The 115343-nt window shown below is 32.9% G+C and carries 97 protein-coding genes and 1 riboswitch (2 of these 98 running past the window's edge); of the genes, 53 read left to right on the top strand and 44 right to left on the bottom strand.

What is annotated here, in order from left to right; translation table 11 throughout:
• A protein-coding gene (locus RH81_RS14775; protein ID WP_033961693.1) for a BspA family leucine-rich repeat surface protein crosses the window boundary here: on the top strand, positions 1-8294 show its 3' portion. 2248 nt of this gene lie to the left of the window's left edge; 8294 of the gene's 10542 nt are visible here — the last part of the coding sequence; the start codon falls outside the window, past its left edge; its stop codon occupies positions 8292-8294.
• Between the two features lie 409 nt (positions 8295-8703).
• Here the strand turns inward: RH81_RS14775 and RH81_RS14770 are convergent, their stop codons facing one another.
• From RH81_RS14770 to RH81_RS17160, 3 genes are read right to left on the bottom strand one after another with little or no spacing between them, the layout of a single operon-like run.
• On the bottom strand, positions 8704-9369 hold the full coding sequence (locus tag RH81_RS14770) for a response regulator (RefSeq protein WP_033961690.1): 666 nt from the start codon (positions 9367-9369) through the stop codon (positions 8704-8706).
• 2 nt (positions 9370-9371) lie between these two features.
• On the bottom strand, positions 9372-11021 hold the full coding sequence (locus RH81_RS14765) for a tetratricopeptide repeat-containing sensor histidine kinase (protein WP_033961689.1): 1650 nt from the start codon (positions 11019-11021) through the stop codon (positions 9372-9374).
• 34 nt (positions 11022-11055) lie between these two features.
• A complete protein-coding gene (locus RH81_RS17160; protein ID WP_173424377.1) occupies positions 11056-11229 on the bottom strand; it encodes a hypothetical protein in 174 nt (57 codons plus the stop codon).
• A 322-nt stretch (positions 11230-11551) separates the two neighbouring features.
• Here RH81_RS17160 and RH81_RS14760 point away from each other — a divergent pair, with 322 nt between their 5' ends.
• From RH81_RS14760 to RH81_RS16640, 4 genes are all read left to right on the top strand, one after another.
• Positions 11552-12112: a hypothetical protein gene (locus tag RH81_RS14760; protein WP_033961687.1), complete on the top strand. Its 561-nt coding sequence runs from the start codon at positions 11552-11554 to the stop codon at positions 12110-12112.
• Between the two features lie 135 nt (positions 12113-12247).
• Positions 12248-14092, top strand: coding sequence for a PLP-dependent aminotransferase family protein (locus RH81_RS14755; protein WP_033961685.1), 1845 nt, complete (start codon positions 12248-12250; stop codon positions 14090-14092).
• Between the two features lie 226 nt (positions 14093-14318).
• A complete protein-coding gene (locus RH81_RS16645) occupies positions 14319-16769 on the top strand; it encodes a M14 family zinc carboxypeptidase (protein ID WP_081988353.1) in 2451 nt (816 codons plus the stop codon).
• A gap of 181 nt (positions 16770-16950) precedes the next feature.
• Entirely contained in the window at positions 16951-24561 is a 7611-nt protein-coding gene (locus RH81_RS16640; protein WP_081988351.1) for a choice-of-anchor D domain-containing protein, read from the top strand.
• A 93-nt stretch (positions 24562-24654) separates the two neighbouring features.
• Here the strand turns inward: RH81_RS16640 and hisS are convergent, their stop codons facing one another.
• Positions 24655-26025, bottom strand: a complete 1371-nt coding sequence (gene hisS / locus RH81_RS14740; protein WP_033961683.1) for a histidine--tRNA ligase — start codon at positions 26023-26025, stop codon at positions 24655-24657.
• Positions 26026-26188: 163 nt separating this feature from the next.
• On the opposite strand from hisS, the gene RH81_RS14735 reads away from it, so the two are divergent.
• Positions 26189-27427 carry an ABC transporter permease gene (locus RH81_RS14735; RefSeq protein ID WP_033961682.1) on the top strand — a complete coding sequence of 413 codons (1239 nt, stop codon included), beginning with the start codon at positions 26189-26191 and terminating at the stop codon, positions 27425-27427.
• Between the two features lie 19 nt (positions 27428-27446).
• Here the strand turns inward: RH81_RS14735 and RH81_RS14730 are convergent, their stop codons facing one another.
• The 4 genes from RH81_RS14730 to rpsF all read right to left on the bottom strand — a co-directional run bounded on the left by RH81_RS14730 (position 27447) and on the right by rpsF (position 29097).
• Entirely contained in the window at positions 27447-27920 is a 474-nt protein-coding gene (locus RH81_RS14730) for a DUF6495 family protein (RefSeq protein ID WP_033961678.1), read from the bottom strand.
• A 76-nt stretch (positions 27921-27996) separates the two neighbouring features.
• Positions 27997-28446 (bottom strand): 50S ribosomal protein L9, encoded by a 450-nt coding sequence (gene rplI / locus RH81_RS14725; RefSeq protein ID WP_033961673.1) that lies wholly within the window; start codon positions 28444-28446, stop codon positions 27997-27999.
• Positions 28447-28459: 13 nt separating this feature from the next.
• Positions 28460-28756, bottom strand: a complete 297-nt coding sequence (gene rpsR / locus RH81_RS14720) for a 30S ribosomal protein S18 (RefSeq protein WP_033961670.1) — start codon at positions 28754-28756, stop codon at positions 28460-28462.
• Between the two features lie 2 nt (positions 28757-28758).
• Positions 28759-29097 (bottom strand): 30S ribosomal protein S6, encoded by a 339-nt coding sequence (gene rpsF / locus RH81_RS14715; RefSeq protein WP_033962187.1) that lies wholly within the window; start codon positions 29095-29097, stop codon positions 28759-28761.
• 200 nt (positions 29098-29297) lie between these two features.
• Between rpsF and RH81_RS14710 the strand changes: the two genes are divergently transcribed.
• Positions 29298-29993 carry a LytR/AlgR family response regulator transcription factor gene (locus RH81_RS14710; protein ID WP_033961668.1) on the top strand — a complete coding sequence of 232 codons (696 nt, stop codon included), beginning with the start codon at positions 29298-29300 and terminating at the stop codon, positions 29991-29993.
• A gap of 48 nt (positions 29994-30041) precedes the next feature.
• On the opposite strand, the gene priA is transcribed toward RH81_RS14710, so the two are convergent.
• The 4 genes from priA to RH81_RS14690 form a co-directional block, all read right to left on the bottom strand.
• On the bottom strand, positions 30042-32495 hold the full coding sequence (gene priA, locus RH81_RS14705; RefSeq protein ID WP_033961667.1) for a replication restart helicase PriA: 2454 nt from the start codon (positions 32493-32495) through the stop codon (positions 30042-30044).
• 93 nt (positions 32496-32588) lie between these two features.
• A complete protein-coding gene (locus tag RH81_RS14700; RefSeq protein WP_033961665.1) occupies positions 32589-33134 on the bottom strand; it encodes a hypothetical protein in 546 nt (181 codons plus the stop codon).
• Positions 33135-33241: 107 nt separating this feature from the next.
• On the bottom strand, positions 33242-33670 hold the full coding sequence (locus RH81_RS14695) for a DUF2147 domain-containing protein (protein ID WP_033961663.1): 429 nt from the start codon (positions 33668-33670) through the stop codon (positions 33242-33244).
• Between the two features lies 1 nt (position 33671).
• Complete coding sequence (locus tag RH81_RS14690) at positions 33672-34592, bottom strand: YihY/virulence factor BrkB family protein (protein ID WP_033961661.1); 921 nt, start codon at positions 34590-34592, stop codon at positions 33672-33674.
• Between the two features lie 185 nt (positions 34593-34777).
• Here RH81_RS14690 and purB point away from each other — a divergent pair, with 185 nt between their 5' ends.
• Positions 34778-36121 carry an adenylosuccinate lyase gene (gene purB / locus RH81_RS14685; RefSeq protein WP_033962185.1) on the top strand — a complete coding sequence of 448 codons (1344 nt, stop codon included), beginning with the start codon at positions 34778-34780 and terminating at the stop codon, positions 36119-36121.
• Positions 36122-36123: 2 nt separating this feature from the next.
• Entirely contained in the window at positions 36124-36306 is a 183-nt protein-coding gene (locus tag RH81_RS14680) for a hypothetical protein (RefSeq protein ID WP_033961660.1), read from the top strand.
• 58 nt (positions 36307-36364) lie between these two features.
• Here RH81_RS14680 and RH81_RS14675 read toward each other — a convergent pair whose 3' ends face one another.
• Genes RH81_RS14675 through RH81_RS14660 form a run of 4 tightly spaced genes read right to left on the bottom strand, consistent with a single transcriptional unit; the run spans position 36365 to position 38585 of the window.
• Positions 36365-36910 (bottom strand): DUF4252 domain-containing protein, encoded by a 546-nt coding sequence (locus RH81_RS14675; RefSeq protein WP_033961658.1) that lies wholly within the window; start codon positions 36908-36910, stop codon positions 36365-36367.
• A 7-nt stretch (positions 36911-36917) separates the two neighbouring features.
• Complete coding sequence (locus tag RH81_RS14670) at positions 36918-37490, bottom strand: DUF4252 domain-containing protein (protein WP_033961656.1); 573 nt, start codon at positions 37488-37490, stop codon at positions 36918-36920.
• 32 nt (positions 37491-37522) lie between these two features.
• Positions 37523-38089: a hypothetical protein gene (locus RH81_RS14665; RefSeq protein WP_193788476.1), complete on the bottom strand. Its 567-nt coding sequence runs from the start codon at positions 38087-38089 to the stop codon at positions 37523-37525.
• Complete coding sequence (locus RH81_RS14660) at positions 38076-38585, bottom strand: RNA polymerase sigma factor (protein WP_033961654.1); 510 nt, start codon at positions 38583-38585, stop codon at positions 38076-38078. The genes RH81_RS14665 and RH81_RS14660 overlap by 14 nt, the downstream gene beginning before the upstream one ends.
• A 285-nt stretch (positions 38586-38870) precedes the next feature.
• Between RH81_RS14660 and RH81_RS14655 the strand changes: the two genes are divergently transcribed.
• Positions 38871-40313: a S41 family peptidase gene (locus RH81_RS14655; RefSeq protein WP_033961652.1), complete on the top strand. Its 1443-nt coding sequence runs from the start codon at positions 38871-38873 to the stop codon at positions 40311-40313.
• 38 nt (positions 40314-40351) lie between these two features.
• Here RH81_RS14655 and RH81_RS14650 read toward each other — a convergent pair whose 3' ends face one another.
• Positions 40352-42283 (bottom strand): TonB-dependent receptor plug domain-containing protein, encoded by a 1932-nt coding sequence (locus tag RH81_RS14650; RefSeq protein ID WP_033961649.1) that lies wholly within the window; start codon positions 42281-42283, stop codon positions 40352-40354.
• 66 nt (positions 42284-42349) lie between these two features.
• A riboswitch (cobalamin riboswitch) is annotated at positions 42350-42555 on the bottom strand.
• Positions 42556-42746: 191 nt separating this feature from the next.
• Here RH81_RS14650 and RH81_RS14645 point away from each other — a divergent pair.
• The 11 genes from RH81_RS14645 to RH81_RS14595 all read left to right on the top strand — a co-directional run bounded on the left by RH81_RS14645 (position 42747) and on the right by RH81_RS14595 (position 54009).
• Positions 42747-43901 carry an ABC transporter substrate-binding protein gene (locus RH81_RS14645; protein WP_033961647.1) on the top strand — a complete coding sequence of 385 codons (1155 nt, stop codon included), beginning with the start codon at positions 42747-42749 and terminating at the stop codon, positions 43899-43901.
• On the top strand, positions 43902-44912 hold the full coding sequence (locus tag RH81_RS14640; protein ID WP_033961645.1) for a FecCD family ABC transporter permease: 1011 nt from the start codon (positions 43902-43904) through the stop codon (positions 44910-44912).
• 8 nt (positions 44913-44920) lie between these two features.
• On the top strand, positions 44921-45712 hold the full coding sequence (locus RH81_RS14635) for an ABC transporter ATP-binding protein (protein WP_033961643.1): 792 nt from the start codon (positions 44921-44923) through the stop codon (positions 45710-45712).
• A gap of 128 nt (positions 45713-45840) precedes the next feature.
• Positions 45841-47073, top strand: a complete 1233-nt coding sequence (locus RH81_RS14630; protein WP_152604847.1) for a hypothetical protein — start codon at positions 45841-45843, stop codon at positions 47071-47073.
• Between the two features lie 11 nt (positions 47074-47084).
• Positions 47085-47606, top strand: coding sequence for a hypothetical protein (locus tag RH81_RS14625; RefSeq protein WP_033961639.1), 522 nt, complete (start codon positions 47085-47087; stop codon positions 47604-47606).
• Between the two features lie 18 nt (positions 47607-47624).
• On the top strand, positions 47625-48581 hold the full coding sequence (locus RH81_RS14620; protein WP_052172582.1) for a DUF6175 family protein: 957 nt from the start codon (positions 47625-47627) through the stop codon (positions 48579-48581).
• A gap of 14 nt (positions 48582-48595) precedes the next feature.
• Positions 48596-49528: a hypothetical protein gene (locus tag RH81_RS14615; RefSeq protein WP_052172581.1), complete on the top strand. Its 933-nt coding sequence runs from the start codon at positions 48596-48598 to the stop codon at positions 49526-49528.
• Positions 49529-49721: 193 nt separating this feature from the next.
• On the top strand, positions 49722-51398 hold the full coding sequence (locus RH81_RS14610; protein WP_033961637.1) for a tetratricopeptide repeat protein: 1677 nt from the start codon (positions 49722-49724) through the stop codon (positions 51396-51398).
• An 11-nt stretch (positions 51399-51409) separates the two neighbouring features.
• Complete coding sequence (locus tag RH81_RS14605) at positions 51410-52054, top strand: SCO family protein (RefSeq protein ID WP_033961635.1); 645 nt, start codon at positions 51410-51412, stop codon at positions 52052-52054.
• Positions 52055-52126: 72 nt separating this feature from the next.
• Entirely contained in the window at positions 52127-53449 is a 1323-nt protein-coding gene (locus tag RH81_RS14600; RefSeq protein WP_033961633.1) for a DNA recombination protein RmuC, read from the top strand.
• 8 nt (positions 53450-53457) lie between these two features.
• The gene (locus RH81_RS14595) at positions 53458-54009 is read left to right on the top strand and encodes an acyl-CoA thioesterase (protein WP_033961630.1); all 552 of its coding nucleotides are present in this window, start codon (positions 53458-53460) and stop codon (positions 54007-54009) included.
• Here RH81_RS14595 and RH81_RS14590 read toward each other — a convergent pair.
• From RH81_RS14590 to RH81_RS14580, 3 genes are read right to left on the bottom strand one after another with little or no spacing between them, the layout of a single operon-like run.
• Complete coding sequence (locus RH81_RS14590; RefSeq protein ID WP_033961628.1) at positions 54006-56297, bottom strand: TonB-dependent receptor plug domain-containing protein; 2292 nt, start codon at positions 56295-56297, stop codon at positions 54006-54008. The genes RH81_RS14595 and RH81_RS14590 overlap by 4 nt on opposite strands.
• Positions 56281-57192, bottom strand: coding sequence for a FecR family protein (locus RH81_RS14585; RefSeq protein WP_033961625.1), 912 nt, complete (start codon positions 57190-57192; stop codon positions 56281-56283). The genes RH81_RS14590 and RH81_RS14585 overlap by 17 nt, the downstream gene beginning before the upstream one ends.
• Positions 57193-57239: 47 nt before the next feature.
• Positions 57240-57764 carry an RNA polymerase sigma factor gene (locus RH81_RS14580; RefSeq protein WP_033961623.1) on the bottom strand — a complete coding sequence of 175 codons (525 nt, stop codon included), beginning with the start codon at positions 57762-57764 and terminating at the stop codon, positions 57240-57242.
• Between the two features lie 114 nt (positions 57765-57878).
• Here RH81_RS14580 and RH81_RS14575 point away from each other — a divergent pair, with 114 nt between their 5' ends.
• The 6 genes from RH81_RS14575 (at position 57879) to RH81_RS14550 (ending at position 62092) form a co-directional block, all read left to right on the top strand.
• Positions 57879-58955 carry a hypothetical protein gene (locus RH81_RS14575; protein WP_033961621.1) on the top strand — a complete coding sequence of 359 codons (1077 nt, stop codon included), beginning with the start codon at positions 57879-57881 and terminating at the stop codon, positions 58953-58955.
• Between the two features lie 127 nt (positions 58956-59082).
• Positions 59083-59466: an OB-fold protein gene (locus tag RH81_RS14570; RefSeq protein WP_033961618.1), complete on the top strand. Its 384-nt coding sequence runs from the start codon at positions 59083-59085 to the stop codon at positions 59464-59466.
• Between the two features lie 27 nt (positions 59467-59493).
• Positions 59494-60249 (top strand): T9SS type A sorting domain-containing protein, encoded by a 756-nt coding sequence (locus RH81_RS14565; RefSeq protein ID WP_033961615.1) that lies wholly within the window; start codon positions 59494-59496, stop codon positions 60247-60249.
• A 58-nt stretch (positions 60250-60307) separates the two neighbouring features.
• Positions 60308-61156, top strand: a complete 849-nt coding sequence (locus RH81_RS14560; protein ID WP_033961613.1) for a DUF5777 family beta-barrel protein — start codon at positions 60308-60310, stop codon at positions 61154-61156.
• 12 nt (positions 61157-61168) lie between these two features.
• Entirely contained in the window at positions 61169-61531 is a 363-nt protein-coding gene (locus RH81_RS14555) for a hypothetical protein (RefSeq protein ID WP_033961610.1), read from the top strand.
• Between the two features lie 24 nt (positions 61532-61555).
• Complete coding sequence (locus RH81_RS14550; protein WP_033961607.1) at positions 61556-62092, top strand: YceI family protein; 537 nt, start codon at positions 61556-61558, stop codon at positions 62090-62092.
• Between the two features lie 49 nt (positions 62093-62141).
• Here RH81_RS14550 and RH81_RS14545 read toward each other — a convergent pair whose 3' ends face one another.
• From RH81_RS14545 to rpmH, 5 genes are all read right to left on the bottom strand, one after another.
• Entirely contained in the window at positions 62142-63005 is an 864-nt protein-coding gene (locus RH81_RS14545; protein WP_152604846.1) for a T9SS type A sorting domain-containing protein, read from the bottom strand.
• Positions 63006-63124: 119 nt separating this feature from the next.
• Entirely contained in the window at positions 63125-63931 is an 807-nt protein-coding gene (locus RH81_RS14540; protein ID WP_033961602.1) for a T9SS type A sorting domain-containing protein, read from the bottom strand.
• A 5-nt stretch (positions 63932-63936) separates the two neighbouring features.
• Positions 63937-64425 (bottom strand): ankyrin repeat domain-containing protein, encoded by a 489-nt coding sequence (locus RH81_RS14535; protein WP_052172580.1) that lies wholly within the window; start codon positions 64423-64425, stop codon positions 63937-63939.
• Between the two features lie 114 nt (positions 64426-64539).
• Positions 64540-67392, bottom strand: a complete 2853-nt coding sequence (carB, locus tag RH81_RS14530; RefSeq protein WP_033961599.1) for a carbamoyl-phosphate synthase large subunit — start codon at positions 67390-67392, stop codon at positions 64540-64542.
• A 98-nt stretch (positions 67393-67490) separates the two neighbouring features.
• Positions 67491-67652 carry a 50S ribosomal protein L34 gene (gene rpmH / locus RH81_RS14525; RefSeq protein ID WP_033961596.1) on the bottom strand — a complete coding sequence of 54 codons (162 nt, stop codon included), beginning with the start codon at positions 67650-67652 and terminating at the stop codon, positions 67491-67493.
• Between the two features lie 160 nt (positions 67653-67812).
• On the opposite strand from rpmH, the gene RH81_RS14520 reads away from it, so the two are divergent.
• Positions 67813-68391 carry a tetratricopeptide repeat protein gene (locus RH81_RS14520; protein ID WP_033961593.1) on the top strand — a complete coding sequence of 193 codons (579 nt, stop codon included), beginning with the start codon at positions 67813-67815 and terminating at the stop codon, positions 68389-68391.
• 13 nt (positions 68392-68404) lie between these two features.
• On the opposite strand, the gene RH81_RS14515 is transcribed toward RH81_RS14520, so the two are convergent.
• Positions 68405-69349, bottom strand: a complete 945-nt coding sequence (locus tag RH81_RS14515) for a lytic transglycosylase domain-containing protein (RefSeq protein WP_033961590.1) — start codon at positions 69347-69349, stop codon at positions 68405-68407.
• Between the two features lie 39 nt (positions 69350-69388).
• Positions 69389-70057, bottom strand: coding sequence for an alpha/beta hydrolase (locus tag RH81_RS14510; RefSeq protein WP_033961588.1), 669 nt, complete (start codon positions 70055-70057; stop codon positions 69389-69391).
• 118 nt (positions 70058-70175) lie between these two features.
• Here RH81_RS14510 and RH81_RS14505 point away from each other — a divergent pair, with 118 nt between their 5' ends.
• Positions 70176-70472, top strand: coding sequence for a GNAT family N-acetyltransferase (locus RH81_RS14505; RefSeq protein ID WP_173424376.1), 297 nt, complete (start codon positions 70176-70178; stop codon positions 70470-70472).
• 70 nt (positions 70473-70542) lie between these two features.
• On the opposite strand, the gene RH81_RS14500 is transcribed toward RH81_RS14505, so the two are convergent.
• Entirely contained in the window at positions 70543-71031 is a 489-nt protein-coding gene (locus RH81_RS14500; protein WP_033961587.1) for a hypothetical protein, read from the bottom strand.
• A gap of 69 nt (positions 71032-71100) precedes the next feature.
• The gene (gene mtaB, locus RH81_RS14495; protein ID WP_033961586.1) at positions 71101-72426 is read right to left on the bottom strand and encodes a tRNA (N(6)-L-threonylcarbamoyladenosine(37)-C(2))-methylthiotransferase MtaB; all 1326 of its coding nucleotides are present in this window, start codon (positions 72424-72426) and stop codon (positions 71101-71103) included.
• Between the two features lie 81 nt (positions 72427-72507).
• On the opposite strand from mtaB, the gene RH81_RS14490 reads away from it, so the two are divergent.
• Positions 72508-74142 (top strand): ABC transporter substrate-binding protein, encoded by a 1635-nt coding sequence (locus RH81_RS14490; protein ID WP_241478991.1) that lies wholly within the window; start codon positions 72508-72510, stop codon positions 74140-74142.
• Here RH81_RS14490 and RH81_RS14485 read toward each other — a convergent pair.
• From RH81_RS14485 to RH81_RS14470, 4 genes are all read right to left on the bottom strand, one after another.
• Positions 74139-74486 carry a hypothetical protein gene (locus tag RH81_RS14485; RefSeq protein ID WP_033961585.1) on the bottom strand — a complete coding sequence of 116 codons (348 nt, stop codon included), beginning with the start codon at positions 74484-74486 and terminating at the stop codon, positions 74139-74141. The genes RH81_RS14490 and RH81_RS14485 overlap by 4 nt on opposite strands.
• A gap of 62 nt (positions 74487-74548) precedes the next feature.
• Positions 74549-75454: a TolB family protein gene (locus RH81_RS14480; protein ID WP_152604845.1), complete on the bottom strand. Its 906-nt coding sequence runs from the start codon at positions 75452-75454 to the stop codon at positions 74549-74551.
• An 11-nt stretch (positions 75455-75465) separates the two neighbouring features.
• Positions 75466-76647: a GlmU family protein gene (locus RH81_RS14475; RefSeq protein WP_033961583.1), complete on the bottom strand. Its 1182-nt coding sequence runs from the start codon at positions 76645-76647 to the stop codon at positions 75466-75468.
• A 106-nt stretch (positions 76648-76753) separates the two neighbouring features.
• Complete coding sequence (locus RH81_RS14470; protein ID WP_033961582.1) at positions 76754-77005, bottom strand: type B 50S ribosomal protein L31; 252 nt, start codon at positions 77003-77005, stop codon at positions 76754-76756.
• Between the two features lie 160 nt (positions 77006-77165).
• Between RH81_RS14470 and RH81_RS14465 the strand changes: the two genes are divergently transcribed.
• From RH81_RS14465 to RH81_RS14435, 7 genes are all read left to right on the top strand, one after another.
• Positions 77166-77684, top strand: a complete 519-nt coding sequence (locus RH81_RS14465) for a DUF4199 domain-containing protein (protein ID WP_033961581.1) — start codon at positions 77166-77168, stop codon at positions 77682-77684.
• A gap of 55 nt (positions 77685-77739) precedes the next feature.
• The gene (locus RH81_RS14460; RefSeq protein ID WP_033961576.1) at positions 77740-78687 is read left to right on the top strand and encodes a glycosyltransferase family 2 protein; all 948 of its coding nucleotides are present in this window, start codon (positions 77740-77742) and stop codon (positions 78685-78687) included.
• Between the two features lie 78 nt (positions 78688-78765).
• Complete coding sequence (locus RH81_RS14455; protein WP_033961573.1) at positions 78766-80496, top strand: phospho-sugar mutase; 1731 nt, start codon at positions 78766-78768, stop codon at positions 80494-80496.
• Complete coding sequence (locus RH81_RS14450) at positions 80496-82322, top strand: ABC transporter ATP-binding protein (RefSeq protein WP_033961571.1); 1827 nt, start codon at positions 80496-80498, stop codon at positions 82320-82322. The genes RH81_RS14455 and RH81_RS14450 overlap by 1 nt, the downstream gene beginning before the upstream one ends.
• A gap of 287 nt (positions 82323-82609) precedes the next feature.
• On the top strand, positions 82610-83152 hold the full coding sequence (locus RH81_RS14445) for an RNA polymerase sigma factor (protein WP_033961569.1): 543 nt from the start codon (positions 82610-82612) through the stop codon (positions 83150-83152).
• Positions 83153-83182: 30 nt separating this feature from the next.
• On the top strand, positions 83183-83671 hold the full coding sequence (locus RH81_RS14440; protein WP_033961567.1) for a hypothetical protein: 489 nt from the start codon (positions 83183-83185) through the stop codon (positions 83669-83671).
• A gap of 14 nt (positions 83672-83685) precedes the next feature.
• Positions 83686-84135, top strand: coding sequence for a Spy/CpxP family protein refolding chaperone (locus RH81_RS14435; protein WP_033961566.1), 450 nt, complete (start codon positions 83686-83688; stop codon positions 84133-84135).
• A 38-nt stretch (positions 84136-84173) separates the two neighbouring features.
• On the opposite strand, the gene RH81_RS14430 is transcribed toward RH81_RS14435, so the two are convergent.
• The 9 genes from RH81_RS14430 to RH81_RS14390 form a co-directional block, all read right to left on the bottom strand.
• Positions 84174-84839: an SCO family protein gene (locus tag RH81_RS14430; protein ID WP_206539391.1), complete on the bottom strand. Its 666-nt coding sequence runs from the start codon at positions 84837-84839 to the stop codon at positions 84174-84176.
• Positions 84826-85395, bottom strand: a complete 570-nt coding sequence (locus tag RH81_RS14425; RefSeq protein WP_241478990.1) for a toxin-antitoxin system YwqK family antitoxin — start codon at positions 85393-85395, stop codon at positions 84826-84828. The genes RH81_RS14430 and RH81_RS14425 overlap by 14 nt, the downstream gene beginning before the upstream one ends.
• Positions 85396-85417: 22 nt before the next feature.
• Positions 85418-86530: a YHYH protein gene (locus RH81_RS14420; RefSeq protein ID WP_081988345.1), complete on the bottom strand. Its 1113-nt coding sequence runs from the start codon at positions 86528-86530 to the stop codon at positions 85418-85420.
• 293 nt (positions 86531-86823) lie between these two features.
• Positions 86824-87423, bottom strand: coding sequence for a hypothetical protein (locus RH81_RS14415; RefSeq protein WP_033961559.1), 600 nt, complete (start codon positions 87421-87423; stop codon positions 86824-86826).
• Between the two features lie 2 nt (positions 87424-87425).
• On the bottom strand, positions 87426-88424 hold the full coding sequence (locus RH81_RS14410) for a YHYH protein (RefSeq protein ID WP_081988343.1): 999 nt from the start codon (positions 88422-88424) through the stop codon (positions 87426-87428).
• 158 nt (positions 88425-88582) lie between these two features.
• Positions 88583-88876, bottom strand: a complete 294-nt coding sequence (locus RH81_RS14405; protein WP_052172578.1) for an EF-hand domain-containing protein — start codon at positions 88874-88876, stop codon at positions 88583-88585.
• Between the two features lie 122 nt (positions 88877-88998).
• Complete coding sequence (locus tag RH81_RS14400; protein ID WP_152604844.1) at positions 88999-89496, bottom strand: Spy/CpxP family protein refolding chaperone; 498 nt, start codon at positions 89494-89496, stop codon at positions 88999-89001.
• A 3-nt stretch (positions 89497-89499) separates the two neighbouring features.
• A complete protein-coding gene (locus RH81_RS14395) occupies positions 89500-89814 on the bottom strand; it encodes a hypothetical protein (protein WP_033961555.1) in 315 nt (104 codons plus the stop codon).
• Between the two features lie 39 nt (positions 89815-89853).
• A complete protein-coding gene (locus RH81_RS14390) occupies positions 89854-90432 on the bottom strand; it encodes an RNA polymerase sigma factor (protein WP_033961554.1) in 579 nt (192 codons plus the stop codon).
• Positions 90433-90582: 150 nt separating this feature from the next.
• On the opposite strand from RH81_RS14390, the gene RH81_RS14385 reads away from it, so the two are divergent.
• The 12 genes from RH81_RS14385 to RH81_RS14330 all read left to right on the top strand — a co-directional run bounded on the left by RH81_RS14385 (position 90583) and on the right by RH81_RS14330 (position 109748).
• Positions 90583-91797, top strand: a complete 1215-nt coding sequence (locus RH81_RS14385; protein ID WP_033961553.1) for an RsmB/NOP family class I SAM-dependent RNA methyltransferase — start codon at positions 90583-90585, stop codon at positions 91795-91797.
• Between the two features lie 6 nt (positions 91798-91803).
• A complete protein-coding gene (locus RH81_RS14380) occupies positions 91804-92931 on the top strand; it encodes an endonuclease (RefSeq protein WP_033961552.1) in 1128 nt (375 codons plus the stop codon).
• Between the two features lie 256 nt (positions 92932-93187).
• Positions 93188-95086, top strand: coding sequence for an endonuclease (locus RH81_RS14375; protein WP_033961551.1), 1899 nt, complete (start codon positions 93188-93190; stop codon positions 95084-95086).
• 168 nt (positions 95087-95254) lie between these two features.
• Complete coding sequence (gene purL / locus RH81_RS14370; protein ID WP_033961548.1) at positions 95255-98929, top strand: phosphoribosylformylglycinamidine synthase; 3675 nt, start codon at positions 95255-95257, stop codon at positions 98927-98929.
• Between the two features lie 66 nt (positions 98930-98995).
• Positions 98996-99799, top strand: coding sequence for a helix-turn-helix domain-containing protein (locus RH81_RS14365; protein WP_033961545.1), 804 nt, complete (start codon positions 98996-98998; stop codon positions 99797-99799).
• 275 nt (positions 99800-100074) lie between these two features.
• The gene (locus RH81_RS14360; protein WP_033961542.1) at positions 100075-101847 is read left to right on the top strand and encodes an AMP-dependent synthetase/ligase; all 1773 of its coding nucleotides are present in this window, start codon (positions 100075-100077) and stop codon (positions 101845-101847) included.
• Between the two features lie 101 nt (positions 101848-101948).
• Complete coding sequence (locus tag RH81_RS14355) at positions 101949-102353, top strand: hypothetical protein (RefSeq protein ID WP_033961539.1); 405 nt, start codon at positions 101949-101951, stop codon at positions 102351-102353.
• Positions 102354-102517: 164 nt separating this feature from the next.
• Complete coding sequence (locus tag RH81_RS14350) at positions 102518-102973, top strand: MarR family winged helix-turn-helix transcriptional regulator (protein ID WP_033961538.1); 456 nt, start codon at positions 102518-102520, stop codon at positions 102971-102973.
• A gap of 1 nt (position 102974) precedes the next feature.
• Positions 102975-105383: a 3-hydroxyacyl-CoA dehydrogenase/enoyl-CoA hydratase family protein gene (locus tag RH81_RS14345; protein WP_033961535.1), complete on the top strand. Its 2409-nt coding sequence runs from the start codon at positions 102975-102977 to the stop codon at positions 105381-105383.
• Positions 105384-105388: 5 nt separating this feature from the next.
• Entirely contained in the window at positions 105389-106582 is a 1194-nt protein-coding gene (locus RH81_RS14340) for an acetyl-CoA C-acyltransferase (RefSeq protein ID WP_033961532.1), read from the top strand.
• Between the two features lie 25 nt (positions 106583-106607).
• Complete coding sequence (locus RH81_RS14335) at positions 106608-108410, top strand: acyl-CoA dehydrogenase family protein (protein ID WP_033961530.1); 1803 nt, start codon at positions 106608-106610, stop codon at positions 108408-108410.
• 99 nt (positions 108411-108509) lie between these two features.
• Complete coding sequence (locus RH81_RS14330; RefSeq protein ID WP_033961529.1) at positions 108510-109748, top strand: alpha/beta hydrolase-fold protein; 1239 nt, start codon at positions 108510-108512, stop codon at positions 109746-109748.
• A 73-nt stretch (positions 109749-109821) separates the two neighbouring features.
• Here the strand turns inward: RH81_RS14330 and RH81_RS16635 are convergent, their stop codons facing one another.
• On the bottom strand, positions 109822-111234 hold the full coding sequence (locus RH81_RS16635; RefSeq protein WP_052172577.1) for an N-acetylmuramoyl-L-alanine amidase: 1413 nt from the start codon (positions 111232-111234) through the stop codon (positions 109822-109824).
• The gene (locus RH81_RS14320; protein ID WP_081988341.1) at positions 111227-111613 is read right to left on the bottom strand and encodes a BlaI/MecI/CopY family transcriptional regulator; all 387 of its coding nucleotides are present in this window, start codon (positions 111611-111613) and stop codon (positions 111227-111229) included. Before RH81_RS14320 ends, RH81_RS16635 begins: the two co-directional genes overlap by 8 nt.
• A 104-nt stretch (positions 111614-111717) precedes the next feature.
• On the opposite strand from RH81_RS14320, the gene RH81_RS16630 reads away from it, so the two are divergent.
• The 4 genes in view from RH81_RS16630 to RH81_RS14295 are tightly spaced (at most 7 nt apart) and all read left to right on the top strand, a layout consistent with a single transcriptional unit that may run on beyond the window.
• Entirely contained in the window at positions 111718-113004 is a 1287-nt protein-coding gene (locus RH81_RS16630) for a nuclear transport factor 2 family protein (protein ID WP_052172576.1), read from the top strand.
• 7 nt (positions 113005-113011) lie between these two features.
• Complete coding sequence (locus RH81_RS14305) at positions 113012-113482, top strand: DUF6265 family protein (protein ID WP_033961528.1); 471 nt, start codon at positions 113012-113014, stop codon at positions 113480-113482.
• Positions 113483-113484: 2 nt separating this feature from the next.
• Positions 113485-114813 carry a M28 family peptidase gene (locus RH81_RS14300; RefSeq protein ID WP_033961527.1) on the top strand — a complete coding sequence of 443 codons (1329 nt, stop codon included), beginning with the start codon at positions 113485-113487 and terminating at the stop codon, positions 114811-114813.
• Positions 114813-115343 carry the 5' portion of a YdeI/OmpD-associated family protein gene (locus tag RH81_RS14295; protein WP_033961524.1) on the top strand. Its footprint extends 33 nt past the window's final position, so 531 of the gene's 564 nt are visible here — the first part of the coding sequence; the start codon lies at positions 114813-114815; its stop codon lies off the right edge, out of view. Before RH81_RS14300 ends, RH81_RS14295 begins: the two co-directional genes overlap by 1 nt.

Here is a 115343-nt window from a genome sequence, read left to right as displayed (position 1 = left end):
ATAATTGTGGTGGAACAGTTACGGTTACAAACGATGTTACTTTGCCTATTTCTGGTGAAGGTTCTACAACAATCACATGGACTTATGATGATGGCAACGGAAATACGTCTACGCAAACTCAAAATATAATTATTGATGATGTAACTGCTCCTGTAGCTGATATATCAACATTAACTGATGTAACTGCTGAATGTGAAGTGACTAGTTTAACAGCTCCTACGGCTACTGATAATTGTGCTGGAACAGTTACAGTGACAAACGATGCTACTTTACCTATTTCTGGTGAAGGTTCTACAACAATCACATGGACTTATGATGATGGTAACGGAAATACGTCTACGCAAACTCAAAATCTGATAATTGATGATGTGACTGTTCCTATAGCAGATATAGCAACATTAACTGATGTAACTGCCGAATGTGAAGTCACTAACTTAACGTCTCCTACTGCTTCTGATAATTGTGGTATTGTTGCTGTTACAAACAATGCAACGCTTCCTATTACTACTCAAGGAACAACTACCATTACATGGACGTATGACGATGGTAATGGAAATACAAGCACTCAAAATCAAGATGTTGTTATTGATGATGTGACTAATCCTATTCCTGATGTAGCAACTTTAACTAATATAACTGCTGAATGTGAAGTAACTTCTTTAACGCCTCCTACTGCCACTGATAATTGTGGAACGGTTACAATTACAAACAATGCAACACTTCCTATTTCTGGTGAAGGTTCAACAATGATCACTTGGACTTATGACGATGGAAACGGAAATTCTTCTACGCAAACTCAAAACATAGTAATTGATGATATTACTGGTCCTGTAGCTGACATAGCAACATTAGCTTATGTAACTGCTGAATGTGAAGTCACTAACTTAACACCTCCTACTGCTACTGATAATTGTGCTGGAACGCTTACTGTTACGAACGATGCTACTTTGCCTATTTCTGGAGAAGGAACTACAACTCTTGTCACTTGGACTTATGACGATGGCAACGGAAATACATCTACACAAACTCAAAACATAGTGATTGATGATGTTACTGCTCCTTTAGCTGACATAGCAACTTTGGCTGATGTAACTGCTGGTTGTGATGTCACTAGCCTAACACCTCCTACTGCCACAGATAATTGTGGTGGAACAGTTACGGTTACAAACGATGCCACACTTCCTATTTCTGGTGAAGGGTCTACAACAATCACTTGGACTTATGACGATGGCAATGGAAATACATCGACTCAAACTCAAAACGTAGTAATTGATGATGTTACTGCTCCAACTGTAAGCTGTCAGGCTATAACAATTCAGCTTGATGCTTCTGGAAATGCAACTATCGTTGCTGCAGATATTAATAATGGTTCTTCCGATAACTGCGGAAGTATTTCACTTTCAATTTCACAAACAGTTTTCGATTGTTCTAACATTGGAGCAAATACTGTAATCCTTACTGTTGATGATGGTAATGGACAAACAGCTACTTGCAATGCTACAGTAACTGTTGAAGATAGTATTAACCCAATAATTACATGTCCATCAAACATAACAACAACTAATGATGTTGGACTATGCTCTGCAATTGTAAATTATACTGCTCCAACAGGTACAGACTCTTGTGCAACTGCAACAACAAATCAAATTGCAGGATTACCTTCTGGTAGCGCATTTCCGGTAGGTACAACAACAAACACTTTTGAAGTTACTGATGGTTCAGGAAATACTGAAACGTGTTCATTTGATGTTAACGTAAATGATAATGAAGCACCTACAATTACTTGTTCTGGAATAGTAACCGTAAATGCTGATGCTAATTGTGAAGCAACTTCAGTAACATTAGGAGCACCTACTACAAACGATAATTGTAGTGTGGCATCTGTAACAAACAATTTAGCAACCTTACTACCTTTTCCTATAGGTTCATTTACAGTAACATGGACTGTGACCGATAGTGCAGGCTTAACTGCTACTTGTGATCAAACAGTAACGGTCGTAGACAATATACCTCCAACGATTACCTGTCCTTCAGATATAACTCTAAATACAGATGCTGGTCTTTGTACAGCAAGTAGTGTAAGTTTAGGAACACCAACAACTACAGACAATTGTTCTGTTGGATATAATAATGATGCACCTGTAGCTTTTTCTATCGGAACAACAACTGTAACTTGGACAGCAACCGACGGTTCTGGAAATACGGCAACCTGTACTCAAGATGTCACTGTTGAAGATAATGAAAACCCTAATGCCATATGCCAAAATATTTCTGTACAACTTAATCCAGGATTTGGATCAATTACGATTGCTCCTAATGACCTAGATAATGGTTCTACTGATAACTGTACTATTGATACCATATCACTATCTCAAACAACATTTAGTTGTGGAGATATTGGTACAAATTCAGTAACTTTAACAGTAACTGATGTTGCAGGGAATTCAGATACATGTACTGCAACTGTAACGATTACAGATGCAGCAGATAATGCTTCTGTTACTATAAGCACTCCAAATACAATAGTTTGTGCAAACACGGATGTAACATTTACGGCAACTCCAATCGATGGAGGCACAACACCAGCTTACGAATGGTTTATTAATGGAATTTCAGCAGGCAATAATAGTGCAATATTTACTACAAATACATTAAACCCTGGTGACCAAGTTTATGTTAGAATGATTTCTGACTTATCAACTTGTGCTACTTCAAAACAAAGTAATACGATAACACTAACAGTCAATCCATTACTCCCAGTATCGTTTACACTAAATGCGTCGTCTAATCCAGCCTGTGCTGGTGAAAACCTTACGTTTTTTGTAACAGGGCTAACAAATGGAGGTTCTAATCCATCATATCAATGGTACCTAAACACTATTCCTGTTGGTGGCAATGCCAATTCATATATATCATCTTCAATCAATAATGGTAATGTTATTTCAGTAGAGGTGACTTCTAATGCAACTTGTGCAAATCCTGTTCCTGCTGAAGAAACAATCTCAATGACTGTTGATCCTGATGCCAGTATTACATTAACATCAGCTAACGATGATCAACTAATTTGTAATGGTGGAAGTATCACAGATATTATTTATAATATCACAAATGCTACAAATGCTACAATAACAGGAATACCTTTAGGTGTAACAGGAACATATTCTGGTGGTACATTTACGATTAATGGAACATCAACACAAATTGGAATTTTTAACTATACCATAACTGTTAATGGCTGTGGATCAATTACTGCAAATGGCACTATAACTATTGGTCCAGATGCCGTCATTACTTTAATATCTCCAAGTGAAGATATTAGTGTTTGTAATGATAGTACAACTATGACACCTATTGAATTTCAACTCAATTCGGGTGCTTCAGGTGCTACATTAACAAGTACACCAGCATTACCTGCTGGAATTACAGGGTCATTCAATTCGGCAACTGGAGTCTATACCATAAGTGGTTCTACAACTCAAGCTGGAGCATTTGACTATACAGTGACAACTACAGGTTGCGGACCTGGTGATTCAATTTCAGGAACCATTACTGTTAATAATGGAATTCCAACGCTTCCAGCAACTATTACTGGTCCATCGACATTTATTTGTCCAGTAACGGAAGCCATATATTCTGTTCCATTAGACCCGAATGTTGATTTTTACACTTGGACTGTAACTGGTGGATTTACAATAACCTCAGGTCAAGGGACAAATGAAATCACCCTAGCCGTTGCTGGGTTTGCACTTTTTGAAACTATTACAGTTAGTGCAACCAACTCTTGTGGTACCTCTACTCCTATTGATCGTTTTGTGATATTCAATTTTACAGTAAATGATATTGATGCTGGTCCAGATATTTATGTCTGTGCTGGAACGACTCAGGTTACTATGGATGGTGATGCTGGAGGTTTAGATTTTGATGAATGGTCATGGAATGACAATGGAGCTGGCGGAAGCTTTTCTTCCACTTATGTAGGTCAAGATTGTCAATTTTACTTCTATAATCCAGCTTGTGGTTTCTTTTGTACTGTTTGTACCGATATTTACGATTTCTCTGAAACGAGTACTTATACTATTCCTGCTTCTGCACAACCGGGAGATGTTATAACAATCTCTTTATTAGCTGATAGCTTTTTCTGGTGTAGTGACCTTGAAAGCACCATGAATATTTATATACTGGAAGATACTGATGCTGAAATCACAAGCTCAGATGCCACTATTTGTCAAGGGGATTCTGCGAGCGTAACGTTCTCTGGAACACCTGATTCAGAAGTAAGATATAATGATGGTAGTGGTGACACATGGTTACCTCTTGGAGTAACTGGCACTGCTACGATTAATGTCTCTCCAACAACGACAACAACCTATACCTTAAATAGTGTCCGATATAATGAGTCAATATATCCAGGGAGTAATACTAATACTTGTGACACTGTATTAAATGATTCAGTAACGATAAATGTTAATCTTCCAGCTACTGTATTTGCAGGACTAGATGTCACTGTATGTGAAGACGATATCATAGATTTATCATCAGCAACTCTTGGTGGCACGAATGCTGTTGGTTCTTGGGGTACTAGTGGAAATGGGACATTTGCAGGAAACACCTATAACCTAGGAAGTACTGATATATTTAATAGTACAGTTACGTTGACTTATTCCAATACACCAAGTGATGGCCTTTGCCCAGGACTAAGTGACTCTATGGTAATTACCATTGATAGCCTTCCTACAATTGCAACACAACCACAGAATGTGAATGCCTGCGCAGGAGATAATATCTCTTTCTCTGTTATAGCAACTGGTGGTGGATTGAATTACCAATGGTATGACCCATCAAACAGTCCTATTGGAACAAATTCTAACTCCATTACACTTAATAATATATTAACAACTGATGCTGGAAATTATTATGTTATTGTGAGCGGTACTGGCGTTTGTGCAACCAATATTACTTCTAATTCTGTACTACTAAATATTAACGAATTAGCTATAACAACACAGCCATTAACCCAAACAATATGTTTAGGTGATAATGCAACCTTTAACGTTACAGGCTCAGATATATCTAGTTATGCGTGGTATTTTAATGGAAGTCCAATTGCTAGTGCTTTTGGAGCATCTTATACGGTTACCAGCGCTACTTTAGCAGATGTAGGAAATTACTCTGTAGTGATTTCTGGATTATATTGCTCAGATGTAACGTCTGTAAATGCAGTATTAACGATTTCAGAACCAGCAACGGCATCAATAAGTTATTCCGAACCTGCATATTGTGACACCAATCCTATTACCTCTGTAATTTTAAGTGGAACAAATGACTATACAGGAGGAAACTATACGAGTACACCTACTGGTTTAAATATAAACGTTTCAACAGGAGATATTGACCCAAGTCTAAGTAGTGCTGGTACTTTTACAGTAACCTATATGACTCCAAATACTGGAGGATGTCCTGCTGCATCAACATCAACGTCTGTTATCATAAATGAAATCAATGCTGATGCTAATGCAGGTACAGTAATACCATCTGCAGATTGTGACGATGTCACCGTATCACTTGCTGCTAATCCAATTACAGCTGTCGGTGCTACAGGTACATGGACCATCACTTCAGGTCAACCTATTGGAAGTTATAGTTTCTCTAATACCTCGAGCCCTACTGCCTCATTTACTGGTCAAAGTGGTGTAACTTACACATTACAATGGTCAATTGATAATACAGGAACCTGCAATGACTCCTCTAATCAAGTCACATTTACGTTTGCAAATTGTGGCATCTTCATCAATTTTGATGGTATAGATGATAGCATTATGCTTAACGACAACTACAACGTCAATGGTGATTATAGTTTAGAGGCTTGGGTAAAACGTGACAATAATTCAACAGTGACACAGACCATTATTTCAAAACGTAATGCTAATAATCTAGCAACAGGTTACGATTTATCGATTACCAATAATAGACTGCGTTTTCGTTGGAATGGTGCTGGCTCTATCACCTCATCACAAACCCTCGGAAATTCAAGATGGTATCATGTTGCCATAACACAACGTTCTGGAACTTATAGAATGTATATTGATGGTATTGAAGTCAACGCGGTTGCTGGTAATTCTGCTAATAACAATATCTATAACTGTTTAATAGGTGCTATAGGTCGATTAAATGATACGCCTATAAACTATTTTGCAGGATCTCTCGATGAAGTTAGAATATGGGATACTGGTTTAACAACGCCGCAAATTCGTGAAATGATGAATCAAGAAATTCAGAGTAATGTTGGAGCTGTGAGAGGATCTGTTCTTCAATCTAATATTCCTGGTTTAGCTTGGGGCAGCCTATCTGGATATTATCAAATGAATCAAGGTGTAGACATCACTTTAGGTGTTTTAGACTCAAATTGTATAAGTGCCATACCTGGTTCTTTATTGAACATGACATCACTTCAAGCAGAAACAGCTCCATTACCATACCAATCAACTCAAAATGGAAATTGGAATGCATCCAATACATGGTTAAACGGGACTGTAAATCTTATTCCGAATTCGAACGGCGTAAACGGAACACCAATAGATTGGAATATTGTAAGAACGTCTCATAATGTTAGCTCAGGTGATAGAAACATTACCGTGTTAGGTTTATTAGTAGCGACGAATACATTATCTATAGAGAACACAAACCCAATGGGTGGACAAAGTTTAAGAGTGACGAATTACCTCAGTATTACTAGTACGCTAGACTTGGTAGGCGAATCTCAACTCCTACAAGATACAGGAAGTATCGTAAATTATTCTGCAGGTGGTACACTACAAGTTGACCAACAAGGTACAGTCAATCTTTTTAATTATAACTATTGGACATCTCCTGTAGGTAGTAATGGTTCAACATTCACAATCGCGAGTACGCTGTACGATGGAACAACGATTTCAAACCCACAACCTTTACTTTGGACAAGTGCTTCTAATGCAAATCCAGCAACGTCTCCAAAAACATTAAGTAACCGATGGATCTATCTCTATGAGAATTATCTTGAAAATTCCTATGCAGAATGGAAACATATTAACGAAAACAGCACTATACAAGTGGGTCTTGGTTATACAATGAAAGGAAGTGGTAGTGCAAGTACTGATCAAAACTACACGTTTGTTGGTCAGCCAAATAATGGCACAATAACGTCACCAGTATCTGGTGGTTATCAAGCCTTAGTTGGAAATCCTTATCCATCTGCAATTTTCGCTGATGCTTTTATTAATGACAATAGTGCGGTGTTGTTAGATGGTGCGGTTTATTTCTGGGAACACGCTCCTTCCAATAGTACTCATTTATTAGCTCAATATGAAGGTGGTTACGCAGTTAGAAATTTATCTGGAGGTTTGCCTGCTGTTTCACCACCGGAAATTAATGGTGAAGGAACTGCAAATAAGATACCTGGACCTTATATCCCTGTAGCACAAGGTTTTTTTGTAACTGGAAATGCGACTGGTGGTTTAATAACTTTTAATAATGCCCAACGCTATTTTAGAACCGAATCAACTGGAAGTTCAGTATTTTTAAGAGGTGCTTCAACTGCATCTGCTAGTAATGGTGATGACGTTAATTTAAACAAATCTATTAGAATTGATTTTATTACACCAGAAAACGCTGTTAGACATCTTTTACTCGCATTTATCGATAATGGTAATGCAACAGATGCTATAGATTATGGCTATGACGCTATCAATACAGAAGTTTTCCCTAGTGATATGTCCTTTAATATTGAAGATGAAAAATTCTTAATTCAAGGTGTTGGTAGTTTTGATAAAACACAATCCTATCCTTTAGATATAGATTTAACCAATGGTGGAACTATTGAAATTCAGCTTTCAGATTTAGAAAATTTTGAAGAAGATATAGATGTGTTCATTTACGATACAATTGAAGGCACTTATACACAATTTAATGATCTAAGTTTCCAAATCACATTAGAAGCAGGTAACTATAGTGATAGATTCTTTTTAGTGTTCCAAGAAGATTCTACATTATCAACAATAGATAATGTACTTAAAGATATTATGGCAAACTATCTTCAAACAAATAATGAAATCTATATTAAGACACCTAGTTCTATTCAAGTCAAACAAGTATACTTAATTAATATTGCTGGTCAAGTTGTAGGGTCATGGAATGCAGCTAACTTACCTTTATCTGATGAAATTAGAATACCTGTAAAGAATGTTTCGGAAGGAAATTATATCTTAAAAGTAGAAACAAATTACACAACATATAACAAAAAAATTATCATCAAATATTAATAATAAGTGAACACAAAACCGAACACGTTTTGGAACACGATTAAGAATACGGCGAAATTTTAAACAACTAAAAATCAATTAATTACAAAATTAAAAGTTGGTTTATTTAAAATTCATAACCCAGAGGTTACGAGTTCAAATGCATTGCTAATTCAATTCTTAATCCATGACATATATCATGGACAAATCACCTAACAACCAAACATAATTACATTAATAGAATATACTTTACGGGAAGTCGTAAACCCAAATAAAAATAGAGGCATTCTATTAAGAATACCTCTATTTAATTAAGATCAATACGTAAGATAACAAGTCCCTATACGTTACCTAAAAACGCAATGATTTGGCAAAGATACCTTTCCTAACCATTACCATATTAAGGTTTCCCGTAAGTGTTTTACAAAAATTAAATAAGTCCTAAGTCCTTTGCTGTAGCCACAAGATGTATGGCGTTATTGGCTTTAAATTGGATGCGTAGTTTATTTAAGCGTTTTTCAATAGAACTCAAACTGCTTGGCGATATACGACTTGTTTTCATATCCTTAGAAATCTCGTCTTGAGAAAAGCCTTTAGATAATAGCTTTAGTAACTTAATGTCGTAATCTTCAATCTCCAAATCGGTTCTCGGGCTTAGCGCCTTAGACACCTGAGGTGATAAATAACACTCTCCTTGAAATACCGTTTTTATAGCTTCTTCTAATTCTCTAGATCCTTTACGATCTTTACAGACATAGCCATTAATGTTATAGCTGTTAAAAAGCTGTCGCACTTTTTGAAGTTGATCTTTCATCGAATAGACAATAATAGGCATGTTAGGAAACTCACGTCTTAATTTCTCGATGAGTTCTTCTCCCGAATCTAAATCTACATTGCGATGATCTCTTTTAAACGATAAATCTGTAATGAGTAAATCATACTTCATGTGATCAAACTCAGCTCTTTTAATCTTTAAGTACGCTTCATCACAGTATTGCGATCGGTCTATTGATTCAACATTTGATTTTGTCAAAACCTGAGCAATACTGCTTAAAATAGCATCGTGATCGTCATTTATTAAAACTTTTTCAAACATAGCTAAATAGTGATTTTAGTTTTAAACCCTTTGTTTGGTTCTGTTTCAAAAATAATAGTTCCGTTGATAGATTGAATACGGTTTTCCGTATTTTGAAGTCCATTACTTCTTTTTAAAGTGCTCGCACCAACACCGTTATCATTAACACTAATGTTTAGTTTTCTCTTTTCTTTTTCAAAAACAAGAACTACAATCGAAGCTTGACTGTGTTTTTTCATATTGATCAACAACTCTTGTAATACTTTGTAAATTGTTACTCTATGAATTTCAGGAAGTAAGTTCCAGGAGATGTCAGTAAGTCCTTTAATAATAATATTCGTTTCCGTGTCTTGAAAGCTTTCTATCAACTCACCCAAATAATCAACAAATGGATAATCACTATTTAGTGTGCCATGTTCTTTTGAAATATCTCTGGTTCTAGCATATAAGCTGTTCAGTTCATTAATGACTTCGGAATCAATTTGATCTTCATGCTCTAATTTAGTCATCAACTGAAACACATCATTAGCAACCTCATCATGAACCTTTTTTGAAATCCTAGATTCGGTATTATAGATTTCTTTTAGCTTTTCTTTTTTGTGTTTGGACTTAAGGTAAAAGTATAGAAATATCGATCCAAAGAAAACAACTATTCCAAATAAAAGATAGACAAGGTTTTCACTTTTCTGTTTGGCATTTTCCAGCCTACTATCTTGAAGTTGTTTTTCTTTCTTACCATATTGATAAACATAATAATTAAAATTATTTCTATCAGTATCTTTTATATCATCAATACTATCTCTAATATTAATATATTCACTTTTAACAAAATCATATCCTAATTCTATTTTTAAACGTAATGCGCTCTCTAATTGTTCTAAACTATTAGATTTTTTTGCTAAATAGATTACTTTATCTGAATAGAATAATGCTTTTTCAGAATCATTTATAGACTGAAAATGCTTTGCTAAATTCTCATAACTGTTAGTAATACCATTATTGTAATTTACATTTTTTCTAATATTCAAAGCTTGAATTAAATCTTCTTCTGCATCATCTCTACCCATTTTAGATTTAGTAAAACCTAAATTGTCCAACGATCTTGCAATATTTAAAGTGTCATTGTTTTCTAGAGCATTTTTGTACGCAGAATCAAAGTATTTTAGCGCAGATTGCAATTCGTTTTTTTGAAGATAAACGAATCCAATATTATTAAGTATAATATTTTCGTCACTTTTCTTTTTTGCTAAATTTAATCCAGTTTTATAGATTTTTAAAGCTTCTTTATAATCCTTTTTATATCTATATATTTTACCTAAATCATTTATTGTTTTGACTTTAGATCTTATAGACCATTCATCATCTTCTATTAAATCTAGTAATTCTAAACATTCTATATTAAGTCTTTCACTTTCATCAATATAACCCAGTTGCTTTTGAATATCAGCAATGTTTTGTGTCGCAAAAATTTCATCTCTAATTAATGCTTTATTAGAATATTCATCCTTTTTCTTAAGAAAGAACCTATAAGAAATGGCTAAATCGTCACTGTTTTTAGGGTTTTGAATTAATGCAGAGTAATAACTAATACTATCATTAATTTGACAATAACTATTAGAGGTAAAGAAGATCAAGAATAAAAAAAAGAGGAATGAAATATTGGATGGTTTCATTCCTCAAATCTACTAACAAATTTTGATTTATCTGTTATCCTCCAATAGGATTGTCTCCTCCTGGTGGTGGAGGTGGTGGAGGTGGAATAGTTCCTTCTCCATCACAACACGCTTGAGATTCTATTTTATCGACTAAGCTTTCAGGTGTACAGGATGTGTAGTTTGCTCCAATAAATAAAAGAGCAAATAAATATGCTAATTTTCTCATGATCCTTAAAATTTTGCAAAAGAATGGCTATCCGAGAGTTCTCAGAATCTGTTAAAAGGCATCCTTTCAGATTATACTTCTGTTATTTCGGGAAGTGGGAAAGTGTATCGTAATACCTAAAAATTGCTTCCCTAAATCAACAATTAGAATATCACTTTACGGTTTTCCGTATAGAACAATTTTGGACATTAACTATGTTAGCTAATCATAACTTTATTGATTCTAAAGTGAATGTATAGCGAGGTAAGTGTACTTATGGAAATAGAATCCGAACATTCCGAAGAATCAGTTAAAATCCATTAAAATCCGAAATAAGCTGATTATGAGAACGACCAAAACCTATTCAGAAGCTATAAGAGATAAGTATTTAAAAGATAAAGAATCTGGAACTATTAGAGGAGAGATTTATAGGTTGACACCTGCTAATATTCGAAAACTATGCTTGAATTTGATTAATGAAGAGTTATCAAAATATGATAAAATGATGTTGAAGAACAACTTTGAAACCAATGATTTTGATGACATTAGATGTAAAATAAAAAAATATGACATTGATAAATTCAAACCGATTTGTAAATTTCTAAAAAAAGAAAATGAATCCATTGCATCACACGAAGCTCTTGAATTAATAGCAGTGCTCATTAATTTTAATTCAAGACCCTATTTTAATTTTAGAAATAAATACACCAATAAGGCTTTTGAGAAAAAATTAGCGGAGAATCAAAACGATATAAATGATGAAGAACAAAATACAGATAGCTACATTTCATATGAAACAGCCATAGATCTTAGGCAAACCATTATTAAAATGAAACCCGAAAACAAAAAGGTTTTCACTTGGGTTAGTAATGCATCTGCTACAAATAAAATGTACTATTTCTAATCCTTTATTACCTACACCTAACCTACTCAACTTCCATTTACAAACACCTTTAGACACCATACAATAAAACGTCTTATAAGCCTTTAAAAAAAATCTAATTAATGTATCTTGCCTACCGATCTAAAGACGAAAAGAATGCAAGACAACAAAATACTAAGTTATATTAAAGATGTTTTAGAAAACATGCCTCCTGGCTGGTTTGATTTAACAACCCATCGACTAGATATTTATGATGAAACATTGGCTAAAACTCAATTCATAGAACAATTTGAAACCTTATTTAAAGACAATAATTCTACCGCATCAGCACTGAGTGAGTTGCCCACAGCTTACGATTATATCAGATTAGGTCATCCTCTGTCTTGTATATTAGAATGGGTCATTGGAAACTTAAATAATCTAGACTCAAAAAATATAATCAGTTTTTCATCAAAGACAATTCCTATCTTGGCCATTCTAAGAAAAAATTTATTAGACAACAAAAACACCCAAATCGTTTATTTAGATGAATTACCTGCGTGTTTCGATGCTGAAGCACTCAAGAATATTTACGGTTATAGATTTGAGTTAAAGAAAGTAGAGAATGTAGAAACCATTTCCGAATTTAACGGCAGCACCATTTTCGTTTCTCGTCAAGATGAAATGAACTCCATAAATCTCACTCCAAATATTGATTTTTATGTTGGGATTCATTCTCACCTTGGAAGTATTCTATTAGTAAATGTCAAACAGAATGAAAGTTATGTTTCAGAAATTCAACACGTCCGAAGAAGAGAAACCATTGCAATGACGCCTTCCAATTCTCTTGATGCCTTGAAACTACTTATAGACAAATCTTCAGTTCATACAATTAAAAGTGATGTCGTAGGAAACAAAGCAAGTGTCTTGAATTCAATTAAAGACATTACACGTACCACTACAAAGCCATTAGTTGCTTCTAGTGGACTATCTATGCAATATGCCATTATGATGGGTTTAATTGACCATGCTCAAGAAAATCATAAAGGAAAAGCAATCAAATTTGTTGTACCTCCAAATTGTTATGGAGGAACCAATGATCAAGCAAGACGAGTTGCAGCTTGCCTAGACAATGTGGAAGTGATGGATTTACCAGTTGATGGTGATCACGATATGGTTCAAAGTATTGACCTCGTTTTAAATCAAATTGCTAGCGAAGATGCTATCCCTTATATAATTGCTGAAATTCCAACAAATCCAAGAGTTGAAGTACCAGAACTTTTAAAATTAAAAGAAGCACTAAGTCAAGAGCGTAAAACGGCAACTGGTGACATTGCAATTGATCCCGTTTTTATTTTAGATCAAACATTTTGTCCCAACGTGCACTTTTTAGGTGAAGGCGATATACTCTCTACAGTTAGAACCATTTCATATGTTAGTGGATCTAAATTTCCAAGTGGAGGAAAATGTACAGCTGGTTACTGTGTAGGCAACACAAAAACAGAAGCTTTAATGGAAAAAATAGAAACCCATCTCATACTCTGTGATAACCAAGCTAGGAATCTTCAAATGGGAATATTGGCAAAACAATTGCCATCCATGAATCAAAGGATTGAAGATGCATACAAGAATACTCGCGAATTTGTGAACTTCATTAATGACACTTTACCAACCGCAAAAATCAATTTTGTTTCAGAAGAATTAGCACAACAAGGGTTTACTCCTTCTGTATTTTCATTAGACCTTCCTACAAAAGGAAATACAGCTGAAGAAAAAGAAGCCTATAAAAGAGCGTTAAATCATAAGTTAATCAACTTAATGATTACAAAAATTCCTAATGAAAGCAAGTACTGTGTGAGCTATGGCCAGTTAAAAGGATGTTATTGGACGATTCCTGCTACATCTACTCAAGGGACGACTAAAGAAGGCGACAAAGATTATATTGCTCGTGTAGCATTGTCTGCTAATATGGATCTTGATCTTCATAAAAAAGTCTTTTTAGAGTTTGTTGAAAGCATCTGAACCTTTTTAAAGTGTTGAGAGTTTCCAACCTTTAACCCTATGCCTAATTATTTTTTTATTGATTAAATCACATGACCTGTTATGCGGTTTCATATCAAAATGAAGTCCAATTCATAAAGTTTTGTGCATTTCATCGGTTTTTTATGCGTTTTATAGATGTTTATTCAAAATAAATAATATATTAGCACGATATAATAAATCCAAATTTACCTAAACCTACAACCTAATGCAAAAAATTACATTCCTACATGTACTGCTACTACTTATGTTTATTAGTGTACATTCTCAAACCACTAACCTACAACAAGCTCAAAACTATCTTGAGAGTAAAGGTGAAGTATGCCTAGTTTTTACAGCTAATACTGAAGCTCAAGTTGAAGAAATATCACAATTTCTGTCTGTTGGCCATAAGGTTAATAGAGAAACTTTAGAGATTGAAGCATATGCCAATGCAGAATCATTTGAACAATTTTTAAGCTATGGTCTCCCATTTACGGTGAATCAAAGTGATAATGAATTTAGTACAAATGAAAACTATGATGTTTTAGCATGGGATACGAGTTGGGATAATTTTCCAACGTATAACCAATATGCTACAAAAATGAGTTATTTCGCAGCGACTTATCCTTCTATTTGTAGTTTACAATCCATAGGAACAACTGCCCAAGGAAGAGAACTTTTTGTATTAAAAATTTCTGATAATCCAACCATGGATGAAGCTGAACCAGAGTTTATGTACACCTCAACAATGCATGGTGATGAATTAACAGGATATCCATTAATGATACATCTTATTGATTACTTGCTTTCAAGTTACGGAAGTGATACAGAAGTAGACAACCTTGTGAATTCTACTGAAATTTATATCAACCCATTAGCAAATCCTGATGGAACATACAGAACTTTCAGCAATGACACACCGATTACTAGTCCGATAAGAGCAAATAGCGCTGGACAAGATTTAAATAGAAACTATCCAGATAATGAAGCTGGATTACATGATAACGGAGCTACTTATCAGCCAGAAACAAAAGCTTTTATGGATTTTGAAGCTTCAAGAGATTTCGTGTTATCTGCAAACTTTCATGGTGGAACAGAAGTTACTAACTATCCTTATGATAATACGACTTCAAAGCATGTTGATCACGATTTTTATGAACACATCTCAAACGAATACGCAGTAAATTGCCAAAATGATAGTCCTAGTAATTATTATAATGGCGTATCTGGTAGAGTTGCAGCTGGAAGTAATCATCCAAATTATATGACCGTTGAATATGATTCTCCAGAAAACCCATCAAGTCCAGGAGTAACTCAGGGATCAATTTGGTATCAAGTATATGGAGGTCGTCAAGATTATATGAATTTTTACAGACACTCTAAAGAGATTACTATTGAATTATCATTCGTGAAATTTGTTGATGGTTCTGAATTACCAGATTTATGGACATTTAATAGACAAGCTTTCTTAGATTATATCAAACAAGCAAACTATGGTTTTCAAGGAATCGTTTCAGACGAATCTGGAAATCCAGTTGTTGCCGAAATTTCAATAGCTGGTCATGATGATCTAAACTCTTTTGTGTTTTCAAATGAAGATCACGGAGATTACTATAGATTAATTAAAGGCGGAAGTTATAATGTAACTTACGAAGCTCCAGGTTACGCAACACAAACAATTAGTGTTAGTGTTACAGATAATGTACAAACTGTTCAAAATGTAACAATGGTAGCCTTAACATCAATACCAACTGCTGGTGATGTAACAATTAACACGAATGAAAGTGCTGCTTTATCAGCAACTGGATCTGGAACAATTAATTGGTATCAAAATATTGATGACGATACTCCATTAGCTTCAGGTACTAGTTATGATACACCAAATTTAACAATAACGACCTCTTATTTTGTTGAAGATGTAATTACAAAAGGAAATGTAGGATCAACAAACCACTCTGCAAGTGGAGGTCAATTTGCTGGAGGAACAACAGACCGTTATTTAATATTTGACTCTTCAGAATCTGTAATGCTAAAAGAAGTGACAGTAAATGCTGGACAAGCTGGCGAAATGGAAGTTCAATTACAAGATGGTTCTGGTAATATGTTAGATTCAAGAGTTATTTTAATAGAATCGGCAGGTGTACAACAAATTGAATTAAATTTCATAATACCTATTGGTACTGATTTAAGACTAGCTAGTACTGAAATGTCTTCTGGATTTACTCTTTTCAGAAACAATACTGGAGCTGGTACTGACTATCCTTACACTAATGGATCTGTTTCAATAAAAGGAAATAATATTAATAATTTAGATTATTACTATTTCTTCTACGACTGGAACCTTGAAGATATCAAAAGCCCAAGAAAAGAAGTTGTAGTAACAGTTGAAGATACACTTGGTGTTGAAGACAACATTTTAGAAGAAGTTAGTGTTTTCCCAAATCCATTTAATAACTCAATTACAATTAAGTTGCCATATCAATCTGTTAACTCGAGTATAGATATTGAATTATATGATATTAGTGGACGATCAATATTGAATATGCCAAACATTAACTTAAGTAATGGGCAATTCAAGTTAGAAAACACACAAAACTTATCAAGAGGTTCTTATTTCTTGAAAATAACTGATAATGAATCTAGTAACTCCATTATTAAACAGGTAATAAAACAGTAAGATTTTACGGAAATTATTAAAAAGGCTGAAATTATTCAAATTTTAGCCTTTTTTATTTTGTTGAAAATCAAATAGTTATAATTAGTTTATGTATTTCATCGATTTTATTTGCATTTCATGGAGTTCTTATATATATTTGACCCATAAATTAATTAGTCCCAAACTATAAATTTAACCGCTTATGAAAATTTCTACACTTTCGCTAAGAAAGTATGCAATGTATTGCTGCGTACTTTTACTATCTAGTTTGATGTTCTCTCAAACTGCAGATTTCAATGTACAACATTTACAAGATGATATTGGAAACTCTGGAGGAACCAATACTAGTTTTACTCCTGTCACATTAAATAATTCTGTGGCATTAGCAAACAACAATAGAAAATCTAACGCAGGTTCAAATGGAGCTACTGGAACAACCTATAATGGTGATGATCTATCTGGATCAAGAGCTCTTACTGCGACAGACACATTATCATATTACAGAGAGTCAGGTTCAACTGCTAACAATATGAGGTTTAACACTTCTATTTGGGAATATGTTGGTCCACCTGGCGGAAATAATGAAATGATTGTAAGAGGTAGATATGCAATAAATTTAAATGATGGAACTAATAGCACAACACAAGCTCTTACTGGAATTAGTAATGCTAATAATTGTATTCCTTTTATTACAGGAATAAGAAGTAATGTTGCTGTGCAAGGTGCAGATGCAGGAACAGCCGTTGCCTATTTAGAAAGTGCTACAACCTTAAGAGTCCAAAAAGGAACTAATACAAACAATGTAGTAGTATATGTTACTGTTGTTGAATTTACAGGTAGTAACTGGACAGTTCTACATGGTGATTCTAGTAATACCAGTGCAGACACTGGAACTATTACACTTAGAAACGGATCTGATGGAACAGGAACAGCGACAAATGTATCAAACTGGAGTGAATCCATAATTTTCACACATCATAGAGGTGATAATACACAAAACGGAACTAACGATGCTATATCAGATAACTGGCCAGTAACAGATCCAGGTTCAAACAACCAAAGAGTAGATTGGACATTTAATAACAATCATGACTCGAATGGAACAAATAGACATTTTGTTCACGTATTATCTAATCCAAATCTAAACGTTAATAGATACCAAAATGCGACCAATACAAGCGGTGAAACTACAGTAAGTATTACTGCGATACCAAATATTAATGAAGCTTTAATCATTGGTAGTTCTACATCTAGTGGTGGTGGACCTGCTTATGCAAGGGGTTGGAGAAATTATTATCTAAAATCAACAACTCAAGCTGCACATTGGTCACACCGAAGTGGAAATACTTTGAGTCATGAATTGCAAATTGTAAATTTATCAGGCTTAGTTACTATAGTTCCTGTTCCAGAAATAAATATTACTGGTTTAGGTCAAAATATAATCGATGGTGCAGCTAGTCCAAGCCCTACTGATGATACAGATTTCGGAAGTGAAGATGTTGCATCAGGTACTAATCCAAATATATTTACTATTCAAAATACTGGAACGGCTTCTTTATCTATTGGCGCTATTACTATTTCTGGAACTCACGCTTTAGACTTTACAGTAACTGCTAGTCCAGCTGCTTCTGTTGCTGCTTCTGGTAATACAACATTTGAAATTACTTTTAATCCTAGTGGTAACGGACTAAGAACAGCTTCTGTTAGCATTGTTAATGGTGATAGTGATGAAAATCCTTATAACTTTAACATTGAAGGAACTGGGTTTACTCCTACTCCAGAAATAAATATTACTGGTTTAGGTCAAAATATAATTGATGGTGCATCGAGTCCAAGTCCTACTGATGATACAGATTTTGGAAGTGAAGACGTTGCATCAGGTACCAATCCAAATACATTTACTATTCAAAATACTGGAACGGCTTCTTTATCTGTTGGTGCTATTACTATTTCTGGAACTCACGCTTCAGACTTTACAGTAACTGCTAGTCCAGCTGCTTCTGTGGCTACTTCTGGTAATACAACATTTGAAATCACTTTTAATCCTAGTGGAAACGGTCTAAGAACAGCATCAGTTAGCATTGTTAATGGTGATAGTGATGAAAATCCTTATAATTTTAATATTCAAGGTAATGGAACTACTCCAACATATTCTAATGTAAGTGTTTCAGTAAATTGGCCAAGTTGGTCAGGTGAAAACCGTGTTGAAATCTACACACCAAGTGGTACACTACTAAGTACAATTGACGATGGATATGACGGAGGTAACAGAATCTATTCTACAACTGTTAATTTAGGATGTCTTGAAGACTTAAGTAATTACTACATAACCATGTACGATAGTTATGGAGATGGTTGGCAAGGTGCAGCTAACGTAACTGTTACAGCAGGTGGAGTAACTGTATTAACTAATGATGGTAGTGGCGCAACTACACCTGGTGTAGATGCATTCTTTAATGTTTCTGGTGGAGGTAGTAATGAAATTGAAATTACTGGTAATGGCACAATTATAGTTGATGGTGATGCCGTGCCTGATGCTGCAGATGATACTGATTTTGGTCTAGTTAATGTAGCAGCTGGAACAAATGAAAACACATTTACTATAAATAATTCTGGTTGTACTGACCTAAATCTAACTGGTACTGGACCAACATACATTTCTATTACTGGTACACATGCTGTAGATTTTTCTGTCACAGCGAACCCATCGACACCTATTGTTTCGAGTGGAAACACAACATATAATATCACGTTTAATCCTAGTGCTACCGGACTAAGAACGGCTACAGTAAGCATTTCAAATGATGATAGTGATGAAAACCCTTATAACTTTAACATACAAGGAACAGGGTTTACTCCTGGTCCTGAAATAAATGTAACTGGAAATGGAATCACAATTAGTGATAATGATCTCTTTCCAACGACTGCAGATGACACAGAATATGCTGCTGTATCAGTAACGGGAGCTTCACTTATCCATACATTTACTATTGAAAATACTGGAACGACTGCTTTAACGGTAGGAGCAATAACTATAGCTGGTACACATGCTTCTGATTTTACGGTCACTGCAAGTCCTTCTGCTTCTGTGGCTGCGTCTGGTTCAACAACATTTGATATTACATTTGACCCAAGTGCAATAGGACTTAGAACTGCAAATATCACAATCGCAAATAATGATGGTAATGAAAGCACTTATTACTATAACATTCAAGGTTTTGGAATAACACCTGGTGCGTGCACTACTACAATAGTATCATATCCATATTCTGAAAGTTTTGAATCTGGTCTAGGTTCATGGACTCAAGATGTTAATGGAGTTGATGATGATTTTGATTGGACTAGAACAAACGCTGCCACACCTTCATCTGATACTGGTCCAAATTCTGCTCATGATAATAGTTATTATCTTTTTACAGAAGCTACTGGAAACGCAAGTAGTTCTGCACAATTAGTAAGCCCTTGTTTTGATTTAACAAGCGCAAGTAACCCTAGATTTACATTTTTCTATCATATGCATGGAAGCGTAACTAGTGGTAGTACGACAACAAATTATATGGGAGATTTATCAGTAGAATTAAGTACTGATAACGGTCTTTCTTATACTGCAGTTATTTTTACTCAAGTTGGTTATGCTCAACAATATAATGCCGCATCATTTACACCAATAAGTGTAGACTTAACTAGTTATATTGGTCAAACTGTGAAACTCAGAATAAAAGGAGACACAAGTACAGATTATAGAAGTGATATGGCTATTGATTTAGTTAGCTTAACTGATAAACCAATGCCTATTGTTGCTCCTGGTGGAGTAACATCTAGCTTAGCTCTTTGGTTAAAAGCCGATGATGGCTTAAGTTATACTACAGGTCAAAGTGTTTCCGCATGGGAAGACCAAGGACTTGGTAGTGATGCAAGAATTAATAGACCTTCTCAAGCACCTACGTACTACGATAATGTAGCTAGAAATGTAAACTTTAATCCTGTAATTGAATTTGATAATACATATACCTCTTTTTCTTTAGATGGTGATTTTTCTCATGATAGTGCAAGTTCTGAATTTTTATCTGGAGATTACGGATTCTATACAGAAGAAGTCTTTATAGTATTAATTCCAGATGATACTGCAATTACAAATTCTTTTGGATTCATGGATGTACTTTGTAGTGATTCACATTTGGATACTGCAGCTGCAGATGCTACTGGACTAGGGTTTGGAGATTATACAGGTCGAATTGACAATGAAATTATTAGTTATGCTCATGATTCATATACATCTACTGAATCAGGAGATGGATATGCCGTTGCTGAAATTGGAACGGGATCGAGTTATAATAATGTTGGTATCATAAACACAAGAAATAACAGTGCAGATACACAACAAGAACTTTACTATAACGCCAATGATATTGGAACCAACCAAAATGATGTTGCCGAATATCTGAATACGGACGATTCTAGATGGTGGATTGGTCGTAGTGAAGGTTGGGAAGCGACCTTGAATGCAAGAGTAGCTGAAGTTATTACTTATTCTTCAAGAAAAGTCGATACAGATTTAACTCAAGAACGTAATAGAATTCAATCTTACTTAGGTATCAAATACGGTATTACGCTTGGTGTAAATGGAACAACTCAAGATTATGTTGATAGTGATGGTACACTAATCTGGGATCAATCTGTAAATACAGGTTACAACTTTGATATTGCTGGAATTGGTAGAGATAATGCTTCAGAGCTTAATCAAAAACAATCAAGAAGTGTTAATAATGCTACTGATGTTGATGGCCGAACAGAAGGTATTCTAACTATTGGTTTAACCGATATTTATGATACAAATAAATTAAACCAATCTGATAATGCTACTACATTAAATGACAAAGAATATCTTGTTTGGGGTAATAATGGAGCAGATCTTACTCTAGCTGCGACTACAGTTGCAGTTAACATGAGTTCTGGAATTACACCTGCCTTAACTACAGACGTAACTTTTACTGCTATGCAACGTGTATGGAAAGTAGTTGAAAATGGTGGAGACATAGCTACTGCCAAGGTTAGAATACCACAAGATGCTATTAGAAATATTACACCTCCAGGTAGTTTCTATATGTTTATCTCTAGTACTGGTATTTTTGATCCAACTGCAGATTATAGAGTTATGACTCCAGACGGTAGTGGAAACCTTGAAACTGAATATGATTTTGATAATACAAAGTATATCACTTTTGGATATGCACCTCAAGTTATAGTTGAACGTTCTGTCTATTTTGATGGTGCTGTAGACTATGTTGATATGGAAGATGCATTAGATTTAAATCCTAGTGAATTTACTATTTCAGCATGGATTAAAAGAGATGCAGCAGATAGCGGAACTAAATCAATTGTTTCAAAAAGAAATACTGTATTTACCCAAGGATACGACTTTAGAATTATAAATGACAATAGAGTACAAATGATCTGGAAAAACGGTAGTAATCAGATTATCACTTCTACAACATCTATTCCAGATGATGAATGGCATCAAGTAGCTATAACCTTTAATGGTTCAACTGTAAGATTATATATAGATGGTATTCAAGATAATTTTGCTGGTAGATCAGCTCCTGTAGATACTAATGAATCATTCTATATTGCAGCTGCAGGTAAAGGAACACCTGTACAGCACTTTAGAGGAAATATAGATGAAGTTAGAGTTTGGGATAAAATGCTTACTCCTGATCAATTGAGATTTATCATGAATCAAGAAATTGCTGACAATGCAACTTTCGCTTCTGGAACAGTATTACCTACGTCAATTAGTAAAAATGATATTAGTACTATTCCTTGGACAGAACTTGCAGGTTATTATCCAATGTCTGTATATACTTATACAAATACTGAAGATGGATCTGGTAATAGTAATCAAGGTGCATTAAGAAATTTAAATACAGTTGATAGACAAACTGCTCCTTTACCATATGAGTCTACTCAAAATGGTAATTGGGATACTCAAAGTACTTGGGCAAATGGAAGCGTTCAAACTATTCCTGGAACAACATCAATAGTTAATAGTGCTATGACTGTAGATTGGAATATTATTAGAACAAATCATAATGTAACAATTGATGATGATTCAGATATACCTTCTGGTAAAAATGGAAATAGAACAGTTTTAGGATTAATGGTTGACAGTAATGAACTAGAAGTTAGTGGTATTACCGATGCTACAACAAATACAGGTTACGGCCTTACAGTCTCTCACTATTTAACCCTAGATGGAACTATTGATCTTGAAGGAGAATCACAGTTAATACAAAGTGCAGATAGTGATTTAATTGTTGCCAGTACAGGACGATTAGAACGCGATCAACAAGGTACTGCAGACACATATACGTACAATTATTGGTCTTCTCCAGTTGGTCAAACAGATGAAGAAACTAACGAATTTAGTTATAACTTAACAAATGTTATGCAAGGCCTAGGTTTTGAAACTTCTAGTTATAATGGTTCTGCTTCTCCATTACAAATTGCAGATTACTGGGTATGGAAATTTTCTAACCTAACGTCTGGCGATTATTCTGCTTGGCAACACACAAGAAGTACTGGTAATATTTTTGCTGGTGAAGGATTTACAATGAAAGGCCCTGGTTCTGGTCCATTAACAGATGATCAAAACTATGTGTTTAGAGGAAAACCTAATAATGGTCATATTGATTTAACCATATTCGCTGGTAACAATTACTTAGTTGGTAACCCTTACCCTTCTGCTATAGATGCAGTAGAATTTATAAATGACAATCTAGGTGTTACTACTGGTACTTTATACTTCTGGGAACATTGGGGCGGAGGAAATCACATTTTAGCAGATTATCAAGGTGGTTATGCGCTAATGAATTTATCTGGAGGAACACCTTCAGTAACATTAGGTGTTCCTGTTGCTGATATTAGTAACACAGGTTCTGCAAGAAAAACTCCAGGTCGTTATATCCCTGTGAGTCAAGGTTTCTTTGTGAATGCAGATGCTGGAGGACCTATTGTTTTTGAAAATGATCAACGTCAATTCCAAAAAGAAGATGGAACACTAAATGGAGATTCTGTATTCTTAAGATCAGCCGAAAATTCAATTGAAGATTACGCTGATGTTTCTGGAGATCCAAGAATGAAATTTAGAATTGGTATTTACACGGTGAATACAATTCAACGTCAATTATTATTAACTATAGATCCAAATGCAACTACTGCCGTAGACCTAGGTTATGATGGTATTTTGAACGAAGCTCAAATGGATGACATGTTCTGGACTATTGATGGTGAGAAATATATCATTCAAGGTAGTAATGACACCGAAATTGATACAACATATCCATTAGGAATTAACACAGATTCTGAAGGAATAAATACAATTAGCATTAACGGTCTTAAAAATGTACCAGATAGTATGGATATTTTCATTCACGATATTGATAATAACATCTATTACAATTTAAGAGAAAGTGATTACGAAATTTATCTTCCTGCAGGAGAGCATTTAGATAGATTCGAAATGACCTTTAGAGATGCAAACGAGACTCTAGGTATTAATGAAAATGAACTTCTTAGCTCATTAGATGTTTACTATTCAAATGACGCACAAAGTTTAGTATTATTAAACCCTAATTTCAAAAATGTGAAGTCTATCGAATTATTCAATATTGTTGGACAATCGATTCACACTATAAAAGATATTTCAGAACTGGACTATTCTGAATATGAAGTTAAGAATTTAAGTTCTGGAACTTATATTGTAAAAATGAATACTGAAAGCGGTTCGGTTTCAAAGAAAGTTTTAGTAAAATAATAGACCCAAATCTACCTTAAACTTAACTTATGTAAAAAGCCTCAAAGAAATTTGAGGCTTTTGCTTTTTAAAAAATTTATAGGTATTGATATGCTATTGTAATGCATTCAACATTTCATCAAAAGAAAGGGATTCTTGATCTCCCGTTTTCATATTCTTTAATGTGAACGTATTCGAATGCATTTCAGATTCACCTAACAACACAACAAAAGGAATATTTCGTTTGTTAGCATAGTTAAACTGTTTGATTGTTTTCTTATTATCTGGAAACAACTCAGCACTTACACCATTATCGCGAAGTTGCTTGATGGCTTTCATACTTACCATAGCTTCAGCGTCTCCAAAATTGATGAACAACACATTTACAGTATTTGTTACCGTTTCAGGAAACAAGTCTAAATCTTCAAGCACTAATGCTATTCTATCTAAACCAAAGCTAATACCAACTCCACTCATATCTTTCAATCCAAAGATTCCAGTTAAATCGTCATAACGACCTCCTCCTCCAATAGATCCCATTTTCACACCTTCAGGAGCAGCAACTTCAAAAATAGCTCCAGTATAATAATTCAATCCACGAGCTAAAGTAACATCTAATTGAAGATTGGCTGTTTTTAATCCAAGTGTCTCAATACCTTGATTAATAAATTCTAATTCTTCAATCCCTTTTTTTCCTTCTTCGGACGTATTAAGTATAGATTTTAATTCTTCAATTTGAGTTCCAAAACTACCTTTCAAGCTAAATAGTGGTTGTAATTTATCAATTCCTGATTGTGGTATACCTTTGCCTAGCATTTCAATTTTAACCTTCTCCTCTCCTATTTTATCGAGCTTATCTAAAGCCACTGTAAAATCGATGAGTTTATCTTGTGCTCCTATTACTTCCGCTATTCCTGATAGAATCTTACGGTTATTGATTTTTATAGTCACACCTTTTAGGTCTAAAGCAGAAAACACAGCATCATAAAGCTGAACAAATTCTACTTCTTGCCATAAAGAATCACTACCAACAACATCTGCATCACATTGAAAAAACTCTCTAAACCGTCCTTTTTGTGGTCGATCCGCTCTCCAAACTGGTTGAATTTGATAGCGTTTAAATGGAAAGTCAATTTCATTTTGATGTTGTACTACATATCTCGCAAACGGTACAGTTAAATCGTAACGAAGTGCTTTTTCAGAAATTCTAGATGTAATTTTTGTTGAATCTTTAGCAGTATATAACTCATCATCAACTTTACTCAAAAAATCTCCGCTATTCAATATTTTAAATATCAAGCGATCACCTTCTTCTCCATACTTTCCCATTAAGGTACTCGAGTTTTCAAAACTTGGTGTTTCTATAGGCTGAAAACCAAATATCTCGAATTGTTTCTTAATCGTATTAAAAATATAATTACGTTTTGAAACCTCTTCTGGATTAAAATCTCTAGTGCCTTTTGGTATGCTTGGTTTTTGTGCCATAATATGTCCTGCAAAAGCAAGAGTCTTTTAAATAATGTTAATCTAACGTTTCACAAAAATATTATAAATTTTAGAGGCATTCGAAAGTTATTTCATTTTTATAGTAACTTTATACGTGTTTTGTAGTCTTACATTAAAACACAACCAACATTTAAAGTGTATTATGTTTTCATTAGTTAGAGAAAATATCCGTATTGCATTTGATTCTATCAAAAGTCAATTACTTCGTACCATTCTTACAATATTAATTATAGCCATTGGTATTACTGCTTTAGTTGGGATTTTAAGCGCTGTTTCAGCTCTTGAAAACACAATCTCTAGTGATTTCTCGTCAATGGGAGCAAATACCTTTAATGTTCAGCGTTATGAATTTAACACCCAACGTCGAAGTGATGAAAAGCAAAAGGTAAATCCTGTCATAAGTTTTAGAGATGTAAAAAACTTTGAGGATAATTATACCTTTCCATTTACAAAAACATCAATTTCATTTGTAGGAACCTTTGGTGCAGAAGTTAAATATGAAAACGAAAAAACAGATCCAGAAGTTCAAGTTTTAGGTGTTAATGAAAATTATATCACCAATTCTGGCTTAGAAGTGGAATTTGGAAGAGATTTAAACTACTTTGATGTACAAAACAGTAATAATGTATGCGTAATTGGTAGTGACCTTAGAAAAGCACTACTAAATGATGTAAATCCACTTAATAAAACCATAAGCATTAGAGGTGCTAAATTTAAGGTGATTGGTGTTTTAAAAGAAAAAGGTGCAACATTTGGAAACAACCAAGATCTAAGAATGTTTTTACCGCTACAAAAAGCACGTACAATTTTCACAAACCCTAATATAAACTACAGCTTAAGCGTTAAAACAGATAAGAAAGACATGTTAGAAGGTGCTCAAGATGAAGCGATCTTGCTCTTCAGAAATGTGAGAGGATTGAATCCTATTGAAGAAAATAATTTTGGCTTAGAACGTAGTGATGACCTTATTAATCGTATAGGTTCTATAACTGGTGTTCTTGAAACTGCAGCCTGGATAATTAGTATAATTACCATTTTTGGATCGACAATAGCCTTATTAAATATGATGCTTGTTTCGGTAACCGAGCGTACACGCGAAATTGGAGTTAGAAAAGCCTTAGGAGCAAAACGCAGTACTATTGCGTTTCAGTTTTTCATTGAAACAATCATTATTGGACAGCTAGGTGGACTTTTAGGAATAATTCTTGGGATTCTACTTGGATTCGGATTTGCGGCCATTGTGGACTTTAAATTCGTGATTCCATGGACAGCAATGATTGCGGCATCCATCATTACTTTTGTAGTTGCTGTTATTTCAGGCTCGTATCCAGCGAATAAAGCTGCTAAACTAGATCCAATCGAGTCGTTACGACACGAATAAATTCTAAAGTATTTTAATTCTATTTACTTACTAAGGTTTCAAAGTATTGATATAATTGACCCTTTGTAATACTTGCACCTTCTTGAATAAGCTTAAATTTATCTTGATTTTTTTTGTCTGAATAGTCTTTTTTGGCTGTAAAGAATTCAATGTCATCAGACATCAGATTATCTCTAAACCAATCATAACCTTCTTTTGTAGTAATATCAATATCAGAAGCCTTAATTTTTAATGCAATTAATCGCATGTGCTTATCAGTACAATGAAATAAATGCATTTGTTGAGGTGAAATATGCTCTAAATACTGAACTTTAGACAATACACCTTCCCAAATTAAATCGCTAAACACATCCAGCTCCTGCTCTGCTACTTCCGGTTTATTAGCTTTAATATCTACCCATTCTTTTCCAGTAATAGATTGCGTTGCCAAAAAATTAATAAATTCTTGGTGCAATTCTTCAAATTGCTCTTTAGTAAGTCTTGAGTACTTCATTTAAATACTATTTAAAACATGTAATTGAAAAAGCCTCAACTTAAAGTTGAGGCTTTCACTATAATAAATTTGAGTCTTAAGCTTGAGCTATAACTTCAAATGGTAAATCTACTGTTACTTCTCTGTGTAATCTTACAACAGCATCGTACTTTCCTAAACGTTTTACAGATCCACCTGCTACAGAGATAAATTTCTTGTCAATCTCGTGACCAGCTTTTTGTAATGCGTTTGCTAAATCAATATTGTTAACAGATCCAAATAATTTGTCTCCTGTTCCAACTTTAGAAGCAATCTTAATCTCTAATGTTTTAAGTGCTTCAGCAGTTTTGCTTGCTTCGTCAACAATAGTTTTCTCTTTATAAGCTCTTTGCTTTAAAGTTTCTGCCAATACTTTCTTAGCAGAAGGTGTAGCCATTACAGCTTGACCTTGAGGAATTAAAAAATTTCTACCATAACCGTTCTTTACTGTTACAATATCGTCTTTAAATCCTAAATTATCAACGTCTTGTTTTAATATAAGTTCCATAGTTATTGGTATTTTATTTTAATAAATCAGCTACATAAGGCATTAATGCCAAGTGACGAGCTCTTTTTACAGCAACAGATACTTTTCTTTGGTATTTTAAAGAAGTTCCTGTTAAACGTCTTGGTAACAATTTACCTTGTTCGTTTACAAAACCAAGTAACCAATCAGCATCTTTGTAATCAACATACTTGATACCAGATTTCTTGAAACGGCAATACTTTTTAGTTTTGCTTGTATCGATATTTAATGGAGTAAGATATCTGATCTCTCCATCTTTTTTTCCTTTTGCTTGTTGTTCAATTGAAGACATAATTACGCTTTTTGTTTATCTCTAGTTCTTCTTCTTTCTGCCCAAGCAATCGCATGCTTGTCTAAACTTACTGTTAAGTAACGCATAAAACGCTCATCACGTCTAAACTCTACTTCTAATGGATTTATTACTTCTCCATCAACAGTGTACTCAAATAAGTGATAAAAACCACTTTTTTTGTTTTGGATTGCATAGGCTAATTTCTTTAAGCCCCAATCTTCTTTGGCTACCATCTTCGCTCCTCTAGAAACAAGAAAATCTTCATATTTCTGTACTGTTTCCTTTATCTGATCGTCAGATAAAACGGGATTTAAGATGAAAACAGTTTCATAATGATTCATAAAAATACTATTTATTGTGTTAAAAATGAGTGCAAAAATAACCATTATTTATGTTTCTGGCAACGTTTTTGTATATAAAATTTTATAGATTTTGACACTGTTAATGAAATGTTAAAAAGAACACTTTACCGATGTTTTTTGGTTTTTAACCGAATTTTTTGTAACATTGTCGATATCTTAACCTAAAATATAATAATGTTATGACTTTAAACTGTGTAGTAGTTGATGATTCTGCGATTCAACGATTATCGATTGTAAAGTTAATTGAGAATCATTCCTCACTTAACCTTATTGCAGAATACAGTAGCGCATTAGAGACCAAGAACGGACTCAATACTCATAAGGTAGATTTAATCTTCCTAGATATTGAAATGCCTGTTCTTAACGGTTTCGAACTGCTCGACGTACTCAACAACAAACCCCAAATTATTTTCGTTACAGGTAAAACTGAATACGCATTTAAAGCTTTTAATTATGATGCAACGGACTATCTACAAAAACCTATCTCTAGGGAACGATTTAATACATCGGTAGAAAAAGCGTTAGAGCAACATAAGCTTAAGCTTGATTTTAATGAAACTGATGGTGAACACATCTTTGTGAAAAGTAACCTGAAAAAACGAAAAGTTTACATTAAAGATATTAAATGGATCGAAGCTCTTGGTGACTATGTAAAATTAGTTACAGAAGAAAACAGCTTAGTCGTGTTATCTACAATGAAAGCTTTTGAACATGAATTGCCGGAAGGTAAATTCTTGAGAATCCATAAATCGTATATTGTCAACCTTGATAAGGTAGACCGATTTAATAGCAAAAACGTAGAAGTTGGCGCTTATGAGATTCCTTTAAGTCGAAACAAGAAAACCCAACTTGTAGACGCTTTAAATAATATTTAAAATGGCACTTAAGACTATTTAGTTTGAAGATATAACGTTAACTAAACTTTAATAATTATCGACATTTAAAATTACTCTTACTGCCCTAAAATCTTTTACACTTAAGAAGCTGTTATTTATTTTAATAATAGCTTCTTTCGTTTTTAATAAGGATTGCTTCTGCGGAATTTTTACAAGAATATGCTTTAAATACTGATTTCGAATCCTGGCCACAGGAGGAAACTCAGGTCCTAAAACATGTTTATCGAAAACTGTTCTTAATGATTTTGCATACCACTCCGCTCCAACATTTACTTTTTGATAATCCTTATGCTTTAAGGTGATTTTTATCATTCTATAAATTGGAGGATACTTAAAGGTGTGCCTATCATCCATTTGCTCATCAAACATCTGCTCAAAAGCATTTGTAGACACTTGTTGCAAAATGCGATGAAATGGATTATATGTTTGAATCAATACTTTACCGCGTTCTTTCGTACGACCAGCTCTTCCCGAAACCTGAGCCATCAATTGATAACTACGCTCATGTGCTCTAAAATCTGGAAAATTAAGCATATTGTCAGCATTCATAATACCAACCAGCTTTACATTTCTAAAATCTAAACCTTTGGTTAGCATTTGTGTTCCAACCAAAATATCGATTTCCTGCTGTTCTAAGGCTGTAATTATCTTTTCATAGCCATATTTACCACGTGTCGTATCTAAATCCATACGAGCTACATTATGATCCGGAAACAGCAACTTAGCCTCCTGCTCTACTTGTTCGGTTCCAAACCCTTTAGAATCAATCTCTACACTTCTACAGGCTTCACAGTTTTTATGCATGGCCGAATTATAACCACAATAATGACAGCGCAATTGATTTTTATACTGGTGAAAGGTTAAACTCACATCACAGTTTGGGCATTGAGGCGAGTGTCCACAGGTATTACATTCTACAATTGGTGAAAATCCGCGTCTATTCTGAAATAATATAATTTGATGACCATCTTTTAAGGTCTCTTGCATTTCCAAAATAAGTCGATCACTAAAATGACCTGTCATGCGTTTACGCTTGTGCTTATCCTTAATATCGATAAGCTCAATGTCTGGCATCAACACATTGTTATATCTGTGTTTAAGTTCTACCAATCCATATTTACCTTGCTGAGCATTAGAATAACTCTCTAAACTCGGCGTAGCAGAACCTAACAGGGTTTTTGCTTTAAACATACTTGCTAAAACAACTGCTATATCTCTGGCATGATAACGAGGAGCAGGATCAAATTGTTTATAAGATGATTCGTGTTCTTCATCAACAATCACTAATCCTAAATTTTGAAATGGCAATAATACTGAAGAACGTGCACCCAAAACAATCTGTGCTTTCGGTGAATTATTCAGCACTTTATTCCACACCTCAACACGCTCATGGGATGAATACTTACTATGAAATACGGCTACTTTTTCTCCAAAGTAATTCTGAAGTCGTTCAACTAATTGTGTAGTCAAAGCTATTTCAGGTAACAAATACAGCACTTGTTTGCCTTGTGATAATTGTGTCTCAATGAGTTTTACATAGAGCTCTGTTTTACCTGAAGATGTAACTCCATATAATAATGTAATATTTTGTTTTTCAAATGATTGAACAACTTCACTTAAAGCTTTTTCTTGGTGTTCATTTAAATGTTTAGATGCCTGATTATCCTCACCTTCATACTGCACTCTATCTGTTTGGATATGGTATTCTTCTAAAACACCTTTATTAATTAAGGTCTTTACAATAGCTGAAGATGTATCACTTTCAGAAATTAAATCTGAAACTTTTACTGGCTTCTTTGTTTGAGCAGAAACAGAAAACAAAGTCATTACTACATCACGTTGTTTTGGGGCTCGACTCAAAATATCCATTAATTCTTGCAATGCTTTTTCTGACGTATGAATTGTAGCTAACTTAACATATCTAACCAACTTAGGTTTATACTTTTCATAAATCTCTTCCTGCACATTGATCACTTCCTTTTCCAAAAGCCTTTTGATAACTGGAAGTACATTCTTTTTATCCAAAATCGCCATCAAATCTTGAATTTTCAGGGACGATTGATGATGCAATGCTTCATAAACTATAAACTCATCATCTTTTAAATCCTCATCGCTTATTTGAACATCAGCGTTTTTATAGATTACTGTTTCACTCTCCAAAATAAAAGCACTAGGCAAAGCTGCTCTCATGACTTCGCCAACAGTACACATATAATATTTAGAAATCCATTGCCAATGCTTAAGTTGAATTGCAGTCACTAAAGGTGTTTCATCAAGAATTTGATGAATTTGTTTCGCTTCATAGACTAAAGGCGCTTCTTGATGAATACTTTCAACCAATCCAGTATAAATCTTACTCTTACCGAAAGGCACAGACACACGCATACCTGGGTTTAGAAATTCAGCTTCCGCTTGCGTTATAGCGTAGGTAAAACTTTTTTCTAAAGGAATTGGCAATATGACGTTGATGAAATTATTCACATCCCAAAGGTACTATGTTTGAACAAAAAAAACCACCTTAAAAAAGATGGCTTTTATTTATATTTATAATATAAAATTTAATTTCTCAAGACGCTAATAATCAGCATTAAAGAATCCGTTAGTTACACTTCTAGTAGAAGTATCATCATTTGACTCAGCAACAAAATTAAAATTCCCAGATATGATTTTATTATCTCTATCGATACTAAGAATTTTCAAATAGACTTCACCTCCTGTATCAATACTACCACTAAAATCTATACCATCTATTAAACTTGATCTACTGTAAATAAATTCAAGATCAAAATCTAGATTTTGCCCATCGATTTCCAAGTTGTTTTGAATATCATCAAAAGATTCCCCATATAGAGTCATTACGAATGCTATAATTTGACCATCAGTTGTTAAAAAGTTGGTGGTGATAATAAATGAGAAATCATCAATACCTTCAGCTACAAAGCTTTCAAAGCTTACACTTTGATTAGCTCTAGAATCAAAATTCATTTGAGACTCTCTAAAGCTCACGTAATATGGCGTATTATCCAACATAGGATCATCATCATTAGAATCACTAGAATCATCACTGCCACAGCCAATTAATAAAAAAGAAATACAAAAAAGATAAATAAGGTTTTTCATGATTGTTTAGTTTCTATTGGTTAGATATAATATCTAATAAAACTAATCAAGGTATTAAGTAGATTGATGTATTATTCGATGAACGACATATAAATTAGTCTAAAAAACTAACCTTCTATTCTCACCCAATATTGGGTTTTATAAAAGAATGCAATGTATCCTCTAACTTGTAACTGGTTTGGATTATCACCATCAAGTTTAAGTCGGCAGGTATATACTTTACCATTTTCAGGATTTGTAATGGTTCCGTTTTTATAAGCATCACCTTTTTTTTCCATATCTTTTATGATGATTAGACCCAAAATAGGCTTATTGTAGTCCTCACCATCACAATATTTACATGGCAAATATCGTTGAGAATCATTGAATATTTCGATAACCTTTCCGTAGATCTTACCATCCTTTTTATAAATTTCAACAATAGATTTTTCAATTCCAGTTTCATCATCAATGGTTTTCCACTGACCAAGTATACTTTGAGCGCCTATTGCTGATGAAAAACCTAAACAAAATATCAATAATAAAAAATAGCGCATATTACCTGTGTTTTCTTAATGTGTTTAATGAAACATTTAACTCAAAGCCCAATAATAAAATATTTGCGTTGAGCCATAAATAGAACATGAGTATTAATAACGCTCCAATAGAACCATATAGTTTATTGTATTGTCCAAAACTTTCGATATAGATACCAAACAAATACGAGGTTAGTATGATTAACAGCGTAGTAAACAGTGCTCCAACTGAGAAAAACTTGAATTTCTTGCCTTCTTTTGTTCCAAAATAATAGAGTGTGGCCGTTGCTAAATACACCATAATAATAAAGAATAAATATTGTGATAGCACCAATAAGAATCCGCTATTTTCATTTTCAACATGAGCGAATTCTACAATATTTTCTACCACATAAATATTAAAAAAACCTAGAACTGCAACGGTAAGAATCAATAAAAATGCAAGAATCAATGCAACTCCTAAGGCATAGATATATTGATTAAATATACTTCGAGTAAGCTGCTGGTGGTAGGAGCTTTCAAAACCTGAGAACACAGCATTCACACCATTAGCCATTAATAAAATTGAAACCAAGAACACAGATGAGATGAGTCCACCTCCTGTTATATTGTCAAAAATACTTTCATAAAAAAAGTCGGTAGTTGTTGGTGGCAAAAACGATTGTAGGAAACTTAAAAACTCGGTTTCAAAACCAGAAATTGGAATGTATGGAATTACGATAATCACAAATAACAAAAACGGAAATAATGCCATAAAAAAACTGTAAGCAATAGCACTTGCTCTTGTGCTCACTGTTCCTTTTACAATACCAATAATGTAAAGTTCTAATAAATCGTAAAGCGACAAACCCTCTAAAACCTTAAGTTTAATACTCTTAAAGAATTTTACCAGCAGATTTACTACAGGAATTTTCTCTAATTTATCTTCAATAGGTTTAGACATGTAGCGTTTTTGATATTGATTTTCATATAAGCACCAAACTAATTTGGACACTCGTAAAAGTAGAAAACTTATAACTACAAATTTAAGAAAAGTATAAAAACTTACAATGACTTATGCGTTGCTTCAACCGAAAACAATTATCTTTGCCAACTTATAGTTTTAGTCCAAAAAAAACAACACATCCAATGTCAATATCATCATTAAAGGCCATTTCTCCAATAGATGGTCGTTACAGAAACAAAGTAGACAATCTTGCACCATATTTTTCTGAGGAAGCTCTTATTAAATATCGTGTTTTAGTAGAAATCGAATATTTCATCGCACTATGTGAATTAAATCTACCTCAACTTTCAGATATTGATACGCCTGTTTTTGATGACTTAAGAGCCATTTATACTGGTTTTACAACTGAAAACGCACAAGCCATTAAAGATATCGAAGCCATTACTAATCATGATGTAAAAGCGGTTGAATATTTTATAAAGGAACAATTTGATAAATTAAACCTATCAAAATACAAGGAGTTTATTCATTTCGGATTAACATCTCAGGACATTAACAACACTGCCATTCCCTTGAGCATCAAAGATGCCATGAATGATATTTATGTGCCTGAATACTTTGAAGTCTTAAAAAAGTTAAAAGCTATTGCTACAGAGTGGAAAGACATTCCTATGCTAGCTAGAACACATGGGCAACCTGCATCTCCTACTCGACTAGGAAAAGAAATACAGGTATTTGTAGTGCGTTTGGAAGAACAGTTTAATTTATTGAACGATGTACCTAGTGCTGCGAAATTTGGTGGAGCGACAGGAAACTTCAATGCTCATAAAGTTGCTTATCCAGATGTAGATTGGAAAGCTTTCGGAACTCAATTTACTCAAGAGAAATTAGGCTTACAACATTCGTTTCCTACAACACAAATTGAACATTACGATCATATGGCTGCTTTATTTGATACTTTAAAGCGCATCAATACGATTATTATAGATTTAGATCGTGATATGTGGACTTATGTATCAATGGAATATTTTAAGCAAAAAATTAAAGAAGGTGAAGTTGGAAGTAGCGCTATGCCACATAAAGTAAATCCTATAGATTTTGAAAACTCTGAAGGAAACTTAGGAATTGCTAATGCTATTTTTGAACACCTATCTGCTAAGCTTCCTATTTCAAGATTACAGCGAGATTTAACAGACAGCACAGTATTGCGTAATGTTGGAGTACCTTTTGGCCATACACTTATCGGTTTTAAATCGACTCTAAAAGGACTGAATAAGCTTTTATTAAACGAACCTAAGTTTGCACAAGATTTAGAAAACAATTGGGCTGTAGTTGCCGAAGCCATTCAAACCATCTTAAGACGTGAAGCGTATCCAAATCCTTATGAAGCTTTAAAAGGCTTAACGAGAACTAATGAAACGATTAACGAACAGTCCATTTCAAATTTTATTGATACTTTAGAGGTTTCTGATGCTATTAAAGCAGAATTGAAAGCAATAAATCCAAGTAACTATACTGGAATATAAACATGACGTTAAGCAAAAATACTTTAGCACTTATCTATACAGGCATTCTAGTTTTAGGCTTTTTTGTATCTGGAATTCTTGATGTCTTAGATTACATTATTGTTAAAGCACTTTTATTTTCCGGATTTGCATTTCTTGGCGCTGTACTTGTTTGGATAGCAGTTAAAGAATCTGATACCAAATAAAGAATCACCTTAAGCAGAACTCAAGGTGATTTACATTAACATTCTCAATACGAATCAGTTATTGAAAAAATTTAGTGATTTCTTTTAATTGAGATTCCTCAATATTGCCTTCATCTAAAACGGACGCTAATTTCATTATTTTGGAGAAATTCATATCATCTCCAAGAACTCTTACGACTGCAAAACCAGTTTCATTAGAATTCCCTAAAAGAATAAACTCATCTACATTGTCACCTTCACCTATACACTTAACAATGAATTTTCCATCAGTAGAATTTCCGCCACGCATAAGTTCTTCATATTTAGGATTCTCTAATATTGTTAGAACTTTAGCATATTCAGTATTCATTTCTTCTGCATTACCTTCATCTGCAACATAAGCCACAAGACTTAATTTATCTACAGAATCGTAAGCTTCTTTTTGCTCTACATCCAATAAAGTTTCGTCTATTTTCAGTAAGCTAATTGGCACATCTAAAGATGTAAATCCAGGTGCAAGTTCGCTATCTACATAGAAACTTTGCAGTGTTGGACCTTGGTTGCAACTTTGTAAAGCTACAACCAAGAACAACATCATGATTAAGGTTTTGATTGATGAATTCATTGTGTTATTAGTTTTTATCTTTTCCAGCTTTTTTCAACTGGTCGCCTCCTGGCATATTCATTTGACTTGTCAATTTAGAGATTTGTCTTAAATCAATATCTCCTGTTAAAGTCAATAAAACTGTTTCTATTTCTCTTTTCTTTCCATTGATAGTGATGTCTTGACCTTGCGTCATTTCCTTGATACCATTAACGAACATTAAAAGTTCTTTAACATGGTTTTCATCTTTACCTTCTCTTACATAAAAGTTTACGGTTTGATCACCATCTTTTACACGCATCAGCTCTTCCATTTTAGAGTTTTTCAAATACTTAGCTACTGTTGCATTCATATCTGATGAAATTTTCTCATCACCTGTTGTAAATACTTTAAAGCTTGTGATATTTTTAGCCATATCAATATAGCCTTGCATTTCTGGATCATCAGCATCAATTCCCATTGTTGCTAACATTTTAAACATTTTCTGGTTTACGATTACAGATGTTACATCTTCTTGATCTTCAAACTTATCAAATACACTTTGTGCGTTTGCCACGAATGACGATACCAATATTGCTACTATTACTATTAAATTTTTCATGTTTACTTGTTTTTAATTGATTACTTGTTTTTTTAATTGATTACTTGTTTTCTTTTTGTGTTCTTCAAAAATTTGTTTGTTGTTTTTCCGAGTTTATTTACATAACTCGCTTTTTCGGCACCTACATTAAAACTTTCTGATGCCAGGCCTAACGTATTAAAACTTGAAACGCCTTGGTTAAAATTTTCTGACACAGTACCTAAAGCACTTAAACTTGAGGTTCCTTTATCAAAATTTGAAGATAGCATCGCCAGAGCTTCTTTGGTTTCGAGATACATTTCTTGCTCTTCTTCAGAATATTGAGCAAATGTTTTTGGTTCTCCACCAATTTGCGGAATAAAAATTCCTAACATTAGAACTGCTACTGCTGCGACAGAAATCCATTGATATACGAAGTTTTTCTTAGGTTTTAATGGAACGTCTTTAGTATATAGTTCTTGTTTTGTTGTCTTAAAATATTGAAACATAACTCTGTACGATTCTAAATGAGGAGCAACATTGTCTTGTACAAAGTAGTCTTTCAACTTCTGCTCTTCCTTTAGCGATGTTTCGCCGTTGTCATACTTTTCTAATAGTTTTTCTATGCTATTTAACACCATAACTGTGGGTATTAGTTAATTTTTCTCTTATTGTTTTTCTCGCTCTTGATAATGCTACTCTAATTGCTGTGGGATTCATATCTACCACTTTGGCTATTTCGTCAAAATCATATTCTTCAATATCTCTGAGCTGTAATATTATTTTTTGTTGTTCTGGTAAATCTTCAATTATTTTTGAAACCCAATCAACACTATCTCTATTTTCTACTTCTTTTTGTAAAGACGTATTGTGATCTTGGTAATTACTATGAACTATCTTTAAATTCTGAGCTTGTTTCGATTTTAAACGATCTAAGCAAAAATTTTTTGTCATTGTCATCGAAAACGCTTCAACATTTTTGTAGTCGCTAATTTTCTGTTTATTCCGCCACAGTTTCATTAAAATCTCTTGCGTTGCATCTTCTGCTTCTTCATTAGAAACCAGAAGTCTTTTTGCTAATCGAAAGACTTTATCCTTAAAAGGCATTACTAATTTTACAAAATCAGTCTGTGTCATTGTTTGGTTGTTAGTTCAAAGCAGGTGATTATTCTGCTTCTTATTATTACGACGAACATGTATTTGTTTTGTTACAATCAAATAAAAAAAATAATTCAAGATGCTATTTTTAAGCCTTACTTCCTACACTCAAGATATTAACAAAGTCAATACCCACAAAGCTTTCAAGCTCAAACAAAAGAACAGCCCTCTTAAATTTTTTAATTTACAATAATGTAAGTAAATTTATAGTTTAGTAGACTATAGTATAGTTAGTTTACAATAAAGATTGAAAAAGAAAAAGATATGAGACTTATAAAACTATGCCTACTACTCTTAGTAGCGCTTACACTTACCAACTGCTTTGAAGACAATGATGATAATTCCATAGCTGCCAGCGAGATTAATGACTTTGTCTGGAAAGCAATGAATGCTTCCTACCTTTATAAAGTTGGAGTTCCAGACTTAGCTAACGATCGTTTTTCGTCTGACGGAGATTATAGAGCCTACCTCAACCAATTTTCTACACCTGAAAGTATTTTTGAAAGTTTAATATTTGACAGAGAGGTCGTGGATCGTTTTAGTTTTATTATACCAAATTACCTTGATTTTCTTCAAAGTCAACAAGGGAACTCTCTATCAACTGGGTTAGAGTTTGATTTCTATTTCAAACCAGGCAGTGCTACTGAAGTCTTTGGTATTATTAGACTTGTTCTTAATAACAGTGCTGCGGACAATCAAGGTTTGCAACGCGGACAAATATTTGATGCTGTAAATGGCGTGCCTTTATCAGAAAACAATCTAAGTGAATTACTTAATCAAAATTCGTACACATTAAATTTTGCCACCTATAATGATAATGGAACACCTCAAGTTGAAGATGACATTATTGAATCTACACCAAATAGCATTAGTCTTACCAAACAGTCTTATACCGAAAACCCAATACATCAAGTAGACATAATAGATGTTGATGGTGAAAATGTTGGTTATATCGTTTATAATGGGTTTAATAGTAATTTCGAAGACCAACTTAATTCGGCCTTCGGTCAGCTTTTAGCTAGTAATGTGCAACATTTGATTTTAGATCTTAGATACAATCCTGGTGGCTCTGTAAATACAGCAGCCATATTAGGAAGCATGGTTACTGGTCAGTTTAACGGACAAGTATATTCGAAATTAATCTACAATGAAGATTTACAGCAAAACAATAGTGATTTTAAATTTGTAAATAGTTTTGATGGTAATGCTATCAATAGTTTAAATCTGAACAAAATTTATGTATTAACGACTGATGCTTCTGCATCTGCAAGTGAATTAGTCATTAATAGTTTAGATGAATATATAGATGTGGTTCAAATTGGAGATAACACTGTAGGAAAAACTCAAGCGTCTTTAACGTTATTTGATTCATCTGGCTTTGGTCCTAATGACATTAACCCAAACCATACCTACGCATTGCAACCATTAATAGCTAATTCAGTTAACGCTAATGATGAAGCCGTACCTGCAACCGGTTTAACTCCAGATATTGCTTTAAATGAAACGCCTCGCAATTATGGGGTCCTTGGTGATATCAACGAGCCTTTATTGGCAGCAGCTATTTTAGACATACAAGCGTTAGGTCGTAACGGACAAGTTCAAGTTGAATTTAATGCAATTAAAAAAGAAATCAACTTAAGACCTTTTGAAGATCAAATGTATATTGACATTGAAGATGTTTTTTTAAACCGTGTCCAATTTGAATAACTTCAAAAAAAAGCCACTTTAAAAGTGGCTTTTTAATTTTATAAACTCAATGTAAATCCTAAATTGATATTTCGTCCTTTGGTTGTATAACCAAACAACTCTTCATATTCTTCATTTAAAATATTATTGATATTCGCAAAAACCGTCATACGATTATTAACTACTTTATGACTGATGTAAAAATCAACTAAACTGAATGATTTCAGATTAACGGTTTCACTTACAAACGTTGCGCTATTAAAAAAGGCATCGTCACGATCGTCATTATACTGATAGTTTAAACTCATGAATGTTTTATCGTCCAATTGATAATTAAACGCTGCATTCACCTTAATCTCTGGGATTCTAAGGTTTAATTCATCTTCTACCTTTGTATAAGTTCCGTTAACTAAAAACTTTAATTTTTTTGTTAAAATCACATCCGCAACAAGCTCAATTCCGCTAGCTGTAAAGTCTTCATCTGTATTTGCATATTGAAACACAAAATTTCCTAGATCAACAAAATCAACAAAATTCTCTTCAAAGCGATTAAAATAAACCACGCTAATTGTCGCTTTATCTTTTATGTTTACTTCAGCTCCAACCTCAATCGTTCTATTCTCCTCAGGCTTTAAATCGATATTTCCATAGGTAGGCTCAAACAATTGATATAATGAAGGCGCTATAAAAGCTGTACTATAACTAGCCAAACCTTTTATATAACCAAAACTAAGATCTTTCTTAAATGATGGATTTAAACTATACACCAAATGATTACCATATTCACTATGATTGTTTAAACGTAAACCTGCATTTATATTTAATCCAAAGTCTGATACATAAACCACATTTGCATAAGGATCAACAATTATAAATGTAGCATCATCAGAATTAATATCCTGTGCAAAATCTGTTCCTCCAAAAGGAATCGAAAAGCTTTCAATCTCATTTTGCTGTGCATTTACACCTAAAACAGTATAGAATTTATCACTAAAATTGTATCGGTTATAAATATCACCTACAAAACTTTCTGATTTGAACTGGGTTGGAAAACTCGATTGAATATCACGTTCTATATTATTATAGGCAGCATTCATCGTTATACTTCCTTTTTTGTAGCTAAATTCAGGAGAGACTCCAATTCTGTATTGACTTGTTGTAGATAAGTTATCTGCATCTGCAAAATTAAAACCATCATCAAATTCTGCTTTAATCTTATCAAAACTAGTATAGGTATTCAGTTTAAAACTATCTGAAAACTGGTAACCTAACTTTAAATAACCATTGTGTGTATTAAATGCATCTGCATCTTCACCAACTGACACAGCAGACAAACCATCTGTATATTGATGACTAAAACTAGCCAAATATGTAAACTTGTCTAGAGAGCCATTTACAGATACGCTATTTAAAACATTCTCAATTCCATAATCATTGTCATCCTGTGACTGATTAGTACCAAGCGTGCTTCTCAAATTAACAGCAACGGCATCTTTTGTAGCTTTCTTAAGTTTAATATTAATAACAGCTGATGCTGCTCCAGTTCCATAAAGTGTACTTGAAGCGCCTTTTAAAATTTCAATACTTTCAACTTGATCCGCATTGAGTAGACGTAAATCATAATCATTAGCAATTTGAGAGGCATCTGTTACAGCAATTCCATCAATTAAAATAAGAACCTGACGATTTCGTCCACCACGAACAAAGTAATTTAAATTTTGTCCTGCATTACTTCGAGAACCATTAATTTCAATACCTGCAGTATTGTTGATGATCTCTGCTACTGATTTTCCTTGAAAATTTTCAAGATCTTTTTGTGTTATTTTGGTAATAACCTTACCAGAATTTTCTCGTTTTAATTTGAATTTAGAATCTGTAACTACAACCTCATCTAATTGTTCAACTTTTAACGAATCGACTTGCTGTTGCGCAAAGCCTAATGTTGATATACCAATTGTTAGCATACCAAAAACCATTGTTTTTGTGTTCATTGTAATTTAATAATTACTCGGAATAGCATGAATTTTCATACCAAAACTTTTATCCCGAAAGTTTGACTTATTTGTTTGAATTTGGCAGGTCTCCTGACTTGCGTCTTGCTATTGGTCTTCCCAGAAATAATTTCCAGTGACTATGAAGGTAATAACAAGCTTGATAGCTTACAGTTGCGGGAACAGTTCTGGACTAGAAAAAATTATTTCTCACCAGATTCCCTTTTAATCCATTCGGTAAACCGAATGAAACCTAAATTCGATGCAAAAGTAAATGGATTTTTTAATGCAAACTAAATAATCTTACTTTTTCTTATTCATCTTATAGATCAGATAAATAAAACCTATTAAAAAATGAAGTAATATTATTCCTCCTGCTATATATATTGTTAAATTTGAATTATCGTGCATAACAGTAATTTTAATCAAATTTAGAGATTGTATCTCATTCTAACAGTTACAAATGTTACATAAAAAGATTCTATTGATTATTTTTCTTAGCCTATTTGTTTTAATAGGTTGCAAGGAGGAAAAAAGTGTTAACCAAACTAGTACTTCTACTCTAGAAGAGCAAAACAACAGCTATGCTGAAGGGTTTAAAATTGCAAAACATAAGACTCATACCATTTTAAACATCTCTAATCCTTGGCCTAAAGCTGAAAAGAGTTACAATTATGCATTAATACCAAAGGCAAATGTTCCTAAATTAACTTTAAATAAAGATGAGTTTGATGGATTAATAACTACTCCAGTTCAAAATATAGTGGTCACATCAACAACTCACATTCCTGCACTTGAACTTTTAGGTGTTGAGCAAACTTTAGTTGGTTTTCCTGGAACTGATTATATTTCTTCGGAAAAAACTAGAGTACGAATTGACAATGGACAAATTAGAGAACTTGGTAAAAACGAAGGGATTAACACAGAAGTTTTATTAGAATTACATCCAGATGTAGTTGTAGCTTTTGGAATTGATGGCACAAATAAAAGCATGAAAGTTATAGAAAAAGCAGGTATTCCTGTAATCTATAATGGCGATTGGGTAGAAAAATCACCTTTAGCAAAAGCCGAATGGATTAAGTTTTTTGGTGCACTATACAACAAAGAGAAAGAAGCCGAAGCTATCTTCACCCAAATTGAAACGGATTATAATGACGCTAAAAAAATAGCTTCCGAAGCTAAAACAAAACCTACAATATTGTGTGGAGCGATGCACAAAGACATCTGGTATTTACCAAATGGAACAAGTCCTGAAGCACAATTTTTAAAGGATGCTAATACCAATTATTTATGGAGTGAAACAAAAGAATCCGGAAGTATTGCATTGAGTTTTGAGGCTGTTTTTGAAAAAGGAAAAAATGCGGAGTTATGGTTAAGTCCGTCATATTACTCTAGCTATGAAGCTTTGGAAAAATCAAGTAGTCATTATAAAGAATTTGATGCCTTTCAGAATAAAACAATTTACACCTTTTCTAATACAACAGGTGAAACTGGAGGTGTTTTATACTATGAACTTGGTACTTCAAGACCAGATTTAGTATTGAAGGATATGATTAAAATATGTCATCCAGAATTATTAGCTGACTACAAACCAACGTTTTTCAAACCTCTTAACTAGTTGAATACGAAATATACATATACGTTTATTTTTTTATCAATATTACTATTATTGTGCTTTTTAGCGAACATCAGTTTAGGTTCTGTAAGTGTACCAACTAAAGAAGTTTTTAGCAGTCTTCTTGGAATTTCTGATAACTACATTATACAAAATTACAGATTACCAAAAGCAATAACAGCAATTTTGGTAGGTTCTGGATTAGGTATTTCAGGACTTCTGATGCAAACACTTTTTAGGAATCCATTGGCTGGACCATTTGTTTTAGGAATTAGTTCTGGTGCAAGTCTTGGTGTAGCTTTAGTTATTTTAGGTTCTGGTTTATTTGGAGGTGTATTTGCAACTCTTTTGATTTCAAAATGGAGTATTGTGATTGCTGCTAGTTTAGGTAGTTTCCTTGTTTTATTGGCTGTGTTATTAGTGTCTTCAAAAGTTAGAGATACTATGGCTATATTGATTATTGGTTTAATGTTTGGAAGTATCACAGCAGCTGTCGTGAGTGTCCTCTCCTATTTTAGTTCTGCAGAACAATTACAACAATACATTTTTTGGGGATTTGGCAGCTTAGGAAACCTTTCATGGAATGAACTATTTATCTTTTTCTGTATTTATGTTTTCGGAATAGTATTAACCATAGTATCGATAAAAGCATTAAATACGTTTTTATTAGGAGAAAATTATGCCAAAAGCTTGGGATTAAACATCAAGCAAAGTCGATTAATCATCATATTGGCTACTAGCTTACTTGCAGGTACTATTACTGCATTTGCTGGACCAATAGCGTTTATTGGATTGGCAATTCCGCATATGACAAGGCAATTATTCAACACATCAAATCACAAAATATTGTTGCCAGCAGTATTCCTGTTTGGAGCAATAGTGATGCTTATTTGCGATAGTATTGCACAAATACCTACAAGTGATTATACATTACCTATTAACGCTATAACGTCGCTAATTGGTGCACCTGTAGTAATTTGGTTATTAGTTAGAAAACGTAAAATGACATTTTAAAGTTAATATTGAAAGAAAAGAATAAACATATCATTCTAAAAACTGAGAATCTATCTATTGGTTATAAATCAAAGAAAGACACTTCAGTAATAGCTGACAATATTAATATTGAGCTCAATCAAGGTGAACTCATAGGACTTGTAGGTGCAAACGGCATTGGGAAATCTACTTTATTGAGAACTTTAACCTCAATACAGGAACCTTTAGATGGTAACATTCATTTAAATGAAAAAGCTCTAGAAAATTACTCTGCAATTGAATTAGCGAAAACCATGAGTCTTGTATTAACCGAACAACTCATGTCAAAAAACCTATCTGTTTTTGAACTCATAGCACTTGGTCGTCAACCATATACCAATTGGGTAGGTAATCTTTCTGATAATGATATTTCAATCATTAACAAAGCAATTGAGCAAACTAACCTCTCTAACTTAAAACATCGTAAATGTTTAGAATTAAGTGATGGTCAGCTTCAAAAAGTTATGATAGCACGTGCATTAGCTCAGGATACGAATCTTATTATATTAGATGAACCTACAACACATTTAGATATGTATCATAAAGCATACATATTGAAATTACTTCAAAAGCTTGCTAAAGAAACGAATAAAACCATCTTATTTTCTTCTCATGAAATTGATTTAGCAATACAATTATGTGACACTATGGTTGTAATGACTAATAGCCAAGTCATATCGGATTCTCCTTGTAATTTAATTGAAAAAAGTGTCTTTGAAAGCTTGTTCCCAAAGGACCTAATTAGTTTTGATAAAAAAACAGGAAGCTTCAGGGTAAAGTAACTCATTTTCAATTAGTTTAGCGCTAATAAAAAAATATTCTTACATCGACCAAATTCGATATACCGCAAATAATAAGGTTTAAAAACAAATTAAAAGTTATAATTTGCAGTATACAAACCGACCTAAAAATGATAAGACCAACCAACCCTCTCATCTTTATGTTCTGTGTGTGCTTTATACTCACGGGATATTCTCAAAACGATATTAATACTGCAGAATACAGAAGAAGTTCTTTGTATACGCTAATGGTCGTGGATTCGACTAGGAATTTCAGTCAAATTATCCAAGAGACATTTACCAACTCAAAAATTCCAGAAAAATTTAATAATCATATAACTAGTGAAAGAAGTATTCCCAAGTTATATAACGATACGCTGTCTAAAGAAAACTTAATAGCGGCTCAAAAAGTTGCCATAACTGATTATCTATCTACCCACGACATCGCAAAATCAATGATCTCAAAATGGTTCAATAGAAGCGAGCAAGGTGGATTCAATATGAATTTAATATCTGAAAGAGGTTTTTATAGTGCTTCAGATTTAGATGTTAAAATTGCTAGAAATAGCGAAAGAGGAACAGCAATGTTAGCTGATGCTGGTGAGGAACTTATTAAAAACACGTTTGTTATTGTAAATAATTTCAAATACACGAATAAGGAAGAGGTGGCAGAAAAAGCGAAAGGTTTGTTATCCTCTATATCTAGTGTTGCTTCGCTCGCTGGAGCTGGAGATGTAGCTATAGCTAGTGAAACTGTAGGCGAAGGTGTAGGTATATTAGGAAAAGGATATGTTATAAAAACCGATGCTCATTTATATAGACTTAAATGGAATGAGGAAGTTGCTAATATTTTTTATAATGATTATTGGACTGAAGATGGTCAGATCGACGAAGAAAGAGTTAAGGCATTTAACGAGTCTAACGTTTTCGAGTTAGAGTACATTGGAACACAAATGGCTTATGCAAACTTGCAAAGTACATCATTTACGAAAAAGACAGATGAAGAATTAATTACTATTGCTACAGTAAAAGCGTCAGACGCAGTAACTGCAAAACTGCAGAGAGAATATGAAGTATTTAGAACAAAAACACCTTTGATGAGTACTGAACCATTATCTGCAAAAATTGGATTAAAAGAAGGTCTTGAAAAAGGTGACAAATATGAAGTTCTGGAACAAGTCTTAAATAAAGAAGGTAAAACTGAATATCAGAGAATTGGCGTTATTAAAGTTGATAAAGATCAAATTTGGGATAACAGATTTAATGCCGATGAAGAAAACACAGATCAAACTCTCGAGTACACTGTTTTTACTGGTAAAAGGAAAAAATACTACTCAGGAATGCTAATTCGTCAAATTAATTAAAACATATAATCATGAAATTAAAACATTTAATATTATCAGTACTATTTATTGGTTTTTGCACAAGTGTAAATGCACAATGGAAAAAGAACAAAGCCAACGAGGACACAAAAATTTGGAGATATGATTTAGAATGTGAAGGCATTGCTAAACAAGGATCAAAACTTGTTAAAGTATGGTCATATTCTAAAAATCCAAAACACGCTGTTTCTAGTGGAATGAAAAACGCTGTTCACGGAATTATTTTCAAAGGTTTTGCTGGAGGCAAACAAGGATGTACTCAATTTAGAGCCTTAGTAAGTGATCCTGCTATGGAAGAAAAACATAAAGCGTTTTTTGATAGTTTCTTTGCAGATGGTGGAGATTATTTAAGATATGTCAGTTCTGCTACAGATGGCAGTATTGCTGCTGGTGATCGATTAAAAATAAGCAAACGCGAATACAAAATTGGTATTGTTGTTAATGTACTTACTGATCAATTAAGAAAACTACTTGAATCAAAAGGTATCGTTAAAGGATTAAACTCTGGTTTTTAATATTAAAAAAAATATATAATGAAATTACATAAATCATTTACCCTCATAATTTTTACATTATTCTGCTTAATAAGTTTTGGACAAGCAAAGAAACCAACACTCATGGTTGTACCTAGTGATGTATGGTGTAACCAAAATGGCTATATGTTAGAATTTGATAATCAAGGATCTACTATTAAAATCCCTGATTACAAAAGAGCATTTCAAGAAAACCCAGAAGTATTACAAGTAATTAGTCAAATTAATGGAATGATGGCTGAAAGAGGTTTTCCTCTTAAAAACATGGAGTCTGCTATAAAAACTTTGGAATCTAACGCTGTAGAGGACAATCTAAGAAGTTCTAAAGACTCTGGAGCATCTATAAATGAAAGTCCAATTGATGCCATTAAGAAAGCTGCTAAAGCAGATATAATTATTCAATTGACTTGGACAGTTAACAAAACAGGACCTAAAAAATCTATAAATTTTAATTTACAAGGATTAGACGCGTATACAGATAAACAAGTAGCTACTGCGTCTGGAACTGGAGCACCTTCATTTTCAGCAGAAACACCAGTACTTCTTTCTGAAGCTGTAATTGCACATATGGATAATTTCACTTTATCACTACAAGAACATTTTGATGATATGTTTGAAAATGGTCGCGAAATAATCGTGAGAATTCAAACATGGGATGATTGGGATGGTGATTTAGAAACTGAATTTGGTGGTGAAGATGAATTAGGCTTCGTTATTGAAGATTGGTTAGCAGACAATACTGTAAAAGGTAGGTTTAGCACGACTGACATGACAGAAACTATGGCACTTTTCGAGCAAGTAAGAATTCCGCTTTACAATGATAAAGGAAGAGCTATAGATGCAAGACGATTTGTAAGAGAGTTAAGTAAGTATTTAAAAGCTGCTCCATTTTCTATTCCAAATAAATTGGTAATGAAAGGACTTGGAAGAGCAACAATAATACTAGGAAGTAAATAATAAAAAACAACAAAATGAAAAAAGCTTTAGCAATACTATTTTGTTTAGCTTCAATTGTAGCAATTGGGCAAAACAAAGACTATGCAATTAACTTAGGTGCTTATGTTCCTGATCAAATTGAAAATGTACCAGCATCAGCAAAAAAGATGTTAATTAATAAACTTGGCCAACTTGTCACAGCAAATGGCATAAGTAATAATCAATACAATGCAAGGTTTATTATTACACCAAATATTGTAGTAGCAGCAAAAGAGATAATGCCAACCGCTCCAGTAAAGGTGGTCCTGAATTTAGATATTACACTATACATAGGAGATGGTATTTCAGGTACTCTTTATGCTAGTGAAACATTTAATGTAAAAGGTGTAGGAACTACAGAAACAAAAGCCTACATGCAAGCCATAAAACGTCTTAAACCTAAAAACGAAGCAATGCAAGGATTTATTTCTAGAGGAAAAGACAAGATTCTTGACTATTACAACTCAAATTGTTCACAAATACAAAAAGAGGCTCAATCTCTAGAAAATTCAGGACAACTAGAAGATGCATTAGGAGTAATGTTAAGCATACCTTCTTCTAGTACATGTTATGATAAGTCAAAAACTAAGCTTAAAGCTCTTTTTATTAAAGCAATCAATCAAGATTGTAAATTAAGACTTAATGAAGCTCAAGCTATTTGGAGTGCCAATCAAGATATTGAAGCAGCCAATGAAACAGCTAGAATTTTATCTTCAATTCATCCCGAAGCAAACTGTTTTAGTTCTGTGAAATCGTTGTTTAGTAAAATTGAAGCGAGAGTTAAAGACTTACAAGATAGAGACTGGAATTATAAACTTAAGGTTTTAGATGCAACTAAGTCGTATTACGATTCAGCTTTTGAAGTGAGTATGGCTAGAGCTAAAAACCAACCAAGTACTGTAATGTATAATGTTAGAGGCTGGTATTAATTCTATAGAAATTAAGTAATAAAAAAAGCACTCAATTTGAGTGCTTTTTTTATTAATAACGGAAATTCACTTCCTCATCTAATTATTTTAGTTTAAATTTAGGAGATTGAAAATCAGATTTTTAAAAAATTTCAATCCCCACTTTTTTATAAACCGTTTTTCATCTTAACGAATTCTTCAAAACACTAAAAAGATGAAATTATTTAAAGTGCCTTGTATTGTCTTAGTATTACTTATTTTTTCTTGTCAAGACAAAACGCCAAAACCAAACCCTGCATTAGCTACAATAGATTTACTACGAGGTGATATTTTACTTTGTGGAAACCCTGAATTTGGCGATGTAAGTTTTGCCTTAGACTGTAAGTATGATGTCCGTGAAACTTTCGATTTAGCCATCTCACTACTGCACTCTTTTGAATACAATGAAGCAGAGAAAGCATTTGTAAAAGTTATTGATGCTGATCCAGAATGCGCAATGGCATATTGGGGAGTTGCAATGAGTATTTACCATGAACTTTGGGCACCACCTGGACCAGAACAATTAAAAAAGGGGTCAGTACTCCTAGGAATAGCAGAATCTTTACCTAAATCAGAACGTTCAGGACTTTACCTAGATGCTTTAAATATATTCTATAAAGATTGGGAAACCATCGATCACAAAACACGAGAATTGCTTTATGAAAAGAAAATGGAGCAAATTTATAAGAGTCAAAGTGATGATATTGAAGCGGCTATATTTTATGCCTTAGCTATAACCTCAGCCGCAGACCCAAATGACAAAACATATTCTAATCAGAAAAAAGCAGGCGCTATTTTACGAAAGCTTTTTAAAGAAAACCCTAATCATCCAGGAGTTGCGCATTATGTGATTCATACTTACGATTATCCAGAAATTGCCGAATCAGCTTTAAAAACAGCTAGACGCTATGCAGAAATAGCACCAGCCTCTGCTCATGCACAACACATGCCTTCTCATATTTTCACACGTTTAGGGCTTTGGCAAGAATCTATTGAAACAAATATAAACTCAGCATCCTCAGCTGTTTGTTATGCAGAAAGTGTAAATCCTGATGCTCGTTGGGCTCAAGAAATTCATGCTGTAGATTATCTGGTTTATGCTTATTTACAAATGGGGAATAATCAAAAAGCTCAAGAATATTTGAACGAAACGAAGGATATTTCAACTGTCTTTCCTAAGCAACACTTTGCAATTTCTTATGCTTTAACAGCTATGCCAGTTAGAATGGCTTTAGAAAACAAACAATGGGAAGATGCATCTAACCTAAAGCTACCTTCAATAGATTTTACATGGGAAACATTACATTGGGAAACAGCATTGTTTCACTTTGGAAAAGCTTTAGGATATGCTCACACTAATAATATCGTTTCTGCAAAACAGGAATTACAATCACTAAGAACATCACATGAAGCTTTGTTGAAAAATAACGAATCGTATAAAGCTGGTCAAGTAAACATTCAAGTTCATGCTAGTGAAGCTTGGATTGAACTTGCAAAAGGGAATCAAGACAAAGCACTTGCTCTCATGAAAAAAGCAGCGCTATTAGAAAGTCAAACATCTAAACACCCTGTTACTCCAGGAGAAGTTTTACCAGCAGATGAACTACTTGGAGACATGCTGTTGGCTTTAAATAAACCTGCAGAAGCATTAGAAGCTTATGAAGCAAATTTAAAAGGACATCCAAATAGATTTAATGGAATTTATGGTGCTGCAATAGCTGCAAAACAGATAGGAAATACGGAAAAAGCAACCTCTTATTTTAAACAGCTTATTGAACTTACTAAAGATTCAAATAGTGATCGACCGGAACTCGAAGAAGCCATCTATTTTATTAATGAAACTGCTATATAGTTAGTATAAATATGAAAATTAAAACATCATATTTAAGTGCTTTACTTTGTTTTGTTTTTTTAGTACTGTCATCTTGTAATACTAAAGAAAAAAAGGTATTGCCTATTTATAATCCAGCCGATTTCAAACCAGAACTCGTGGATAAAACTCTCAGAGAGAAAACCATCTACCATACGGTTTCAGACTTTTCACTTATCAACCAAAATGGCAAGGTTATCACACAAGATAATTACAAGGACAAAATTTATGTTACCGATTTCTTTTTCACAACCTGTGCTACTATTTGTCCAATAATGACTGATAATATGGTTAAAATTCAAGAAGCGTTTCTAAATGATGATGATATTATGTTCTTATCACTTTCTGTAACACCAGAAATAGATAATGTTTCTGTCCTTAAGGAATATGCATCACGGAAAGGTGTGATTGATGCCAAATGGAATGTCACCACTGGCAATAAAAAGCATATTTACAATCTCGCTCGTAAAAGTTATTTTGCCGTTGTTGAAAAAGGGGATGGAGATCTGCAAGATTTTATTCATACACCTAATTTTATTTTAATAGACAAACAGAAACAAATTCGTGGTATTTATGATGGCACAAATGATGAAGACATCAAACGCATTATTGAAGATATAAATAATTTAAAAAACTAGTACATATCTTTTAATTACAGACCTGATTCTTTCGGCAAATCATTTATCTTTGAGTAAATTTCTATTCTCTTTATGAACGACAGTATTATTCTCATTTTAGCCATTTTAATTTCTGCAGCTATTGGTGCCTATTTAGGCACGCTTTTTATTAAACTAAAAAGTAAAAGTCAGCAGAGTATTCTTGAAGAACGTCAAAATCAAATGTCTGCTACCATTGAGGATTTAAAACAAAATATATCAAAACTAGAAACAGAACGTGAAGACATTAGACGCGAGAAAGAGTTTCTGAATACAGAATTGACTAGAAAAAATACAGAATACGAAAACCTTCAGCAGTTAAACTTAAAACGTGATGAAGAGGTAGAAGAACGTCAAGAGCAATTAAGAAAAGACTTCGAGCTTCTTGCCACTAAAATACTAGATGAAAAATCTGAGAAATTCACGCTTCAGAATAAAGAAAATATTAAGAATATATTAAATCCGTTACAGGAGAAAATTCAAACATTTGAAAAGAAAGTTGACGATACTCAAAAGGAAAGTATCAGTATGCATTCTGCTTTAAAAGAGCAACTACTAGGTTTAAAAGACCTCAATCAACAAATGACTAAGGAAGCTACCAATTTGACAAAAGCGTTGAAAGGCGATAGTAAAATGCAAGGTAATTGGGGCGAATTGGTATTAGAACGTGTCCTTGAAAAATCTGGATTAGAAAAAGATAGAGAATATTACGTTCAGCAAAGTTTTACGTTGGCTGATGGTTCTCGAGTACTTCCAGATGTGGTTTTACATCTTCCTGATAGCAAGAAGATGATTATTGATAGTAAAGTATCTCTAACCGATTACGAACGCTATGTGAATGCTGAAGATGAAGACCGAAATATGTATTTAAAAGCACATATCAATTCTATCAGAAAGCACGTTGATCAACTATCTGAAAAGAACTATCAAGACTTGTATGATATTGAGTCTCCCGATTTTGTGTTACTGTTTATTCCCATTGAGCCTGCATTTGCAGTAGCCATTAATGAAGATAATTCAATATACAATAAAGCGTTTGAACAAAATATAGTGATTGTAACACCTTCTACTCTATTGGCAACGCTTCGTACTATTGATACCATGTGGAATAATGAAAAACAGCAACGAAATGCCATAGAAATTGCTAGACAAGCTGGAGCATTATACGACAAGTTTGAAGGCTTAGTAAAAGATTTAACAGGTGTTGGTAAAAAGATTGATGATGCCAAAAAAGATTATTCTTCTGCAATGAATAAATTAGTTGAAGGGAAAGGAAATCTTATAACGAGCGTTGAGAAAATTAAAAAATTAGGAGCTAAAGCTAAGAAATCTTTACCTGAAGCCGTTATCAAACGTGCTCAAGGTGATGACGAATAATATTGATTATGAGCTATAAAACTATAGATTCTTCAAGAATAAGCATGTCCCAATTAATGCAACCATCGCATTCAAATTTTAGTGGTAAAATTCATGGTGGTTACATTTTAAACTTAATGGATCAGATTGCATTTGCCTGCGCCTCAAAGCATTCAGAAACCTATTGTGTAACAGCATCTGTAGACACTGTAGATTTTTTGAATCCGATTGAAATTGGAGATTTAGTAACGATGAAAGCGTCTATTAATCATATTGGACATACATCCATGGTTGTTGGTATACGCGTAGAATCTGAAAACATTAGAACTGGAGAAATTAAGCATTGTAATTCGTCTTATTTCACTATGGTTGCTAAGAATGATCTTGGTAAATCTGTAGACGTTCCAGGTTTGATTATTAATGATAAAACTGAAGTTAAACGATTTTTAAAAGCACTAAAACGTAAAGAAACTAAGCAATCAAGACAATCTGAATTTAATAGTGAAGACTTTTCGCATACTGATTACTTAGAAGACCTAAAATCGTATAAAGTTAAAATTGATCTTCCTGAGAATTATTAGAAGTGAATTCGTAAAACAGCATTTGGAGTAATGCCTAAAGAGTTTTGCAATGTCTCGTTAATCATTCCATTGTTTACTCGGTAAAAGTTATTAATCTCATTGGTTTTATCTAATACATTCCAAATAGAAATCCCAAGATCAGCACTCGTTTTATTTCCAAGTTTAAAATCATAAAGTGCTGAAACATCAACCCTTAAATAATCTTCTAGTTCACTAGAATTACTTGCTTCAAAATTAATATCATCATTAACAATCTCGTTTCCAGCGGTTGGCTGTGTTGTTGGTCTTCCTGAATGCCAATTCAGTCCTGCTGAAAATTTCAAATGCTCTAAAGTATACGCTGCACCAAAGGTTATGGAATGAGTAATGTCAAAATTACTAGGAAATGTTTCTTCAGGCAATGACATAAACTCGTAATTACTTTTCATATAGGAATAACTCAACCACGTATTAAAATTTTGAATTTGTTTCCGCAAAATAAAGTCTAAACCATAGGCATCATAATTCCCAGTAGTTTTCACAAACTCATATTGATTTTGAAACCCTTGACTTTGAGTTGTAATGTCTTTAACATATTTATAGTAACCATCAACATTTAAAAGCCATCCATTCTTGCTATAACTCACTCCCAAGGATACTTGTTTACTTCTAATTATAGGAATGTCTTCATTATTAGACAATTGCCAACGCCTTTTTTCAATACCTAAAAAATCATTCTGGAAATTAATAACTTGTGAGGTGTTCTGATGTTTGAATTCACCTAAAACTTCCAACGAAAAATTATCTAAAAACTGATGTGTAAAAGCTACTCTAGGCTCAAGAATATGCTTATCAAATTTACCAATGTAGTTATATCTCAAACCAAAGTTTAAACTGGTTTTTCTGTTTAATGTTTTATAATTCAATTGAGAAAACAAACCATGTGTAGTTAAAACTTCTGACACTAATGATTTAAAGCGTGGATTATCGACATCATCCAGATTTGTAATTTCCGTTTCCACAAAATGATAGCCATTTAGAAGCTGAATCTTATCATTTACTTTATAATTTGTACTGAATTTCAAACTTGTTTCAGAGACAACATTCTCTTGTTGAAAACGCTGATTATCTAGTACATTAGCATTATTAGCTTCAAGTTTATAATCGGTTTCATAGATCTCAATAGCTGATTGCCATTTATCATTCCAAATTCGGCTGTACTGGATTCCGCCTGCAATACTATGTTGACTCAAACTACTTCGACGAGAAGCTTCCATCCCATTAACAATTGAGTTTTCATTAAATCTAAGTTCATTATAAGTGTTCAAAAAATTAAGTTGAAGTTGGTCTTTATCCGAAATATTATAAATCCAACGCAATGACGTATCATAAAAATCAAATTCTTGATCAGAATTTATAGCATTATTGGTATTACTTTCAACTTCCGTGTCTTGTGAAATTCGGTCAAAAAAGTTTGAATACGTAGGTGTTTCAGCAAAATCACTTATCGATTTTCGAGCAGCAACTTGTAGTGAGGATTTTTCACTTACAGGAACATCAATAAAACCGTTAGCATCTATAAAATTCACCCCTAAACTACCTTTAAATGTATCGTTTATCTCAGAACTAGTTTCCATAGAAATTGTCCCAGAAACACCATCAGTAAGTGCTACTTGAGTTCCGTTTTTAATGACATTTACTTGTTGGGTGATTTGAGGATTAAACATAGATATCAAACCGAAAAAATGACCAGACTGATACATTTTAATTCCGTCCCAAAGAATAAGATTCTGATCATGTGTTCCTGCTCTAATATTAATATTAGACACAGTTTCATTAATACTTTGAATTCCAGGAAGAGCTTGTACTGCTTGTAAAACGTCAGTATCAATTAATCCTGGTAGAATATCAAATTGTTCAAAATCTATCTCATAAGACCCATTGTTTAGCTTATTAATACCTTTAACAATGTACTTGGATAAGATGACTTCAGATAATTGTTGCAGTTCAAAGGTTTTATCTTTAGTACGAACTAATATAAAAGTGCCATCTAAATTATCAAATGAAAAGATGGAGTTTACTTCTAAATACAATAGAGTTTCATCTAATGTTAAACTTTCAGAAGGTGGAACAATTGTTATTCCTTCAAGAGTATCCTCAGCAAAATTAAATTGAATATTATATTGTTTTTGAAGTATTAAAAACACATCTGTTAATGGCAGTTTAGTTGACGTCTCTTGAGCATTAATTTCAAAAGAAAACTGTAAAATAAGAAAACATAAAAAATATAGTTTATTTTTTATTGCCATATATTATAACCTCATTTGATGCATTAGTTTTATAACTTAAATCCATTGGTTGTGTTATAGAAAACAAAGCTTTCTCAATATTATTATGCATAAATCCACCTGTAAACAACCGTTTTGAATCTATATTTTCTACTATAATCTTAATATCATATTGTCGTTCCATTTCAGCAATCACAGCATTAAAAGGAATGGCTTTAAATGTGCTTTTGTTTTGCGTCCATTGTGGATATAATTCTGTTGTTTTTTCTTGACTAAACTCCTTATTCAATAGTCTGTATGTATCTCCAGCCACAAGTGTTTTAGAGATATCTCTAGATGTAACTTTCACGACACCTTCAAAACACTGTACTTCAAAGTAATTCTTACGTTGTTTCACATTAAACTCTGTACCAACTACAGTCACAACTCCTTGTGAGGTAACCACATTAAAGGTCTTCCCTTTTGCTACTTTAAAATAAGCTTCACCTTTAAGATTTAAAAGCCTTTTATCACTCCAATCTGCTTCGCTATATTTAATTTCTGACCCTGCATTTAAAGTCACCTTAGAATGGTCTGGAAGTTCAATAATGGTTTGCTGACTAGCGATGGTTTCTATAACCGTTAAATTTGTGTTGAAAAACGTAAAATAAATTCCTAATGTAATAACCACTACACTCGCTATTCTCAACAATGGTTTAAACCAATCTAATTGTTTTACTTTAGAATTTTCAGATTGATATGAAGATTTTAAATCATTAAAAGTTCCTGGTTTTGAGAAATTAGAGGCTTTAAATTGCTTCGCACTATTAATAATAGCTTGATGCAAATCAAAATCTTCTCCTTGCTCGAATGTTTGTTTTTCGGCAGGAGTTAACTCATCATTTAACCACTTTTTGATTAGATCTTCTTTATCCATAAATCGGTTTACTATTTATATAACAACTTCAATTGTATTTATCCTGATTATTTTATTTTAAAACCTTCTAATTCTTTTTTCAGAATACTAAAAGCACTATAAATTCTATATTCAACTACCTTTTTAGTAACGCCTAAAAACTCTGCAATCTCACTGTGTTTCTTCCCTTCTACTTTATTTAATAAAAATGCAACACGCTGTTCTTCACTTAAACTAGCAAGTACATTTTTATAACGTTCATGAAATTGTTCTTGCTCTAAAATAAATTCTGGTGTCTCATTGGTATGAGATTTAGGCTTTATTTTTTGATGATTGAGAACTACTTTTTGATGTTTAATATCATTCAATACCATATTATTTGCAACAGTGAACAAAAAGGATTTCGCTTTACTCAAGGTTACATCCTTACAATTGTTCCATAGTTTAACAAATGCATCTTGAGTTTTATCTTTAGGATTAAACTGTGCTCCATATTTATAGTACAAAAAATTGTGTACATCTTTTGAATATGTATCATATACATGTTCAAATACTTTGGCTTCACATATATTCTCTTTAAGGTCTTTTGGCAAGGTTCAGGTTTTATTTTTTTAAAGGTATATAAATATTTTATTATTATTTTCAGGAGTTTTTAAACTTGAGTTGTTATATATTAAAAGCATTACTATATAGTTAAATGCAACATCATGAAAATATCATTTAATATCGTTTTAGTCTTATTATTCTCTTTTTTACTTATGCTTACGTCATGCAGAAAAGAAGAAACAGAATTTATAGAAACACCACCTGAAGATGTTTTAGAACCAAACTCTTCGATTGCAAGTTTAATGCTGCGTACAGCCACAAATGATGGTTCTAATGATAACATTATAGACTTTGCTAATTGTTTCAATATTAAGCTACCTATTACTGTTATAGCAAACTCGACTGAAGTCATAATTAGTACTGAAAGTGATTACGATAAAGTAGAGTTTATTTTTGATGAAGAGTATGATGATATAAATGCACTTGATATATCATTTCCAATTGTTATAGTACATAATGATTATTCTGAAACTATAGTAAACAATAATAATGAGCTTGACAGTTTTGCCGCTAGTTGCAATGGCGAAAACATTACTGATTCTGATATTGAATGCATTGATTTTATGTATCCAATTTCTGCTTCAGTGTTTAATACTAATAATGAGTTATTATCTACAGAAATATTTACTAAAGACCTTGAACTCTATGGTTTTATTGAAGCTATTTCTTCTGAAGAGATAGTGACCATTAATTTCCCTATTTCGGTAGAATTTGCTGACAACTCTCAACAACAAATTAATTCAATGGCTGAACTACAAACAAGCATTGAAAATCATCAAAACGATTGCGACGAAGATGACGATTTTGATTACGATGATGATGATTGTAATCATTGTACACAAGAGTTAGTTGCTGAATTTCTAACCGGTTGTCAAGATTGGTATGTAGATAAATTAAAAAGAGAAAATGCTGATTACAACTCTATTTATGATGGATATGACTTCAACTTTTTTATAGACGGAACTGTATCTGCTTATTGGAATTCAACAACTGTATATGGCAATTGGTCTACAATGGGAACAGCAAACAACATAATAGTAATAATAGATATTCCAGCATTGACTTTGTGCAATAATAACTGGGAATTACAAGAAATTAATACTAGTACTGGGTTAACAAAAGTTGATTTGATACTTGATTTAGATGACAGATTACGCTATAGAAATATATGTGAATAATAAACCATAATATGAAAAAGAGAAATTGGGTTAGTCATTAATAATTAGGGATTAAAAATTGTTAAAATTAAACTGCTTTAGTCTTAAAAAATTAGAGCAGTTTAAACCCAAATTAAAATTTATTGTTATGCGAAAACGAATTGTTATTCTTGTTATTTTCATTATTGTCTTAATCATCGGCTATAGTTATATAAATCAAAGTCACAGAGATATCGAAAATGAAGTTGCCGAATTTGAAATCAAAACAACAGATTTAGCTTCCAGTTTTACAAACAATACAATTCAGGCTGAAACAAAATATCTAAACACAACAATTGAAGTTACTGGAATCATTACAGAAGTAAATACAAACTCAATAACATTAGATGAAAAAGTCTTTTGTCAGTTCACAGATTCAATAGAAAGCAAATTAGAAAAAAATTCACAAATAAAAATAAAAGGGCGTGTTATTGGATATGATGACTTATTAGAACAAGTAAAATTAGACCAAAGCACAATTAGCAAAAATTAAATATTAATCAATTAAATAAAAATTCTTATGAAAAAAAGTTACACAATTAAAACAATTTTATTTTTAGGCTTAATCGCCTTTACCTTTCAACAGGCCTACGCCCAAGTAAGAATCGTTGAAGTAAATCCAACTACAAATGTGGTGAAAATTCATAATTATGGATCAACAACAGTCGATGTTACATCATACTGGTTTTGCCATTTATTCACCTATTCAACCTTAGGTTCAGGAACAGTGCAAAGTGGTTCTCTTAATTTAGCTCCAGGAGCTGAAGTCGTTTTAGAATCGTCTTCAAATTTTAATGCCTCTTTTTCAGATTTAGGTTTATATCAAACAAGTTCTTTTGCTTCTAGTACATCGATGCAAGATTTCACACAATGGGGAAGCGGCGGAAACGGAAGAGAAAATGTTGCTGTAAATAAAGGCATCTGGACAGCTGGAACTTTTGTTAGTGCTGCACCTCCTTATGAATACACAGGTAATGGAAGTCAAAATGGTTTTCAGTTTTGGGATACAGCTTTAGGTCTTAATGATTTCGAACAAGCTCTTGGTTTAAAACTCTACCCTAATCCAACAAATTCAATATTAAAAATTGAATTAATAAACAGTGGAGACAAACTTACATTTCAAGTATTTGATGTTCTTGGAAAACAAGTTATAAACGGTAATGTTAGCTCTGATGAATTATCACAAATTGATGTTTCTAATTTAGAACATGGATTATATATAATCAAAGTATCTACAGGAGACAAAAACGAAACAAGACGTTTCATCAAAAACTAAACATTTTAATAAAGCCAAATGCTAAGCAAATTAGTATTTGGCTTATAATCCTAAACCTATGAAAAAATTACTTTTCATGTTTCTCTGTGCGCCATTGTTAGCAATTGCTCAAGATGATTTATTAGGAGAAATCGACACAGATACTATTGATAATCAGTATGCTTCTGCAGCATTTAAAGGTTTGAAAATTGTTAATTTTGAATCTACAAAGCTCGTTGCAAAAAAAGAATTTACATTTATTGTTTCTCATAGATTTGGGAGTATAGAAAACGGTTTTGAAAGTTTTTTTGGACTTGATGATGCTGTGACACGTCTAAACTTTATTTATGGCTATTCTGATGCTATTAACTTTGGAATATCAAGGAGCTCATTTCAAAAAATCTATGAAGCCTCTGCGAAATATAGACTTTTAAGACAACAGGAAAATGGGTTTCCCTTTACGGTTGTTGGCTTCAATTCAATCCTAGTAAATACGGCTTTAGAAGAAGTTAATTTACCCAAATTAGAATTTAAAGACCGACTTGGTTATACAGCTCAGGTTTTAATATCTAGAAAAGTAAATACTAATCTTTCATTAGAATTAGCTCCAACATTTTTCCATGATAATTATGTACAGCTAAATAATCAAGATAATTCACAATTTGCTTTAGGCGCAGGTATGCGTTACAAACTAACCAAACGCTGGTCTTTTAATGCCGATTATGGTTGGCACTTAAATAGAGCAGATAATTCACCTTTTAGAAACCCACTATCAATTGGAATGGATTTAGAAACTGGTGGTCATGTGTTTCAAATGCACTTCTCAAATTCTCAAGCTATGAATACTAATGGGTTTTTAGGACAAGCTACAGGAGATTGGAGTGATGGAAACATCTATTTCGGATTTAACTTAAGTCGTGTATTTTAAAATAGTAAGATTATGAAAAACAAGTATGCACTCTATTTAATATTATTAGCACTTAGTTACAGCTGTTCTTATGTAAGTGAAGAAGATTTAATTGACGCTACTCCACTTCCTGAAGTAGTTACTTACCAAGCCAATGTAAAGTCCATTATTGACAATAACTGTATCGCTTGTCATAACAATCCTCCAATAAATGGAGCACCTATATCATTAACAACATTTAACGATGTTAAAAACGCCATTGAAAACAATGGTTTAATTGGTCGCATATCTTCCACTGACCTAGCATTTTCAATGCCTTTTGGAGGCCCTCGCCTTCCACAAAATTTAATAGACATTGTAGTAAAATGGGAACAAGATGGATTATTAGAAAACTAATTTTATTAACTAAAAAACTTAGAAATGAAAAACATATTAATCTTATTAGTACTTGTTTCTTTTAGTACTTCAGCACAAAACAAATTTCTTACCAAAGTTGGTCTGATCCATTTTGAGGCTTCTGTCCCTTCATTTGAAGAAGTAGCGGCTAAAAACAATTCGGTAACTGCCATAATTAACACAGAGAATGGAGAGATTGCGGCATTAGCATTAGTAAAGGGTTTTCGCTTCAAGAATGCTTTAATGGAAGAACATTTTAATGAGAACTATGCCGAATCTGATAAATACCCTAAAGCTACATTTAAAGGGAAAATTGAAAACTTTGATTTGAAAGGAACCGAAACAACCTACATACTCAATGGTGAGTTATCATTTCATGGTAAAACAAAGGCAATTAATAATATTAGTATCAAAGTTTCTGTAATCGGAAGTAAGATTACTTTACAAGGTGAATTTTCTGCAAAGGCATCTGACTTTGATATTGAAATACCAAAAATCGTGAGTAATAAAATTACTGAAGACATAAACATCTCCTTTCAATTTGAACTACTAGAAAAATAAAAACCACCAGTACTAACTGATGGTTTTAAATAATCTATGTTTTATATATCTAATGTTTCACAAAACGTTTCGTTTGTGCTGTATGATCAGTAGAAATTCTAACGAGATATACACCACTATTCCATTGTGAAACATCTATTGATGTCGTTAAAGCATCTATTTGATTTGTAAAAACTCGCTTACCTAAAACGTCGTATACAGAAATTGTTGCATTGTTTGAGTTTTCAGGTAAATAGACATTTAATCTTGATGTTGCAGGATTTGGTGAGATCGAAAATTCACTAGTTTTTATAACATCATTTGTACTTAAAGTTGTCGAAGCCGTAATATTATCCAAATGCATCGTTGCTATTACTGCGTCTGCTCCTGTCCAAGTTGGAGAGCTGCTACTTAGTATACGCATTGCTGAAACATTTTCTAATGCCGAAGCTATTGTAGATCCGCCTGATATTAAAGTGAAATCAGAAGCAGAAATAGGAATAATAATTTCAGTCCATCCTATGCCTGCAGCAACTGCAATACCATTTGTACTACAAATTCTTGTTCCATTTCCTTGAAATGCGACTCTTAAATTTAAATCGGTAGTAAGTACTCTTACATTCATTTTGATAGCAACAATACTTTCTGAAGTAAAATTTGAAGACCACTGTGAAGTAGGTCCAGCATTAAAAATTATCATTTTACTAACAGGGCCACCTCCTCCTAAGGAAGAATATGTAAGGTAATTATCATCAACTCCATTTGGACCATCTGTTACAACATTCATTGGAAAATCTTCAGGAGCAGCAGCACCACCAATCTCCCAATTTTGAGATGTTCCATCCTCAAAATCATCTACCTGATTAGCAGATACTTGAGCAAAGCTTACTGCGGATATTAATAGTAAAGAAAGTATAAGTAGTTTTGTTTTCATTGCATCAATTTTATAAACTATATCAAATATAATACATTTTTTCACAAATTTTAAAGCTATTAAATGAAAAGCCGTTCAATTGATTTGAACGGCTTTTACAATCTAAATTTTATAAAGTACTATTGTTTAACAAGTCTTTTTGTATGTGTAGCTTCTTCTGTTGAAACTCTAACCAAATATATACCACTATTCCATTGAGAAACATTAATTGTAGAAGACATAGAATTAAGTTTACCGTTGTATACTTCTTTACCTAACACATCATATACATTAACAGTAACATTTTCAGAGAAATTAGGCAAACTAATCGTGAAATTATTACTTGCTGGATTTGGAGAAATCTCAAAATCATTTATTTGAAAATCATCTTGACTAAGTGTTAATGATTGCATTGTAATTCCTCTATTATCTGGTCCATGCCATTCTAAAGAAAAACCTTCAAAACGAGCTCTAGCCCATACTAATTCAATGGATGTTGCTGCAGCAGAAAACACATAATCCTTCGCATTACCAGTGTTAGTGGCTCTCGTTGCAATAAGTGTTCTTACACCTGCACCTGAATTCACAACATTTGAAGTTACTGTCCAATCACGTTCACCTTCAGCGTCCTCTAAAGGAGTAATACCAGTTGCATCTTGTCCTGGTTCTTGGCCTTCAAAGCCAAAAGATCTATCAGTAAGTGTTGTACCATCAAAAATAACAGCATCTCCTCCTGAAGTCATACTTTGAACTCCAAAACCTAAACCTAACCATCTATTTTCTGGTCCAATCATGGTTAAAGTAACTGTTGTAGGATTCACATCAATCTGAATAGAATATGCCAATCCAGACGTATTAGAAAGCTCCATTAAACCTGTAGTATAGGTCTGACTGAAAGCAGTATTAAAATAAATTAAACCAATTAAGGCCAAAGTAATTTTTTTCATAATAATTATTTTTTATTGACAAGTTTTATTATCGTTTCGTTTTTAGTCATAGAAGCATAATCTTGTGCATCATTACCTCTATTGTCCTTAAAAGTAGCGTCTGCATTTGCTTCCATTAATAATTCAATTATTTGCTCACTTCTTAAGATAATTGCATAATGCAATGGTGTTGTTCCATTAGCATCCGCAAAATTAGCATCAGCCTTTAACTTAAGTAAATGTTTAACTATTTCAGGTCTGTTTTTATAAACAGCAGCCATTAAGGGAGTTCCATAATCACTAGTACCATCAATATCCTTAACATGAGATGCTAAAAAAATAGCAACATCATTGTTTCCTCTATAACAAGCTAGAGTTAATGGTAAGTATCCGTTAGTATCTACAACGTTGATTGTGTCAGGATTAATTGACATTAATTTCTTAACATCCTCTATTGTACCTGAACGTGCCACATCAAAAATGTTATTTTGACTATAGCATAAAAAAGACACCATAAGGAAAAAGTATAAACTAACTTTTTTCAGATTAAACATAATAGATTTGAGTAATAATAGGCTAAAGTACTAATTTTAGGTCATATACGCCTTACCGTTTATCGAATATTAAGACTATTTGCTCAAATACATCTTACGTCTTGAGTATAAATTGTAAAATTCGTCGTCTTTTAAACTATCAATAAACAAGATGCTTTCTCCTGTACTCTTCATTTCTGGGCCTAATTGCTTGTTTACATTAGGGAATTTATTAAATGAAAATACGGGTTGCTTTATAGCATAACCTTCCAAATGTGGTTTAAAGTCGAAATCTGTTACTTTTTTCTCACCTAACATCACTTTAGTTGCATAATTCACGTAAGGTTCACCATAGGCTTTAGCAATAAATGGTACTGTTCTCGAGGCTCTTGGATTAGCTTCAATGATATATACCATATCATCTTTAATAGCAAATTGGATATTGATTAATCCAACAGTATTTAGTGCTAACGCAATCTTTTTAGTGTGATCCTTTATTTGCTGCATCACATACTCACCAATATTGAAAGGTGGCAATGTTGCATTACTATCTCCAGAATGAATTCCACAAGGCTCAATATGTTCCATTATACCAATAATGTATACATTTTCTCCATCACAAATAGCATCTGCTTCTGCTTCAATAGCTCCATCAAGGTAATGATCTAAAAGCAACTGATTTCCAGGCATTCTTCGAAGTAAATCTACAACGTGCTCTTCAAGTTCTTGTTTGTTAATCACAATTTTCATCCCTTGACCTCCAAGTACATAAGAAGGTCTAACTAAGATTGGAAAATCTAATACATCTGCAATTGCCGAAGCTTCATCTGCTGTAGTAGCAATATCAAACTCAGGATAAGGGATATTGTTTTCTTTTAAAAGGTTAGAAAATAAGCCTCTATCCTCAGCTAAATCTAACGATTGGTATGTAGTTCCTATAATTTTTATTCCGTAGCGATCTAATTTCTCAGCTAACTTTAAGGCCGTCTGACCACCTAATTGAACAATAACACCTTCTGGCTTTTCATGACGAATAATATCGTAGATATGTTCCCAGAAAACAGGTTCGAAATAAAGTTTATCTGAAATGTCAAAATCTGTAGATACGGTTTCAGGGTTACAGTTGATCATTATGGTTTCATAACCACACTCCGCTGCAGCTAAAACACCGTGAACACAACAGTAATCAAACTCAATTCCTTGTCCGATTCGGTTTGGTCCAGATCCTAAAACAATGATTTTCTTCTTATCAGTTACTACGCTTTCATTAGCAGAATACTTTTGTCCATCTGCAGTTTCAACTTCATTTTCAAACGTAGAATAGTAATATGGTGTATGCGCTTTAAATTCAGCAGCACACGTATCAACTAATTTATAAACACGATTAATTTTAAACTCATCACGCTTGTTATAGACTTGACTTTCTAAACATTTTAACATGTGAGCAATTTGTCGGTCACCATACCCTTTTTGCTTAGCTTCTAATAACAATTCGCGGTCAATAGTATCTATAGTAAACTTCGAAATTTCTTTTTCTAATTCATGTAGTTCTTCATATTGTCTTAAGAACCACATATCGATTTTAGTGATTTCGTGAATTCTACTTAAAGGAATTCCCATTTGAATTGCATCATAAATTGCAAATACACGATCCCAACTTGCATACGTTAACTTATCAATAATTTGTTGGTAATCTTTATAACCTTTTCCGTCTGCTCCTAATCCGTTTCGTTTAATCTCAAGAGATTGTGTTGCTTTATGAAGTGCTTCTTGGAAAGAACGACCAATAGCCATTACCTCTCCTACTGATTTCATTTGAAGACCTAATTGTCTATCTGATCCTTCGAATTTATCAAAATTCCAACGTGGAATTTTCACAACAACATAATCTAAAGTTGGTTCAAATAACGCTGAAGTAGATCCTGTAATTTGGTTGTTTAACTCATCTAAGGTATAACCTGTAGCTAACTTAGCAGCTACTTTTGCAATTGGATAACCCGTTGCTTTACTTGCTAATGCTGAAGAACGAGATACACGTGGATTAATTTCAATAGCAATAATATCTTCATTTTCATCAGGACTTACAGCAAATTGCACATTACAACCACCTGCAAAATCACCAATACTTCGCATCATATGAATAGCCATATCACGCATTTTTTGGTAGGTTTTATCAGAAAGTGTCATTGCTGGTGCAACGGTAATCGAATCTCCAGTATGAATTCCCATAGGATCCATATTTTCAATTGCACAAATAATAACGACGTTATCATTTGAATCACGTAATAATTCTAACTCATATTCTTTCCAACCAATCAAAGCTTTATCAATCATCACTTCATGGATTGGAGACACTTCCAGGCCACGTGTTAATAATTCATCAAAATCTTCTTCTTTATAAACAAACGAAGCTCCAGCTCCTCCTAAGGTATAACTTGCTCTAATTACTAGTGGAAAGCCAAATTCCTGAGCAATTTCTTTTCCTTTTAAATAGGAATTAGCTGTTGCTTGTGGTGCCATACCAATACCAATTTTAAGCATAAGCTCTCTAAATTGTTCTCTATCTTCAGTAATATTAATAGCATCAATATCTACTCCAATAATATCAACATTAAAATCTTCCCAAATTCCTTTTTCATCTACTTCAATACAAAGATTTAGAGCAGTTTGTCCGCCCATTGTAGGTAAAACAGCATCAATTTGTGGATGCTCTTTTAATATTTGAATGATAGACTTAGATGTTAATGGCAACAGATAAACATGATCAGCCATTGTAGGATCTGTCATAATTGTTGCTGGATTAGAATTGATAAGAATTGTTTCAATTCCATCTTCACGAAGTGAACGTAAAGCTTGTGTTCCAGAATAATCAAACTCGCAGGCTTGCCCAATGACTATAGGACCTGAGCCTATAATAAGGATAGATTTTAATTTTTCGTTTTTTGGCATGATGGCTTTTTATTATTTGCAAAAATAGGTAACATATAGGTACAAAAAAAGGTGTTACACCTAAGTAACACCTTTAAAATATTAACAATTGTTAATCATTATTTCTTATGTCTAGTTTCAGATGACACAGACAATTTCTTTCTTCCTTTAGCTCTTCTACGTGCTAAAACTTTTCTTCCGTTTACAGAAGCCATTCTTTCTCTAAAACCGTGTTTATTTCTTCTCTTTCTTTTTGACGGTTGAAACGTTCTTTTTGGCATTGTCTTATCTTTTTAAAAACTTATATCTTTATTTGATGTCTTAAGCTGTCCTTAAAACTGCGTGCAAATATACAAAGAGTTTTTAGTTTGCCAAATGTAATATTAAAAATATTTACAATTGTTTTTATTAACTTTGCTGCCTAAATTTTAAATTCTAAAAATGTTCAACAAAAACATAAAACTAGTAATTGCTTTTTTAATTATAGCCTTCGCTATATATCAGTTCACAGAAGGTTATATTGGTAATGGTATCATGTATATATTTTTATCACTCGTTTTTATATTTCTATACTTTAAAAACGAATTTATTCTTTTGGCATTTTTAAAATTAAGAAAACAAGATTTCGAAGGTGCAAAAAGCTGGTTGAACAAGATTAAAAACCCTTCAGGTGCTTTGGTAAAGAAGCAAGAAGGTTATTATAATTATCTTCATGGTGTTATGGTAGCTCAAACGGATATGAATTCTGCTGAAAAATATTTCAAGAAAGCTATTGATCTTGGGTTATCTATGGATCATGATGTTGCCATGGCAAAATTGAATTTAGCTGGAATTGCATTTAGTAAGCGTCGTCCTCAAGAAGCACAGAAATTATTGGCTGAAGCTCAAAAACTTGACAAACGTGATATGCTGGCAGATCAAATAAAGATGTTTAAGCAGCAAATGAAAAAGACTGCTATCCCAAAACAGCATTATGGTCAACCAACGTCGTCTAGACAAAATAAAAAAAGTAGACGTTAGTACTATTATTTAATTAATTATAGTAGCCATCTTTAGGGATTTCTAAGCTATACTTTTTTCCCGATTTGTTATTAAGGTGAGGTTCTCTCAACCAAGGGTTATGGAGTTTTAGTATTTTATAGTTTATACCAAAACCTTTTGCAAACTTAGAAAAGTTGGTTACTGCAGTATCCACTTCAACCTTATACGTGGGCACCGAAGTATATAAATCGCCTTCACTAAAGTTGAAACCATACTTATTAGGGTGATTTAATATTTCTTTTAAAGCTACAATTCTGAATAAATACCGTCCAGTTTCTTCTCCTAATAATAAATCGTAGTAACCCGTTACATTTTGTTCTTTTAAACGTCTAGACACTCCAGCATTACCAGCATTATATGCTGCTGCAGCCAAAGTCCAAGAACCCAATTTCTTTTTTGCCTTAAGTAAATATTGACATGCTACTTCAGTTGACATTTCTAAGTGGTAACGTTCATCAACATTACTATTAATTTCTAATCCGTTTTCTTTACCTGTTGTTTTCATGATTTGCCAAACACCCCTTGCTCCAGCAGGTGACACAGCATTTGTTAGTCCGCTTTCAATAACCGCTAAATATTTAAAATCGTCTGGAATACCATTCTTTTTTAAAATAGGTTCTATGATTGGGAAATATTTTGCTGCACGTTTGAACATTAATAACCCATTAGATTGCCAGTAGGTATTTACCAATAATTCCCTGTCCATTCGCTCTAAAATATCTGGATTATTTAATGGCAAAGCTTCTCCCGAAAAATCTAAAGATTCTGGAACAGACAATGCATACACATTATAACTATTAACAGATTTAGAATCCTTGATGGTACTAAATTTATCTGAGACTTGTGTTTCAGATGGCGCTTTCTGCATTGCGAAAATGAACAATCCAGACACAACAATTAAGCCTATGGTCGATAATAAATTTTTAATCGTCTTCATATTACTTTTTTTATAAATGTATAAAATATTATAGTGGCTTTAAGCCTCATCCAAGATTAGTTTTGGCAAATTTTCGTTAAACCATTTATACTTATTCATGATCATGATATGCGTTCCACCTTTAATAACAATGCAATTGCCTACGCAAGAGTGCGGGAAAATAGCATCTTTATCTCCATGAATATAAACAGCTTGTGAATTGGGTAAGTCTTCATCCCATTCAATAACATTTTCAATTGCCCAATCTAAATACTGTTTATCACTCACAGAAAGGTATTTTTTGTATAATTCTACTCGTTTAGTAACTGTTTCTCCAAATGCATATTTAGCCAGAAAATCCATATTACTTACTAATTGCGTTGGCAATATTTTATAGGCCTTAGTTAACTTCATGAGTTTCATTCGTTTTGGTAGTTCATGTTTTGACTTTACACTAGACACTACAAAAAGTTTTCTAAGCTTCATGAACTTACTCATTTCCTGAACGAGTATCCCTCCAAAAGAAACACCTAATAAAACGATATTATCATGTTCTATGTTAGCAATCATTCGTTTAGCATAAGATTCAAGAGATTCCTTTTTATTAGGTATCATCCATTCTAGCCAATGTATTTCAAATTGGTCCTCAGGAAATTTGATATGCTCAAAAATTGTAGGGTTTGCTGCCATTCCTGGCATAAGGTAAACATGTATGATCTCTTGATGCATAAGTATTTAAAAATCAGTTATTTTTAGTTTCTGTGATATTTTTCGTAAATTTGCATTACAAAACTATATAAATCTATAGTTTCTACCCTACCAACCATTGAATTAAATACAAATTACTATGATTGATGCAGCAGAACTGACTGACAACGACTTTTTACGTCAATTTGAACTTAAGGTAGAGGATAAACTTGCCAAAATTGAATACGCTCTCCAAGATCGGAAAATTTTCTTAACAAAACTTATTATTCCAGATTCAATTCAATCTGAAGATTTTGAAGAAGAGTTTTTGACTTTAGTATTTGAAAATATTGCAGAACGTAATATTAGTGTAGTGCCAACAAGTCCAGAAATTGCAAAATTTATAAGGAGACATCGAAAATACAAAAAGATGTTACCTGTTGGAATTAGAATCTAATTTCTATGATAAAAATTCATAAAAAAACCGAAGCAAATGCTTCGGTTTTTTTTATTATATAATTTAAATACTAGTAATCTACAACAAGAGATCCAGAATCCATAGTAATAAATACTTCTTCTTGAGCTTGTTCATCATATCCAGCAAACGTTCCTGAGAAATTCACTTCTAATCGAGAACCATTGTTTACAGTAGTTACCGAAGTGAAATTTGTACCAGTCTGCCAAGCTGAATAGTTAATACCGTCTTTCTGATAAGTAAAATCAAAAACATTGTTTGCTCCTGTAGTACCTACAAAAGTATAAAATGTAATAATACGTTGAGTACTTCCTCCAATTGTTGCTGTAACATCAAGTTCTGTTCCTCCTCCATCATCAGTAAATGTATACGTATCTACAATTATAGAATTAAAAGCTACTAATTGACCATCTATCGTTACAGATAATGTTTGGATATTCATACCATCGTCTCCATCGTCTCCACCATCATCATCACTACCACAAGAAAGTGTCATTACTGATACCGCTACAACGAATACGCTTAAAAAAAATTTTTTCATGTCTAATTATTATTTTGTTATTCGGCAAATATAACATAAGAAAATTACTACGCAATTATGGAACAATTATTATTGTACAACTTTATTTACAAACTCAAATCGCACCAATCCATCATCATCAATCTGCTTAAGCTCAATGTCTTGAAGAGTGTTGACTAATTCAGGATTCCAAGGTGCTTTTACCTTTACATAGTTTTCAGTAAACCCATGAATATACCCTTCTTTATTTTCACCTTCAAAGAGCACAGTACGTTTACTCCCTAATTGCTGTTCGTAAAAAGCTCTTCGCTTTTTAGCCGATAATCCTCGTAACATTTTACTGCGTTTTGCACGTACCTTTTTAGGAATAACTCCATCTAGGGAAGCTGCTACTGTATTATCACGTTCAGAATAAGTAAATACATGCAAATACGAAATGTCTAATTCGTTTAGAAAGTTATATGTTTCTAAAAATAATTCATCTGTTTCTCCAGGGAAGCCAACAATAACATCAACTCCAATACACGCATGAGGCATTGTTTGTCTGATTTTAGTGATGCGATCAACATACAATTCTTTCATATAACGACGACGCATCAATTTAAGAATAACATTACTTCCGCTTTGCAAAGGAATATGAAAATGAGGTACAAATGACTTACTCTTTGACACAAACTCTATCGTTTCATTTTTAAGAAGATTAGGTTCTATTGATGAAATTCGTAATCGCTCAATACCTTCTACATCATCAAGAGCCACAACCAATTCATAAAAAGTATGCTCATGTTTTTTATTACCAAATTCACCTTTACCATAATCTCCAATATTAACTCCCGTTAATACAATTTCCTTTATGTTTTTTGCAGAAATCTCTTTAGCATTTTGAAGCACATTTTCTAAAGTATCACTTCTTGAAATCCCTCTAGCTAATGGAATTGTACAATACGTACATTTATAATCGCATCCATCCTGAACTTTTAAAAAGGCTCTTGTGCGATCTCCAAAAGAATAACTACCAACATAAAAATCGGCATCTTGAATTTCACAACTATGCACTTCTCCCATGTCATTTTTTGTAAGATCATTAAGGTAGCTAGTGATATTAAACTTTTCCGTTGCTCCTAAGACTAAATCCACACCATCAACATCTGCCAACTCTTGAGGTTTTAATTGCGCATAACATCCAACAGCTGCAACAAAGGCATCCGGATTGACTTTTTGCGCTTGCTTCACTATTGTTTTAAAGCGCTTGTCTGCGTTTTCTGTTACAGAACATGTGTTGATTACATAAATATCTGCTATCTCCTTAAAATCTACGCGTTCAAATCCTTCCGAAGAAAAATTTCGTGCAATTGTAGAGGTTTCAGAAAAGTTGAGTTTACAACCTAAAGTATAAAATGCGACTTTTTTATTCATATCTCAGTTAGTATTTCCGTTAGCACAGAAATCTATTTATATTTACTCGTTCCTATTTTAGAGTGGGCAAATTTACAATTAATGAACAATATCCTAAAACCTGAGTCAAGCAAATATTCATTTTCAATGATGATTTTAAGTGTTTTTGCTGTTTTATTGCTCGTTTCGTGTGTAAATGAGTCCAATTCTGATAAAAAACACCTTGTTTTTAAATATAATGAACATAAAAACATTGGATCACTAGATCCAGCATTCGCAAAAGACAATGCAGATATTTGGGCAATCAATCAGTTGTTTAACGGGTTAGTTCAAATGGATGAAAATTTAAATGTACAACCATGTATTGCAACGGATTGGACTATTTCTGAAGATGCACTTACCTACTCTTTTACACTTCGGAATGATGTACAGTTTCATAACCATGAGTTATTTGGTACAGATTCTACCAGAATCGTTAAAGCCAGTGATTTTGTTTATAGTTTTAATCGTTTACTTGATAAGAAAATAGCATCGCCAGGAAGTTGGACACTGAATAAAGTAGAAGATTTCAAAGCTGTAAATGATACCTTATTTCAAATTCGCTTAAAGCAAGCATTTCCGGCATTTCTCGGACTCTTAACTATGAAATATTGCTCAGTAGTTCCAAAGGAAATTGTTGAGCATTACAGTACTGATTTTAGATCGCATCCCATAGGAACAGGCCCTTTTAAACTAAAACGTTGGGAAGAAAATCTTAAACTAGTATTCAGAAAGAATAATTTCTACTTTGAGACGGATTCTAAGGGAGAGCAATTACCATATTTAGAAGCTGTAGCCATTACCTTTTTGCCAGACAAGCAAAGTGAATTTTTACAATTTGCTCAAGGCAATATTGATTTCGTTTCTGGTTTAGATGCATCATACAAGGATGAAATATTAACTGCAAGTGGGAATCTAAGGCCTTTATATGAAAACGATGTCAATATGATTCGTGGCCCATATCTAAACACAGAATATCTTGCATTTTTTATGGAATCTGATTTACCAGAATTGCAATCTGATATTCTTAGAAAAGCAATTAATTATGGATTTGATCGTCAAAAAATGATGACCTATTTACGAAATGGTATTGGTATTCCTGCTAATGGAGGCTTTATTCCAAAAGGTTTACCTGGTTATGACGACTCTATAGGTTTTAGTTTTCAACCTGAAAAAGCAAAACAATTGGTCCAGCAATTTAAAACTGAAACTGGTATTGCAAGTCCTGAAATTACAATAACTACAACCAGTAACTATTTAAGCTTTTGCGAGTATATTCAAAGAGAACTACAGAAAATTGGTATTGTGGTAAATATAGATGTCATTCCTCCAGCAACGTTAAAAGACGCTAAGGCCAATGGCAAATTAGATATGTTTAGAGCGAGTTGGGTCGCAGATTATCCTGATGCAGAAAATTATTTGTCTTTGTATTATAGTAAGAATTTCGCGCCTAACGGTCCAAATTACACCCATTTTAAAAGCGAATTATTTGACCAATGGTATGAAGACGCATTTACTATTACAGATACAAAAGAACGTGAATTACTGTACACTAAAATGGACAGTTTAGTTATGGCTAAAACACCTGTTGTTCCTTTGTTTTATGATGAAGTCGTTCGCTTCACGAGAAAGAGTGTCTCTGGATTAGGTATCAATCCAATCAACTTATTAGATTTAAAAAGAGTAAAGAAAAACTAGTTCTCCTCTTCTAATTCTTCAGTGTTTTTACCAATATCTTGAATTTCATTACTATCTAATGGAACCACTGTGTTTTTCCAATTTTTCTTTAAAAGATAATAGAATATATAAACAGTTCCTAAACTAAAAGGAATGGCAACAAAAGTCATTAGTAAATTATTATCCCAATCGATTCCTAAACTAACAAACTCGTCAGTAACAGCTAAAATGATTCCGCCAATAAACGCACCTAAGTAGTAACTTAAGGCTCCAAGAATTCCAAACAGCCATTTATTTTGATTATGCTGTTCGGCCAACTTGTAAAATTGCTTTCCTATTAATACAATTAGAATAATTCCTAACATAATGATTTTATTTTAATGATTAGTTAATGGATTTATGCGCAATTAAAAGCTAGACAACAAATCTAATCCAAAGTAAAATAATAAATATCATCTTCTCCTTTACCACCTTCTCGATTGGAAGTAAAATATCCTGATTTCCCATCTGCTAAAAGTTCAAAACACATATCATCAGCTTCACTATTAAATGGTGCAGGCATTAATTCTGGCACACCATAATTGCCATCAGGTCCTATTTCTGCTTTGTACAAATCTAAACCTCCAATACCCTTTGCACGATCTGAAGAAAAGTAAAGTGTGTTATCTGAGCTTAAGTATGGAAACATTTCTTTTCTTGGAGAGTTTAATTTTACGCCAAGGTTTTCAGGTTTCCCATATTTGTTGTTTCCAAGAATTTTTACTCTAAAAATATCAGTTGGTCCTTTAGCACTTGGAATATTTGATGTGAAATATAAATATTGTCCATCAGGACTTACAGATGGATGACCATAAGAATAGCGTTGGTCACAAAAATGGAGTGGTTTAAATTTTATATATCCTTTTCCTTCAACATACTCTCCTCTTTCTATTCTAAGATTTCTAGTTTTATCATCGTATTTGTAGACATCTCCTCTCTTTTTTTCATTAGTGGTAACGTACATATACTTACCATCTTTACTAAAACCAGCAGTAGAACTATTAAATACAAAACGATCTGAAGACTTAAATTCTTTAGTGTTAATGATGTCACCATTTTCAGTCATTTCACCATGATATAATGTGAAAATTTGTTGATTACCACTATTTCGTTCAACAGTACCAAAACTACTGACCTTATAACGTGAATAATACACAACATTATCTTTAACATTCACCACACCATATTGGCTTAGCTCATCATTAAGGGAAATGTTTTTTAAGGTATATGTTTCGTTTTGGGAACTAGCGGAAGTTGTAATTACTAAAGCTAGTATAAGTAGGTGAGTTTTCATTATATTTAAGTTTATTCGTCTTTTTTTCGCCACTGTTTGGTCTCCTCAAAAACATGTTCAAGAATCGCTTTTTCTATATCTGAAAATTGAATATCTCTTCGCTTCATAACCACTTCGGCAACTTCAAACGCTTTTTTAGTGAGATAAGTAGTGAATCCAGAATTTCCTCCCCAACTAAAACTAGGCACAAAATTTCTTGGAAAACCACTTCCAAATATATTAGCACTTACTCCAACAACTGTACCAGTATTAAACATTGTATTGATACCACATTTACTGTGATCTCCTATCATTAGTCCACAAAACTGCAATCCAGTTCTAGCAAATCCCTGCGTCTCATAATTCCAAAGACGAACTTCAGCATAATTATTTTTCAAGTTAGAATTATTAGTGTCTGCGCCAAGATTACACCATTCTCCTATCACTGAATTCCCTAAAAAGCCATCATGACCTTTATTAGAGTACCCAAATAATACAGAATTGTTCACCTCTCCTCCAACTTTACTATGTGGTCCAACAGTCGTTGGTCCATAAATTTTAGCTCCTAACTTAAGTGTTGCATGTTCGCAAAGTGCAAAAGGACCTCTAACTAAGCTTCCTTCCATAACTTCGGCATCTTTACCAATATAAATTGGCCCAGAACTTGCATTTAATGTCGCAAACTCAAGTTTAGCACCTTCTTCAATAAAAATATTTTGAGCATTAATACAATTGTTAGAATCTGGAATAGGTTGTGATTTACGATCATGCGTTAATAATTCAAAATCTTCTTGAATAGCGTCACCATTTTTTGAAAAAATATCCCAAGTATGTTCAATTTTAATTAGATCTGCATCATATTCGATAGCTTCATATGAATCAAAATCAACTTCATCCTGCGTATCTTTAGAAAAGAAGGCAATCACATCTTCATCCTTGAAGATGGCTTGATTTTCTCCAAGATTTTTTACCATAATCACCAATTCTTTGCTAGGTAAATATGACGCATTAATCATTACATTAGAATCCATTTCAACCATTGGAAATTTTTCAGAAAGATACTCTTCCGTTAAAGTAGTTGTGGTAAATCCTAAATGCTTTTCCCACTTTTCTCTAATGGTTAAAATACCAACTCTTATTTCTGCTACTGGTCTAGTGAATGTAAAAGGCAATAAATTATTACGTGAAGGACCATCAAAAAGAATGTAGTTCATGACTATGTTTGAAATTATTGGTTATTTCAAATGTAAAGCAATTGTAGGTAACAAAAAAGCCTTCGGGATAAATCCTGAAGGCTTCATATATAAAATTGTAAAACGCTTATTTCTTAAATTTAGCGTATTTGTTTTTGAACTTATCAATTCGACCAGCTGTATCTACTAATTTAGATTTACCAGTGTAAAATGGATGAGATGTTCTTGAAATTTCTAATTTTACCAATGGGTATTCAGTACCATCAACTTCAAGAGTTTCACTAGTATCTGCTGTTGACTTTGTTAAAAACACGTCTTCATTTGACATATCTTTAAACGCTACAAGTCTATAATTCTCTGGATGTATTCCTTTTTTCATCTCTTTATTCTTTAAAATCCTTACTATTTTGGAGGTGCAAATTTAAGTAATTTTTGTAAATTACCAATAAATTATTTCTTTTTTTATTTATCAAACATTTGTAACAAATTTAAACAAGAATATACTAACTAAACATATTAACTAATTAATTAACTCAATTATGGAAACAGAAAAGATTTCAACAGGAAAATTTGCAATGAATTACGGTATCATTTTAGGTGTTGTAATGATTGTATTAAATGTAATAAGTTATGTCACAGGACAGGCTATGGAAGGTGCTCAATGGCCTTCTGTAACATATTATATTCTTTTCCCAATAGTGATCATGTATGCAATAAGCAAGTACAAAAAATATAACGCTAATGTATTAACAGTTGGAAGCGCAATTAAACTAGGTGTTGTTATTGGTGTAATAAGTGCAATAATTTATATCCTTTATGGACTTCTTTTTAATTTTGTTATTGATCCAGAATTCCTTCCACAACTAATGGAAGTTACAGCTGAAAAAATGATAGAAGGGAATCCTGATATGCCACAAGCACAAATTGATCAAAGTATGAAATTCATGGAAGCGATGTTTAATCCATTCATTGGATCTGCATTCTGGATAGCTATGAGCGCAATATTTGGTTTGATCTGGTCATTAATTGGTGGATTAGTAATGAAAAGTAACTCGTAACTAGAGCTTAAAAAAAATCAGTACTTTTGAATATTAAACTATTTAAAATTGTTGAATGAATATATCAGTAGTCATACCACTACTTAACGAACAAGACTCTTTAAAAGAACTATACGATTGGATTGCAAAAGTCATGCAGTCCAATCGTTTTTCGTATGAAATCATTTTTATAGATGATGGCAGCACTGATGATTCTTGGTTAACTATTATGCAACTTTCTCAAATGGATGAGAATGTTAAAGGCATTCGATTTCTTAAGAATTTCGGAAAATCACAAGCCTTACATGCAGGTTTCTCTAAAGCACAAGGTGATGTTGTAATAACTATGGATGCCGACTTGCAAGACAATCCTGATGAAATCCCTGAGCTTTACAATATGATTATTGTTGAGAAATACGATTTGGTTTCTGGATGGAAGAAAAAACGATATGATTCTATAATATCTAAAAATATACCTTCAAAATTATTTAATTGGGCAGCCAGAAGAACTTCAGGCGTCAAACTAAATGACTTTAATTGTGGTTTAAAAGCTTACGATAATAAAGTAGTTAAGAACATAGAAGTAAGTGGTGAAATGCATCGTTATATTCCTGTCCTTGCAAAAAATGCTGGTTTTACGAATATTGGAGAAAAAGTAGTGAAGCATCAGGCAAGAAAATATGGAGAAACAAAATTTGGAATGGACCGTTTTATAAATGGCTTTTTAGATTTAATAACCATATGGTTTATTTCACGTTTTGGAAAACGTCCTATGCATCTCTTTGGTGCTTTAGGAGTTTTAATGTTTGGTATTGGTTTAGCTTTTTCAATTTATCTTGGTATTGATAAGCTTTTCTTAAATCCTTCTGGAAGATTAATTACACAACGACCTCAGTTTTATATTGCCATGTCAACTATGATAATTGGCACACAATTTTTTGTTGCTGGATTTTTAGGAGAAATAATTTTAAGAACCAAAGAAAACAAACAACGCTACCTCATAAAACAAGAATTAAACCTATAAACTTGAGTTCAAAATAAACATCAAGTTTACAAATAACACATTGTGAAATACTTACTTTTACAGCATACTTTTTAAATCATGAAATATATTGAATCTCAACTTTTAGAACGCGTAAACACTTGGCTAACACCTGCTTTCGACAAAGAAACCAAAGATTATATAAAAAATTTAATTGCAAACGACACCAAAGAACTTACGGAGAGTTTTTACAAAAATCTTGAATTTGGAACTGGTGGAATGCGAGGTGTAATGGGAATTGGGACTAATCGTATTAATAAATTTACCCTTGGTAAAAACACCCAAGGTTTAAGTAATTATTTAAAGCAATCTTTTCCTGGCGAAGATCTAAAAGTAGCCATAGCATTTGATTGCAGACATAACAGTAAATCATTAGCTAAAGTTGTTGCTGATGTGTTTTCTGCTAACGGAATTAAAGTGTTTCTTTTTGAAGACTTACGTCCTACTCCAGAATTATCATTCACATTAAAACATTTAAATTGTCATAGTGGAATTGTTTTAACTGCATCTCATAATCCACCAGAATACAACGGTTATAAAGTATACTGGCAAGATGGTGGGCAATTAGTACCACCTCAAGATGCTGAGATTATTGCAGAGATTAATCGTTTGGACTATTCTGAAATCAAGTTTGAAGCTAATGAGAATCTAATTGAATATATAGGAAAAGATGTAGATGATATTTTTATTAATGAATCTATAAAAAACGGAAGCTTTAACACATCTACTGAAGCTAAAGAAAATTTAAATATCGTTTTCACTTCTTTACACGGAACGTCTATTACGTCCATTCCAGAAACACTAAAACGCGCTGGTTACACTAATGTAAACATTGTTGAAGAACAACGCGAACCTAACGGAGATTTCCCAACAGTTAAATCACCAAACCCAGAAGAGCCTGAAGCACTAAAAATGGCTGTTGAACTAGCTACAAAGGTTGATGGCGATATTGTAATTGGTACTGATCCAGATTGCGATCGATTAGGTGTTGTGGTTAGAAATCTTGAAGGTGAACTAGTAATACTTAATGGTAATCAAACCATGTTGCTAATGACCAATTTTCTATTAAAACAATGGAAAAACAATAATAAAATTAATGGCAATCAATTTGTTGGTTCTACAATTGTATCAACACCTATGATGTCTGTTCTTGCAAATTCTTACAATGTAGATTGTAAAATTGGTTTAACTGGTTTTAAATGGATTGCTAAGATGATTGAAGATTTCTCTACTATGGATTTTATTGGTGGTGGAGAAGAAAGTTTTGGCTTTATGGTTGGTGATTTTGTTAGAGATAAAGATGCTGTCACTTCTACTCTTCTTGCTTGTGAGATTGCAGCGCAAGCTAAAGACAAAGGCATTTCAGTATACAAAGAATTAATAGAGCTCTACCTAGAACATGGTTTTTACAAAGAACGTTTAGTTGCTATAACTAAAAAAGGAATTGAAGGTGCACAGGAAATCAAACAAATGATGGTTGATGCTCGTGAAAATCCGTTACAAGAAGTAAATGGCTCTAAGGTGATTCGAATTGAAGATTATCAACTATCAATTGTAAAAGATTTTAGTACTGGAAAAGAAACAACAATCGATATACCTAAATCTAATGTTTTAATTTACTATACCGAAGACGGAAGTAAAATTGCTTTACGTCCAAGTGGTACAGAACCTAAAATTAAGTTCTACATCAGTGTAAATACAACATTAGACAATGTGTCAGCATTTAATGTTACGGAACAAAAATTGGAAGCTAGAATTGACGCTATCCTTAGGGATATGAAATTAAATTAATGAATTATATAAAGAAACTTTCTCGATTTTTACTTCCGTATAAGCGATATGCTATTCTAAACATCATATGCAATGTTTTTTATGCTTTGTTTAGCACTTTAGCAATGTTATCGCTTATGCCAATGATTAATGTATTATTTGGAGAAAGCAAAAAAGTACACATTAAACCGTCTTACGAAGAAATTGGAAGTGCAAAAGACTATGCAGAAACATATCTAAATTATCTAGTAACAAGCACCACAGAACTTCATGGTCCGCAACGTGCATTACTATACATGATTGTTTTAATTATTGGCATGTTCTTATTAAAGAATATTTTTAATTATCTGGCACTTTTCTTCATTACCTTTTTAAGAAATGGGATACTCAAAGATATTAGAAACGAGGTTTACGATAAAGTAATTACACTCCCTATTTCATATTATTCTGAAAAGCGTAAAGGTGATATTATTGCTCGTATTTCGGGTGATGTTAGCGAGGTAAAAAGTTCCATGTTATCTGTTTTAGAATTGATTGTAAAAGAGCCTTTAACGATACTTTTTTCAATAATAACGATGTTTCTACTATCAACTAAACTAACCATTTTTGTTTTTATTTTTATTCCTATAGCTGGATTTATTATTTCAAGAATTGGAAAAAGTTTAAAGCGAAAATCAGAACGCGTACAACGAGAACAAGGTGTGTTTTTATCTACTCTAGAAGAAACTCTTGGAGGCTTAAAAGTGATTAAAGGTTTTAATTCTGAAGAACGTTTCAATGGAAAGTTTCAAGAGTCTACGGGTCGGTTTTTTAGGTTTTCAAACACATTGACTCATCGTCAGAATTTAGCATCACCAATCAGTGAAGTTTTAGGAATTGCCACAATTGCTTGTCTTTTATGGTATGGTGGAAACATGGTTATGGTTGAACAAACCTTATCTGGAGGTGCATTTATTGGATATATGGCTTTAGCTTATCAAATTTTGACACCTGCAAAAGCGATTAGTAAAGCAAGTTATAAAGTTAAAGCAGGAAATGCTGCAGCTGATCGTATTTTAGAAATTTTAGAAACTAATAGTCCTTTAAAAGATAAAGAAGGTGCAATTGAAAAAATAGATTTTAATTCAGCAATAGAAATAAATGATGTATCCTTCAAATATGAAGACGATTTAGTATTGAAAAACTTCAGTATTAAAGTTCCTAAAGGAAAGACGGTAGCATTGGTTGGACAATCTGGTAGTGGTAAATCTACAATTGCCAATCTCGTAACACGTTTCTATGATGTAAATAAAGGGAATATCTCAATAGATGGTGTTGACATTAGAGAAATGACAAAACATTCTGTACGAGGATTAATGGGATTAGTAACTCAAGATTCTATATTATTTAATGATTCGATTAGAAATAATATACTCATTGGTAAACAAGATGCTTCTGATGAAGACATTATAGTCGCTTTAAAAATTGCAAATGCCTGGGAATTTGTAAAAGATTTAAAAGACGGATTAGATTCTAATATAGGAGATTCTGGCGGCAAACTTTCTGGTGGACAAAAGCAACGATTAAGTATTGCCAGAGCAGTATTGAAAAACCCTCCTATCATGATATTGGATGAAGCAACTTCGGCTTTAGACACTGAAAGTGAACGAATAGTTCAAGTCGCTCTTGAGAATATGATGAAAAATAGAACGTCTATTGTCATAGCGCACAGACTCTCAACCATTCAAAATGCAGATGAGATAGTTGTCATGCAAAAAGGAGAAATTGCAGAACAAGGAACTCATAATGAACTTATAGCTAAAAATGGTGTTTACAAGAAATTGGTAGACATGCAAAGCTTCGAATAAACAATCTAATATCTTATTAAATAAGAAAAGGACGAAACATAAGTTTCGTCCTTTTCAGTTCTATTACCAGATTTGGGGACACCGGTAATATGTAATAAGTAGGTTAAGCTGAAGCAAACATATAATAAATAAGTGGTACAAACAAGAAAAATATGCATTTCATCGTATTTTATAAACACTTTATCGATGATAATACATTCAACTAATTGATTGCGAGAGTTTTAACAAAAAAATTATTTTTCATTAAACTTTCACTATTTTCATGAGTCTAAAGAAAAAATGAGTTTTTGAAAGAAGAACAAGACTTTATCCAGCGTTTAATCTCCAAAGAAACCAAAGAAGCTGCCTTTAAAGAGTTATTACAGCTTTATAAGGAGCGATTGTATTGGCATATTCGTCATATCGTAAAGTCTCACGATGATGCAGATGACGTACTTCAGAATACATTTATTAAAGTTTATAAAAGTATCCATAACTTTAAAGGCGATAGCAAATTGTATTCTTGGATGTATCGTATTGCAACGAATGAGTCCATTACACATATTAATAAGAATTCGAAGCGAATGCAGTTATCTTCGGAAGAACATCAAAATCTAGCGATTAATAATTTAAAAGCTGATGTTTATTTTGAAAGTGATGATATAAAAATAAAATTACAAAAAGCTATAGCAACATTACCAGACAAACAACAATTGGTATTTAATATGAAGTATTTTGAAGATATCAAATATAAAGATATGTCTGAAATTTTGGATACAAGTGAAGGTGCATTAAAAGCTTCTTATCATATTGCTGTAAAGAAAATAGAAGCATTTTTAACTCAAGATTAAACCAATTAAAGACTTAAGAGTCTTAAAGTTATGAAACAGAAAAAATTAGATACTATCAAAACTTCAGGATTTAAAACTCCTAAAGATTACTTTTCTCAAGTGGAAGAGCAAATTCTTAATGAAGTGAACTTGATAAACAAGGCTGATCAATCTGGTTTTGAAATTCCTGAAGATTACTTTGACACGTTAGACGATAAGATATTAAGTCAGTTAGAAGATGACAAACCAGTTATCGCTTTAAAGCCAAGACAAAGCTTTTATTACATTGCAGGAATTGCAGCATCGTTACTTTTATTATTTGCCATTTATATTAATCAAGAAACTACTGAAGAAATTTCTGCAGAAATGGTTGAGAATTATTTCCAAGATAGTGATTTAGACAGCTATGAATTGGCTCAGTTATTATCTGATGCCGAATTATTAGAAGATGATTTTGTAATTACCGAAACGGAATACAACGAAGAAAATTTAGAAGCGTATCTTCTTGACAACTCAGATATAGAACAACTATTACAATAAAACACACATTTGATATGAAACAAGTACTACCAATATTAATACTACTTATAAGCATTTCAGCATTTGCACAGCCAGATGGAAAAATGAAAGAGCGCATCAAGGCACAAAAAATAGCTTTCATCACTGAAAAATTAAATCTTTCTACAGATGAAGCTGAAAAATTTTGGCCAGTTTACAATGAATTTGAAGCAGCTACAGAAAAAGTAAGAAATCAAGGTAGAGATATTAAAAGACAAATGCGCACAAATCCAGACATGTCAGCTGCAGAAGCAGATGCTCTTTTAGATAAATTCACAAAAGCTGAAAGCGATATGCACGTAGCAAAAATTAAATTGGTAAATGATTTAAAAGAAGTCATTCCTTCCATTAAAATTATAAAACTTAAGGCAGCTGAAGACTCATTTAACAGAAAGCTTTTAGAACGTCTTAAAGAATATAGAGAGAAAAAAGGAAATCGAAATTAATTTAATAAGAATTTGATTTCAATTTAACAAAAAACCAATCAATCTTCTAATTGCAATGTTTTCACATCTGCAATTAGTTGTTGTACAGACATTTTATTTAGTCCGTTATAAATTCCGCGTATATGTCTATTGTTATCAATGAGAACAAAGTTTTCAGTATGTAAAAAGTCATCTTCTGTTTTATAAACACCCAAGTCTTCTTCAGCAAAATAAGCTTGTCTTCCTAAATCGTAAATTTGCTTTCTATCACCTGTTACCAAATGCCATTTACTATCTATAACACCTTTATTTTCGGCATAACGTTTTAAAATCGGTATAGAATCGGTTTCAGGAGTAACCGAATGTGATAAGAGTAAGACATCATTGTCTTCAAGAAATGCTTCTTGCAAAACCTTCATATTTGCAGTCATTTTAGGACAAATACCAGGACATGTAGTAAAGAAAAAATCAGCAATATAGATTTTATCTTTAAACGTTTCTTCTGTGACTTCTTCCCCTAATTGATTGACCAAGTTAAACTTTGGTATTCTATGAATTATATCAGCTTCTTCACTATTTGCATCTAACCAATGAGGCATAAAAGTAGCTTCCTTATAAAAAGGTAATTCTGCTACTCTACTCGTTTTCTTTATTGTTGAGTTCTCAATGCAACTCACGAAAAACAAGACTAATCCAATAACTAGTATCTGTTTAATATTGTACATTCTCATCTTCTAATTGATAACATAAACTCGCACGTTTTAATCCAAAAATTCGTCCGTTTTTTGCCTCGTAGTTATTATAAATTTTTCCGTTTTCTCGCCAAGCTCTTTGTAAACCTTCTTCTTGTCCGTTTATAATGGTCATTTCTTTGAATTTTATTCCAGATTTATACCATTGCTTTTGAATTCCGTTAACAATCCCATCCTTATAGTTGGCTTCAGTACGTAAATTTCCGTTTTTCCACCACGACCTTGAATTACTAACTTGAAGTCCGTTTTCATAATGAGCCTCGAAACTCAAAGCTCCATTTGGAAACCATTTTTGGTATACTCCATGGCGTTTTCCATTTGCATATTGAATAGATTCTGATTTTAAAGCATCTCTATAAAATCTAACAGAAGTTCCATTAAAGGGTTGATTTTGATAATACATCAACCCTAAATTGGATTTCAACTCTAACTCATTCTTGTTGATTATTATATTGTTTATAGAACTTTTAGTCACTTCAGCATAAGCCATAGTTTTCTGTTCTTCTTTTTGACAAGAAGAAATAAACAACAGACCTATTAAAAAGACTGTTTTACTGAATATTGCTTGGAGTTCCTTGATAATTGCCTGGGAATAAAATATAATATTGATTTAAATATAATTCGTTTTGAATGTGATAGTGATACTCTGAAGCACCTTCACTATGTTGCGTCGCACTTGTATGACCTCCAGATGCGTCTAAATCTGTTGGATAGTCGTTTGTTGAGTTACATTTTCTTCCATAAATAAAAAATCCGTCAGCAATAATTCCAATTAATGCATCATCATCATTAGACCAAGCTTTTGGTTCTAAATGATAGTGATAACTTTGTGGACCTGTATGAGCAGCAGTATAATCAAATGATCCAATAGTATTATTATCTAAAGGCATATTTGGTCCTTCTTGATCATTATAAATATTAGCTCCAGAAATAGCAATTCCTATGGCTCCTAATCCGGTTGCTGAAGAATTGGCTGCTAAATCTGGTGCTGCTAATACCGTTAACGAATATGAACCATTAAAATCATCAATATTTCCTGGTGCCATAAATTGATAAGAAGTTGCTGTTGGCTCCACAAACAATGGATGATTAACCGTTGTGTCAGTATTTGTACATATTTCTCCTCCCATTGGAGGTGTTGCACATCTTTCGGTAGTATTTGACCAATAAGGTGATGTATGATTTGCCATTCCGTTAGTTTCAATAATTACATTAGAACCACTCAGAATGATGTCTGTATTGTCTGTATCAAATTCTGCAAAAGCTAAATGTAAAGCAGGTGCTGTTCCTTCTGTTGAAAAACTAAAAGATGCTGAAGAACTTCCTTCATTACCATCATTGGCTACAACTGTTCCTGAGTAACTAGAAGAAGACGTTAACCCTGTTAAATCTAAAGTTAATACGGTTAATCCAATAGCTATTTCAGAGCCTTGCAAAGTAATTGTATAAGTTACAGTATCTCCATCTGGATCTGTAGCATCTGTCCAATTTAAAGCAGCCGTTGTTTCTGTGATTAAGTCTACACTTGCAGTAAAGCTTGATGGTGCCTGGTTTGTTGTTCCACCATCTCCATCATCACTTCCTGAATCATCACCACCACTACACGCATAAAATGCGGTAGTCACTGAAACTATTAAAGCTAGAATTTTTAAATAATTTTTCATTCAATTTATGTCTTAATTAGTTAATGTTATACTATTAGATGTGCTTTTAAAGAAAAACTTGCTGTAGCAAGTTGTTTTTTTTAAAGGAAGCATTACATTAGATCTTTTAACAGCAAGTATTGGTGCTTTTTATTTCTTCATCTATCAAATAACCAACATCGTTAAAATGTATATTAGAAAGTAATTGGGAAGCGTTAGGCTTGCCGTGGAAAGCATTTAACCTATGATTGATTTTTCTCGTGAATATTTAGCGGTATTGAGCAAAAAGCTATAAGAAATGGTAAGTGCAAGTTTTAATTTCGTTTTGCAATTAGCTTTTTGCCAATTAGAAAAATTGGTATTAAAGCAAAACACCACAAATAATTTTTATTAAATGTAGCCGAATTAACTACCATCAAATGATCTTTAAATCGCACTGAAGCTGAATAATTGTTGTTTTTATTTAATATCACCTTACTAGTGTTTCCTTTTAATAACAATGAAAAAACAGTTTGATGATGTTCATTTTCAATAAAAGCTTCTATTTTGACAAATAGATTTTCAAATGTTTTTGGTAATCCTGAGACAATAAATTTTGCATCCGTTTGATGCTTTCCAAGTTTCAATCCGCCTTCTAATAACTTTATCGCTTGTCCATTAATATCTAAATGAAAATTTTCCTTGAGATAATTTACTGCCAATTGTTTGTATTCAGTAGTAGATAATTCTTTGAAATCTATTTTTGAATACTGCTTTTTTAAAGCTTCATTCAAACCATTCTGACTTAAATTTATGTTTAGAATATTGATATTTTCCTTAACTTCAAGATAGTACATGGCTGACAAGGGATTATGAGCTTGTATAGTTTGAATTGAAACTATTACAATCAATAAGAAAATAATTACCCTTTTCATCTTTATTGAAATGTAAAACTATTGATTGCTGCAACACCCTTTAAGCATTTTGGTACGTTTGGTGCTTCAGTGTTACTAGCAACATAGTGATAAACTCCATCTGGAAATTCTGAAGTATTAGCCGTGATTCCTCCACATTCATCTAAGCCAGAAGGTTCAACTTCATAGGCATAAATTGGAAAACCATCTTTTGCGAAACCAATTAATTTACTACTAGAAACTTGGGTAACTAATGTACACGTCACATCAGTTATTCCATTAGATTCTAAAACTTGATTCATGGTTTCCGCAACAAAATGCCAATGATAATATCCTGCAGGATCATGATGACCACCACAAGGATCTATTGCAGGTATATTACCTACTCCTAGCATTGGACCATTAACCACAGAAGGTGGATCACCATTAATAGGCACACCGTCTATTGAAACACCAATTAGCTCCACAGAATCTATAATATTATTGTTTGTTGCTAACACTGGTTCTGCAGGTATTAAAAAAGTTAATAGTAAATTATTATCTGGTGCTGCTTCTAGACAATAAGAATAACCACCTGGATTTGGAGGACCAGTAAAATCGTCAATATTTATGATACCACTATTGTTTACTATATCATAACCATCTGCTTCCATGGCGTTAAATAAGCTTGCTTTCATAACCTGAAACCCTGGATTAGTTGCGCCATCATAAATCCCTACACCACCAATATCATTAATTGTTACCGGACAAAAAGGCCCATTATCAATTGGATTACTGGAAAAAACTAATTGATAACAATCTCCTGTTGAGCCATCTTCGAGCGTACAATCTACTTTTTCATAAGAAATTAATGATGTTGAATTAAAAAAGGATTCTTGTATTAACGTTTCACTTAGATCATCGTTATCGTCGTTTGTGTTGCTATCATCATTACTATTGCATGCCATTAGTGACAGCATAAATAAAAACATTATGAAACCAAATGCATTTGGGATCTTTAATATTGCTTTATTTGTTTTCATATGTGTGTTTTTAATTACTAATTTTCCTTGTTTTCATCTTAAAAAATACTACTAAAATAAGAATACCTAATAGAATATATACTAATATAAAAGAAAAAGCTTCGTAATCTCTCACGAAGCTTTTTACAGTAACTAACTAATCAAATCAAAATTTCATTTTATCCCTTTTCTTTTCGTTCTCCTTTTTTGGGTTTAGGAGCTTTTTCAAATTCCTTTTCAGTAATAAACCCATCCTCATCTGTATCAACTTTTGCGAAAACTTCTTTTAATGGTCCTTTTACTTCCTCTTTAGAGAGTTTGCCATCTTCATTGGCATCCATATCTTTTAATAATTGTTTAAAAGTTGGCGGCTTTTTTCGATCTCCTCTATTTCCAGGTTGTCCAAATGAATTGAATGACATAAATAATGTCATCCCAAAAACTAATACTGCTTTAATCATGTTATTTTTCATTTTTAAATTATTTCTTTGTTATATATTTTTAGATACTATTGGCTAGAAAAACTTGTCCTTGCTTTTGTTAAAAAAAGCACAAAAAAAAAGCTCTTGAAAATTAAGAGCCTTTTAAAATTTAATTAATGTCTTGGAGGTGGTCGATCACCTTTTCTTCTTTCATCTCGAGGCAATGAATTCATATTATTAGGCCCTCTTCTATGACGAGCATCTTTTACAATGCGTTCGTACTTTGCTTTTTGTTTTTCATTACATAACTCATAAATACTTCGTAATCTATGAAACAACTCCTTCTCTTTTAATATTTCCTTTTCAGAAATTGAAAGTATTAAGCTGTCAATTGTTGATTGATTCACTATTGGTGCTGTAATTTTTTCAAACAAATCATCTTTAAGTAATTTTATATCCTCACCAATAGCTTCCATATTATGATGATGTTTAGCTTCAAGGTTATTAAATTGTTGCAATTGATTTTCATTAAAATTCAATTCTTTTACAATAAAACTCCCAGATTCTTTTGGTCCTTTATGATCTGGTCTCCCTAAATAATTGAATAAGAAAAAACCATTCATTATAATTAACACTAAAAGTAATATGTATAATATTGTATTTTTCTTCATGACTTAATTTAATAAAGAGGTTTCTGTACTAGTCGACAATCCATAAGACTCAGCAAACTGACTTACATTTTCATTATAAGTTGATTCTTGTAATTTCGTAATGGCAAATACATTTAAGACAACCACACTAGCTAAAGTCGCTAATTGTAATTTAGGTGAAAACCATGTAAAAACTCTTTGTTGCTCTTCTAGCTTTTCAGAAAACATACGCTGTAAGGTTTTGTCCTTAAAAAAAGGAGATGCCTGTACAGCTTTGATATGGTTAACACTATCAAAAATAGTGTCTATCTCGTTTTGTATGTTATTATTTGTTTTCATATTCATCTCTTTAGATGTTATTTTTTTATAAAACTTGCGTTATTTATCATTTTTATAAAAATTCTCTAATGTCTTTTGCAGATTTTTCTTTGCTCTAAACATTAAGGATTCTACAGATGACAAACTTTTTTCTGTAATATCACTTACTTCTTGATAACTTTTGCCATCAACTTTATGCATTGTAAATACCAGTCTTTGCGCTTCAGGTAATTCATTGATTGCTAAAAAAAGAATTTCACTTTTTTCTTTGTTCTCAAGAATGATTCCTGGATGGTTCATTTCGGTAAAATAGTTGGATCTATCAATTTCAAAACCTTCTCCCGAAAGCGACTGTAAAAAGGCAAAACGCTTTTTGGTGTTGCGCTTTCTTATAAATTCTAAACATTTGTTGGTGGTTATTCGATAAATCCAGGTCGAAAGTTTCGATTGCCCTTTAAATTTAGAAATCGAATTAAATACTTCAACAAAAACCTCTTGAGCTATATCTTCTGCATCTTCTTTATTTGGCACAAAAGATAAGCAAGTCGCAAATACTTTATGCTGAAAATCATCAAGCAGCCTACTATAAGAAGTTCTGCTCTTGCTCTTTAATTCCTCTATAAATTCACTTTCTGTCAAATAATAGCTAAATTTTACTACGTTAAATTTAGATGTGTTTTTAAATAAAAACTTGCGTTCCTAATTATTTATTTTCAAAAGATAACACTTTCCCATAAACACTTCAATATCTCAACTTTTAATGTACCTTTGCATGCCTAATTTTTTATAATGCGTTTACACAGAAATTTATGCTTTGCCGTTATTGATGGATTAACTTTAATCTTCAATGAAGGAAAATATGCAGATAAAGTCATTCAACAACTTCTTAAACGTGATAAACGTTGGGGAAGTCGCGATCGCGGATTTGTTGCAGAAACGACCTATGACATCGTTAGATGGAAACGTTTGTACTCAGAAATTGCTGAAGTAAAAGCGCCTTATGACAGAGAAAATCTATGGCGAATTTTTGCAGTCTGGGCAACATTACGCGGTATCAAATTACCAGATTGGAAATATTTTGAATCTACACCTACTCGGAAAATCAAAGGGCGTTTTGACGAATTATCTAAAACTAGAGTATTTAAAGAATCTATAGCAGATTGGATGGATGAACTTGGAGTTAAAGAACTTGGAGAATCTGTTTGGTCAAAAGAAATTGCTGCTTTAAATGTTCAAGCAGATGTTATTTTAAGAGTAAACACCTTAAATACAACTAAAGAAAAATTACAATCCGAACTCTTTGATCTTGGCTTCGATACTGAATTTATTAAAGATCATCCTAGCGCCTTAAGATTAAAAGAACGTGCTAATGTCTTTCAGACAGAGGCATTTAAAAAGGGTTACTTTGAAGTTCAAGATGCTTCATCTCAACTAGTTGCAGAATTTTTAGATGTTAAACCTGGAATGAGAGTTGTTGATACTTGTGCAGGTGCTGGTGGAAAAGCTTTACACTTAGCTGCTCTTATGGAAAACAAAGGTCAGGTTATTGCATTAGATATTTATGGTAATAAGCTTAATGAATTAAAACGAAGAGCTAAACGTAATGGAGCCTTTAATGTAGAAACACGAGCTATTGAATCTACTAAGGTTGTCAAAAAACTTTATGACAAAGCAGATCGCGTTTTAATTGATGCGCCTTGTTCAGGACTAGGTGTTTTGAGAAGAAATCCTGGTGCTAAATGGAAATTACAACCTGAATTCATTGAAAATATAATAAAAACACAACAAGAGATTTTACAACAATATTCTCGCATAGTTAAAGCGGGCGGTAAATTAGTTTATGCCACTTGTTCTGTATTACCTTCTGAAAACAGAAGACAAGTTGACACTTTTTTAACATCAGAACAAGGAAAAGACTTTACCTTTATAAAAGAAAAAAACGTTTTTGCTCACAAATCTGGATTTGACGGATTCTATATGGCATTGCTAGAAAAGAAAAAATAATCATCTATGAAACATCTTTACTTTATAATAGGACTATTAGTAGTCACAACTGCTTCAGCGCAAATTCCAACAGGTTACTATGATTCTGCAACAGGGTCTGGCTACGCATTAAAAACGGAATTAAAAAGAATAATTGATAATGTAAATGATGGACTAAGTCCTGAATACTTATCTATAAATCTTAGTTATAGTGCTTTGTATCAAACTTATGAGTTGTCAGATGTTGATGTCTATTTTGAAAATAATGGAACGCTATTAGATATCTATTCTGAAAACCCTGCAGGTTCAGATTCTTATGAATACACTTATGGATCTTCTCAACAAGATGATGGAACAATGGGAACTGCTGAAGGACAACGTTTCAATAGAGAACATATAATTCCTCAAGCCGTTTTTGATAGCGATACTCCTATGAGAAATGATGCTCATTTTGTAGTACCATCTGATAAGTACGTAAATGCACAAAGAGACAACTTTCCTTTTGGAGTTGTTGAAAATGCTACTTTAACTACTTCAAATGGATCAAAAAAAGGAAATAATTTAAACTCTGGCTATTCAGCTGGATATACTAATACTGTTTTTGAACCAATAGATGAGTTTAAAGGAGATATAGCTAGAATGTATTTCTATTTTGTTACGAGATACGAAGACAGCATGACTAGTTTTGATCAATACGATATGTTTGATGGCTCTAGCGACAAATGTTTTGACGATACTTTTTTAAATATTTTATATACTTGGCATACAAATGATCCTGTTTCACAACGTGAAATTGACAGGAACAATAATATTGATGGTATTGGGGCAACTACCAGACAAAGAAACAGAAATCCATTTATTGACAATCCTAACTTTGTTTTTGATATCTGGCAAAATGCGCTTTCTGTTGAAGAATTTCAAACTGCAGAAGCTTTTAAAGTGTATCCAAATCCAGTAAACAATGTGCTACACATCGAACTTCAATATGCAAAGCAAACACAGGTAGAGATTTATAATGTTTTAGGAAAACTTGTTATTTCTAAAACCATAAACAATTCAGAAACAATACAAACTGAAAGTTTATCTGATGGCATGTACATATTACGTTTAACACAAGATAATACTACAATAAGCAAAAAATTAATTAAGAATTAATTTTTAAATATTTAGTTTACAAAACACAACTAGAGATGTACATCAATACTCTCTCATTAATAAATCTAGTGAAAAACTAGTTTATGCTGCGTGCTCTGTATTACCGTCTGAAAACAGAAAACAAGTTGACATTTTTTTAACATTAGAAGTTGGAAAAGAATTTATCTTTGTAAACGAAACAACAATTTTGCCTACTAATCTAGATTTGATGGATTTCACATGGCATAGCTAGAAAAGAAAAAATAACACAAATACAATGAAGCATTTTTACACTTTATTAATTACACTTATTACCATTACTGCTTCGGCACAAATTCCTGCAGGTTATTATGACCATGCAACTGGAACAGGTTATACATTAAAATCGCAACTCGAGAGAATAATTAACAGCTCAGATGACCCAGAGATAAGTAATGCTATTGAAGAAGAACATAACCCACAAAGTTATAATGCGTTAGATGGTTTTAATTCTTCTTATGAAAGAGATTATTACTACGAAACTAATGGTAGCAATACTATTTTAGATATGTATTCTGAAAACCCTTCTGGTTCTGACCCATATACATACTCGCCTGGTTCTGATGAATGTGGAAACTATAATGGTGAAGGAGATTGTTATAATAAGGAACATGTAATTCCACAATCGGTTTTTAGTTCGCAAGCACCTATGTATAGTGATGCACATCATTTAATTCCTACTGACGGTCGTGTTAATGGATTTAGAGGTAATTTTCCTTTTGGTCTAGTTGATGATAACGAATTGGTTAATCAATCTGGAATTACTAATCCTACTCAAAACGGTTCTAAACTTGGTGATAACTTAGATAGTGGTTACTCTGCTGGATATTCTAATACCGTTTTTGAGCCTATTGATGAGTTTAAAGGTGACATTGCTCGTATTTATTTTTACTTCGTGACTCGTTATGAAAGTCAAGTTTCTTCTTGGTCATCATATGCAATGTTTGATGGGAGTTCTGATAAAGCTTTAGCAGATCCATTCTTGAACATCTTAGTTACTTGGCATGAAATGGATCCCGTTTCACAAAAGGAAATAGATCGTAATAATAATATCTATTACAACCACCAAAACAACAGAAATCCATTTGTTGATCATCCAGAATATGTAGCTTTAGTTTGGGATACTACTCCAGATACTGAAGCACCAACAGACCCTACTAATTTAGTAGCCTCTAACCCAACAGATAATAGTATCGATTTAACTTGGATTGCTTCAACCGATAATATTGCGGTTGCTTCTTATGACGTTTATGTAGATGGTATGAATATGTTTAATTCTACGGCAACTTCATTCACAGCTACAGGTTTAACTGCAGATACAAACTATTGTTTTACTGTAAAATCAAAAGATAATTCTGGTAATGAATCTGGCTTTAGCAACCAAGCTTGTGAAATGACTACAAATAACGGAAGTTCTGGTGGTGATATTGATTTGTTCTTTTCAGAATATATTGAAGGTAGTGGAACTGATAAAGTATTAGAAATTGCAAACTTCACTGGAGCAGATGTTAATCTTTCGGCTTACACAATTAAACTAAATGCTAATGGTGCAAGTGCTTGGGGACCAGCACTACCATTTCCAAATAATACAACTATTGTAGACGAAGATGTATATGTCGTTGCAAATGGTGGATCTACTGTTTGTACAGACGAATACGATTACCTAAATAATGCCATGACGTCTTTTAATGGAAATGATGCGATTGGTTTATTCAAAAATGATATTCTTTTAGATATTATAGGTGTCTTTCAAAGTAATGTAGTATTTGCAGAAAACACAACCTTGATTAGAAAACCTGCAATTGATAGACCAACAACTACATTTGACATTAATGAATGGAATGTTGTAGATAATTGTGACGATTTAGGCAGTCATAATCAAATACTAGGTATTGATGATGTAGCATTGGATGAATTCAAAGTGTATCCAAACCCAGTAAACAATGTTTTACACATCAAACTTAACTCAGCTAAGAAAACACAAGTAGAGATTTATAATATTTTAGGTAATCTAGTTATATCTAAAACCATTTATAATTCAGAAACGATACCAACTGAACGTTTATCTAATGGTATGTATATTTTACGTTTAACACAAGGTAGTAGTACGATTAGCAAAAAACTAATTAAGAATTAAAGTTTAAGAATTTGAATAAAAAAGACCAATATAATTTATTTTTATATTGGTCTTTTTTCGTTAATAACAACGTGAACAACTCAAAATATTCAAGTTAATAAAATGCTTTAAATACATTGAAAAAAAGTAAATTTGCTTTTTACAAAACACAACACAAACAAAGACATAATGATTCATTTCTTCGGAAACCAAAACAGTAAAGTATTCACTGTTCAAGTCACAAAAGAATTATCAACTGAAGCCATCTCAAAATTGGTATGGCTTTTTGGCAATCAACCAAAAATAGAACAAGCATCTCTCGATGCTTTTTTTGTTGGTCCAAGAGCTGCGATGATAACTCCATGGAGTACAAATGCTGTAGAAATTACTCAAAATATGGGTATTGATGGCATCATAAGAATTGAAGAATTTGAATCTACTTCTGAAGATTTCAAAGACTTTGATCCTATGATTTCTGAAAAGTTTAATGGATTGCACCAAGAAACGTTTACAATTGAGGTCAAACCAGAACCTATTCTAAACATAGATGATATTTCAGCTTATAATCAACAGGAAGGCTTAGCCTTAAATGATGAAGAGATTGAATATTTAGAAGGTGTTTCAAAAAAAATAGATCGACCATTAACCGATTCAGAAGTCTTCGGTTTTTCTCAAGTTAACTCTGAGCATTGTCGTCATAAAATTTTCAACGGAAGCTTTGTGATTGATGGAAAAGAAAAGCCATCATCGCTTTTCAAAATGATTAAGGAAACATCTAAGCAAAACCCTAATGATATTGTTTCGGCATATAAAGATAATGTAGCATTTATTAAAGGTCCAAAAGTTGAACAATTTGCTCCTCAACGCGCTGATGTTCCGGATTATTATACAACTAAAGAATTTGAATCTGTAATTTCTTTAAAAGCAGAAACACATAATTTCCCAACAACTGTTGAGCCATTTAATGGGGCAGCAACTGGTTCAGGAGGAGAAATTCGTGATAGATTGGCTGGAGGAAAAGGATCTTTGCCATTAGCAGGAACTGCCGTTTATATGACTTCCTATTCTCGATTAGAAGAAAATAGACATTGGGAACAAAAATTTAAAGCTCGTAAGTGGTTATATCAAACTCCAATTGATATTTTAATTAAAGCTTCAAATGGTGCATCAGACTTCGGAAACAAATTCGGGCAACCATTAATTTGTGGATCTGTTTTAACTTTTGAACATGAAGAAAATTCATCTTCGAGTAAATCAAAAGCCAGAAAATTAGGTTACGATAAGGTGATTATGCAAGCTGGTGGAATTGGTTATGGAAAAGCAGAACAAGCATTAAAAGATACTCCAAAAGAAGGTGATAAAATTGTAATTCTTGGTGGAGAAAACTACAGAATAGGAATGGGTGGAGCTGCAGTTTCTTCCGCAGATACAGGAGAATTTGCATCTGGAATTGAATTAAACGCAGTACAACGTTCTAATCCGGAAATGCAAAAACGTGCTGCAAATGCAGTTCGTGGAATGGTGGAAAGTGAAGAAAACTTTATTGTTTCTATTCATGATCATGGCGCTGGAGGTCATTTAAATTGTTTAAGTGAATTAGTAGAAGATACAGGTGGTAAAATTGATTTAGATAAATTACCTGTTGGTGATCCAACTTTATCCGCAAAAGAAATTATTGGTAATGAGTCTCAAGAACGTATGGGATTAGTTATTGCTGAAAAACATTTAGATACTTTACAAAAAATAGCAGAACGCGAGCGTTCTCCAATGTATACTGTAGGTGAAGTTACCGGAAATGACCGATTTACTTTTGAATCTAAAACTAAAGGTGACAAACCTATGGATTTAGCATTAGAAGACATGTTTGGCTCTTCGCCTAAAACTATTTTAACAGATATAACTGTTGAAAGAATCTATAAGAATCCACGTTATAAAACAAAGAACTTACAAATCTACTTAGAGCAAGTTTTACAATTAGAAGCTGTTGCCTGTAAAGATTGGTTAACAAATAAAGTTGATCGTTGTGTAGGCGGGAAAGTTGCTAAACAGCAGTGTGTAGGACCATTACAAATTCCGTTAAATAATGTTGGTGTGATGGCTCTAGATTATAATGGAAAAGAAGGGATTGCAACTTCTATTGGGCATTCTCCTATTTCTGGTTTAATACATCCAGGAGCTGGAAGTAGAAATTCAATTACAGAATCACTAACAAATATTATTTGGGCACCATTAAAAGATAATTTAGCCTCAATTTCTTTATCTGCAAATTGGATGTGGCCTTGTAAAAATGAAGGAGAAGATGCACGTTTATATAACGCTGTAAAAGCAATATCTGAGTTTGCTATAGATTTAGGTATCAATGTTCCAACAGGAAAAGATTCGCTTTCTATGAAGCAAAAATATCCGGATGGTGAAGTAATCTCTCCAGGTACAGTTATTATTTCTGCAGCAGGAAATTGTAATGAAATCTCTAAGGTTGTTGAGCCTCTTCTTCAAATTGATGGAGGAAACATTTATTACATCAATGTATCTCAAGACGACTTTAAATTAGGAGGCAGTTCTTTTTACCAAACTTTAAATGCTATTGGAAATGAAGCTCCTGATATAAAAAATTCTGCTTTTGTAAAAAGTGCTTTTAACACCATCCAAGATTTAATTAAAGCCGATAAAATCGTTGCTGGACATGATGTTGCGTCTGGTGGATTAATTACAACTTTATTAGAACTATGCTTTGCTGATGTTAGTTTGGGAGCAGATTTCAATATCTCTTCTTTAAATGAAGAAGATTCAATAAAAGTATTATTTGCTGAAAACTCAGGGCTTGTTTTTCAGGCAGATGCATCTATTGAAACTGTTTTATCAGAAAATAATATTAAATTTTTTAATATTGGTACTGCAAATAATTCGGGAAAAATAAATATCAAAAATAATGAAGACGCATTCTCTTTTGATGTTTCTGAAATGAGAAATGTTTGGTATAAAACCTCTTTCTTATTAGACCAAAAGCAAACTGCTAACGGTCTTGCAAAAGAGAGATATGATAATTTTAAGAATCAACCATTAAATTATAAGTTCCCTAGTCATTTTACTGGAAAACTTCCAAAAACAAATAAAAATAAACCAAAAGCAGCCATTCTTCGTGAGAAAGGAAGCAATTCTGAACGTGAAATGGCAAATGCTATGTATCTCGCGGGATTTGATATAAAAGATGTACATATGACCGATTTAATTTCTGGTCGAGAAACGCTTGAAGATATTAAATTTCTAGGTGCCGTAGGTGGTTTTTCAAATAGTGATGTTTTAGGTTCTGCAAAAGGTTGGGCTGGTGCAATCAAGTATAATGAAAATGCCAATAAAGCAATCAAAAACTTCTTTGAAAGAGAAGACACATTATCCATTGGTATTTGTAATGGATGTCAGTTATGGATGGAGTTAGATCTCATCAATCCAGAACATGAAACTCATGGTAAATTGGTGCATAACGATTCTCATAAACACGAGAGTAGTTTTACATCTGTTACTATTAAAGAGAACAATTCAATTATGCTTTCATCTCTAGCTGGAAGTACTTTAGGCGTTTGGATTTCTCATGGTGAAGGTAAATTTAGCTTACCACAAAAAGAAAATCAATATGATATTGTTGCTAAATATGGTTATGAATCCTATCCAGCAAATCCGAATGGATCAGATTTCAATACAGCTATGTTGTGTGACAAAACTGGTCGTCATTTAGTAACTATGCCACATATTGAACGTTCGACATTTCAATGGAATTGGGCAAACTATCCAGTAGAAAGAAAAGATGAAGTATCTCCTTGGTTAGAGGCCTTTGTGAACGCTAAAAAATGGATTGAGAATCACTAGGTTTCTGATTAAAAAATCTAATAATTCAAATTAATATATTACTTTACCTACACCTAATTTGAATCAATGAATCTTGACTATTTTGATACTAGTAAAGTATCTCATTTAATTGAAGAATATTTCCACCTGTCTTTTCAGGAAGAAGACATTCCCTTTAAATCAAAAGTTTTACCTATTGGTTTAACCCATTTATTTTATGTCGGAAATGGCACTCAAAAAGTTATTGTTGATGGTAAAGAAATGTTACTAGAAGGTCTCATGGTTGCTGGCCAGTATTTTAGGTCTTATGATTTTTCAACTAATTCTATTACAGCTTCAATAGGTGCAAATTTGCATCCAACAGCACTTTATAAACTATTAAATATTGATGTTTCTAAAATAGAAAATACACACGCACCTTTAACGCAAATTAATAACAGCTTTAACAATAAACTATTACCGATTTTTGAAGATTCTAAAGATACGAAAGAGTTGATTAATAATTTAAATTCATTTTTTACTAACGCTTCACTATATATTGATAAAAACACTGAACAAATTGACCTCGCTATTTCCTTAATTAGAGAAAATGATGGCTTGTTGAATGTTCTAGATTTAGTAGATGAAATCTCTATTTCACAAAAAACACTAGAAAATCATTTTAAAAAGATTGTAGGTTTAACACCTGGAAAATATACACGACTCTATAGGTTTGTAAAGCTCATGCGTAAATATGAAAGCAAAGAAATAGATTTAAATGATTTAATACATAGGTATGATTATTATGACAGGTCTCATTTTACAAAAGATTTCAAACTATTTATGCACCAATCACCAAAAACATATTTTAATACTAACAACACCTTCATAAACGAATACCTTAACAAGTAATAATTTCGTTTTTTTACAACAAATCATCAATAATTGTTCTTAATTTTAGAGCATGTTTGTCTGCTATTATTGAAATCAATTTAATTATAGGGTTATATTTAAGTTTTTAGTTAGTATTAATTTTAGATAGATAAATTTAAACAAAAGGAGCTATTGTCATTATAGCTCCTTTTTTGTGTATACATTCCAGGTTGGATAAATGTTATGGATACGTTATAGTATTTGTGATATCTTGATTTATTAACTATTTTGCGAGTACTAATAAAAAATTACTGATGACAGAAGTTACACGCCTTTTTGATTTTCCATATTACCAATTAGAAAACAAACCAAATGCCACTGCACTAGTGACAAAACACAATGGAAAATGGATACCTACATCTACACAAGAATACGTTGATAAAGCGAATGCCGTTAGTAGAGCGCTTTTAAAATTAGGCGTTAATAAAAATGATAAAATTGCTGTCATTTCTTCAACTAATAGAACTGAATGGAATATCATGGATATTGGAATTCTACAAGTTGGAGCTCAAAACATTCCTATTTATCCAACAATCTGTGCGGAAGACTATGAGTACGTTTTAAACCATAGCGAATCAATTTACTGCTTTGTTTCTGATGAAGAAGTACTTGAGAAAGTAAATAAAATTAAAGCAAAAACAAACCTTAAAGAAATATACTCCTTTAATCACATTGAAGGTTGTAAGCACTATTCAGAATTGTTTGAACTTGGAAAAGATGAAAGTAATCAAAGCGAAGTTGAAGAACGAAAAGCCAATGTAAAACCTGAAGATTTAGCTACAATAATATATACGTCTGGAACAACTGGAACTCCAAAAGGAGTTATGCTTTCTCATAATAACATTACAAGCAATGCTTTAGACAGTGTACCTAGATTACCACTGATAGATGGAGAAACAAGAGTATTAAGTTTTTTACCTATTTGCCATATTTTTGAACGTGTCCTTATTTATATCTATCAATATGCTGGTGCTAGTATCTATTTTGCAGAAGCACTAGATAAAATTGGAGAAAATTCAAAAGAAGTAAAACCTCACTTAATGAGTGTTGTACCGCGCTTACTTGAAAAAGTATTTGACAAAATCATGCTTAAGGCTGATGACTTGTCTGGAATTAAGCAAAAACTATTTCATTGGGCAGTAGATTTAGGAGAACAATGGGAACCTTATGGAGCAAATGGAGCTTGGTACGAATTTAAACTGAAAATCGCTAACAAATTAATCTTTAGTAAATGGCGAGAAGCCCTTGGAGGAGAATTGTCAACTATGGTATCTGGAAGTGCTGCATTACAGCAAAGACTTTCTAAAGTGTTTTCTGCTGGAGGAATGCAAATCATGGAAGGTTACGGACTTACAGAAACCTCTCCTGTTGTTTCTGTTGGAATGTATAGAGACAGTCACTTTAAAGTAGGAACCGTTGGAAAACCTATTAGAAACGTTGAAGTTAAAATTGCTGAAGATGGAGAAATCTTAATAAAAGGCCCAAATGTGATGATGGGTTATTTCAAAGATCCAACGAAAACAGAAAGTGTTATGACTGGTGATTATTTTCATACTGGTGACAAGGGTGAAATTGATCAAAATGGCTTTCTTAAAATTACAGGACGTAAAAAAGAAATGTTTAAAACTTCTGGAGGAAAATATGTGATTCCACCACTTTTAGAAAATGAATTTAAGCAGTCTCTTTTTATTGAACAAATTATGGTTGTTGGTGAAGGCGAAAAAATGCCAGGTGCTATTATTCAGCCTAACTTCGAGTTTATTCGTGATTGGATTGGACATAAAGGACATACTATTGGTACTTCTGAAGAAGACATTGCTAATTCAGATATAATAATTAAGCGCATTCAAAAGGAAGTTGACAAATACAATGTCCGATTTGGTAAATGGGAACAGGTAAAGCGATTTGAACTTACTCCAGACGCTTGGACTATTGATGGTGGTCACCTCACTCCTACTATGAAAATGAAGCGTGAAGTAATTAAAGGTATTTATCAAGAATTATACGATAAAATCTACAGAGTTTAATCTTGTCATATTCTTGTTTTTCAACCTATTAAATTGAGATATTTTTATCTTTTATGTTAAAATATGTATATTTAGAACACTAACTAATACAATTTTATAACATGAACACAAAAACTTTTTTAATTGCTGGCCTAGTTGGCGGCATTGTAGATTGGCTAGTAGGCTGGCTATTTTATGGTATTTTACTGGTAGATTTTTTTCCGCAACCTCAAGATTCTATTAAAACAATGGTCTGTATTTTAGCAGGTTGTTTAACCTTTGGTTTCTTTATCTCTTACATTTACAATAAATGGGCAAAAATTTCAACTGCCAAAACTGGTGCCAAGGCTGGTGCTATAATTGGGTTATTTATGGGATTAAATGCTAGCCTTTTTAATATGGCTTTAGTTAAGGGCGTAACTTATGAAAGTTTTGCCTTAGATTTATTCGTTTATATTGTTATCGCAGTAATTGTAGGTGCAGTTGTTGGTGTTATAAATGGTAAATTAAACGGAAATACAGAATAAAAAAAACTTCAAATACTAAATAAAACGTTTCATTTGATTATGAGACGTTTTTTGTTTACTACATATCATGGTTTGTTATTAATATGCTATGCATGTATAATATTTTCTTAAATACTATGCATGCATAGCATTTTTTAGTATATTTGGAAATCAAATTTCAAAGCATGAAAGATAAAACTATTGACTACGTCTTAAGAACCACTTGGTTAGCGGTTAATAAGATGTATAACGAAGAAGCGTCCCAATTTGGAACTACCATGGCAACAGGCTTTGCCTTGCTTAGTATAGATCCTGAAAGCGGCACTCCTTCAACTTCTTTGGGGCCAAAAATGGGAATGGAAGCTACAAGTTTATCTCGTACATTAAAAACAATGGAAGAGAAAGGTTTAATTACCCGTAAACCTAATCCTGAAGATGGTAGAGGTGTACTAATTCATTTAACTGAATTCGGTAGAGAAAAAAGAGACTATTCAAAAGAAAAAGTTCTCACTTTTAATGAAACCGTTAAAAATAATGTTTCAGAAGAAGAACTCACAAACTTCTATAAGGTCACAGAAATCATCAATAACATGATTTCAAATAAACAGATATACAACCAAAAAGAACATACTTTAAAATAAGATGAGTAAACGTAGAATAAAAAAAATAGCCATTATTGGTTCAGGAATTATGGGAAGTGGTATCGCTTGCCATTTTGCCAATATTGGAGTTGATGTCCTTTTATTGGACATTGTACCTAGAGAACTTAATGATAAAGAGAAAGCTAAAGGTTTAACCTTAGAGGATAAGGTTGTTAGAAACCGTATGGTAAACGATGCATTAACTGCTTCTATAAAATCTAAGCCAGCACCTTTGTATCATTCATCCTTTAAAAATAGAATTACTACTGGTAATCTTGAAGATGATATTGCTAAAGTAAAAGATGTAGATTGGATTATGGAAGTTGTTGTTGAACGTTTAGATATCAAACAACAAGTGTTTGAGAAACTAGAGCAACACAGAACACCAGGAACTTTAATCACTTCAAATACTTCAGGAATTCCAATTAAGTTTATGAGTGAAGGACGTAGTGAAGATTTCCAGAAGCATTTCTGCGGAACTCACTTCTTTAATCCTGCACGTTACCTTAAATTATTTGAAATTATTCCAGGACCAAAAACAGATGCATCTGTTTTAGAATTCTTAAACGGTTATGGTGAACAATTTTTAGGTAAAACATCAGTAATTGCAAAAGACACTCCTGCATTTATAGGAAATCGAATCGGAATTTTCAGCATCATGAGTTTATTTCATGCTGTTAAAGATTTAGATCTTACTATTGAAGAAGTAGATAAATTATCTGGACCAGTCATTGGTCGTCCAAAATCGGCAACCTTCCGAACAGTTGATGTTGTAGGTTTAGATACCTTAGTTCACGTAGCAAACGGAATTAAAGATAATTGTCCGAAAGACGAATGCAACGCACTTTTTACGCTTCCAGAATTCATCAATACAATGATGGAAAACAAATGGCTAGGAAGTAAAACAGGACAAGGCTTCTACAAAAAACAAGTATCAGCTGAAGGCAAGAAAGAGATTTTGTCTTTAGACTTAAATACATTAGAATATAGAGGAAAGCAACGCGCAAAATTTGCAACACTAGAATTAACTAAAACAGTTGATAAAGTTGTAGATCGATTCAAAATACTAGTTAAAGGAAAAGATAAGGCTGGTGAATTCTACAGAAAGAGTTTTGCTGCATTATTTGCTTATGTTTCAAATAGGATTCCTGAAATCACAGACGACTTATATAAGATTGATGATGCTATGAAAGCTGGATTCGGTTGGGAACACGGTCCATTCCAAATTTGGGATGCTATTGGTGTTGAAAAAGGAATCGAAATGATGAAAGCTGAAGGATTAGAACCTAATGCTTGGGTTAACGATATGTTAGCTTCTGGAAGTACATCATTCTATTCTGTAAAAGATGGTGCTACTTATGCCTATGACATTCCGAAGAAATCACAACAAAAAATTCCTGGACAGGATAGCTTCATCATATTAGATAATATTAGAAAATCTAATGAAGTATTTAAAAACTCTGGAGTTGTTGTTGAAGATTTAGGAGACGGCATTTTAAATGTAGAATTCCAGTCTAAAATGAATACCATTGGTGGAGATGTTCTTGCTGGATTAAACACAGCTATTGATTTAGCTGAAAAAGATTTCGCAGGATTGGTTGTTGGTAATCAAGCAGCTAATTTCTCAGTTGGAGCAAACATCGGAATGATCTTCATGATGGCTGCCGAACAAGAATATGATGAGCTTAATATGGCTATCAAATATTTCCAAGATACAATGATGCGCATGCGCTACTCCTCTATTCCAACAATTTCTGCTCCTCACGGAATGGCTCTTGGTGGTGGATGTGAGTTATCAATGCATGCCGACAAAGTTGTTGCAGCAGCAGAAACTTATATCGGACTTGTAGAGTTTGGTGTTGGTGTGATTCCTGGCGGTGGAGGTTCTAAAGAAATGGCTTTAAGAGCTCAAGATATTTTCAAAAAAGGAGATGTTGAATTAAATGTATTGCAAGAGTATTTCTTAACCATTGGAATGGCTAAAGTAGCGACTTCAGCTTACGAAGCGTTTGATTTAGGTATCCTTCAGAAAGGAAAGGATATTGTAGTTGTTAATAAAGACCGACAAATTGCTACAGCAAAATCACATGCAAAATTAATGGCAGATGCTGGATATACACAACCTGTAAAACGAAAAGATATTAAAGTACTTGGTAAACAAGCTTTAAGTATGTTCTTAGTAGGAACAGATTCTATGCATGCGAGTCATTACATAAGTGAACATGATAAGAAAATAGCGAATAAGTTAGCCTATGTTATGGCAGGTGGAGATTTATCTGAACCAACTTTAGTCAGCGAACAATACTTATTAGATCTAGAGCGTGAAGCGTTCTTATCACTTTGTACTGAACGCAAAACTTTAGAAAGAATTCAGCATATGTTGAAAACTGGAAAACCTTTAAGAAACTAAGAAAAATGAAAACAGCATATATAGTAAAAGCATATAGAACTGCAGTTGGTAAAGCACCAAAAGGCGTGTTCCGTTTTAAAAGAACAGATGAATTGGCAGCCGAAACCATCAAATACATGATGAAGGAATTGCCAGGTTTAGACCCAAAACGTATTGACGATGTTATTGTTGGTAACGCAATGCCTGAAGGTTCTCAAGGATTAAATATGGCACGTTTAATCTCTTTAATGGGATTAGAAGTTATAGATGTTCCAGGAGTAACTGTGAATCGTTTTTGCTCTTCTGGAGTAGAAACTATTGGTATGGCAACAGCAAAAATTCAAGCTGGAATGGCAGATTGTATAATCGCAGGTGGTGCAGAAAGTATGAGTAGTGTGCCTATGACTGGTTTTAAACCAGAATTGAATTACGATGCGATTGTCAAAGCTGGTCATGAAGATTATTATTGGGGAATGGGAAATACTGCAGAAGCAGTTGCAAATCAATTCAAAGTGTCTCGTGAAGATCAAGATGAATTTGCTTACAATTCTCATATGAAGGCTTTAAAAGCGCAAGCGGAAAATCGATTTCAAGATCAGATTGTTCCTATTGAAGTAGAACAAACTTATATTGATGCCAACGGAAAAAAAGCAACAAAATCGTATACAGTAACTAAAGATGAAGGACCTCGTGCTGGAACTAGCAAAGAGGCTTTAGCAAAACTAAGAGCTGTATTTGCAGCTGGCGGAAGTGTTACCGCTGGAAACTCATCTCAAATGAGTGATGGTGCTGCATTTGTTATGGTAATGAGTGAAGAGATGGTTAAAGAGTTAAATCTTGAACCAATAGCAAGAATGGTAAACTATGCTGCTGCAGGTGTTGAACCTCGTATCATGGGAATTGGACCAGTTAAGGCTATTCCAAAAGCTTTGAAACAAGCGGGATTACAACAATCAGATTTAGGATTAATAGAACTTAACGAAGCATTCGCATCTCAGTCTCTTGCAGTTATTAGAGAATTAGATTTAAATCCAGATATCATTAATGTTAATGGTGGTGCAATTGCACTTGGTCATCCTTTAGGATGTACTGGAGCAAAACTATCAGTGCAGTTATTTGATGAAATGCGTAAACGTGATATGAAAGGTAAATATGGAGCTGTAACCATGTGTGTGGGAACTGGTCAAGGTGCCTGTGGAATATTCGAATTTTTAAATTAAAAAAACTTAATACAATTATAATACAATGGAAGCAACTGAAAAAGATATCCTACGTGGAGGTCAATTCTTAGTAAAAGAAACAAAATGCGAAGACGTATTTACTCCTGAAGATTTTTCGGAAGAACAAAAAATGATGAAAGATGCGGTTATGGAATTTAATGACCGTGAAATTATTGCTCACAGAGAACGATTTGAAGCTAAAGATTTTGCTTTAACTGAAGAAGTGATGAGTAAAGCAGGAGAACTTGGTTTTCTTGGTGTGGCTGTTCCTGAAGCTTATGGTGGATTAGGAATGGGATTTGTTTCTACAGTATTAACTTGTGATTACATTTCATCTGGAACTGGTTCTTTTAGTACTGCTTTTGGTGCTCATACAGGAATTGGTACTATGCCAATTACTTTGTATGGAACTGAAGAACAAAAACAAAAATATGTTCCAAAATTAGCTACTGGAGAATGGTTTGGAGCCTATTGTTTAACTGAGCCAGGCGCTGGTTCTGATGCCAACTCTGGTAAAACAATTGCTGAACTTTCGGCAGATGGGAAAACATACAAAATTAATGGACAAAAAATGTGGATTTCAAATGCAGGTTTCTGTAGTTTGATGATCGTTTTTGCTCGTATTGGAGATGATAAAAACATTACTGGTTTTATTGTAGAGAATGATGCTACAAATGGAATTACGATGGGAGAAGAAGAACACAAATTAGGTATTCGTGCAAGTTCTACACGTCAGGTTTTCTTTACTGACTGTGTTGTCCCTGTAGAAAATATGCTTGCTGGTCGTGGTGAAGGTTTCAAAATCGCAATGAACGCTCTTAATGTTGGTCGTATTAAATTGGCAGGAGCTTGTTTAGATTCGCAACGTAGAATTTTATCTATCGCTGTAAACTACGCTAATGAGCGTAAGCAATTTAAAACACGTATTTCAGATTTTGGTGCTATTAAAACCAAATTAGCTGAAATGGCTGCTAGCGCTTATGCTGGTGAATCTGCAACGTATAGAGCTGCAAAAAATATTGAAGACAGAATTGCTTTACGTGAAGCTGCTGGTAATACTCATCAAGAGGCAGAATTAAAAGGTGTTGAAGAATATGCTATAGAATGCTCTATTCTAAAAGTAGCTGTATCTGAAGATGTTCAAAACTGTGCTGATGAAGGTATCCAAATTTTCGGTGGAATGGGATTCTCTGAGGAAACTCCTATGGAAGCTGCTTGGAGAGATGCTCGAATTGCTCGTATTTACGAAGGTACAAATGAAATAAATAGAATGCTCTCTGTTGGAATGCTAGTCAAAAAAGCAATGAAAGGTCATGTTGATTTACTTGGACCTGCTCAAGCAGTTCAAGAAGAATTAATGGGTATTCCTTCATTTGACACCCCTGATTATTCTGAATTATTTTCAGAAGAAAAAGAAATGATTAAGAAGTTAAAAAAGACATTCTTAATGGTTGCTGGTGGAGCTGTTCAAAAATATGGTCCCCAATTAGAAGATCATCAACAATTACTTATTGCTGCAGCAGATATCTTAATTGAAATCTACATGGCAGAATCTGCAATTTTAAGAACTGAAAAGAATGTAAAACGTTTTGGCAAAGATGCTCAATCTGCACAAATAGCCATGGCCAAATTATACTTATATCACGCGGTAGATATCGTTGAAGAAAAAGGAAAAGAAAGTATTATTTCTTTTGCTGAAGGAGACGAACAACGTATGATGTTAATGGGACTTAAACGCTTTACGAAATATGCAAACTATCCAGATATCGTAGACTTACGTATTGAGATAGCAGAAAAAGTAAAAGCAGAAAACAAATATTGTTTTTAAAATTTAGGCTAATTCAAAATTTTCTTAACAATAGAAAGCCAATTCACTAACGGGATTGGCTTTCGTTTTTTTATCTTCGAAGTTATTAAAAGGGAAACGATGAAATCACAAGCTTACTTATTACTTTTCTTATTTTTTTTTACTTCTGGAATTCTAATTGCTCAAGAGGTTTCAATTGGAGAACGTCACAATTTTAATTCCGAAATTTTAAATGAACAACGTTCGTACCAAGTATACTTACCTCCTAGTTACTATACCAGTCCTCAAGCAGAATTTCCGGTTGTTTATTTATTAGATGGTGATTATAATTTTCATTACGATAGTGGATTAATAGAGTTCTTATCAGATTCGGCATTTACTATTCCTGAAATGATTTTAATTGGTATTTCAGATAAGGGAGGAAAAAAGCAAATTGAGAATAGTGATCCCAAAAAAAATGCTGATAATTTTATTCGGTTTATTCAATCTGAACTCAAGCCATTAATCAATAGAACGCATAGAACTTCCAACTTAGACATATTAATTGGACATTCAAAATTTGGAATATTAGCCACACATTATTGGATGACTAACCCAAAAGACTTTGATGTGTTCTTAGCTATTGACCCTTCGTATTGGTTTAATGACTTTGAAATTGTAAAACGATTAGAAAATCTACTACAAGAAGGGTTTAATCCAAGCGCTAAACTTTATATAGCTCAAGCCAGTACTGAAGGAATGGGAATTGATGAGCTCGTAACAGTTTTAGAAAAAGAAACTCCCGAACATAAAAACTGGCAACTCAATCCATATCCAGAAGACAATCATGGCTCATTACATCTTAAAGCAATTACAGATGTATTAAATTCTGTTTTTGAAGGTTGGGATATAGACAGAAAAACGTTCAACTCATTTAAAAATGGCTATGATGTTATCAATCATTATAAAACACTGAATGACAAATATAATTCTGAGTTTTTATTGCCTTGGTCTAGTTTGGGAAATATTACTTATTTCTACATTCGGAAAAATCAACCTGAAAATTTAAATCAATTGGAGGAAGGTATTCTTGCCCATTTCCCTTCTAGTCTAGAAGAATACAAAATTCAATTAGCAAATAATTATTTAAGTTCTGATAATCAAGATGAAGCCGAAAAGCTTTTTAATGCTTGTCTTATTAAAAATCCCGATTCGTATAAGGCATTAGAAGGTCTCTCAAAAATTGCTGTTTCAAATAAAGATATAGCAGTTGCTAGAACCTATCTAGAAAAATCAATTGCTATTGCAAAAGAGAAAAAGGTTAGACAATACTATCTAAACGTATTACATTCAAATCTTAATGAACTGAAGAAAAATTAGATTACTATAGAACTAAAAAATAAAGCCAATTCCTTATCTAAATTGGCTTTATTTATGCTTTAGATTCTTACGGTTATTTACCTTGTCCTATTTTCAATAAGCTTTCATGGATAGATTTAGCTATTGATTTTTGATGCACTTCATTAGTTAGAATTGCATTGTCTTTTTCGTTAGAAAGAAAACCAAGTTCTAATATAACCGCTGGACAATTAACATTTTTGAGCATATAGAAACTCGCCTTTTTTACTTTTCCTCTACTGGAAAATAACTGCAACTGATTCTTAACTAGAATTTGACCAAAATCCAATGATTGTTTATCAAATTCATTTTTGTCATAATAAAAAGCTTCTACTCCACTCGCATCAGGATTCTTTGCCGAATTACAATGTAAACTTAACATTAAGTCTGCATTTTGGGCATTGATAAACTTAACTCTATCTTTAAGTGATAAGAATTTATCTTCGTCTCGCAAAGTGATAATTTTGACATTTTCATCACTTAATTCTGCTAATACATTTGATATATTGAGCACAATATCTTTTTCGTTTAAATTTCCTGGATCATGACCTCCATGTCCTGCATCTATAACAACTACGATTTGTTCATTTGAATTTTTAAATGAACTGAGCACAAATATTCCTGAGAACAATATTAATGCAGTACTAATTTTTAATGTTCGTTTTAAAATTGATGATTTTGATTGATGTAACATAATAATTCGGTTTTTGATTTGAATGAAATTAAATCCGCTAGTTAGTGGAACGCGGTGTTCCATGTGACCTGAATTAATAATAATTTGAGAATAATCTTCGATATCAATTCCAGTTTCGACCGTATATGTATCTGCAATGAATTCATGATTTTGTACAATAGCTTTCTTATACAACCACATCAATGGATTAAACCAAAATACACATAGCAATAACTCAATTAATACAACATCTATAGTATGCAAATGATTACAATGCACAAGTTCGTGTTGAATCATAGGTTCAGAATATTGCTTATCCTTTAAACTTTCGGAATTGACAAATAAGTAATTAAAAAAGCTGGATGCATTTTTATAATCGTTAGTCTCAACCAATTTTAGGTTTCCAATTCGTATATGGCTTTGTTTTGTAAGTTTTATGATACCAAATAAATTCTTGATAAACCTCAACAAAAAGCAAACCGTTATCCCTAAATACAAATACCAAAGAATGTTATATAATGTATGATTGGGTTTTTGAATTTCAGTTACTGTAACTCCCTTCATAACCTCCAGCGGAAAAACTGCTTCTTGTGAAGATTCTAAAGAAATCTCTGTAATACTCGGCACAGCATCAAACATATTTATTTCCATTACTGGAGCTAATAAACAAAGTAGTAAACTTCCTAAAAGGAAAAAACGATTAAACTGAAACGTCTTTTGCTTCTTTAGAAAAAAATAATACACCAAATAAGCACTACCTAAACTTACTATTGTATAAAAAATGTAGTTAATCATTTACTTTTCTTTTATTAATTTTCTTTTGTAATAGTTCCTGAAGTTCTTCCAATTCTTGAATTGATAAATCAGCATTTTTAGTAAAAAATGATGCGAATTGTGATTTTGAGTCATTAAAGAAATGAGTAATCATTCCGTTAACTTGTGTTGAGAAATAATCATTTTTCTTCAAAATTGGGTGATACTGTTTATCTCTTCCTAACCTCTCAAAACCAATATAACCCTTATCACACATGCGTTTCAAGAGTGTTGAAATCGTTGTGTAAGCTGGTCTTGGCTCTGGAAATTGCTCAACGATATCTTTCATGAATCCTTTTTTTAGAATCCATAAGTATTTCATGATTTGCAATTCGGTTTTATTTAACTGTTTTATATCCACAATTATAGTTTTAATACTACAAATGTAGTTATAAAATTTGAATGTGCAAATTTTTTATAAAATCCACATTAAAACTTTCATATCTTTATCATAAATCATTGCTTATGAAATCAATAATCTCCAACCTTACCATTTTTTGCACAATTCTTACTATTAATGCACAATCCAATACTGAAGTTTTCTTATTCGATATTGAAGTTAACTCTTCAAAAATTGAAGTTACGAATGGTAAAAACATTTCAAACAATGAAGGTTATGACAATCAACCTTCATTTTTAAATGACAGATATATTCTATTTGCATCCACTAGAAATGATCAAACAGACATTGCAAAATACGACACACGATATGATTCTAAATCTTGGCTAAATTTTACAGAAGGAGGAGAATACACACCTTTAAAAAACCCTAATAAAAATGAAATCTCTGCAGTTCGTTTAGACAAAGATGGTAAGCAACGCTTGTACAGTTATAACGCTAGTAATGGAGAATCCACTGAGCTTATTTCAGATTTGGTTGTAGCTTATTACACGTGGTATGATGAGCATACCATAGTTTCGGCTGTTATTGAAGAGGATAACTTAAATTTATTTGTTAGTAATCTTCAGAATGGAACAAGCAGAAAATATGCAACAAGTGTTGGTAGATCCTTTCACAGAATTCCTAATTCAAACCTGGTAAGCTTCATTTCAAAAGAAAACGAAAATCAATGGCAAATAAAATCGCTTAATCCTTTAACAGGAGCAACAAAGGTAATTGCGAATACTATAGATGGTGTTGAAGACATATGTTGGCTAGATGGTAAAACTTTGCTTTCAAGTAAAGAGAGTACGCTATTCAAATTAAGACTTCATAGAGATAATAATTGGAAGAAAGTTTCCGACTTAACATCAAATAATATTACTCAAATTACACGATTGGCAGTTAATCCTGAATCGAATAAACTACTAATCGCAGGAGATGTTGGTGCAAAAACTGAAACTGACACTGAAGAAACTACAGATGAAACAAAAGAAGAAACAACTGAAACTGGAGGCACTAAAACAGAAACAACAATTGATCCTAAGGCCATTGAAGCCGTAGTGCAAAAAAACCTAGATGCTTATAATGCTAGAGATATTGATGCCTTTTTGGAAGACTATGCAGATGATGTAAAATTATATGCATATCCAAATACCTTACGCACAGATGGTAAGGAAGCCATGCGAAAAAGTTATAAAGTATGGTTTGAACACACACCAGACTTAAGAGCATTCGTAAAAAAACGTATTGTCATCGGGAATAAAGTAATAGACGAAGAGCAAGTTACAGCTAACGGTAAAATATTTGATGCTGTTGCTATTTATGAAGTTGAAAACGGTAAGATAACTAAAGTGACATTCATTCAATAAACACATTATGAAATATATTCTCATCCTCTGTTTTGCATTTACATTGTCTTCAGCAGCACAAAGTGAAACACAATTAGAACCTAAATTAGAAAACTGTGCTTGGATTTCTGGCAACTGGAAAGGCGAAGCTTTTGGAGGTCAAACTGAAGAAAACTGGAGTGAACCTTCTGGAGGTTCCATGATGGCCACATTTAAATTGATCAATGACGGAAAAGTGTCTTTTTATGAAATTGAAATTATTAGAGAAGTTGAGAACTCATTAGTATTACAATTAAAACATTTTGACAATGAGTTAAAAGGATGGGAAACTAAAAACGAAACTGTAGACTTTCCTTTAAAAGAAATCACCAAAAATAAAGTTGTTTTTGAAGGCATGCAATTTGAAAAAGTTAGTGACACTGAAATGAATGTATTTGTTGACATCGAAAATGAAGAAGGCAGTATTCAAATTGTGAAGTTCAACTACAAAAAAGAATAACAATGAAATATTCAATTATTGCTCTTTTATTATTTACCATTTCAATACATGCTCAAACCAGTCAAAAGATTTATGATATTATCGATACTATTTCTGAAGAACGTCTAAAAAACGATGTCAAAACTTTAGCCGATTTTGGAACTAGACATACACTTAGCGATACGGTTTCAAACACGCGAGGAATAGGAGCTGCAAGACGTTGGATTAGAAAAGAATTTGAAACGATTTCTAGCGATTGCAAAAATTGCTTAGACGTTTTTTATCAGAAAGACTTAGTGAAAAAAGGAGCAAATGATCGCATAACAAAAGATGTTTGGGTAGTTAATGTTGTTGCCATTCAAAAAGGGACAAAGTATCCAAACCGTTATATTATTATGAGTGGTGATATTGACTCAAGAGTTTCAGATCCAAATAATTTCACTTCAGATTCTCCAGGTGCAAATGATAATGCTTCAGGAATGGCAGGTACCATTGAAGCTGCAAGAGTGTTATCTCAATATCAATTTGAAAGCAGTATTATTTATGTAGGCTTATCTGGTGAAGAACAAGGATTATTTGGTGGCAAAGGGCTTGCTCAATATGCTAAAGAAAAAAAATGGGATATTATTGGTGTTTTAAACAATGATATGATTGGAAATATTAAAGGCGTCGATGGCGTTATTGACAATCGTACATTCAGAATCTTTTCAGAACCTGTTTCTCCAACTGAAACAGAAAAGCAAAGAAAATCAAGACGATTTTATGGTGGTGAAGTTGATGGGATTTCTCGCCAGTTAGCACGTTATATCCATAATACAGTTACTACTTATATGCCAGAAATGAATCCGATTATGGTTTACAGACTAGACCGATTTGGTCGTGGTGGCCATCACAGACCTTTTAATGATGTTGGTTTCCCTGGAATACGAATTATGGAAGCTCATGAAAACTACACACAGCAACACCAAGATATTCGTATTGAAAATGATGTTCATTATGGTGATACTTTTGAGCATGTCAACTTTGAATATGCAAAAAAACTAACAGCTGTAAATGCAATTGCAATGGCGAGTTTGGCCTCTGCTCCTCCTTCACCAGTTACAGTAGGCATTGGAGGTATTGTAGAACCATCAGCAAAGTTTAAATGGGATGCTGTTGAAGGCGCAAAAGGCTATAAAATTTATTGGAGAGATACTACCTCTCCTACTTGGGATCATAGTAGATATGTTGGTGACGTTACGGAGTTTACTCTAGAAGGTATCGTGATAGACAACTTTTACTTTGGAGTAGCTGCTGTTGATGAAGAAGGTTTTGAAAGTGTTGTAGTATTTCCGAATGAAATTATGAGATAATGGAATACTATTTTAAAACCGACTCAGAATGGAGGGATTGGCTTAAGGATAATCATCATTCTTCACAAGGCGTTCAATTAATATTTTATAAAGTGGATCACGAAAACCAATCAATGCGCTGGGAAGAAGCTGTAAAAGTGGCTTTATGTTATGGTTGGATTGATTCTACTGTCAAAAGTTTAGGCAACGGAAAACGCAGGCAATATTTTTGTGAAAGAAATGAAAAAAGCGTTTGGAGTGCCTTAAATAAGAAATACATAAAAGAACTCACCTATGCAGGATTAATGCATCAAAGTGGTTTGACGAAAATTAAAAAAGGCAAACAAAATGGAAGTTGGACTGCTTTAGATAATGTTGAGAAAGGGATCATTCCAAAGGCATTACAGGAAGCCTTTGATAAAAACCCAAAAGCATATGATAACTATAATAATTTTGCCACTTCCTACAGAAAAGGCTATTTGTATTGGCTAAATCAAGCCAAACGAGATGCAACTCGCGAAAAAAGAATTACAGAAATTATCAAGTTTTGT

Source organism: Psychroserpens jangbogonensis (assembly GCF_000797465.1).
Classification (GTDB): domain Bacteria; phylum Bacteroidota; class Bacteroidia; order Flavobacteriales; family Flavobacteriaceae; genus Psychroserpens; species Psychroserpens jangbogonensis.
Note: the sequence above shows the minus strand (reverse complement) of the source record. Positions and strands in the feature narration are given on the sequence as shown.

What these genes read in the sequence shown, in the direction of transcription:
- RH81_RS14405 (WP_052172578.1), bottom strand. Translation starts at nt 88,876, where the DNA reads ATGAAAAATAACATGATTAAAGCAGTATTAGTTTTTGGGATGACATTA.
- RH81_RS14550 (WP_033961607.1), top strand. Translation starts at nt 61,556, where the DNA reads ATGAAAAACATATTAATCTTATTAGTACTTGTTTCTTTTAGTACTTCA.
- RH81_RS14675 (WP_033961658.1), bottom strand. Translation starts at nt 36,910, where the DNA reads ATGAATTCATCAATCAAAACCTTAATCATGATGTTGTTCTTGGTTGTA.
- RH81_RS14590 (WP_033961628.1), bottom strand. Translation starts at nt 56,297, where the DNA reads ATGGCAATAAAAAATAAACTATATTTTTTATGTTTTCTTATTTTACAG.
- RH81_RS14415 (WP_033961559.1), bottom strand. Translation starts at nt 87,423, where the DNA reads ATGAAAAGGGTAATTATTTTCTTATTGATTGTAATAGTTTCAATTCAA.
- rplI (WP_033961673.1), bottom strand. Translation starts at nt 28,446, where the DNA reads ATGGAACTTATATTAAAACAAGACGTTGATAATTTAGGATTTAAAGAC.
- RH81_RS16640 (WP_081988351.1), top strand. Translation starts at nt 16,951, where the DNA reads ATGAAAATTTCTACACTTTCGCTAAGAAAGTATGCAATGTATTGCTGC.
- RH81_RS14430 (WP_206539391.1), bottom strand. Translation starts at nt 84,839, where the DNA reads ATGTACAATATTAAACAGATACTAGTTATTGGATTAGTCTTGTTTTTC.
- RH81_RS14765 (WP_033961689.1), bottom strand. Translation starts at nt 11,021, where the DNA reads ATGAAACCATCCAATATTTCATTCCTCTTTTTTTTATTCTTGATCTTC.
- RH81_RS14680 (WP_033961660.1), top strand. Translation starts at nt 36,124, where the DNA reads ATGACGTTAAGCAAAAATACTTTAGCACTTATCTATACAGGCATTCTA.
- RH81_RS14480 (WP_152604845.1), bottom strand. Translation starts at nt 75,454, where the DNA reads ATGAAAACTCACCTACTTATACTAGCTTTAGTAATTACAACTTCCGCT.
- RH81_RS14355 (WP_033961539.1), top strand. Translation starts at nt 101,949, where the DNA reads ATGAACACAAAAACTTTTTTAATTGCTGGCCTAGTTGGCGGCATTGTA.
- RH81_RS14305 (WP_033961528.1), top strand. Translation starts at nt 113,012, where the DNA reads ATGAAATATATTCTCATCCTCTGTTTTGCATTTACATTGTCTTCAGCA.
- RH81_RS14460 (WP_033961576.1), top strand. Translation starts at nt 77,740, where the DNA reads ATGAATATATCAGTAGTCATACCACTACTTAACGAACAAGACTCTTTA.
- RH81_RS17160 (WP_173424377.1), bottom strand. Translation starts at nt 11,229, where the DNA reads ATGAGAAAATTAGCATATTTATTTGCTCTTTTATTTATTGGAGCAAAC.
- RH81_RS14670 (WP_033961656.1), bottom strand. Translation starts at nt 37,490, where the DNA reads ATGAAAAATTTAATAGTAATAGTAGCAATATTGGTATCGTCATTCGTG.
- RH81_RS14595 (WP_033961630.1), top strand. Translation starts at nt 53,458, where the DNA reads ATGAGCTATAAAACTATAGATTCTTCAAGAATAAGCATGTCCCAATTA.
- RH81_RS14380 (WP_033961552.1), top strand. Translation starts at nt 91,804, where the DNA reads ATGAAACATCTTTACTTTATAATAGGACTATTAGTAGTCACAACTGCT.
- RH81_RS14540 (WP_033961602.1), bottom strand. Translation starts at nt 63,931, where the DNA reads ATGAAAAAAATTACTTTGGCCTTAATTGGTTTAATTTATTTTAATACT.
- RH81_RS14520 (WP_033961593.1), top strand. Translation starts at nt 67,813, where the DNA reads ATGTTCAACAAAAACATAAAACTAGTAATTGCTTTTTTAATTATAGCC.
- RH81_RS14730 (WP_033961678.1), bottom strand. Translation starts at nt 27,920, where the DNA reads ATGAAGTACTCAAGACTTACTAAAGAGCAATTTGAAGAATTGCACCAA.
- RH81_RS14475 (WP_033961583.1), bottom strand. Translation starts at nt 76,647, where the DNA reads ATGAACTACATTCTTTTTGATGGTCCTTCACGTAATAATTTATTGCCT.
- RH81_RS14585 (WP_033961625.1), bottom strand. Translation starts at nt 57,192, where the DNA reads ATGGATAAAGAAGATCTAATCAAAAAGTGGTTAAATGATGAGTTAACT.
- RH81_RS14630 (WP_152604847.1), top strand. Translation starts at nt 45,841, where the DNA reads ATGATAAGACCAACCAACCCTCTCATCTTTATGTTCTGTGTGTGCTTT.
- RH81_RS14435 (WP_033961566.1), top strand. Translation starts at nt 83,686, where the DNA reads ATGAAACAAGTACTACCAATATTAATACTACTTATAAGCATTTCAGCA.
- RH81_RS14505 (WP_173424376.1), top strand. Translation starts at nt 70,176, where the DNA reads ATGATTGATGCAGCAGAACTGACTGACAACGACTTTTTACGTCAATTT.
- RH81_RS14665 (WP_193788476.1), bottom strand. Translation starts at nt 38,089, where the DNA reads ATGGTGTTAAATAGCATAGAAAAACTATTAGAAAAGTATGACAACGGC.
- RH81_RS14645 (WP_033961647.1), top strand. Translation starts at nt 42,747, where the DNA reads ATGTTACATAAAAAGATTCTATTGATTATTTTTCTTAGCCTATTTGTT.
- RH81_RS14420 (WP_081988345.1), bottom strand. Translation starts at nt 86,530, where the DNA reads ATGAAAAATTATTTAAAAATTCTAGCTTTAATAGTTTCAGTGACTACC.
- RH81_RS14565 (WP_033961615.1), top strand. Translation starts at nt 59,494, where the DNA reads ATGAAAAAAAGTTACACAATTAAAACAATTTTATTTTTAGGCTTAATC.
- hisS (WP_033961683.1), bottom strand. Translation starts at nt 26,025, where the DNA reads ATGGCACAAAAACCAAGCATACCAAAAGGCACTAGAGATTTTAATCCA.
- RH81_RS14330 (WP_033961529.1), top strand. Translation starts at nt 108,510, where the DNA reads ATGAAATCACAAGCTTACTTATTACTTTTCTTATTTTTTTTTACTTCT.
- RH81_RS14395 (WP_033961555.1), bottom strand. Translation starts at nt 89,814, where the DNA reads ATGAAAACAAATAATAACATACAAAACGAGATAGACACTATTTTTGAT.
- RH81_RS14605 (WP_033961635.1), top strand. Translation starts at nt 51,410, where the DNA reads ATGAAAATTAAAACATCATATTTAAGTGCTTTACTTTGTTTTGTTTTT.
- RH81_RS16635 (WP_052172577.1), bottom strand. Translation starts at nt 111,234, where the DNA reads ATGATTAACTACATTTTTTATACAATAGTAAGTTTAGGTAGTGCTTAT.
- carB (WP_033961599.1), bottom strand. Translation starts at nt 67,392, where the DNA reads ATGCCAAAAAACGAAAAATTAAAATCTATCCTTATTATAGGCTCAGGT.
- RH81_RS14510 (WP_033961588.1), bottom strand. Translation starts at nt 70,057, where the DNA reads ATGCATCAAGAGATCATACATGTTTACCTTATGCCAGGAATGGCAGCA.
- RH81_RS14770 (WP_033961690.1), bottom strand. Translation starts at nt 9,369, where the DNA reads ATGTTTGAAAAAGTTTTAATAAATGACGATCACGATGCTATTTTAAGC.
- RH81_RS14350 (WP_033961538.1), top strand. Translation starts at nt 102,518, where the DNA reads ATGAAAGATAAAACTATTGACTACGTCTTAAGAACCACTTGGTTAGCG.
- RH81_RS14535 (WP_052172580.1), bottom strand. Translation starts at nt 64,425, where the DNA reads ATGGTGTCTTTTTTATGCTATAGTCAAAATAACATTTTTGATGTGGCA.
- RH81_RS14470 (WP_033961582.1), bottom strand. Translation starts at nt 77,005, where the DNA reads ATGAAAAAAGGAATACATCCAGAGAATTATAGACTTGTAGCGTTTAAA.
- RH81_RS14490 (WP_241478991.1), top strand. Translation starts at nt 72,508, where the DNA reads ATGAACAATATCCTAAAACCTGAGTCAAGCAAATATTCATTTTCAATG.
- RH81_RS14625 (WP_033961639.1), top strand. Translation starts at nt 47,085, where the DNA reads ATGAAATTAAAACATTTAATATTATCAGTACTATTTATTGGTTTTTGC.
- RH81_RS16645 (WP_081988353.1), top strand. Translation starts at nt 14,319, where the DNA reads ATGCAAAAAATTACATTCCTACATGTACTGCTACTACTTATGTTTATT.
- RH81_RS14450 (WP_033961571.1), top strand. Translation starts at nt 80,496, where the DNA reads ATGAATTATATAAAGAAACTTTCTCGATTTTTACTTCCGTATAAGCGA.
- RH81_RS14735 (WP_033961682.1), top strand. Translation starts at nt 26,189, where the DNA reads ATGTTTTCATTAGTTAGAGAAAATATCCGTATTGCATTTGATTCTATC.
- RH81_RS14340 (WP_033961532.1), top strand. Translation starts at nt 105,389, where the DNA reads ATGAAAACAGCATATATAGTAAAAGCATATAGAACTGCAGTTGGTAAA.
- RH81_RS14555 (WP_033961610.1), top strand. Translation starts at nt 61,169, where the DNA reads ATGAAAAACAAGTATGCACTCTATTTAATATTATTAGCACTTAGTTAC.
- RH81_RS14570 (WP_033961618.1), top strand. Translation starts at nt 59,083, where the DNA reads ATGCGAAAACGAATTGTTATTCTTGTTATTTTCATTATTGTCTTAATC.
- RH81_RS14610 (WP_033961637.1), top strand. Translation starts at nt 49,722, where the DNA reads ATGAAATTATTTAAAGTGCCTTGTATTGTCTTAGTATTACTTATTTTT.
- rpsR (WP_033961670.1), bottom strand. Translation starts at nt 28,756, where the DNA reads ATGTCTTCAATTGAACAACAAGCAAAAGGAAAAAAAGATGGAGAGATC.
- RH81_RS14375 (WP_033961551.1), top strand. Translation starts at nt 93,188, where the DNA reads ATGAAGCATTTTTACACTTTATTAATTACACTTATTACCATTACTGCT.
- RH81_RS14365 (WP_033961545.1), top strand. Translation starts at nt 98,996, where the DNA reads ATGAATCTTGACTATTTTGATACTAGTAAAGTATCTCATTTAATTGAA.
- RH81_RS14335 (WP_033961530.1), top strand. Translation starts at nt 106,608, where the DNA reads ATGGAAGCAACTGAAAAAGATATCCTACGTGGAGGTCAATTCTTAGTA.
- RH81_RS14360 (WP_033961542.1), top strand. Translation starts at nt 100,075, where the DNA reads ATGACAGAAGTTACACGCCTTTTTGATTTTCCATATTACCAATTAGAA.
- RH81_RS14690 (WP_033961661.1), bottom strand. Translation starts at nt 34,592, where the DNA reads ATGTCTAAACCTATTGAAGATAAATTAGAGAAAATTCCTGTAGTAAAT.
- RH81_RS14485 (WP_033961585.1), bottom strand. Translation starts at nt 74,486, where the DNA reads ATGTTAGGAATTATTCTAATTGTATTAATAGGAAAGCAATTTTACAAG.
- mtaB (WP_033961586.1), bottom strand. Translation starts at nt 72,426, where the DNA reads ATGAATAAAAAAGTCGCATTTTATACTTTAGGTTGTAAACTCAACTTT.
- RH81_RS14300 (WP_033961527.1), top strand. Translation starts at nt 113,485, where the DNA reads ATGAAATATTCAATTATTGCTCTTTTATTATTTACCATTTCAATACAT.
- purL (WP_033961548.1), top strand. Translation starts at nt 95,255, where the DNA reads ATGATTCATTTCTTCGGAAACCAAAACAGTAAAGTATTCACTGTTCAA.
- RH81_RS14620 (WP_052172582.1), top strand. Translation starts at nt 47,625, where the DNA reads ATGAAATTACATAAATCATTTACCCTCATAATTTTTACATTATTCTGC.
- RH81_RS16630 (WP_052172576.1), top strand. Translation starts at nt 111,718, where the DNA reads ATGAAATCAATAATCTCCAACCTTACCATTTTTTGCACAATTCTTACT.
- RH81_RS14695 (WP_033961663.1), bottom strand. Translation starts at nt 33,670, where the DNA reads ATGCGCTATTTTTTATTATTGATATTTTGTTTAGGTTTTTCATCAGCA.
- RH81_RS14615 (WP_052172581.1), top strand. Translation starts at nt 48,596, where the DNA reads ATGAAAAAAGCTTTAGCAATACTATTTTGTTTAGCTTCAATTGTAGCA.
- RH81_RS14500 (WP_033961587.1), bottom strand. Translation starts at nt 71,031, where the DNA reads ATGAAAAAATTTTTTTTAAGCGTATTCGTTGTAGCGGTATCAGTAATG.
- RH81_RS14400 (WP_152604844.1), bottom strand. Translation starts at nt 89,496, where the DNA reads ATGAAGAAAAATACAATATTATACATATTACTTTTAGTGTTAATTATA.
- RH81_RS14650 (WP_033961649.1), bottom strand. Translation starts at nt 42,283, where the DNA reads ATGAACACAAAAACAATGGTTTTTGGTATGCTAACAATTGGTATATCA.
- RH81_RS14700 (WP_033961665.1), bottom strand. Translation starts at nt 33,134, where the DNA reads ATGAAAAACCTTATTTATCTTTTTTGTATTTCTTTTTTATTAATTGGC.
- RH81_RS14600 (WP_033961633.1), top strand. Translation starts at nt 52,127, where the DNA reads ATGAACGACAGTATTATTCTCATTTTAGCCATTTTAATTTCTGCAGCT.
- RH81_RS14755 (WP_033961685.1), top strand. Translation starts at nt 12,248, where the DNA reads ATGCAAGACAACAAAATACTAAGTTATATTAAAGATGTTTTAGAAAAC.
- RH81_RS14545 (WP_152604846.1), bottom strand. Translation starts at nt 63,005, where the DNA reads ATGAAAACAAAACTACTTATACTTTCTTTACTATTAATATCCGCAGTA.
- RH81_RS14410 (WP_081988343.1), bottom strand. Translation starts at nt 88,424, where the DNA reads ATGAAAACAAATAAAGCAATATTAAAGATCCCAAATGCATTTGGTTTC.
- rpmH (WP_033961596.1), bottom strand. Translation starts at nt 67,652, where the DNA reads ATGCCAAAAAGAACGTTTCAACCGTCAAAAAGAAAGAGAAGAAATAAA.
- RH81_RS14345 (WP_033961535.1), top strand. Translation starts at nt 102,975, where the DNA reads ATGAGTAAACGTAGAATAAAAAAAATAGCCATTATTGGTTCAGGAATT.
- RH81_RS14575 (WP_033961621.1), top strand. Translation starts at nt 57,879, where the DNA reads ATGAAAATATCATTTAATATCGTTTTAGTCTTATTATTCTCTTTTTTA.
- RH81_RS14455 (WP_033961573.1), top strand. Translation starts at nt 78,766, where the DNA reads ATGAAATATATTGAATCTCAACTTTTAGAACGCGTAAACACTTGGCTA.
- RH81_RS14465 (WP_033961581.1), top strand. Translation starts at nt 77,166, where the DNA reads ATGGAAACAGAAAAGATTTCAACAGGAAAATTTGCAATGAATTACGGT.
- rpsF (WP_033962187.1), bottom strand. Translation starts at nt 29,097, where the DNA reads ATGAATCATTATGAAACTGTTTTCATCTTAAATCCCGTTTTATCTGAC.
- RH81_RS14655 (WP_033961652.1), top strand. Translation starts at nt 38,871, where the DNA reads ATGAGACTTATAAAACTATGCCTACTACTCTTAGTAGCGCTTACACTT.
- RH81_RS14660 (WP_033961654.1), bottom strand. Translation starts at nt 38,585, where the DNA reads ATGACACAGACTGATTTTGTAAAATTAGTAATGCCTTTTAAGGATAAA.
- RH81_RS14515 (WP_033961590.1), bottom strand. Translation starts at nt 69,349, where the DNA reads ATGAAGACGATTAAAAATTTATTATCGACCATAGGCTTAATTGTTGTG.
- RH81_RS14385 (WP_033961553.1), top strand. Translation starts at nt 90,583, where the DNA reads ATGCGTTTACACAGAAATTTATGCTTTGCCGTTATTGATGGATTAACT.
- RH81_RS14710 (WP_033961668.1), top strand. Translation starts at nt 29,298, where the DNA reads ATGACTTTAAACTGTGTAGTAGTTGATGATTCTGCGATTCAACGATTA.
- purB (WP_033962185.1), top strand. Translation starts at nt 34,778, where the DNA reads ATGTCAATATCATCATTAAAGGCCATTTCTCCAATAGATGGTCGTTAC.
- RH81_RS14760 (WP_033961687.1), top strand. Translation starts at nt 11,552, where the DNA reads ATGAGAACGACCAAAACCTATTCAGAAGCTATAAGAGATAAGTATTTA.
- RH81_RS14560 (WP_033961613.1), top strand. Translation starts at nt 60,308, where the DNA reads ATGAAAAAATTACTTTTCATGTTTCTCTGTGCGCCATTGTTAGCAATT.
- RH81_RS14440 (WP_033961567.1), top strand. Translation starts at nt 83,183, where the DNA reads ATGAAACAGAAAAAATTAGATACTATCAAAACTTCAGGATTTAAAACT.